115 protein-coding genes, 4 tRNA genes and 2 pseudogenes (2 of these 121 only partly in view) are annotated in these 109,661 nt (G+C 66.1%); 55 read left to right on the forward strand and 66 right to left on the reverse strand.

Features of this window, described 5'->3' with window-relative positions; translation table 11 throughout:
- Positions 1–657, reverse strand: the 5' portion of a protein-coding gene (gene dapB / locus NKJ34_RS07685; RefSeq protein ID WP_253737710.1) for a 4-hydroxy-tetrahydrodipicolinate reductase. The gene continues 108 nt to the left of window position 1, outside the view; only the first 657 of its 765 coding nucleotides appear in the window; the start codon lies at positions 655–657; its stop codon lies off the left edge, out of view.
- Entirely contained in the window at positions 657–1,577 is a 921-nt protein-coding gene (gene dapA, locus NKJ34_RS07690; protein WP_253737711.1) for a 4-hydroxy-tetrahydrodipicolinate synthase, read from the reverse strand. Before dapA ends, dapB begins: the two co-directional genes overlap by 1 nt.
- 324 nt (positions 1,578–1,901) lie before the next feature.
- On the opposite strand from dapA, the gene NKJ34_RS07695 reads away from it, so the two are divergent.
- From NKJ34_RS07695 to NKJ34_RS07705, 3 genes are read left to right on the forward strand one after another with little or no spacing between them, the layout of a single operon-like run.
- Entirely contained in the window at positions 1,902–3,476 is a 1,575-nt protein-coding gene (locus NKJ34_RS07695) for an HTTM domain-containing protein (RefSeq protein WP_253737712.1), read from the forward strand.
- A 43-nt stretch (positions 3,477–3,519) separates the two neighbouring features.
- Positions 3,520–4,005 carry a DUF2062 domain-containing protein gene (locus NKJ34_RS07700; protein ID WP_253737713.1) on the forward strand — a complete coding sequence of 162 codons (486 nt, stop codon included), beginning with the start codon at positions 3,520–3,522 and terminating at the stop codon, positions 4,003–4,005.
- A gap of 10 nt (positions 4,006–4,015) precedes the next feature.
- Positions 4,016–4,873, forward strand: a complete 858-nt coding sequence (locus tag NKJ34_RS07705) for a phosphatase PAP2 family protein (protein ID WP_253737714.1) — start codon at positions 4,016–4,018, stop codon at positions 4,871–4,873.
- A gap of 271 nt (positions 4,874–5,144) precedes the next feature.
- Here the strand turns inward: NKJ34_RS07705 and NKJ34_RS07710 are convergent, their stop codons facing one another.
- From NKJ34_RS07710 to NKJ34_RS07725, 4 genes are all read right to left on the reverse strand, one after another.
- Positions 5,145–5,582, reverse strand: a complete 438-nt coding sequence (locus NKJ34_RS07710; RefSeq protein WP_253737715.1) for a DUF1664 domain-containing protein — start codon at positions 5,580–5,582, stop codon at positions 5,145–5,147.
- Positions 5,583–5,738: 156 nt separating this feature from the next.
- Positions 5,739–5,812: transfer RNA gene (locus NKJ34_RS07715), tRNA-Phe, on the reverse strand.
- Positions 5,813–5,888: 76 nt separating this feature from the next.
- The gene (locus NKJ34_RS07720) at positions 5,889–6,734 is read right to left on the reverse strand and encodes a hypothetical protein (protein ID WP_253737716.1); all 846 of its coding nucleotides are present in this window, start codon (positions 6,732–6,734) and stop codon (positions 5,889–5,891) included.
- A gap of 264 nt (positions 6,735–6,998) precedes the next feature.
- Positions 6,999–7,071: transfer RNA gene (locus NKJ34_RS07725), tRNA-Val, on the reverse strand.
- Positions 7,072–7,155: 84 nt separating this feature from the next.
- On the opposite strand from NKJ34_RS07725, the gene NKJ34_RS07730 reads away from it, so the two are divergent.
- Positions 7,156–7,632, forward strand: coding sequence for a DUF192 domain-containing protein (locus NKJ34_RS07730; protein ID WP_253737717.1), 477 nt, complete (start codon positions 7,156–7,158; stop codon positions 7,630–7,632).
- A 48-nt stretch (positions 7,633–7,680) separates the two neighbouring features.
- Positions 7,681–9,621 carry an ABC transporter ATP-binding protein gene (locus NKJ34_RS07735; RefSeq protein WP_253737718.1) on the forward strand — a complete coding sequence of 647 codons (1,941 nt, stop codon included), beginning with the start codon at positions 7,681–7,683 and terminating at the stop codon, positions 9,619–9,621.
- Here the strand turns inward: NKJ34_RS07735 and NKJ34_RS07740 are convergent, their stop codons facing one another.
- Positions 9,622–9,975: a DUF5789 family protein gene (locus NKJ34_RS07740; protein WP_253737719.1), complete on the reverse strand. Its 354-nt coding sequence runs from the start codon at positions 9,973–9,975 to the stop codon at positions 9,622–9,624.
- A gap of 109 nt (positions 9,976–10,084) precedes the next feature.
- Between NKJ34_RS07740 and NKJ34_RS07745 the strand changes: the two genes are divergently transcribed.
- Complete coding sequence (locus NKJ34_RS07745; RefSeq protein WP_253737720.1) at positions 10,085–10,813, forward strand: creatininase family protein; 729 nt, start codon at positions 10,085–10,087, stop codon at positions 10,811–10,813.
- A gap of 12 nt (positions 10,814–10,825) precedes the next feature.
- Here the strand turns inward: NKJ34_RS07745 and NKJ34_RS07750 are convergent, their stop codons facing one another.
- Both NKJ34_RS07750 and NKJ34_RS07755 read right to left on the reverse strand, forming a co-directional pair.
- The gene (locus NKJ34_RS07750) at positions 10,826–11,278 is read right to left on the reverse strand and encodes a DUF5790 family protein (RefSeq protein WP_253737721.1); all 453 of its coding nucleotides are present in this window, start codon (positions 11,276–11,278) and stop codon (positions 10,826–10,828) included.
- Positions 11,279–11,359: 81 nt separating this feature from the next.
- Positions 11,360–11,701 carry a dihydroneopterin aldolase family protein gene (locus NKJ34_RS07755; protein ID WP_253737722.1) on the reverse strand — a complete coding sequence of 114 codons (342 nt, stop codon included), beginning with the start codon at positions 11,699–11,701 and terminating at the stop codon, positions 11,360–11,362.
- A 120-nt stretch (positions 11,702–11,821) separates the two neighbouring features.
- Here NKJ34_RS07755 and azf point away from each other — a divergent pair, with 120 nt between their 5' ends.
- A complete protein-coding gene (gene azf, locus NKJ34_RS07760) occupies positions 11,822–12,604 on the forward strand; it encodes an NAD-dependent glucose-6-phosphate dehydrogenase Azf (protein WP_253737723.1) in 783 nt (260 codons plus the stop codon).
- 37 nt (positions 12,605–12,641) lie between these two features.
- A complete protein-coding gene (locus NKJ34_RS07765) occupies positions 12,642–15,011 on the forward strand; it encodes a DEAD/DEAH box helicase (protein ID WP_253737724.1) in 2,370 nt (789 codons plus the stop codon).
- Here the strand turns inward: NKJ34_RS07765 and ppk1 are convergent.
- Positions 14,984–17,611 carry a polyphosphate kinase 1 gene (ppk1, locus tag NKJ34_RS07770; protein WP_425491806.1) on the reverse strand — a complete coding sequence of 876 codons (2,628 nt, stop codon included), beginning with the start codon at positions 17,609–17,611 and terminating at the stop codon, positions 14,984–14,986. The genes NKJ34_RS07765 and ppk1 overlap by 28 nt on opposite strands.
- 272 nt (positions 17,612–17,883) lie before the next feature.
- The gene (locus NKJ34_RS07775) at positions 17,884–18,600 is read right to left on the reverse strand and encodes a metallophosphoesterase family protein (RefSeq protein ID WP_253737726.1); all 717 of its coding nucleotides are present in this window, start codon (positions 18,598–18,600) and stop codon (positions 17,884–17,886) included.
- A 183-nt stretch (positions 18,601–18,783) separates the two neighbouring features.
- Here NKJ34_RS07775 and NKJ34_RS07780 point away from each other — a divergent pair, with 183 nt between their 5' ends.
- The 3 genes from NKJ34_RS07780 to NKJ34_RS07790 all read left to right on the forward strand — a co-directional run bounded on the left by NKJ34_RS07780 (position 18,784) and on the right by NKJ34_RS07790 (position 20,461).
- Entirely contained in the window at positions 18,784–19,095 is a 312-nt protein-coding gene (locus NKJ34_RS07780; protein ID WP_484494513.1) for a DUF7999 family protein, read from the forward strand.
- A complete protein-coding gene (locus NKJ34_RS07785; protein ID WP_253737728.1) occupies positions 19,092–19,247 on the forward strand; it encodes a hypothetical protein in 156 nt (51 codons plus the stop codon). Before NKJ34_RS07780 ends, NKJ34_RS07785 begins: the two co-directional genes overlap by 4 nt.
- Positions 19,248–19,387: 140 nt before the next feature.
- Positions 19,388–20,461, forward strand: a complete 1,074-nt coding sequence (locus NKJ34_RS07790) for a PAS domain-containing sensor histidine kinase (RefSeq protein ID WP_253737729.1) — start codon at positions 19,388–19,390, stop codon at positions 20,459–20,461.
- Here NKJ34_RS07790 and NKJ34_RS07795 read toward each other — a convergent pair.
- Entirely contained in the window at positions 20,458–21,456 is a 999-nt protein-coding gene (locus tag NKJ34_RS07795; RefSeq protein WP_253737730.1) for a phosphate signaling complex PhoU family protein, read from the reverse strand. The genes NKJ34_RS07790 and NKJ34_RS07795 overlap by 4 nt on opposite strands.
- A gap of 254 nt (positions 21,457–21,710) precedes the next feature.
- On the opposite strand from NKJ34_RS07795, the gene NKJ34_RS07800 reads away from it, so the two are divergent.
- The 5 genes from NKJ34_RS07800 (at position 21,711) to phoU (ending at position 27,259) form a co-directional block, all read left to right on the forward strand.
- On the forward strand, positions 21,711–22,748 hold the full coding sequence (locus tag NKJ34_RS07800) for a PstS family phosphate ABC transporter substrate-binding protein (RefSeq protein ID WP_425491785.1): 1,038 nt from the start codon (positions 21,711–21,713) through the stop codon (positions 22,746–22,748).
- 116 nt (positions 22,749–22,864) lie between these two features.
- Complete coding sequence (pstC, locus tag NKJ34_RS07805) at positions 22,865–23,839, forward strand: phosphate ABC transporter permease subunit PstC (RefSeq protein WP_253737732.1); 975 nt, start codon at positions 22,865–22,867, stop codon at positions 23,837–23,839.
- A 1-nt stretch (position 23,840) separates the two neighbouring features.
- Positions 23,841–25,598: a phosphate ABC transporter permease PstA gene (pstA, locus tag NKJ34_RS07810; protein ID WP_253737733.1), complete on the forward strand. Its 1,758-nt coding sequence runs from the start codon at positions 23,841–23,843 to the stop codon at positions 25,596–25,598.
- A gap of 170 nt (positions 25,599–25,768) precedes the next feature.
- Positions 25,769–26,593: a phosphate ABC transporter ATP-binding protein PstB gene (gene pstB, locus NKJ34_RS07815; protein ID WP_253737734.1), complete on the forward strand. Its 825-nt coding sequence runs from the start codon at positions 25,769–25,771 to the stop codon at positions 26,591–26,593.
- A gap of 3 nt (positions 26,594–26,596) precedes the next feature.
- Positions 26,597–27,259, forward strand: a complete 663-nt coding sequence (gene phoU, locus NKJ34_RS07820) for a phosphate signaling complex protein PhoU (RefSeq protein WP_253737735.1) — start codon at positions 26,597–26,599, stop codon at positions 27,257–27,259.
- Positions 27,260–27,332: 73 nt separating this feature from the next.
- Here phoU and NKJ34_RS07825 read toward each other — a convergent pair whose 3' ends face one another.
- Both NKJ34_RS07825 and NKJ34_RS07830 read right to left on the reverse strand, forming a co-directional pair.
- Complete coding sequence (locus NKJ34_RS07825) at positions 27,333–28,754, reverse strand: ATP-binding response regulator (RefSeq protein ID WP_253737736.1); 1,422 nt, start codon at positions 28,752–28,754, stop codon at positions 27,333–27,335.
- 392 nt (positions 28,755–29,146) lie between these two features.
- Positions 29,147–29,530 carry a 2Fe-2S iron-sulfur cluster-binding protein gene (locus tag NKJ34_RS07830; protein ID WP_253737737.1) on the reverse strand — a complete coding sequence of 128 codons (384 nt, stop codon included), beginning with the start codon at positions 29,528–29,530 and terminating at the stop codon, positions 29,147–29,149.
- 127 nt (positions 29,531–29,657) lie between these two features.
- Between NKJ34_RS07830 and NKJ34_RS07835 the strand changes: the two genes are divergently transcribed.
- Positions 29,658–30,311, forward strand: coding sequence for a DsbA family protein (locus tag NKJ34_RS07835; protein WP_253737738.1), 654 nt, complete (start codon positions 29,658–29,660; stop codon positions 30,309–30,311).
- Positions 30,312–30,320: 9 nt separating this feature from the next.
- On the opposite strand, the gene NKJ34_RS07840 is transcribed toward NKJ34_RS07835, so the two are convergent.
- Entirely contained in the window at positions 30,321–31,628 is a 1,308-nt protein-coding gene (locus NKJ34_RS07840; protein ID WP_253737739.1) for a DUF7405 family protein, read from the reverse strand.
- 91 nt (positions 31,629–31,719) lie between these two features.
- Here NKJ34_RS07840 and NKJ34_RS07845 point away from each other — a divergent pair, with 91 nt between their 5' ends.
- Entirely contained in the window at positions 31,720–32,766 is a 1,047-nt protein-coding gene (locus NKJ34_RS07845; protein ID WP_253737740.1) for a DUF7350 domain-containing protein, read from the forward strand.
- 1 nt (position 32,767) lies between these two features.
- Positions 32,768–33,982 carry an MFS transporter gene (locus tag NKJ34_RS07850; RefSeq protein WP_425491787.1) on the forward strand — a complete coding sequence of 405 codons (1,215 nt, stop codon included), beginning with the start codon at positions 32,768–32,770 and terminating at the stop codon, positions 33,980–33,982.
- A gap of 21 nt (positions 33,983–34,003) precedes the next feature.
- Here NKJ34_RS07850 and msrA read toward each other — a convergent pair whose 3' ends face one another.
- Complete coding sequence (gene msrA, locus NKJ34_RS07855) at positions 34,004–34,552, reverse strand: peptide-methionine (S)-S-oxide reductase MsrA (RefSeq protein WP_253737741.1); 549 nt, start codon at positions 34,550–34,552, stop codon at positions 34,004–34,006.
- A gap of 110 nt (positions 34,553–34,662) precedes the next feature.
- Here msrA and NKJ34_RS07860 point away from each other — a divergent pair, with 110 nt between their 5' ends.
- Both NKJ34_RS07860 and NKJ34_RS07865 read left to right on the forward strand, forming a co-directional pair.
- Positions 34,663–35,148 carry an OB-like fold-containing membrane protein gene (locus NKJ34_RS07860; protein WP_253737742.1) on the forward strand — a complete coding sequence of 162 codons (486 nt, stop codon included), beginning with the start codon at positions 34,663–34,665 and terminating at the stop codon, positions 35,146–35,148.
- Positions 35,148–35,666 (forward strand): metal-dependent hydrolase, encoded by a 519-nt coding sequence (locus tag NKJ34_RS07865; RefSeq protein WP_253737743.1) that lies wholly within the window; start codon positions 35,148–35,150, stop codon positions 35,664–35,666. The genes NKJ34_RS07860 and NKJ34_RS07865 overlap by 1 nt, the downstream gene beginning before the upstream one ends.
- Here NKJ34_RS07865 and NKJ34_RS07870 read toward each other — a convergent pair.
- Genes NKJ34_RS07870 through NKJ34_RS07880 form a run of 3 tightly spaced genes read right to left on the reverse strand, consistent with a single transcriptional unit; the run spans position 35,660 to position 38,290 of the window.
- Positions 35,660–37,126, reverse strand: a complete 1,467-nt coding sequence (locus NKJ34_RS07870) for a small ribosomal subunit Rsm22 family protein (RefSeq protein WP_253737744.1) — start codon at positions 37,124–37,126, stop codon at positions 35,660–35,662. The two genes, NKJ34_RS07865 and NKJ34_RS07870, sit on opposite strands and share 7 nt — an antisense overlap.
- The gene (locus NKJ34_RS07875) at positions 37,123–37,881 is read right to left on the reverse strand and encodes a prephenate dehydrogenase/arogenate dehydrogenase family protein (protein ID WP_253737745.1); all 759 of its coding nucleotides are present in this window, start codon (positions 37,879–37,881) and stop codon (positions 37,123–37,125) included. The genes NKJ34_RS07870 and NKJ34_RS07875 overlap by 4 nt, the downstream gene beginning before the upstream one ends.
- Before the next feature lie 46 nt (positions 37,882–37,927).
- Entirely contained in the window at positions 37,928–38,290 is a 363-nt protein-coding gene (locus NKJ34_RS07880) for a hypothetical protein (protein ID WP_253737746.1), read from the reverse strand.
- A gap of 82 nt (positions 38,291–38,372) precedes the next feature.
- Here NKJ34_RS07880 and NKJ34_RS07885 point away from each other — a divergent pair, with 82 nt between their 5' ends.
- Complete coding sequence (locus NKJ34_RS07885; RefSeq protein ID WP_425491807.1) at positions 38,373–39,062, forward strand: cob(I)yrinic acid a,c-diamide adenosyltransferase; 690 nt, start codon at positions 38,373–38,375, stop codon at positions 39,060–39,062.
- The gene (locus tag NKJ34_RS07890; RefSeq protein WP_253737748.1) at positions 39,063–40,595 is read left to right on the forward strand and encodes a cobyric acid synthase; all 1,533 of its coding nucleotides are present in this window, start codon (positions 39,063–39,065) and stop codon (positions 40,593–40,595) included.
- Between the two features lies 1 nt (position 40,596).
- On the opposite strand, the pseudogene NKJ34_RS07895 reads toward NKJ34_RS07890, so the two are convergent.
- A pseudogene (locus NKJ34_RS07895) lies at positions 40,597–41,744 on the reverse strand (MBL fold metallo-hydrolase).
- 180 nt (positions 41,745–41,924) lie between these two features.
- On the opposite strand from NKJ34_RS07895, the gene NKJ34_RS07900 reads away from it, so the two are divergent.
- Complete coding sequence (locus tag NKJ34_RS07900) at positions 41,925–42,263, forward strand: hypothetical protein (protein WP_253737749.1); 339 nt, start codon at positions 41,925–41,927, stop codon at positions 42,261–42,263.
- 102 nt (positions 42,264–42,365) lie between these two features.
- Positions 42,366–42,450: transfer RNA gene (locus tag NKJ34_RS07905), tRNA-Ser, on the forward strand.
- A 156-nt stretch (positions 42,451–42,606) separates the two neighbouring features.
- Here NKJ34_RS07905 and NKJ34_RS07910 read toward each other — a convergent pair.
- The 3 genes from NKJ34_RS07910 to NKJ34_RS07920 all read right to left on the reverse strand — a co-directional run bounded on the left by NKJ34_RS07910 (position 42,607) and on the right by NKJ34_RS07920 (position 45,056).
- Entirely contained in the window at positions 42,607–42,924 is a 318-nt protein-coding gene (locus tag NKJ34_RS07910) for a DUF8081 domain-containing protein (protein ID WP_253737750.1), read from the reverse strand.
- A 76-nt stretch (positions 42,925–43,000) separates the two neighbouring features.
- Positions 43,001–44,530: a (R)-citramalate synthase gene (locus NKJ34_RS07915; protein ID WP_253737751.1), complete on the reverse strand. Its 1,530-nt coding sequence runs from the start codon at positions 44,528–44,530 to the stop codon at positions 43,001–43,003.
- 166 nt (positions 44,531–44,696) lie between these two features.
- Entirely contained in the window at positions 44,697–45,056 is a 360-nt protein-coding gene (locus NKJ34_RS07920; RefSeq protein WP_253737752.1) for a DUF192 domain-containing protein, read from the reverse strand.
- A gap of 51 nt (positions 45,057–45,107) precedes the next feature.
- Here NKJ34_RS07920 and NKJ34_RS07925 point away from each other — a divergent pair, with 51 nt between their 5' ends.
- On the forward strand, positions 45,108–45,617 hold the full coding sequence (locus NKJ34_RS07925) for a DUF7097 family protein (RefSeq protein ID WP_253737753.1): 510 nt from the start codon (positions 45,108–45,110) through the stop codon (positions 45,615–45,617).
- Between the two features lie 50 nt (positions 45,618–45,667).
- Here NKJ34_RS07925 and NKJ34_RS15755 read toward each other — a convergent pair whose 3' ends face one another.
- Entirely contained in the window at positions 45,668–45,802 is a 135-nt protein-coding gene (locus NKJ34_RS15755) for a hypothetical protein (RefSeq protein WP_256488662.1), read from the reverse strand.
- A gap of 175 nt (positions 45,803–45,977) precedes the next feature.
- Between NKJ34_RS15755 and NKJ34_RS07930 the strand changes: the two genes are divergently transcribed.
- The 4 genes and pseudogenes from NKJ34_RS07930 to NKJ34_RS07945 all read left to right on the forward strand — a co-directional run bounded on the left by NKJ34_RS07930 (position 45,978) and on the right by NKJ34_RS07945 (position 49,191).
- Entirely contained in the window at positions 45,978–47,087 is a 1,110-nt protein-coding gene (locus NKJ34_RS07930) for a glutamate-cysteine ligase family protein (RefSeq protein WP_253737754.1), read from the forward strand.
- Complete coding sequence (locus NKJ34_RS07935; RefSeq protein ID WP_253737755.1) at positions 47,087–47,791, forward strand: type 1 glutamine amidotransferase; 705 nt, start codon at positions 47,087–47,089, stop codon at positions 47,789–47,791. Before NKJ34_RS07930 ends, NKJ34_RS07935 begins: the two co-directional genes overlap by 1 nt.
- Before the next feature lie 88 nt (positions 47,792–47,879).
- Positions 47,880–48,428 (forward strand): GMP synthase subunit A, encoded by a 549-nt coding sequence (locus NKJ34_RS07940; RefSeq protein ID WP_253737756.1) that lies wholly within the window; start codon positions 47,880–47,882, stop codon positions 48,426–48,428.
- A 107-nt stretch (positions 48,429–48,535) separates the two neighbouring features.
- Positions 48,536–49,191, forward strand: a pseudogene (locus tag NKJ34_RS07945) (trimeric intracellular cation channel family protein).
- A 30-nt stretch (positions 49,192–49,221) separates the two neighbouring features.
- On the opposite strand, the gene NKJ34_RS07950 reads toward NKJ34_RS07945, so the two are convergent.
- The 7 genes from NKJ34_RS07950 to NKJ34_RS07980 form a co-directional block, all read right to left on the reverse strand.
- Positions 49,222–51,816 (reverse strand): PAS domain S-box protein, encoded by a 2,595-nt coding sequence (locus NKJ34_RS07950; protein ID WP_253737757.1) that lies wholly within the window; start codon positions 51,814–51,816, stop codon positions 49,222–49,224.
- A 131-nt stretch (positions 51,817–51,947) separates the two neighbouring features.
- On the reverse strand, positions 51,948–52,190 hold the full coding sequence (locus tag NKJ34_RS07955) for a DUF3194 domain-containing protein (RefSeq protein ID WP_253737758.1): 243 nt from the start codon (positions 52,188–52,190) through the stop codon (positions 51,948–51,950).
- Positions 52,191–52,580 carry a prefoldin subunit beta gene (locus NKJ34_RS07960; protein WP_253737759.1) on the reverse strand — a complete coding sequence of 130 codons (390 nt, stop codon included), beginning with the start codon at positions 52,578–52,580 and terminating at the stop codon, positions 52,191–52,193.
- A gap of 75 nt (positions 52,581–52,655) precedes the next feature.
- Positions 52,656–52,919, reverse strand: coding sequence for a KEOPS complex subunit Pcc1 (locus NKJ34_RS07965; protein ID WP_253737760.1), 264 nt, complete (start codon positions 52,917–52,919; stop codon positions 52,656–52,658).
- A gap of 4 nt (positions 52,920–52,923) precedes the next feature.
- Positions 52,924–53,058: a DNA-directed RNA polymerase subunit P gene (locus NKJ34_RS07970; RefSeq protein WP_253737761.1), complete on the reverse strand. Its 135-nt coding sequence runs from the start codon at positions 53,056–53,058 to the stop codon at positions 52,924–52,926.
- Positions 53,059–53,325: an eL43 family ribosomal protein gene (locus tag NKJ34_RS07975; RefSeq protein WP_253737762.1), complete on the reverse strand. Its 267-nt coding sequence runs from the start codon at positions 53,323–53,325 to the stop codon at positions 53,059–53,061.
- A 97-nt stretch (positions 53,326–53,422) separates the two neighbouring features.
- The gene (locus NKJ34_RS07980; protein WP_253737763.1) at positions 53,423–54,148 is read right to left on the reverse strand and encodes a DUF2103 domain-containing protein; all 726 of its coding nucleotides are present in this window, start codon (positions 54,146–54,148) and stop codon (positions 53,423–53,425) included.
- 159 nt (positions 54,149–54,307) lie between these two features.
- Between NKJ34_RS07980 and NKJ34_RS07985 the strand changes: the two genes are divergently transcribed.
- The 3 genes from NKJ34_RS07985 to NKJ34_RS07995 all read left to right on the forward strand — a co-directional run bounded on the left by NKJ34_RS07985 (position 54,308) and on the right by NKJ34_RS07995 (position 57,385).
- Positions 54,308–55,753, forward strand: coding sequence for a sensor histidine kinase (locus NKJ34_RS07985; protein WP_253737764.1), 1,446 nt, complete (start codon positions 54,308–54,310; stop codon positions 55,751–55,753).
- Positions 55,754–55,961: 208 nt separating this feature from the next.
- Positions 55,962–56,492 carry a DoxX family membrane protein gene (locus NKJ34_RS07990; protein WP_253737765.1) on the forward strand — a complete coding sequence of 177 codons (531 nt, stop codon included), beginning with the start codon at positions 55,962–55,964 and terminating at the stop codon, positions 56,490–56,492.
- 242 nt (positions 56,493–56,734) lie between these two features.
- Positions 56,735–57,385, forward strand: a complete 651-nt coding sequence (locus NKJ34_RS07995; RefSeq protein ID WP_253737766.1) for a type IV pilin domain-containing protein — start codon at positions 56,735–56,737, stop codon at positions 57,383–57,385.
- A 168-nt stretch (positions 57,386–57,553) separates the two neighbouring features.
- On the opposite strand, the gene truD is transcribed toward NKJ34_RS07995, so the two are convergent.
- Positions 57,554–58,906, reverse strand: a complete 1,353-nt coding sequence (truD, locus tag NKJ34_RS08000) for a tRNA pseudouridine(13) synthase TruD (RefSeq protein ID WP_253737767.1) — start codon at positions 58,904–58,906, stop codon at positions 57,554–57,556.
- Between the two features lie 253 nt (positions 58,907–59,159).
- Between truD and NKJ34_RS08005 the strand changes: the two genes are divergently transcribed.
- The 5 genes from NKJ34_RS08005 to NKJ34_RS08025 all read left to right on the forward strand — a co-directional run bounded on the left by NKJ34_RS08005 (position 59,160) and on the right by NKJ34_RS08025 (position 61,909).
- Complete coding sequence (locus tag NKJ34_RS08005; protein ID WP_253737768.1) at positions 59,160–59,639, forward strand: phosphate-starvation-inducible PsiE family protein; 480 nt, start codon at positions 59,160–59,162, stop codon at positions 59,637–59,639.
- 162 nt (positions 59,640–59,801) lie between these two features.
- Positions 59,802–60,218: a hypothetical protein gene (locus tag NKJ34_RS08010; RefSeq protein ID WP_253737769.1), complete on the forward strand. Its 417-nt coding sequence runs from the start codon at positions 59,802–59,804 to the stop codon at positions 60,216–60,218.
- An 8-nt stretch (positions 60,219–60,226) separates the two neighbouring features.
- Positions 60,227–61,093 carry an FAD:protein FMN transferase gene (locus tag NKJ34_RS08015; RefSeq protein WP_253737770.1) on the forward strand — a complete coding sequence of 289 codons (867 nt, stop codon included), beginning with the start codon at positions 60,227–60,229 and terminating at the stop codon, positions 61,091–61,093.
- Positions 61,077–61,364, forward strand: coding sequence for a hypothetical protein (locus tag NKJ34_RS08020; protein WP_253737771.1), 288 nt, complete (start codon positions 61,077–61,079; stop codon positions 61,362–61,364). Before NKJ34_RS08015 ends, NKJ34_RS08020 begins: the two co-directional genes overlap by 17 nt.
- A complete protein-coding gene (locus tag NKJ34_RS08025; RefSeq protein WP_425491808.1) occupies positions 61,364–61,909 on the forward strand; it encodes a hypothetical protein in 546 nt (181 codons plus the stop codon). Before NKJ34_RS08020 ends, NKJ34_RS08025 begins: the two co-directional genes overlap by 1 nt.
- Here the strand turns inward: NKJ34_RS08025 and NKJ34_RS08030 are convergent.
- The 4 genes from NKJ34_RS08030 to NKJ34_RS08045 all read right to left on the reverse strand — a co-directional run bounded on the left by NKJ34_RS08030 (position 61,903) and on the right by NKJ34_RS08045 (position 63,430).
- Entirely contained in the window at positions 61,903–62,424 is a 522-nt protein-coding gene (locus NKJ34_RS08030) for a winged helix-turn-helix transcriptional regulator (RefSeq protein ID WP_253737773.1), read from the reverse strand. The genes NKJ34_RS08025 and NKJ34_RS08030 overlap by 7 nt on opposite strands.
- Before the next feature lie 2 nt (positions 62,425–62,426).
- Positions 62,427–62,714 (reverse strand): hypothetical protein, encoded by a 288-nt coding sequence (locus NKJ34_RS08035; RefSeq protein WP_253737774.1) that lies wholly within the window; start codon positions 62,712–62,714, stop codon positions 62,427–62,429.
- Between the two features lie 115 nt (positions 62,715–62,829).
- A complete protein-coding gene (pth2, locus tag NKJ34_RS08040; RefSeq protein WP_253737775.1) occupies positions 62,830–63,168 on the reverse strand; it encodes a peptidyl-tRNA hydrolase Pth2 in 339 nt (112 codons plus the stop codon).
- Positions 63,169–63,274: 106 nt separating this feature from the next.
- Entirely contained in the window at positions 63,275–63,430 is a 156-nt protein-coding gene (locus NKJ34_RS08045) for a hypothetical protein (protein WP_253737776.1), read from the reverse strand.
- Positions 63,431–63,670: 240 nt separating this feature from the next.
- Here NKJ34_RS08045 and dcd point away from each other — a divergent pair, with 240 nt between their 5' ends.
- Both dcd and NKJ34_RS08055 read left to right on the forward strand, forming a co-directional pair.
- A complete protein-coding gene (gene dcd, locus NKJ34_RS08050) occupies positions 63,671–64,294 on the forward strand; it encodes a dCTP deaminase (RefSeq protein ID WP_253737777.1) in 624 nt (207 codons plus the stop codon).
- A complete protein-coding gene (locus NKJ34_RS08055) occupies positions 64,291–65,199 on the forward strand; it encodes a thiamine-phosphate synthase family protein (protein WP_253737778.1) in 909 nt (302 codons plus the stop codon). Before dcd ends, NKJ34_RS08055 begins: the two co-directional genes overlap by 4 nt.
- Positions 65,200–65,225: 26 nt before the next feature.
- Here the strand turns inward: NKJ34_RS08055 and NKJ34_RS08060 are convergent, their stop codons facing one another.
- Positions 65,226–65,423, reverse strand: coding sequence for a hypothetical protein (locus NKJ34_RS08060; protein WP_253737779.1), 198 nt, complete (start codon positions 65,421–65,423; stop codon positions 65,226–65,228).
- Positions 65,424–65,651: 228 nt separating this feature from the next.
- Between NKJ34_RS08060 and NKJ34_RS08065 the strand changes: the two genes are divergently transcribed.
- Positions 65,652–66,326 (forward strand): class I SAM-dependent methyltransferase, encoded by a 675-nt coding sequence (locus NKJ34_RS08065; protein WP_253737780.1) that lies wholly within the window; start codon positions 65,652–65,654, stop codon positions 66,324–66,326.
- On the opposite strand, the gene NKJ34_RS08070 is transcribed toward NKJ34_RS08065, so the two are convergent.
- Positions 66,327–66,875 carry a metal-dependent hydrolase gene (locus tag NKJ34_RS08070; protein ID WP_253737781.1) on the reverse strand — a complete coding sequence of 183 codons (549 nt, stop codon included), beginning with the start codon at positions 66,873–66,875 and terminating at the stop codon, positions 66,327–66,329.
- Positions 66,876–66,909: 34 nt separating this feature from the next.
- A complete protein-coding gene (locus NKJ34_RS08075; protein ID WP_253737782.1) occupies positions 66,910–67,839 on the reverse strand; it encodes a sulfide-dependent adenosine diphosphate thiazole synthase in 930 nt (309 codons plus the stop codon).
- Between the two features lie 116 nt (positions 67,840–67,955).
- Here NKJ34_RS08075 and NKJ34_RS08080 point away from each other — a divergent pair, with 116 nt between their 5' ends.
- Positions 67,956–68,966 carry a glutathione S-transferase family protein gene (locus NKJ34_RS08080; protein ID WP_253737783.1) on the forward strand — a complete coding sequence of 337 codons (1,011 nt, stop codon included), beginning with the start codon at positions 67,956–67,958 and terminating at the stop codon, positions 68,964–68,966.
- 18 nt (positions 68,967–68,984) lie between these two features.
- Here NKJ34_RS08080 and NKJ34_RS08085 read toward each other — a convergent pair whose 3' ends face one another.
- From NKJ34_RS08085 to NKJ34_RS08125, 9 genes are all read right to left on the reverse strand, one after another.
- A complete protein-coding gene (locus tag NKJ34_RS08085) occupies positions 68,985–71,111 on the reverse strand; it encodes a hypothetical protein (RefSeq protein ID WP_253737784.1) in 2,127 nt (708 codons plus the stop codon).
- An 82-nt stretch (positions 71,112–71,193) separates the two neighbouring features.
- The gene (locus NKJ34_RS08090; RefSeq protein ID WP_253737785.1) at positions 71,194–71,943 is read right to left on the reverse strand and encodes a 4-phosphopantoate--beta-alanine ligase; all 750 of its coding nucleotides are present in this window, start codon (positions 71,941–71,943) and stop codon (positions 71,194–71,196) included.
- Positions 71,944–71,998: 55 nt separating this feature from the next.
- A complete protein-coding gene (locus NKJ34_RS08095; protein WP_253737786.1) occupies positions 71,999–72,847 on the reverse strand; it encodes a pantoate kinase in 849 nt (282 codons plus the stop codon).
- Positions 72,848–72,881: 34 nt separating this feature from the next.
- Positions 72,882–73,064: a hypothetical protein gene (locus tag NKJ34_RS08100; RefSeq protein WP_253737787.1), complete on the reverse strand. Its 183-nt coding sequence runs from the start codon at positions 73,062–73,064 to the stop codon at positions 72,882–72,884.
- A 7-nt stretch (positions 73,065–73,071) separates the two neighbouring features.
- Positions 73,072–73,515 (reverse strand): hypothetical protein, encoded by a 444-nt coding sequence (locus NKJ34_RS08105; RefSeq protein ID WP_253737788.1) that lies wholly within the window; start codon positions 73,513–73,515, stop codon positions 73,072–73,074.
- A gap of 107 nt (positions 73,516–73,622) precedes the next feature.
- On the reverse strand, positions 73,623–74,024 hold the full coding sequence (locus NKJ34_RS08110; protein WP_253737789.1) for an SHOCT domain-containing protein: 402 nt from the start codon (positions 74,022–74,024) through the stop codon (positions 73,623–73,625).
- A 54-nt stretch (positions 74,025–74,078) separates the two neighbouring features.
- Positions 74,079–75,383, reverse strand: a complete 1,305-nt coding sequence (gene aspS, locus NKJ34_RS08115) for an aspartate--tRNA(Asn) ligase (RefSeq protein ID WP_253737790.1) — start codon at positions 75,381–75,383, stop codon at positions 74,079–74,081.
- 51 nt (positions 75,384–75,434) lie between these two features.
- Positions 75,435–75,848 (reverse strand): DUF2267 domain-containing protein, encoded by a 414-nt coding sequence (locus NKJ34_RS08120; RefSeq protein ID WP_253737791.1) that lies wholly within the window; start codon positions 75,846–75,848, stop codon positions 75,435–75,437.
- Positions 75,845–76,273, reverse strand: coding sequence for a CBS domain-containing protein (locus NKJ34_RS08125; RefSeq protein ID WP_253737792.1), 429 nt, complete (start codon positions 76,271–76,273; stop codon positions 75,845–75,847). The genes NKJ34_RS08120 and NKJ34_RS08125 overlap by 4 nt, the downstream gene beginning before the upstream one ends.
- 237 nt (positions 76,274–76,510) lie before the next feature.
- On the opposite strand from NKJ34_RS08125, the gene NKJ34_RS08130 reads away from it, so the two are divergent.
- On the forward strand, positions 76,511–77,713 hold the full coding sequence (locus NKJ34_RS08130) for a DUF418 domain-containing protein (RefSeq protein ID WP_253737793.1): 1,203 nt from the start codon (positions 76,511–76,513) through the stop codon (positions 77,711–77,713).
- 69 nt (positions 77,714–77,782) lie between these two features.
- Positions 77,783–77,989, forward strand: coding sequence for a hypothetical protein (locus NKJ34_RS08135; RefSeq protein ID WP_253737794.1), 207 nt, complete (start codon positions 77,783–77,785; stop codon positions 77,987–77,989).
- 15 nt (positions 77,990–78,004) lie between these two features.
- Here the strand turns inward: NKJ34_RS08135 and NKJ34_RS08140 are convergent, their stop codons facing one another.
- Positions 78,005–78,733, reverse strand: coding sequence for a phosphoglycerol geranylgeranyltransferase (locus NKJ34_RS08140; RefSeq protein ID WP_253737795.1), 729 nt, complete (start codon positions 78,731–78,733; stop codon positions 78,005–78,007).
- A 120-nt stretch (positions 78,734–78,853) separates the two neighbouring features.
- On the opposite strand from NKJ34_RS08140, the gene NKJ34_RS08145 reads away from it, so the two are divergent.
- Both NKJ34_RS08145 and NKJ34_RS08150 read left to right on the forward strand, forming a co-directional pair.
- Positions 78,854–80,977: a bacterio-opsin activator domain-containing protein gene (locus tag NKJ34_RS08145; protein ID WP_253737796.1), complete on the forward strand. Its 2,124-nt coding sequence runs from the start codon at positions 78,854–78,856 to the stop codon at positions 80,975–80,977.
- Between the two features lie 398 nt (positions 80,978–81,375).
- On the forward strand, positions 81,376–81,747 hold the full coding sequence (locus NKJ34_RS08150; RefSeq protein ID WP_253737797.1) for a DUF2237 family protein: 372 nt from the start codon (positions 81,376–81,378) through the stop codon (positions 81,745–81,747).
- Positions 81,748–81,794: 47 nt separating this feature from the next.
- Here NKJ34_RS08150 and NKJ34_RS08155 read toward each other — a convergent pair whose 3' ends face one another.
- Positions 81,795–84,317, reverse strand: coding sequence for a DNA topoisomerase I (locus NKJ34_RS08155; RefSeq protein WP_253737798.1), 2,523 nt, complete (start codon positions 84,315–84,317; stop codon positions 81,795–81,797).
- A 109-nt stretch (positions 84,318–84,426) separates the two neighbouring features.
- On the opposite strand from NKJ34_RS08155, the gene NKJ34_RS08160 reads away from it, so the two are divergent.
- From NKJ34_RS08160 to NKJ34_RS08170, 3 genes are all read left to right on the forward strand, one after another.
- Positions 84,427–84,708 (forward strand): hypothetical protein, encoded by a 282-nt coding sequence (locus tag NKJ34_RS08160; protein WP_253737799.1) that lies wholly within the window; start codon positions 84,427–84,429, stop codon positions 84,706–84,708.
- A 96-nt stretch (positions 84,709–84,804) separates the two neighbouring features.
- Complete coding sequence (locus tag NKJ34_RS08165; protein WP_253737800.1) at positions 84,805–85,461, forward strand: NAD-dependent epimerase/dehydratase family protein; 657 nt, start codon at positions 84,805–84,807, stop codon at positions 85,459–85,461.
- A gap of 58 nt (positions 85,462–85,519) precedes the next feature.
- Complete coding sequence (locus NKJ34_RS08170; RefSeq protein ID WP_321169446.1) at positions 85,520–86,947, forward strand: MATE family efflux transporter; 1,428 nt, start codon at positions 85,520–85,522, stop codon at positions 86,945–86,947.
- 11 nt (positions 86,948–86,958) lie between these two features.
- Here the strand turns inward: NKJ34_RS08170 and gatB are convergent, their stop codons facing one another.
- Both gatB and NKJ34_RS08180 read right to left on the reverse strand, forming a co-directional pair.
- On the reverse strand, positions 86,959–88,449 hold the full coding sequence (gene gatB, locus NKJ34_RS08175; RefSeq protein WP_253737801.1) for an Asp-tRNA(Asn)/Glu-tRNA(Gln) amidotransferase subunit GatB: 1,491 nt from the start codon (positions 88,447–88,449) through the stop codon (positions 86,959–86,961).
- Positions 88,450–88,496: 47 nt separating this feature from the next.
- Positions 88,497–89,333 carry a hypothetical protein gene (locus tag NKJ34_RS08180; protein ID WP_253737802.1) on the reverse strand — a complete coding sequence of 279 codons (837 nt, stop codon included), beginning with the start codon at positions 89,331–89,333 and terminating at the stop codon, positions 88,497–88,499.
- A gap of 170 nt (positions 89,334–89,503) precedes the next feature.
- Here NKJ34_RS08180 and NKJ34_RS08185 point away from each other — a divergent pair, with 170 nt between their 5' ends.
- Genes NKJ34_RS08185 through NKJ34_RS08195 form a run of 3 tightly spaced genes read left to right on the forward strand, consistent with a single transcriptional unit; the run spans position 89,504 to position 94,448 of the window.
- Positions 89,504–89,833 carry a DUF7518 family protein gene (locus tag NKJ34_RS08185; RefSeq protein WP_253737803.1) on the forward strand — a complete coding sequence of 110 codons (330 nt, stop codon included), beginning with the start codon at positions 89,504–89,506 and terminating at the stop codon, positions 89,831–89,833.
- A 60-nt stretch (positions 89,834–89,893) separates the two neighbouring features.
- Positions 89,894–93,526 (forward strand): chromosome segregation protein SMC, encoded by a 3,633-nt coding sequence (gene smc / locus NKJ34_RS08190; protein WP_253737804.1) that lies wholly within the window; start codon positions 89,894–89,896, stop codon positions 93,524–93,526.
- Positions 93,519–94,448 (forward strand): segregation/condensation protein A, encoded by a 930-nt coding sequence (locus NKJ34_RS08195; protein ID WP_253737805.1) that lies wholly within the window; start codon positions 93,519–93,521, stop codon positions 94,446–94,448. The genes smc and NKJ34_RS08195 overlap by 8 nt, the downstream gene beginning before the upstream one ends.
- A gap of 18 nt (positions 94,449–94,466) precedes the next feature.
- Here the strand turns inward: NKJ34_RS08195 and NKJ34_RS08200 are convergent, their stop codons facing one another.
- The 6 genes from NKJ34_RS08200 to NKJ34_RS08230 form a co-directional block, all read right to left on the reverse strand.
- Complete coding sequence (locus tag NKJ34_RS08200) at positions 94,467–95,159, reverse strand: phosphoribosyltransferase (protein ID WP_253737806.1); 693 nt, start codon at positions 95,157–95,159, stop codon at positions 94,467–94,469.
- A 47-nt stretch (positions 95,160–95,206) separates the two neighbouring features.
- Positions 95,207–96,214, reverse strand: coding sequence for a histone deacetylase family protein (locus tag NKJ34_RS08205; RefSeq protein WP_253737807.1), 1,008 nt, complete (start codon positions 96,212–96,214; stop codon positions 95,207–95,209).
- Entirely contained in the window at positions 96,214–96,645 is a 432-nt protein-coding gene (locus NKJ34_RS15840; protein WP_303647405.1) for a histone, read from the reverse strand. The genes NKJ34_RS08205 and NKJ34_RS15840 overlap by 1 nt, the downstream gene beginning before the upstream one ends.
- A 92-nt stretch (positions 96,646–96,737) precedes the next feature.
- Positions 96,738–98,243: a single-stranded DNA binding protein gene (locus tag NKJ34_RS08220; RefSeq protein ID WP_253737808.1), complete on the reverse strand. Its 1,506-nt coding sequence runs from the start codon at positions 98,241–98,243 to the stop codon at positions 96,738–96,740.
- A 9-nt stretch (positions 98,244–98,252) separates the two neighbouring features.
- A complete protein-coding gene (locus NKJ34_RS08225; RefSeq protein ID WP_253737809.1) occupies positions 98,253–98,408 on the reverse strand; it encodes a hypothetical protein in 156 nt (51 codons plus the stop codon).
- Positions 98,409–98,445: 37 nt separating this feature from the next.
- The gene (locus tag NKJ34_RS08230; protein WP_253737810.1) at positions 98,446–98,973 is read right to left on the reverse strand and encodes a hypothetical protein; all 528 of its coding nucleotides are present in this window, start codon (positions 98,971–98,973) and stop codon (positions 98,446–98,448) included.
- Positions 98,974–99,100: 127 nt separating this feature from the next.
- Here NKJ34_RS08230 and NKJ34_RS08235 point away from each other — a divergent pair.
- Positions 99,101–99,173, forward strand: a tRNA-Arg gene (locus NKJ34_RS08235).
- Between the two features lie 239 nt (positions 99,174–99,412).
- Here the strand turns inward: NKJ34_RS08235 and NKJ34_RS08240 are convergent.
- A complete protein-coding gene (locus NKJ34_RS08240) occupies positions 99,413–100,588 on the reverse strand; it encodes an HD domain-containing protein (protein ID WP_253737811.1) in 1,176 nt (391 codons plus the stop codon).
- Between the two features lie 160 nt (positions 100,589–100,748).
- Positions 100,749–101,207 (reverse strand): transporter, encoded by a 459-nt coding sequence (locus NKJ34_RS08245; RefSeq protein WP_253737812.1) that lies wholly within the window; start codon positions 101,205–101,207, stop codon positions 100,749–100,751.
- A gap of 146 nt (positions 101,208–101,353) precedes the next feature.
- On the opposite strand from NKJ34_RS08245, the gene dpsA reads away from it, so the two are divergent.
- Positions 101,354–101,902: a DNA starvation/stationary phase protection protein DpsA gene (dpsA, locus tag NKJ34_RS08250; protein WP_253737813.1), complete on the forward strand. Its 549-nt coding sequence runs from the start codon at positions 101,354–101,356 to the stop codon at positions 101,900–101,902.
- Between the two features lie 14 nt (positions 101,903–101,916).
- Here dpsA and NKJ34_RS08255 read toward each other — a convergent pair whose 3' ends face one another.
- From NKJ34_RS08255 to NKJ34_RS08280, 6 genes are all read right to left on the reverse strand, one after another.
- Positions 101,917–102,153 (reverse strand): hypothetical protein, encoded by a 237-nt coding sequence (locus NKJ34_RS08255; protein ID WP_253737814.1) that lies wholly within the window; start codon positions 102,151–102,153, stop codon positions 101,917–101,919.
- 61 nt (positions 102,154–102,214) lie between these two features.
- A complete protein-coding gene (locus NKJ34_RS08260; protein ID WP_253737815.1) occupies positions 102,215–102,979 on the reverse strand; it encodes an ABC transporter permease in 765 nt (254 codons plus the stop codon).
- The gene (locus NKJ34_RS08265; RefSeq protein WP_253737816.1) at positions 102,976–103,956 is read right to left on the reverse strand and encodes an ABC transporter ATP-binding protein; all 981 of its coding nucleotides are present in this window, start codon (positions 103,954–103,956) and stop codon (positions 102,976–102,978) included. Before NKJ34_RS08265 ends, NKJ34_RS08260 begins: the two co-directional genes overlap by 4 nt.
- 1,003 nt (positions 103,957–104,959) lie before the next feature.
- Positions 104,960–105,643, reverse strand: coding sequence for a dolichyl-phosphate hexose transferase (locus NKJ34_RS08270; RefSeq protein ID WP_253738121.1), 684 nt, complete (start codon positions 105,641–105,643; stop codon positions 104,960–104,962).
- 159 nt (positions 105,644–105,802) lie between these two features.
- A complete protein-coding gene (locus tag NKJ34_RS08275; RefSeq protein ID WP_253737817.1) occupies positions 105,803–107,425 on the reverse strand; it encodes a GMC family oxidoreductase in 1,623 nt (540 codons plus the stop codon).
- Positions 107,422–107,952: a gluconate 2-dehydrogenase subunit 3 family protein gene (locus tag NKJ34_RS08280; RefSeq protein ID WP_253737818.1), complete on the reverse strand. Its 531-nt coding sequence runs from the start codon at positions 107,950–107,952 to the stop codon at positions 107,422–107,424. Before NKJ34_RS08280 ends, NKJ34_RS08275 begins: the two co-directional genes overlap by 4 nt.
- A 159-nt stretch (positions 107,953–108,111) precedes the next feature.
- Here NKJ34_RS08280 and NKJ34_RS08285 point away from each other — a divergent pair, with 159 nt between their 5' ends.
- Positions 108,112–109,661: the 5' portion of an ABC transporter permease gene (locus tag NKJ34_RS08285; protein ID WP_253737819.1), read on the forward strand. 79 nt of this gene lie beyond the right edge of the window; the window shows 1,550 of its 1,629 coding nt (coding positions 1–1,550); its start codon is at positions 108,112–108,114; its stop codon lies off the right edge, out of view.

Consider the following 109,661-nt stretch of genomic DNA (forward strand, 5'->3'; position numbering starts at 1 on the left):
GTGGGTCAGCGACAGCACCTCATTACTGCCGCCGAGCAGCACCTCGTGTTCGCCCGCGATGTCGCCGGCCCGGCGAGCGTGGACCCCGATCTCGTCGGCCGACCGTGGGGCCTCGCCCTCACGACCGTGAACGCGCTCGGAGATGTCCTCGCGCACGTCCTCGATATCATCGAGCAGTGTTTTCGCGGTCCCACTCGGCGCATCCCGCTTGGCGTTGTGGTGGGTCTCGGTGAGTTCGATGTCGGCGTCGGGGAGGGCGGCCGTCGCCTCTTGGACGGCCAACCGAAGGGCGGCCACGCCACGCGAGAAGTTCGAGGCTTTCAGGATCGCTGTCGACTCGCTTGTGGCTTTCAAATCCGCGAGGCCAGCCTCGTCGAAGCCGGTGGTACCGGTGACCAGCGCGACGCCGGCCTCGGCGCAGGCCGCCGCGTAGTCGACTGCCGACTCGGGGCCGGTGAAGTCGACGACGACAGCCGGCTCGTGGTCGGCCAGCAGCGCCTCGAAGTCGTCGCTCGATTCGACGTCGACGCCCGCGATCGGCTCGTCGACCGGGCTGCGGTTGACCGCGAAGGCGACCTCGATCTCGCGGTCGGCGGCCGCGGCCAGCACTTCCCGGCCCATCCGCCCGGCTGCGCCGGTGACGGCGACCTCAACCATCAGTTCGGGACCTCCGCCTCGTCGGGCGTCGCCGGCTCGCCGTCGAGTTCGGCCAGTCGGGCAGCCAGTTCCTCGCGGTGTTCCTCGGTGAGTTCGGTGAGCGGCGATCGGATCCGACCGGGTGCGTAGCCGCGGATCTCCATGGCGGCTTTGACCGGGATCGGGTTGGTCTCGACGAACAGCTGGCGGACGAGCGGGGCGAGTTCGTGGTGGAGCGCGCGGGCGAATTCGTAGTCGCCCTCCAGTGCTGCGCCGACCATCGCACAGGTGCGCTCGGGTTCGACGTTGGCGACGACGCTGATCGCGCCGTGACCGCCAACGGAGAGGGTCGGCAGCGTCAGCCCGTCGTCGCCCGAGAGGACCGCAAAGTCCTCCCCGCGGGTGCGTTCGACGACCTCGCTGATCCGGTTGAGGTCGCCCGAGGCGGCCTTGTAGCCGCGAATGTTGTCGTGTTCGGCGAGTCGGACGGCGGTGTCGACCTCGATATTACGACCCGTCCGGCTCGGGACGTTGTAGACGATCTGGGGGACGTCGACCGCGTCGGCCACCTGGCGGTAGTGGTCGTACATCCCCTCGGGTTCGGGTTTGTTGTAATAGGGAGAAATGAGCAGCAGGGCGTCAGCGCCGGCGTCGGCGGCCTGCTGGGAGAGGTCGAGTGCCTCGGCAGTGTTGTTCGAGCCGGTGCCCGCGATCACGGGGACGTCCTCGACGGCGTCGACGACGGCCTCGATGACCTCGACGTGTTCGGCGTGGGAAAGCGTCGCGCTCTCGCCGGTCGAGCCGACCGGGACGAGCCCGTCGACGCCGGCTGTTTCGAGCCGCTGGGCGTCTCTGCGGAGTGTTTCGGTGTCGATCTCGTTGTCGTCGGTAAAGGGGGTCACCATCGCCGGGAAGACCCCGCTGAAGTCGATCGTCGTCATGAGTGGTAGGTTGGTGGAGTGTTGTCGTGGGGTGGTGTATAGTCGTCGGACGCTTCGAACCGGGTACGAACACCCGAGACGGGACGCCACGCCCGCAACGAGCAGTTAAAAGGGACGCTTCTTCGGCTTCGGACCCACCGCTGCCGACGGACTGGCGACGGCCGTGACACGAGTGGGAATCACATCAATTACTGTGAGACACTGGGATTTATAGATTCTGCATTCCGCGCCCGTCGCCGAGGCTACAGCCGCGGTCTGAGCCTTCCCAAATTATATAGCTATTGTTCGAGGAATGACAGTACACGGTCGACTTCTGACGAATCAATGTCCGAACTCGACGACGGCACCGGCGAACGCGTCGCTGGCGACCGACTGGTCCGGGCGTTGCTCGCCGTCTGGGCCCGGATCCGCGCCCGGTTCGCGGTCGACACCCGATCGCTGGCAGCGTTCCGGATCGGCCTCGGCGTGACGCTGCTGGTCGACCTGCTGGGTCGGGGCCGGCACATCCGGACTTTTTACACCGACAGTGGCGTGTACCCGCTGGCGGCCTACGAGTCGACCTATCCCCAGTACACCGGGCTGTCGATCCACGCGCTGTCGGGGGAGGTGTGGCTCCAGCAGTTGCTGTTTTCCATCGCTGGCATCGTGGCCGTGGCCTTCGCCGTCGGCTACCGCTCGCGGCTCACCGGCGCGGCCTCGCTGGGGCTGTTGCTCTCGCTGCACGCTCGGACGCCGACGGTGCTCAACGGCGGCGACCGGCTGCTGGCGGTGCTGCTGTTGGTCGCGCTGCTGGCCCCCATCGGCGAGCGCTGGTCGGTCGACGCCCTCCGGCGCGGGTCGGCCCGCCGTCGGATCGCCAGTTTCGGCACGGCCGCCGTGTTGTGCCAGCCGCTCGTCGTCTTCGCCACCAACGCGGCGCTCAAGCATCGGGGGGACCGCTGGTACGCCGGCGAGGCCCTCGGGATCGCCCTCGAAAACGACCTGATGACCGTCGGCCTCGGCAACCACCTCGCCGACTACCCGACGCTGGTGACGGGGCTCACTTACGCGTGGGTGACGCTGCTGGCCGGCTCGGTGCTGTTCCTGCTGGTCCCGGTCGGCCGGCTCCGGACGGCGGCGGCGCTCGGTTACATGGGGGCGTTCGTCGGCATGGCCCTGACGATGACCGTCGGCCTCTTTCCGCTGGTGTTGACCGTCGCGCTGCTGCCGTTTCTGGCCGCGCCGTTCTGGGACCGGGTGGCCCGCTACGTACCGCGTTCCTGGCTCGACCGGCTGCCGATCGCGCTCCCCCGGCGGCTGGGTCGACCGCCGCTAGAGCGCCGGCTGTTGGCGGCCGCCGAGACCCGCGGCTACGGGGAGTTCGCCGCGTCGACGCGTGCCGCTGCCCGGTCGCTGCTGGCGGTTGCCGGGGCGCTGGCGGTCGTCTGGATGGTCGCCTACGGCGCGGCCGACGCCACGGCCTTCGAGCTGCCCGAGCCGGTCGATGACGACCGACTCGATCAGCAGCGCTGGGGGCTGTACGCCCCCGATCCGTCGACCGGCTACAGCTGGTACGTCGTCGAAGCCGACCTCGGCGGCGAGGCGGTCGTCGCCGACCTCCCGGGGACCGCCGACAGCTTCGACCGCCCGCCGGACGTCGCCGCGACCCATCCGACGTTCCGGTACCGCAAACACATGGCACAGGTCCGTAGCGCCGGCGAGGACGCCGACACCCCCGAGACCGTCGCGGTCGCTTACGCCGCGTGGGCCTGCCGGCAGGTCGCGGCCGCCCGCGGCGAGACGCCGACGGAGCTGACCGTCTATCAACACTACCAACAGATTCCGGTCGACAGTTCGGCCGGCGACGCGGCCGGCGCACAGCACCGGGATCTGGTGATCGAGCGGGGCTGTGGGGGCTAACAGAGACCAGCGGCTTCATGTCTCTGGCTCCCGACCAGTCAGTGTGGCCAGACAGCGGCTCTCGACGTATCGGGCAGCCATTACCGACCGGCTCGAAGCGGCCTTCAGTGACGACCATCCCCCCAAAGACGTCGCACTGACCTTCGCGTTCGGGACCTTTCTCGCCGCACTCCCGAACTTCGGGCTGACGCTCGTGATCTTCGCCCTGCTGGGCCGGTACGCCGAGCGGGTCAGCAATCTGGCTCTGGTGGCGGTGCTCGTCGTCGTGAACCCACCAGTGAAGTGGACGATCTACGCCGCGGGCTTCTGGCTCGGCTCGCGGCTCCTCGGGCCGGTACCGGGCGGTCTCGCCGCCGCGCTCTCGCCGTCGACCGGTCCCGAGGTGTTCCTCCGACTGGTCGTCGGGACGGTGCTCGTCGCCGCCGGCTGTGCGGTCGTGGGTTATCTCGCCGCCCGACGGTTCATCCGCGAACTCGACCGCCGGGAGCTAACGCTGGGCGAGACGGTGATCGAGCTACCCACCGAGTAGCCCGCGGGGAATGGCAGCCGTTAGGTGGCTGGCCGGCGAGTCGGCGACCGTGTTCTCTCCGGCAGCACTCGCGGTCGTCTCGGGACTGCTCGTGTCGACGCTGGTCGGCGTCGCCGGCGTCTGTCGGCTCTCGGTCGGCCCCGAGTGGCTGCGGGTGCTCCGAACCCGGCCGCCGTGGTTCCGCCGCCGGCTCCGCGAGGTCGCTCCCTATATCGCCGCTCTCGGGGTCGTCGTCGTGCTCAACAAAGGCCTACAGGGACCGATCCGGCGCGTTTCGTCGACCTACGGGATCGAGGCGACGCCGATCCTCTACGGTATCGAGGGCGATCTCGTGCATACCGTTCAGGCGCTGACGCCCGACCCGGCGTTGATCTACTTCGCGGCGGTCTACACCGTCGGCTACGCCGTGGTGTTGTTCGCGCCGTTGGTGATCTACCTGTTCGCCGAGCGGGCCTGCCCGCTCAAATGGCTCGTCACGTCCTACACGATCACCTACGCCGTCGCCGTCGGCTGGTATGCCGCGGTCGTGGCCTACGGCCCGCGGAACGTCGACCGGTCGACTGAGGCCGCCGCGGCGGGGTCGCCGCTGCTGGAACTCGTCCCCGAGATCACCGTCGTCACCTCGCTGGTGAACTCGAATACGAACGTCTTCCCCTCGCTGCACGCCGCGCTGTCGGTTACCGTCGGCCTGATCGCGGCGTCGACGCGGGCGGCCTTCCGCCGGTGGTTCTATCTTGCGGCGTGGCTCGCGGCCTCGATCCTCGCGGCGACGCTAGCGCTCGGCATCCATTGGGTCTCGGACGTGGTTGCCGGTGGGGTGCTCGCGGTCTTCGCTGTAGGAGGTGGGCGGTGGGTTGTCGACCGATGATCTCGTTGTCGGCTGGGGGTGCCGACTCTCGCAAAGTCGATGGTATTTCGAGAGCGTCCGGTCGACTGAGCGTAGCGAGCAGTCGACTGGAAACTGCTGGTAGCGACAAGCTAGTATACCGTAGTGAGCGAGGACACGTGGCGAAACAAAAAGCGGAATACCGTCTCCCGGATTTGAGCCAAGATGGTGCTCTGACCGGTCTCTGTTGCAGTTTTTCGAGTTGGATGTCTAATTCGCGTCTATTGCAGTGTTCGGTACGTGACGGAGAGTGTTACTCGGTCGTGTGGTCGGCGTCTTCCGGTGGTGATTCGAACGATTTCCATTCTGTTTCGGTTCCGAGAATATCCATCAGCGACTCGACGACAGCATGCAACTCCTGGATCTGCCGCTGCTGGTGGGCAACAGTCCGTTCGAGTTCGGTGACTTGTGAGTCGGCTTCCTGTCGCTGTTTTTTCGACTGCTGGAGCTTTTGCGATAGCTCTCCCACGGCTTCAGAAAGATGCGAGATATCTTCATCGGCCGCAAGCCCGTTTTCACTCGGGTTGTGTAGCATCTCCCGATGGGCGTGGATTGCCTCAGCGATGCTTGCACTCCCGTCGGGGAGGTCTATCGTCAACGGGCTGGACGCAGTGTCTGCCTCGACTTCGGTGTCGGGTCGCTCGCTGTGCTCTCGGGCTTTGTCTTCCGGCTCGGCTGTATCACTACTCATACTAACAATTCGTATAGTGTCTATAATAAATCATCGTCAGACACTATCTATAATATTTACATTTCTACGTGAGCCAAGTCGACTCTCTGTACTGGCCTTGACCCGAATAACAAAAGGCGATGCCTGCTTGCGAATGAGAATCGAGTAGAATCGGGATGCCGCCTCCCCGATTTGAACGGGGGACAGCTCGATCTTCAGTCGAGTGCTCTCCCAGTCTGAGCTAAGGCGGCGCAGTCGAACCGAGGGCAATAGCAGTAAAAAGGATTTCGAAGACAGCGCGGCGAGGGGACGCTTCCCACGGCCACCTCACCCCGACCCGTCGACCGCCGGATTCACCAGTTGGAAGGTAACGTCGCCGTCGCGCCGCGTGATCGCCACCGCCGCGATCGGCGTCGACCCACCCACCGTAAACATCGTCGGCGCGGTGAACTCGCGGGCCTCCTCGGGTTCGACGGTCCGCTCGCTCCCGTCGGCGAACACCAGCCGCGCCGACTCGAAGGTCGGCGTCGACCCGAACTCGCCGGAGCCGACGGTCACCGCGCCGTCTTCGAAGACGGTGGCGGGCGGGCCGGGTTCGCAGTCCGGCTCGGGATTCTGCACGCTGATGTCGCTGGTCGCCTCGGTAACCCGGTCGACAACGCGGCCGGGCGAGCCGAACCGGGTCCGTGTCGGGTCGTCGGGAGGGTCCCACTGTTTGACCGAGCCGTCGGTGAACCGGAGTCGGAGGTCCGCCGGCGGTTCACAGACGACCGTCTCGCAGTCGAACCGCAGCGATTCGAACGTGCAGTCGCCGGCGCGGTCGACCGTCTCGCTGCGGTCCCACGCCCGGACGGTGACCCGCTCGATCGGGCCGTGGAAGGCCTCGATTGCCCCCGGATCGTCGGGGTCGATCCGGCCATCGCCGACGAAGCCGAACCGCTGCCGGCCGCTGTATTCGCCATCGAAGCCGACGGTCGACCCGTCGGCGAACCTGAGCACGACGCCGTGGTAGACCTCGGCGTCGACGGTCGCCACATAACAGTCGAGGCTGATTTCGGGATCGAACATCGGTAGTTGAGGGGTCGACCGCCGCGGATTCGCCGGCCGCACGGCCGCGAGCAGCCCGCCGAGGCCGCCCACCAGCCGCCGGCGCGACAGTGCGGCGCGAGCCATCCTACCGCCCCCGTCGACCGGCAGGCTCCTATCGGTTCTGTTCAGTTTGTTGCCGGTTGGGGTCAGTATACTGTCGAGGACGGTGTCGACTGTTCGGTTGCTGGGGTCGTTCGGTGGGCTCGGGCGGAGTCGAACCGGAGAAAGACGGTCCGGGCTGCCTGCAGTAGCGGGCTGCCGGGCTGCGACTTTCAGGGTTCGACTCCGTATCGCCACTCCTGACGACACGGATGACTCGCTACGCTCGTCGTATTGTGTCGTCAGAAGTGGGCTCGGGCGGAGTCGAACCACCGATCTCAGCCTTGTAAAGGCCGCGTCATAACCACTAGACCACGAGCCCGCATCCGACTTCACTTCCTACGCGTGAATAACGCTTTCCTTCCGGGTCGGAACCGATATGTCGGTCGACTCCCACCCTCCGACAATGATCTCCCGCACGCAGTGGGCACTCCTCGCAGCCTGCTGTCTTCTCGCCGTCAGCGGCTGTGCTGCGCTCTCGGGGCCGCCGGCCGACAGCGCCTACAACTGGACGACCGTCACCGCCGTCGACGGCGATACCGGCGACGAACTCGCCACCGTCGACGTCCGGATCGCAGACACCCAGTCGCTCCGCTACACCGGCCTCAGCAACACCTCCTCGCTCGGCGAGAACGAGGGCATGCTGTTTATCCACGACTCCGAAGGCCGGCACGGCTACGTCATGCGAAACATGGCCTTCCCGATCGATATCGTCCACATCGACGCCGACGGCGAGATCACGACGATCAGCCACGCCCGGCCCGACGACGACGAGACGTTCCGCGGCACCGCCAAATACGTCCTCGAAGTCCCCTACGAGTACACCACCGACAACGGGATCGAGGTCGGCGACCGGGTCGACATTCCGGACGAGTACCGCTGATCGGTCCCGAAGCCAACCCTCTTTGGCGCTGCCGCGCTACCACAGTCAATGAGTGGCGTGGACGCGGGCGGCGACGAACCGGGCGAGGACGACCCGTTCGCCGAGCAGCGCGAACACGTCGACGACCCGATGTGGCGGCTCGTCGGCGAGTACGGCCGGCCCTACTGGGCGGCGGTCACTCTCGGTATCGCCGCCAGCCTCGGGGCCCGTCTGCTCGACCTGCTGCCGACGATCCTGCTCGGTATCGCTATCGACAGCCTCTTTCAGGGCGTCGAACCGTTTTCGCTGCCGCTGGTCCCCCAGTCGTGGCTCCCGACGGCCGAAGTCGACCAGTTCGTCCTCGTCATCGGCCTGATTACGGGCTCCTTTGTCGTCGGTGCGGGGTTCCACTGGCTGCGCAACTGGGGGTTCAACTCCTTCGCCCAAGACATCCAACACGACGTGCGGACCGACAGCTACGACACGATGCAGCGGCTGAACATGTCGTTTTTCGCCGACAAGCAGACCGGCGAACTCATGTCGATCCTCTCGAACGACGTCAACCAGCTCGAACGCTTCCTCAACGACGGGCTCAACTCCGCGTTCCGCCTCGTGGTGATGGTCGTCGCCATCGCGGGCTACCTCATCTACCTCAACCCGCAACTCGCCGCGGTCGCGCTCTCGCCGGTGCCCCTGATCGCCGTCTTCACCTACGTCTTCGTCAAGACGATCCAGCCGAAGTACGCCGCGGTCCGCTCCAGCGTCGGCACCGTCAACTCTAGACTCGAAAACAACCTCGGCGGCATCCAGGTGATCAAATCCTCGAACACCGAGTCCTTCGAGTCGGGCCGCGTCGACGACGTCTCGCGTGACTACTACGAGACCAACTGGGGGGCGATCACGATCCGGATCCGGTTTTTCCCCGGTCTCCAACTCCTCTCGGGGGCAGGCTTCATCCTCACCTTCCTCGTCGGCGGCTTTTGGGTCTTCTCAGGGTCGGGGCCGGGTCCGTTCACCGGCACGCTGTCGACCGGCGAGTTCGTCGTTTTCATCCTGTTTACCCAACAGCTCGTCTGGCCGATGGCGCAGTTCGGCCAGATCATCAACATGTACCAGCGCGCCGAGGCCTCCGCCGAGCGCATCTTCGGGCTGATGGATGAGACGGCCCTGCTGGAATCCGACTCGGAGACCGACGAACTAGTCGTCTCGGAGGGCCGCGTCGAGTACGACAACGTGAGCTTCAGCTACGACGACGGCCAGCCGATCCTCGACGACATCGATTTCACCGTCGACGGCGGCGACACCCTCGCCTTGGTCGGACCCACGGGGGCCGGCAAGTCGACCGTCCTCAAACTCCTCCTGCGGCTCTACGACGTCGACGCGGGCGCGGTCCGAATCGACGGCCAGGACGTTCGCAACGTCAGCCGGACCTCCCTCCGGCGGTCGATCGGCTACGTCGGCCAAGAGTCGTACCTGTTCTACGGGACGGTCCGGGACAACATCGCCTACGGGAGTTTCGAGGCCACAGACGACGAGATCCGGGCGGCTGCCGAAGCCGCCGAAGCCCACGAGTTCATCCAGAACCTCCCGGAGGGGTACGACACGATGGTCGGCGAACGGGGCGTCAAGCTCTCGGGCGGCCAGCGCCAGCGGCTCACCATCGCCCGTGCGATGCTCGAAGACCCCGATATTCTGGTGCTCGACGAGGCTACCTCGGATGTCGACACCGAGACCGAACTGCTGATCCAGCGGAGCCTCGACGAACTCACCGCCGACCGAACGACCTTCGCCATCGCCCACCGGCTGTCGACGATCAAGGACGCCGATCAAATCGCCGTCCTCGAAGACGGCCGGATCGTCGAGCGTGGAACCCACGAGGAACTCATCGCCTCGGATGGCCTCTACGCCCACCTCTGGGGCGTGCAGGCCGGTGAGATCGACTCGCTACCCCAGGAGTTCATCGAGCGCGCCTCACGTCGAGGGGCCCGAACCGAGGCTGCCGAGGACTGATCAAAACGAGTCGGTGTCGTCTCCGGAGTCGACCCCACGGTCGCTGTAGCCCGCTTCCCCGACCGCGCCCTCGCCGACCATGTTGAGCACGGCCTGCCGGACCTCGCCGGCGTCGGTGAACTGCTGGTCGGGCTCGTCGGTGTAGGGGCCGAGAACCTCCTCGAACGACTCTTCGCCGCTCGGCAGTTCGAGTTCGTGATCGCCGTAGGCCTCGACCAGTGTGTCGACGCTGGTCGGATACTCGTGGGTCTCCAGTTCCTCGCCGAGGTCGCCGAAATCGACGCCGAGTTCCCGGCTGTCTTGGTCGGCGTCTTCGACTTCGATGTTGTCCGTATCGGTATCCGAATCAGTCATGGGCTTTTGCGATGACGCCAGCCAGTCACAAACAGGTTTGGAGCCGTCGAACCGCCGACCAGTCGACGAATCGGGAGCGTTCAAGACCCCGGCGGTTCTCAGGGCCAGTATGCATCTCTCGGAGGTAGCGTGGCCCGATGTCCGGGATCTCGACACCGATCTCGCCGTCCTCCCCGTCGGCAGCACCGAACAGCATGGCCCCCACGCCCCGCTCGGCACCGACCGGCTCACCGCCGAGGCCGTCGCCGCGGCGGGCGTTGCGGCCTACCGCGAGGCGACCGGCGTCGACGTGCCGGTCGCCCCCGCAATCCCGGTCGGGATCGCCGCCGAACACCGTGCCTTCGACGGGACGCTGTGGGTCTCCCCCGACACCTTCCGAAGCTACGTCCGCGAGACGGTCGCGAGCCTCGCCCACCACGGCTTCGACCGCGTCGTGCTCGTCAACGGCCACGGCGGCAACACCGACGCCCTCCGCGAACTCACCGGGGAAATCTCCCGGTTCGACGCATCCTATGCGGTCGCGTTCACGTGGTTCGACGCGGTCGACAGCGACCTCCCGATGGGCCACGGCGGAGCCCGCGAAACGGCGGTCCTCCGCCACATTCGGCCGGACCTCGTCGACGAGGACCGAGCCGAGACGGCCAGCGAGGGCGCAAGCGACAACTGGGGCGAGTGGGTCGCGGGCGTCAATCTGGCGCACGACTCGGACGCGTTCACCGACAACGGCGTCGTCGGCGATCCCACCGAGGGAACGGCCGCCGACGGCGAACGGCTGGTCGACGACGCGGCCGCGGCGCTCTGTGAGTTGCTGGCGGCCGTCGCCGGACGGGATCGCTGATTCCTGCTTGGCCTACTCGGCCTCTTCGGCTTCGGCAGCCTCGCCGTCGTCCGCCGTGCTGGCGGTGTCTTCGGCGGTCTCGTGGGCGTCTTGGAGATCCCCACGCAGCGCCGGGATCGTCGCGGTCAGCTCGCCGACCTGCTCGCTGGCGTCCTCGACGGTCGACAGCAGTTCCTCGACGGCCTCGATGTCGTCCTGCAACGCCTCGGGGTCGTCGAAGGCGTCGGCACGCTCGCCGAGAGTGAACCACTTTTTGGCCTGCCGGAGGTGGTCGGCAGCCTCGCCGACGTCGAGGGCGGATTTCAGGCCGTTGAGCACGCCCAACACGTTTTCGGCGTCGGTCTCCCAGACCGCCTCGGCGGTCGGCAGCTCCGCGCGGGCCGCGGTGAGGTGGTGCTCGACGTCCTCGGCCATCTCTGCGGCGGCCTCGCCGAACAGGTCGTCGTCGAAGCTCGTCTGGCTCATAAATAGTGATGGATTCCCGCCGATATAAAAACGAGCCCGAAAGTGAAAGTGAAAACCGGGGCTGTGACGGGCAGAACAGGGTTACTCGTCGACGTCACGGAGCTCCATCAGGGGGTAGCCGTCTTCCATCGCCATCCGCGTGCGTGCGGTAACGCCCTCGTAGCTGATCCGCATCTCGACGGTCATCAGGCTCCCGGTGAGTTCCGTGTAGCCGTTGTCGTGGTCGATGGCCTCTGCGACGCGGTTGTCGTGGATCGTGACGTCGACCGACTCGCAGAACGGCTGGTTCTCGATGGCCTCGGCCATCGCCGCCTCCAGACTCCGGGTGCTGTCGGGGCTGACCGGCGTGCCGGCGAACTGGTGATACAGCGACCCGAACTTGATGCCGGCCTCGAAACAGGCTTGCTGGGCGTCAGTGACCATGGCGTCGGTCGGGGCGCGGAGTATAAGCCGGTTTCGCGCGATTACTCGGTGCTATCGCCGGGTCGAGTGGCGGGACGGAACCGCGCGATACTTAGGTATCGTACACGCTTTGCCGAACGAATGGCGAGATCAGTCCTTCTGACCGGGGCGAGTGGTCGGGTCGGGCAGGCCATCCTCCGGGATCTCGGTGACGCCCACGACTGGCGACTGCTGGATCGTGAGCCGCTTCCGCAGGGCAAACTGCCGACTGGCATCGACAAAAGCGACGTCTACGTCGCCGACGTGACGAACAAACAGGCGGTCGCGGAGGCCGCTCGTGGCTGTGAGGCCATCATCCACCTCGCGGGCGATCCCCGGCCGAACGCCCCGTGGGAGAGCGTCCTCCGGAACAACATCGACGGCACCAAGACGGTCCTCGAGGCTGCCGTCGACGTCGGCGTCGAGAAGGTCGCCTTTGCCTCCTCGAACCACGCCGTCGGCTTCTACGAGGACGAACGCAAACCCGATATCTACCGGGACCACGACGACTATCGCCTCGATGGCACCGAACTCCCTCGTCCCACGAACCTCTACGGCGTCTCGAAGGCCACCGGCGAGACGCTGGCCCGCTACTACCACGACGAACACGATCTATCGGTCGTCTGTGTCCGGATCGGCAACCTCACCGAGTCCCATCCGCCGCGGAACTACGAGCGCGGCCAGGCGATGTGGCTCTCCTACACCGACTGCTCCCACCTGTTCGACTGCTGTGTCACTGCCGACTACGACTTCGAGATCGTCTACGGCATCTCCGACAACGACCGGAAATACTACTCCATCGAGCGGGCCCGCGAGGTCTTGGGCTACGAGCCGCGGGACAACTCCGCGGAGTACCACCTCGACGGCACGCCGAAAGAAGAGTGACCGTAACCGGTTTGACCGCCGCGTTCTCAGCCTCTATGTGAACGATATCGTCGACTGGCTCCGGGCCCGTCCGTACTACGACGGCCAGATCGCCGCCCACCGCACCCTCCCCGCACGCGAGTCGACGACTGCCGACATCCCGCTGGAATCCCGGCTCGAATCCGCCCTCGCCGACCGCGGCATCTCGTCGCTCTACGACCACCAAGCCGACGCCATCGCGGCGGTCCGCGAGGGCGACAACGTCGTCGTCGCCACCGAGACCGCCAGCGGCAAGTCGCTGGCCTACACCGTCCCGGCCTTCGAGCGGGCGATGGACCACGGCGGCCGCACCCTCTATATCGGCCCGCAGAACGCGCTGATCGCCGACCAGCAGGACTCCCTCACGGATCTCGCTCGCGACCTCGGGTTCGGCAGTCGGGTATCGGTCGACCAGTACACCGGCCGGCTCTCGAAAACGGAAAAACGAGAGGTTCGGGACCGCAGGCCAACCGTGGTGCTCTCGAACCCGGATATGCTCCACTACGCGCTGCTGCCGTATGCCAACCGGCTCTGGGAGTGGTTTTTCAAATCGCTCGAACTGGTCGTGATCGACGAGGTCCACAGCTACCGCGGCGTCTTCGGTACCCAAGTGGCGCTCGTCCTCCGGCGGCTCAACCGGATCTGCGAGCAGTTCGACAGCCAGCCACAGTTCGTCTGCTGTTCGGCGACTATCGGCAACCCCATCGAGCACGCTAGCCGGATCACTGGCCGCGACGAAGACACGTTTCGGCTGGTCGACGACGACACCAGCGCCCGCGGGCCGCGCCACTGGCTGCTGTGGAACCCCCCGGAGTACGGCGACGGCTGGCAGGATCGCGGCTCCGGGCGGCGGCGGTCGAGCCACACCGAAGCCAAACAGTTGTTCGTCGACCTCGTCTCGCGGGGCTACCAGACGCTCGCGTTTACCCGCGCTCGGCAGGCCGCCGAACAGTACGCTACCGAGAGCGCCCAAGAACTCCGCGAGCGGGGCGAGCGGGATCTCGCAGGCAAGATCCGGGCCTATCAGGCCGCCCTGAAACACGACACCCGGCGGGCAATTGAGGCCGACCTCCAGTCCGGCGACTTGCGGGGCATCTGGAGCACCAATGCCCTCGAACTCGGCGTCGACGTCGGCGGGCTCGATGCGGTGATCCTGGATGGCTACCCCGGCACCCGGATGTCGGCCAGCCAGCAGGCCGGCCGGGCGGGCCGGGGGACCGATCCCGCGCTGGTGGCCTTCGTCGGCGGCGAGGATCAGTTGGATCAGTACCTGATGAAACACCCCGAGGAGTTCTTCGAAGCCGACCCCGAGCGAGCGGTCTCGGACCCCGAGAACCGCGAACTCCTGCCGGACCACGTCGCCAGCGCGGCCGCCGAAAACTGGCTCTCGGTCGACGACGAACGCCACTTCGGCGGCGCCTTCTCCGAGATCGTCAGCCAGTTGGAGCGCGAGGGGCGGCTGGAACGCCGCCAGACCAGTGGCGGCATCCGGTGGACCTACTCAGGCGACGGCAGTCCCCAGCATGCCATGGGCTTGCGGACCATCGGCGACCGCGAGGTCGACCTGCTGGATGGCCGCTCGAACGATGTGATCGCCACGCTGGGCTTCGACGACGCCCTGCGGGACGCCCATCGCGGGGCCGTCTACCACCAGCAGGGCCAGACCTACGAGGTGAGCGAACTCGATTTGAGCCGCGACGTGGCCGGACTCCAGCCGACGTGGGCCGACTACTACACGCAGGTGCTGTCGGACAAATCGATCGTTGTCAACGACGACCTCACTGAAAAGGCGCTGCCGTACGACGACACGAGCGAGGAGTCGTCGACGGTCCACTACGCCGACGTGACCGTCACCGAGCAGATCACCGGCTTCCAGCGCAAGGACCGCACAACGGGCGACGTGATCGGCGAGGAAGCCCTCGACCTTCCGGAGACGACGCTCCGCACCAAGGCGCTCTACTTCACGGTCCCGCCCGCAGTCGAGGCTGACCTCCGGGCCGACCGCACGGACGACGAGTTCAATGGCGGCATTCACGCCGCCGAACACGGCATGATCTCACTGTTTCCCTTCATGCTCCTGTGTGACCGTGGTGACATCGGCGGCATCTCGACGCCCTACCACTCCCACACCGACCGGTCGACCGTCTTCATCTACGACGGCTACCCCGGCGGCGTCGGCCTCACCGAGGCGGGCTTTTCCATCGTCGAGGAACTCATGGAGCGAACGGCCGAACTGATCGACGACTGCGACTGCGCCGACGGCTGTCCGGCCTGCGTGCAATCGCCGCAGTGCGGCAACGGTAACGAGCCACTAACGAAAGCCCCGGCGGTGACGCTTTTAAATACGTTGGCGGGGGCCGATCAGGGTTCGAACGGTTCGTCGAGATAGATCTCGTCGAGGTCGACCGAGGTCTCCCGCTGGTCGTCGGTGTCGGTCTCGTACTCGATCGGGATCTCGGGCGCGTCGCTGCGGACCCGCTCCATCAGTTGCTTGTGGGCGGTCCGGATCGACTCGCCGTCGTCGGGTCGCTGTTGGACGTAGCGCCCGAGGGCGTCCATCTCCCAGCGTTTGCGGTTGTCGGCGACGAGATGGTCGAGGATCCGGTCGAGGTCGTCCTGTAGCGCCGCGGTTTCGACCGGCGTGACCGCCTCGACCCGGCGGTCGAGGTTGCGGGTCATCCAGTCGGCCGAGCCGATGAAGTAGTCGGGGTCGCCGCCGTTGCCGAACTTGAATATCCGCGAATGTTCGAGGAACCGCCCGACGACGCTGTGGACGGCGATCGTTTCGCTGAGTCCCTCGATCCCGGGCCGGAGCCGGCAGATCCCCCGAACGACGAGGTCGATGTCGACGCCGGCCTGCGAGGCGGCGTACAGTTCGGCGACGATCTCGGGGTCTTCGAGGGCGTTCATCTTGGCGACGATCCGGCCGTCGTTCCCGGCCCGTGCGTGGTCGGCCTCCCGCCGGATGAGGTCGGTGAGTCGGTCTCTGAGCGTTTCGGGGGCCACGAGCAGTTTCCGGTAGTTCTCGTGTTGTGAGTGGCCAGTAAAGGAGTTGAAGAGGCGGACGAGGTCCTGACCGATATCCCGGTCGTCGGTGAACAAGCCGAGGTCCTCGTAGCTCTTGGCGGTCTCGGAGTGGTAGTTGCCGGTGGCGACGTGGGAGTAGAGCCGGACGCCCTCCGTGTCGTCCTCCTCGCGCACGGCGAGGGCGACTTTGCTGTGGGTCTTGAGACCGATGGTGCCGTAGGTGACGTGGATCCCCTCCTCTTCGAGGCGTTTGACCCACCGGAGGTTGTTCTCCTCGTCGAACCGGGCTTTGAGTTCGACCATTACAGCGACCTGCTTGCCGTTTTTGGCGGCCTCGATCAGTGACTGGACCACCTGCGAGTCGGGGGCCGTCCGGTAGATGGCGACCTTGATCGCCAGCGTCTGTGGGTCGTGGGCCACGGTGTCGAGGAAGGTCTGGACCGTCTGTGAAAACGAGTGGTAGGGATGGTGGACGAGGATGTCCTTCTCGGCGATCTCGGCGAATAGTTCGTCGGGTCGATCGCTGTCGAGACCGACGAAGCGGGGGTGGGGTTGGGGCTCCCACGCCGGGAGTTTGAGGTCATCGGCGTCGAGTTCCAGCAGCCGGAAGAAGTCGTCGAACCCCAGTGGTTCGGGGAGTTCGAACAACTCGCGCTCGGTGATCTCCAGTTGGTCGACCAGCAGTGACCGGACTTCCTCGGGCATCGATTCGGCGACTTCGACCCGGACGACCGTCGCAAACCGGCGCTGGCGGAGCACGTCCTCGATCATCTCGATCAACCCCTCGGCGACCTCCTCGTTCCGCCGGACCTCGGCGTTGCGGGTCACCCGGAACGTCGAGCAGTCCAGCACCTCGACGTTGGGGAACAGCAGGTCGATGTTTTCGGCGATCACGGTTTCGAGCCGGACGAACCGCCACGTCTCGGCGTGGTCGACGCCCTCGTCGGCCGATCCGATCGGGACGGTATCGTCCTCGGTAATGGGGATCAGCCGCGGGCGGTTCTGCGGCAGTTTCACCCGCGAGAACTTCTCGGTGCCGTCGTCGTCGACCGACAGCACCGCAAGCGAGAGGCTCAGGTTCGAGATGAAGGGGAATGGGTGGGCCGGATCGAACGTCAGCGGCGTCAACGTCGGCAACACCGCCCGCTCGAAGTAGGTCCGGAGCGATTCGACGGCCGTCGCCGAGAGGTCGTCGTAGTCGACGATCTCGATCCCGTTGTCGGCCAGCGCGGGCCGGACGGCCTCGTGGTAACACCGCGATTGGGTCTCGAAGATCGGCCGGGCGAACTCGAGGGCCGCCTCCCACTGCTCGGTCGGGGTGCGGCCGTCGACCGTCCGGTCGGTCACCTCGGCGTCGATCTGCTGTTTGAGCCCGCCGATCCGCTTCATGAAGAACTCATCCATGTTTTTCGTGAGGATGGCGAGGAACTTCAGCCGCTCAAGCGGCGGGTTGCGGTCGTCCAGCGCCTCGTAGAGCACCCGCCACTGGAAGGAGAGTTCGCTCAGTTCGCGGTTGAGATAGGCGACGGGGTTCGAGAGGTCCGTTTCGTCCTGCTCGTCGTCGGCACACAGCGTCGACCAGTCGGTGCCGGCCTGGTCGTCGGTCGCCGAGTCGACCGCGATCGGCGGCGTTCGCGGCGGACTGTCGGTCGCCCACGCCGACGGCGACAGGTCGACCGGAACGGTGTCGTCCGAACCAGCCGGCTGGACGTCCGAACCGACTGGCTGGTCGTCCGAATCGGCCGGCTGGTCGTCGGTAGTGGTCGACTGACCGTCGGTCGGCGGCTCCGCCGAAGCCGTGTCGGCGGTCGTCGACCGGTCGTCGGCCGACGCTTCAGCGGCCTCGGCTCCGTCGGCGGCCGAGTCATCGTCGCCGGCCGCCACACCGTTGTCGGCCGGCTGTTCAGTCCCTCGGTCGGCCGCCCGCTCGGTTGACGCGACGTGGTCGTCGTCGGATCCCATTGCGGTGGACGTTCGTGTCGACCGCTGGTCGCCGGGGGCATTAGCCTGCTCGGTACCCTCACCGTCGGTGTCGTCGACAGCGGTCGAACCCCCCGGCTCGTCGGCATCCGAATCGGCGGTGGTCGCCGTCGCCTCGGACTGTCCGGTCGTCGTGTCGCTGTCGTCGTCGGATGGCATTGTAATGTCGTGAGAATCGGGTTCTTGTCTCGTCGCCCGGCGGGCCCATAGGGATCGCAGCCGGTCCAACAGCGAGTTGGGCCCGGAGAGCCCGGTCATCTGGTGGCGTACGTGTACTCCGTCTCGACGGACTGGGTCGGCTCGACGTACTTCTCGTCGCGACGGTCGACGACCGTTTCGGCGGCCGGCACGGCGATCAACTCGTCGGCCCGCCAGTCGTAGGCGGTCAGCTCGCCGCCGTACACACAGCCGGTATCGAGGCCGACGGCGTGTTCCCGGACGATGGGCGCTTCCAGCACCGTGTGGCCGAAGAAGACCCGCTCGGGGCCCGCGTACTCCTCGAACCAGTAGGGCGGGTCGTAGCTCCCGCCGGGGGCCAGCGACCGGGTGTTTTGGAAGTCGTCGACGCTGTGATCGGCCCGCGGCTTCCGAGGGTCGATCCCGCCGTGGACGACCACCGTCTCGGGCAGCGTGATGACCACCGGCAGCGAGGCGATCCACGCCAAGTCGTCGTCGGTGAGTGCATCGAGTTCCTTGTCACCACGGAGTAGTTTCTCCTCGTTGTTGCCCCGGACGGTCAGCATGTTGTCGGCCGCTCGGACGCGGTCGACGACACCCTTGCTGTCGGGGCCCTTCCGCACGAGGTCGCCGACGAAGACGAGCAGGTCGTCGTCGGTCAACCCGAGGCTGGTACAGAGCGCCTCGAGTTCGGCCCGGCATCCATGTGGGTCGCCGACGATGTAGATGTCGTCCCAGTCGGCGGCCGTCACGTGTCGGTGGGGTACGTCGAGTGACTCCGGAAACGCGGTCATTGGGTCTCTGCCCGAGCCGATGCCCCCGGTTACCTAAACGATTGATAAGATCCCTCTTGAGAGATATATAGCACTCTATGTCTTCTCCGTCTCGGCAGATCTCTATCTAGTGTATATATCGATCCCAACCCGACAGGAGCACTCATAGTCGAGTTTACATAAATCGCACGCGGAGGTTTCAGTATGCGGGTGGCATCGTCGACACGGCACCGATCGTGTACAGTGACGGTCGAACAGAACCGCTATGGCGCGATGACTCTCCGGTCGACGGCCGACCGAACGTATCAGGTCGTCGGCAGCGAGGAGCCGGCCATCGAAGAGACACTGGCCCGACTGTCGGCCGGCAGCGAGGTAACCGTCACCCTCACCCGTGCCCACGGTCGTGGCGACGGCTGGTACGTGGCGGCCGTCGACGTCCCCGAGTCGACCAGCCCGCCGGCCGACCCCGGAGCGACAGCCCACAGCCGGCCGCCGGGCCGTCGGGGGTCACGATGAGCACCGACCGGGCCGACGGCGAGCCAACCGGCCGCGGGCGGCTCCCGACGCCGAGGGAACTCCAGGAGGGCTTGCTCACGCTGTTGTTTCTCGTGGTTTTGGTGGGTGGGATGAGCGTGTTGGTCACCGTCGAGTTGGCCGTTCGACTCTGAGTCGGCCGCGCCGACGGCTCCGTGTCGACCGTGTCTTCGATTGTCGTTTTCTACCGGTTTTGCTCGGACAGTTGTGCTATGTTCAGCTATATACGTCACATAGTCACGTTTAGGCCAGCTACTGGCGAATTCACAGCTGCATGTCAAAATCGAGGCAGCTCCCGACAGCGGGCAGCGTCTCACTCCCCGCGGCGTTCCGGGCTCTGCAGGTCGGCATCGTGGTTCACGATCCCGACAGCGGGGCGATGGTGGCTGCGAACCGTGAGTTCGAGCGGCTCTCGGGGTACTCGGCCGCGGAGCTCCGGACGCTGACCGTCGAGCGCATCAGTGCCAACACCTACTCGCATACGCAGGCGGCCGCCGAGCGCCGGATTACCGCGGCCGCCGAGGGCACCCCCCAGTCCTTCGAGTGGCGGCTCAAGCGCGCCGACGGCGAACTCCGCTGGGTGTCGGTCGACCTCTCGCCGATCACGATCGACGGGCGGTCGCTCGTGGTGGGCGAAGTGACCGACATCACCGAGTACAAACACAACGACCGCCGGGTACGACTGTTCTACCGCCTCCTGCGGCACAACCTCCGGAACGAGCTCAACGTGATCATGGGGTTTGCCGCCCAGATCGATTCGGTCGCCGACGTCGAGACCGCTGCGACCGCCGCCGGAAAGATCGATACCGCGGCGAACGATCTCTGTCGGGTCGCCGAATCGGTCAAACAGATCGAGTCGACGATCACCCGCCAGCGGGCCGCCCGGCGGCGTCGACCGGCGTCGACCGTCGTGAGCGAGGTCGTCGACGTCTTTGAGTCCGCCGGCGCGGCCGACTACATCACCGTCGCGGAGCGAACCGAGATGTGGATCGCCGTCGACGAGGCCTTCGACCACGCGCTGACACACGCCGTCGAGAACGCCATCGTCCACGCCGACTGTCCCGACCCGTCGGTCCGGATCGTCGTCGACGAGTCGCCGAACACCGGGCGGGCCGAGATCCGGATCGAAGACGAGGGGCCGCCGATCCCGCGGATGGAGATCGAGGCGCTCGACGAACACAGCGAGACGACACCCACCTCACACGGCTCGGGGGTCGGGCTGTTCGTGATGAAGTGGTGTATCGAATCGTTGGGCGGCGAACTGAAGATCGAACGCCGCGAGAACGACCGCGGCAACGTGGTCTCCTTCTATCTCCCGCCGAAAGCGCCGCCGGCCGCCAACAGCTAAGGGGTCGGTGCGGCCTTCTGGAGGGCCGTCTCGGCGATGTTGCCGCCGTAGTCGGCGGTTCGGGACACCGAGTCGACGATCAACCCCAGATGTTGGGCGCGGGCGGGGTCGAGTTCCCGGAGCAGTTCGTCGATGCTGCGGGCCGTCGCGTCGACGTCGCGGACCCGTTCGCGGACGTCGTTGGCCAGTCGAGTGGCCTCGTCGCCGTCGTCGGTGAACAGCGCGTCCATCCCGCCATCGATGACGGTGACGACCTCCGCGTGGAGTTCGTCGAGGGCGTCCAGTACCTCCTCGGGGACCTCGCGTTCGATGTTACGGGTGAGGTGGGCGATCTTGGTGGCGTGATCGCCGATCCGTTCGAGCTGGCGGGCGCTGGAATGGTAGTCGAAACAGACCTCCCGCGGCAAGCCGAGTTCCTCGCTGGCCTTCGGCGTTCGGAGTGTCGCCCGGAAGATCCGGGAGACGACCATCCAGAGCCGGTCGACGTCGTCGTCCCGCTGGATCACGTCCGCCGCGAGATCCCGATCGAGATCCCGCAGCGCCAGCAGGGCGTCTTCGAGCATCGAGGCGGCGATCAGCCGCATGCGTGTGACGGCGTTGTGGATCGACAGCTCCGAGGAGTCCAGCAGGTCCCGGATGACGATCTCGGTTTTCGTCTCTTCGAGGACTTCGAGGCCGACCAGACTCTGGGTCGCCTCCCGGATCGTCCGCCGCTGGGCGTTGGTGATCCGGCCGCTTTCGAGGGCGATGATGTCGAAGCCGCTGACGTACATCGTCGTCACCGCCCGGATCAGCTCGTTGCCTTCGAGGTTCGTGATATCGAGCGTCCCCTCGGTTCGTTCGTCGCCGCCCGCGGGCGTCATGAACAGCGAATCGCCCTCGGGGTAGAACTCGACGGTGCTTCCCGCGCTCACACCGTTGTCGTTGGCCCACGATTTCGGAATCGAGACGGTGTAGGTCGACCCACCTGTCACCTGGACTTTCCGCGTCTCCATATGGGTGTGTCACGAGAGATACGTGATAAACCTACTCATATATGTAGTTCCGAAGGGCTAAACATAGGTTCGAACGTTCCTCTACGGCCGATTGACGGCTGTTTTGCTGAAAAATATACGAACCACCGCTGTGACAAACCATCTCACAGGCAAAACTATATAGATTATATTCGATTATGTGCCAATATGTACTAGACTGGAGTAGTGAATAGATCTAATAGCACTCTTTTTATGTAATCTTCGACCACGAACAGGTGATGAGCTCCAATCCGGAGGACGGACGGACTGTCTCACGACGAGCGGCATTGACGAGTATTGCTGGTGCCGGCGCAGTGGCACTCGCTGGTTGTACGGACGCGAACAACGATGCCGGTAGCGGCGACGGTGGTAGCGGGGAGCAGAGCGGCGACGGCGGTAGCGAAAGCGGAAGCGGCGAGCTCTCGGGCGACATCAGTATCGCCGGATCGAGTACCGTCTTCCCGCTGATGACCGCGATCGCCGAGGACTTCCAGGCCGAAAACTCCGGCGTCAACATCGACATCAGTTCGACCGGTTCCGGTGGCGGCTTCTCGAACTACTTCTGTGTCGGCGAGACGGACTTCAACAACGCGAGCCGACCGATCAAGGAGTCCGAGGAGACGCTCTGTTCGGACAACGACGTCGAGTACGTCGAACTGGTCGCCGCGACCGACGCGCTGACGGTCGTCATCAACAACGACAACGACTTCGCGACCGAGCTGACCGTCGACCAGCTCGCCGACATCTGGGCGGCCGACGGGGCCAGCACGTGGAGCGAGGTCAACTCCGAATGGCCCGACGAGGAGATCGAACGCTACGGCGCTGCCGAGACCTCGGGGACCTTCGACTACTTCAACGAGGCCGTCCTTGGCGAGCGCGGCCACACCGACGACTACAGCGCGACCGAACAGGACAACACCATCGTTCAGGGTGTCACGGGCAGCGAGTACGCTATCGGTTACTTCGGCTTCTCCTACTACTTCCAGAACCCCGATGAGGTGACTGCAGTCGCCATCGACGACGGTGACGGCCCGGTCGAGCCGAGCCTCGACACCGCGTCCAACGGCGAGTACACGCCGCTGTCGCGACCGCTGTTTACCTACCCGTCGGTCGAGTCCCTCGGCGAGGAACACGTCGCCGAGTTCGCTCGCTACTTCGTCGAGCAGACGACAAACGAGGAGATCGTCGCCAACGACGTCGGCTACGTCCCACTGACCGACGAGACTCAGGAAGAACAGATGTCGAAGCTCGAAGACGCGATCTCGCAGGCGTAGCTCACCGGCTACAGCTAACTGCGTTCCAATGTATCTATATACCGCGGGCGTGTGTCCCGACGTGAAATGGGGAACTATGGAGACAGCCACTGCTGTCGACGAACGGGTGGTCGACTGTGAGTAGCGACACCGACGCCCCGGATCTCACACGCTCGGGGGGAATCGAGAAACTCCGAGAGGGAACCTACGGCGGGTTTTTCGTCGCGTGTGCGGTCATCTCGGTGCTGACGACGGTCGCGATCTTCGTAACGCTGCTGTCGGATGCTGTCGCCTTTTTCGCGGCGGTACCGTACTCGGAGTTCCTCTTTGCAACCGACTGGAGCCCGAACACGGTCGGAGGGCGGCGGATCTTCGGGATCGTCCCGCTGATCTTCGGCACGCTGATGGTGACGATCACGGCGGCGTTCATCGCGCTGCCGGTCGGCACGCTGACGGCGATCTACCTCAGCGAGTATGCGAGTACGCGCGTCCGGTCGATCCTCAAACCGATGCTCGAAGTGCTCGCGGGGATTCCGACCGTCGTCTACGGCTACTTCGCGCTCGTCTACATCACCCCGCTGCTCGAAGCGACGCTGTTCCCGGATATCAGCACGTTCAACGCGCTGTCGGCGTCGCTGATGGTCGGCATCATGACGATCCCGATGGTCTCGTCGATCAGCGAAGACGCCATGAGCGCCGTCCCGGACTCGCTGCGACAGGCCGGATACGGCCTCGGAGCGACCAAATACGAGGTGTCGACCGGCATCGTCGTCCCCGCCTCGATCTCGGGGATCGCCTCCTCGTACATTCTGGCGGTCTCCCGAGCCATCGGCGAGACGATGATCGTCGTCGTCGCGATGGGCTCACAGGCTCGGATGCCGGTGATTCAGGAGGGACTGCTCGGCCTTCCCTACTTCAATCCGGCCGACGCGCTGCTGGATACGGGGATGACCGTCACCGTTGCGATGGTCCAGATCGCCGGCAGCGACCTCACGGGCGGCTCGGTCGCCTACGACGCGATGTTCGCCCTCGGCCTCGCGCTGTTCGTTATTACACTAATCATGAACATCCTGAGCAACATCGTCTCCGAACGGTATCGGGAGGCATACTGAGATGGCGACCGAAACCGGAACCAAATTCCAGGCGGTCAGCCGCCTTCGTGGCACCGTCTTCGAGTACGTCTCGCTGGGGGCTTCGGTGTTCGGCATCGTCCTGCTGGCGGCGCTGCTTGTCTACGTCTCCATCGACGCCTTCGATCTGGCCAACGCCAGCCCGCAGTGGCTGCTGACCTACTTCCTGACGCTCGTCGTGCCGCTGATCGGCTTCTGTCTCTACAGCGCCGACGACCGCCAGATCACCCGCCGGACGGGACTCGCAGTCGGTGGCGGACTCGTCGTCAGCGCGCTGGTCTTTACCGGCGTCGAGGCGCTCGTCGGTCCCATCGACCGGCTCTCGTGGCCGCTCGTCTACCTGTTCGTCTTCGTGGTTCCGACGACGGGGTATACGATCTTCGCCGCCAATCAGGAGACTGTCGGCGGTGTCGGCTTCGGCCTGCTCGGTCGACTGCTGGGCGGAACGGCACTCGGACTCGCCGTCGGCGTCCTGTTTCTGGTGTTCGACCCGCAGCTGTGGATGTTGGCCTACACGTTTGGCCTCCTCCCGGCGGCGCTGGCGGTCGGCTACGGGCAGTGGCGTCCCGACTCCGGCATGTCGTCGAAGGCGCTGCCGATCGGTATCGTCGGGCTCGTCGTTGCCGTCGGCCTCCGACAGGTAGTGCCGATGTATCCGACGGACTTCATTATCTACATCTGGTCGGTCTCGATGCCGATCGCGGCCGGCGGTGCGGCGCTGGTCGCGGGCCAGCGGGGCCGGACGGCCGCGCTGTCGGTCGGTCTCGTGCCGCTTGCGGTGGCGGTCGCCGGCGGGTTCGCCGCCGCTGGGTTCGGGCTGCCGTCGAAGACGGTGCTGCTCGTACTCGTCACGGCTGGCGTCCCGGTGGCTGTCTTCATCAGCCGCACCCTCACAGACGGAGAGGGGACGATCGGGCTGGTTCTGCCGATCCTGTTGGCTGCCGGCGTCCTCGTCGGCGCGCTGATCGTCGACTTCGCGGGCTTCCCCGCGCCTGATCCGTGGCTCGACCCCTCGTACGTGACGAGTTCGCCGTCACGAACCCCGGTCGACGCGGGACTCTACCCCGCGATCGTCGGCTCGGTGATCATCATCGCACTCGTGGCCGTGCTCTCGTTCGTGTTGGGTGTCGGGACGGCGGTCTTCCTCGAGGAGTACACCGCCGGCAGCGGCTGGATGGGGGCGCTCACCCGGCTCATTCAGGTCAATATCGCCAATCTCGCGGCCGTCCCGTCGGTCGTCTACGGCCTGCTCGGACTCGGGTTGTTCGCCAACTTCCTCGGCTTCGGCTTCGGGACTGCCGTCACCGCGGCCTTCACGCTGTCGCTGTTGATCCTGCCGATCACGATCATCTCCGCTCAGGAGGCGATCCGGGCGGTGCCCGACTCGCTCCGGCAGGGCTCCTACGGTATGGGGGCGACCCGCTGGCAGACCACCAAGAACGTCGTCCTTCCCGAGGCGCTGCCCGGCATCTTCACCGGGACGATCCTCGCGCTCGGACGGGCCATCGGCGAGACCGCACCGTTGATCATGATCGGCGCGGCGACTACCGTCTTCAGCGCCCCCGACAGCATCTGGAGCAAGCTCAGCGCGATGCCGATGCAGATCTACGCGTGGGCCAACTTCCCGCAGGCGGAGTTCCGGTACGGCGTCGTCGCCGCCGGCGTGATGACGCTGCTGATCGTCCTGCTGGGGATGAACGCGACCGCGATCATCCTCCGGAACAAAAGCGAAGGCGTCTAACCCCGGTCGCTGATTCACCCACTCCCTTCGGCGGACACGGTCGACGATGCTCCCGCCGATTATATAGCCCTCTGTTCGGCTCCCTACCCGACTATATCGTTCTTAGCAGTCCCTTTAGGACCGCTCGTCGAACCCGCAACCGACGACCGACCTTCACTATCCAGCTACCCATGGCAACCCAACAGTCCGACTCCCTCATCACGACCGAGGTATCGAGCAGCCAGACCGGCCGCAGCGCCGCCCCCGACGAGACGGTGATCTCGTCGACCGATCTCGACGTGTTTTACGACGCCGACAAGGCCCTCGACGACGTCTCGATCGAGATCCCCGAACACAAGGTAACCGCGATTATCGGCCCCTCGGGCTGCGGGAAATCGACGTTCCTCCGGTGTATCAACCGGATGAACGACCAGATCCCCGCCTGTGAGGTCGACGGCGAACTCCACTTCCACGGCACCAACGTCTACGACCCGCAGGTCGACCCCGTCGCACTCCGGCGGAAGATCGGGATGGTGTTCCAGAAACCCAACCCCTTCCCGAAGTCGATCTACGAGAACGTCGCCTACGGGCTCCGCGTCCAAGGCAAGGAGGTCACCGACGAACTCGTCGAGGACGCCCTTCGCAACGCGGCACTGTGGGACGAGGTCAAGGACCAACTCGACGAGTCGGGACTCGACCTCTCGGGTGGCCAACAACAGCGGCTCTGTATCGCCCGGGCGATCGCCCCCGACCCGGAGGTCGTTCTGATGGACGAGCCGACCTCCGCGCTCGACCCGGTCGCGGCCTCGAAGATCGAGGACCTCATCGACGAGCTGGTTGAGGAGTACACCGTCATCATCGTCACCCACAACATGCAGCAGGCCGCCCGCATCTCCGACAAGACCGCCGTCTTCCTCACCGGCGGCAAACTCGTCGAGTTCGACGACACCCAGACGGTCTTCGAGAACCCCGCCCACGACCGCGTCGAGGACTACATCACCGGCAAGTTCGGATAGCCGATGTCCCGCAGCGAGTACCGACAGCAGTTGGCGTGGCTCAACACCGAGGTCGTCCTCCTTGCCGAACTGGTCGTCGACCGCTATGCGGATGCCCTCAGGGCCGCCGCGACCGGCGACCGGTGGCTCGCCGATGAGGTCGTGGAGGGCGACGACGAGATCAACGAGCGGTATCTCGAACTCGAAGCCCAGTGTACGGATCTGATCGCCCTCCAGCAGCCGGTGGCCTCGGACCTCCGGCTGGTCACCGCGTCGTTCAAGATCATCACCGACCTCGAACGGATCGCCGACCTCGCCACGAACCTCGCCGCCCGAACACGGGCCGGACACGAGGGGATCCATCCGGCCGTCGACATCGAAGCCCTCGGCGGCGACGCCCGCGCCATGGTCGAGGCCGCCGTCGAGGCCTACGAGACGGCCGATCCCGCGGCCTGCCGGGCGGTCGCCGCACGTGACGACGACCTCGATGCGGCCTGCGATCGGGCCACCCGGCGGCTCATCCGCTCGCTGCTCGCCGAAACCGACGTCGACCCGGAGACCGCCCGAGCGGCCGCCTCACGCGGGTTGTTGACGGTACGGGACATCGAACGCGTCGGCGACCACGCGGTCAACATCGCCGCCCGGAGTCTGTATATGCTCGACGGTGACGATGGGCTGCTTTACTGACGCGTCCGGCACGTAGATCGACACCCTCTCCGAGCGGTGCCACGAGTCGGCACGGCAGACAGGCGCAAATATATCAGCGAACGAATTCGACACCGGAAATCTCGAACCGTGCCCCGCCGTCACGTCCCTCCGTCACACGTATCTCCCACCCGTGGGCATCAACAATCCGCTTCACTATCGAGAGTCCTAATCCGGTGCCGCCTTCGTCGGTCGAGTAGCCGGTCTTGAGGACGTGATCCTGTTCATCCGGGGGGATTCCGGGGCCGTCGTCCTCGACGGCGAATCCGGTTTCAGTCGTTTCGAACCGGACCGTCACGTCCGATCCACCGTGGTCGATAGCGTTCCGGAACAGGTTTTCGAGGAGTTGTGCAAGGCGATCAGCGTCGGCGTCGATCACAACCCGGCTGTCCGTCCCATTGATCACGAGGTCGACGTGTTCCGACGTGTCGCTGACCATCGGCCAGAGACGTTCTGCGGTCCGTCTCAGATCAACTGCTTGCGTCTCACCGATAGCACGTCCTTCGTGTGCGAGCCACAACACGTCCTCGATAATGCGCTCCATCCGACCGATTGCGTCGGTGATCGTCTCGAAGTGTGAACTGTCACACTCCGCTTGCACCATTTCCAACCGCCCCGAAACGACATTTAGTGGGTTACGAAGGTCGTGAGAGACAACGTTGGCGAACTCTTCCATACGCTCTTTCTGCTGACGCAGTTCACGTTCCCGCTGTTTCTGATCGGTGATATCCTGAATCGTGCCGCGGACACGCTGACACGTTCCATCGGTAAACTCCGGTTTGCCACGCGTTCGGATCCACTTCTCGGTGCCATCTGCCGCCGTAATCCGGACTTCGATATCGTACTCTTCGCCGACGTCGAGCGCGCGTCTGGTAGCCGTCCGAACCGTGTCCCTGTCGTCCGGATGATAAAACCGCTCGATATCCGCATCGGGGTCGGGGTCGTAATCCGTGTCGACACCGTAAATATTGTAGATTTCTTCACTAAAATATATATTACCGCTCACTGGATCGTACTCCCAGGCACCGACATTAGCGAGTGCCTGTGCTTTCCTGAACAGATCGCGTTGTCGCTCCAGGGTGTGTTGTGTGCGATAGTTCTCGACGGCGGTGACGATGCGATTGGCGAGGTGTTTGAACTGGTCAGTTCCCGTCTCCTTCTGCACGTAATCCGTGACTCCTGCCGAGATCGCTTCGCTCGCTACCTCTTCGGTTCCTTTACCGGTAAACAGCACGAACGGGAGATCCGGGAACTCCTCACGAGTAGACCGCAGCAGCGCGATGCCGTCCTGATCTGGCAGTTCATAATTAGACACGATACAGTCGACGGGTGCCGCAGTCAGATGGTCCAGCGCAGCGCTGACATCCCGGACGGATGTGATCGTGAACCGCTGTTCTTCGTCTCGAAGATGCGTTGTCGTCAGATCGGCGAACGCAGGATCGGCCTCGACGTGCAGAATCCGGATCGTGTCAGTCATATACTGTGTGGTTCCCGTGACTGGTGGCGCTACTACGAGCCACCACTGAATCGGGGCGCTCGACCGACCGTCGTCCGATGGCCACATCCCAATCACTCCGACCATCGATCGACGTCGTAACACCTACCGAACAATTCAACATGTGAATTGGATAACTTTGACCAGTGTCTCATTTATGTATGTTGATAACCATGGGTTATATGAATACAGTCGACCCTCTACCGAGATACTGCCTGTGGCTGTGGATACTGTGCTAACGCCCTCCGGTGGGCGGGAACGAAGCGGCCGATTCAGTCCGGGGCTGGACTAACTGACGCCACTTCCTACACACTCTGCAGCAGACGGGACTCGACACATCCTGTATCCACTGCAGAAGACCCACCGCTCGACGCTCAGTCGGCGGCCGCCTCGCTCGTCTCCGAGTCGTCGTCGCCCTCGTCGACCGGCGGCAGCGGCCCCTCGGCGATTTTCGTCCCCCAGTAGCCGGGATACTTCTCGACTTCGATGTCGCCCAACACCTTGGTCTGACAGGAGAGTCGCAGGTCGTAGTTGGGGTGGTGCGGCGGCGTCAACAGCCGCCCCTTCTCGCGGATCCCGACGTCGCTGACTTCACCGTCGACGGCGACCGCGCAGGTGCCACAGGAGGCGAATCCCTTGCAGTTGAACGTCTTCGTCTTGCCGTTGTGCGGCGAGAGCCCGGCCCGTTTGAGCACGTTCCGAAGCGTTTCGCCCTCTTTGCACTCGATCTCTCGGCCGCGAAACGTGACTGTCGGCATACACTGCTCTCTGTCGACACGGCACATAGTCCTATCGCCGTCCCCGATCTTTGTCGAGAGTTGTCGGCGGTGACGACCCCGGTGGCGAGGTCAGTGGGCATATATATCGTCACGCCGATGAATCGGTATGCACCAGACTCGACGGCGGTATCTCGCCGCGACGGGCGCGATCGCGGTCGGCACCGGACTGGCTGGCTGTCTCGGCGGCGACGACTCGGGAGCCGCCGACACCTCCCACAGCTGTGAGCTAACCGACCGCGAGCCGGTCGCGGAGCTGCCACAGCCGACCGTCGGCAGCGACGACGCGACGGTCACCGTCGACATCTTCGAGGACTTCGCCTGCCCGCACTGTGCGGATTTTGCGCTGGGGGGCCTCGTCGACCTCGAAGAGGAGTACGCCGGCGACGACGTCCGGTTCCGCCGGTTCGATCTCCTCGTCGTCAACAGCGACTGGAACGAGCCGGTGGCCAACGCCGCCCGGAGCGTCCAGGAGTCGCTCGGCGACGAGGCGTTCTTCGAGTTCGCCCGCGGGGCCTACGAGAACCAGTCGGAGTACTCCTGGCAGGTCATCGGCGACGTCGCCGAGGAGGTCGGTGCCGACCCCTGCCGCGTGTTGAGCGACGCCGACGGCCGCACCTACGATGAGGTGCTGGCGGCCGACCAGACCGAAGGCGAGGACCGTGGCGTCCCCGGTACGCCCGCGGCGGTCGTCGACGGCCAACTCCTAGAGGGGGCCGCAACGTACGAGAGCGTGAGCAGCGCCATCGACGCGAGCCTGTAGCCGACCACGCTACGGCGCGCCGGTCGGTGTCGGAAACGCCCGCAGCGACCGCGGCGGCACGAGGAAGTTCCCTCGGTTTTCGACGAAGATGTAGCGGAAGATCCCGTTTTTGACCCGTGGGTTGATTGCCGGATGGTCGCCGACGAGATCAGTCCCGTTCATCGCCTCCTGGACCGCCTCGAACTCGCCGATCCCCTGCTGGTAGGAGGGGAAATGCAGGCTGGCGTTGTCATCGTCGGTCGACTCGACGTGCCGCCGGAGGGTCCGGACGGTGCCGTCGGCGTCGCGGTTGCCACGGGCGGCCTTCTCGGCGTGGCCGACCAGTCCGAACTCCGCGGCCGTCCCGTCGACCGCCTCGTAGATCTCGTCGGTGATCCCGCTGTCGTCGCCCAGGTTCTCCCCCACGCCCTCGACTGCTCCGTCCTCGGCGAGTCGCGGGCTGAACAGTTTGGCGACCATCTCGTCGTGGCTGTTTTCGCCGTACCACTTGTCGAGTTGCTGGCGGATCCGGGCGACGTGTTTGGTCGTCCCGCCAGCGAACGGGCCCTCGGCGATCGCCACCGACGCCTCGCTGGCCTGATTTTTCTCGAAGCCGGCTTTGAATCCCATGAAGAGGGGAGCCTCCTCGGGAACGGGGCCGTTCTCCGGAATCCCGCCGACCCCCTGATTCGCCGCGGGAAGCCCCGGCCCGATGAAGCCGGTCCGGCGGTCCGCAACCGTGAAGACGTCGCCGAGCCGCCCCTCGATTTCGACGCCGTTGAGCGTCCCCGGCGCGTCGTCGCCGAACAGCGTCTCCTCGATCTCTAGGAGGGCATCCGACCGGTCCGAAGCGAGCTGGAGTAGGGCGTCCTGCTCGTCAAGCGTCGGCGTGTCGACCGGGGTGAGCCGGCGGGGCGGGGGGAGATCAACCGAGTCGGGCAGCGACGCCTCGAAGCGGTCGAAGTAGGCCGGCGAGTAGCCCAGGTCGAAGACGACGCCCTCGTTGCTCCACTCGAAGGCGCGTTCGATGGTCCGGAGGCCGGCCGCCAGGGTTTCGCGGTCGGCGGCGGTTGGCACCCCGTCGTCGGCCTCGCCGTCGTAGTCGAGGTACAGAAACAGGTGTTGTTCGGGGAGGACGACGTTGCCGCCGTCGTCCCGCGGCAGGCTGTCGTTCCAGGCGAACTGGCGGTCGGGGAGGGTCGTCGGGTCGTCGACGCCCTGTGGGATCGGTTCGTCACCGAACCGGTCGAGACAGGCCGACAACGCCGAGGTCCCGCCGACAGCGAGGGCCGCCTTGAGGAATCGTCGGCGCGAGGCGTTCGGTCCCGGAAGCTCCATACTCACGGTAGTCGGCCGGCGGCAAAATGGGTTCTGATGGTCCCCATCTCCGGATCAGAATCCGTATTACCCCCGAGTACCAAGGAATGCCATGGACAGACGGCAGTTTCTCGCAGCGGCCGCTGCGGGCATTACGACCTCGGCTGCGGGCTGTGTCGAGGCCTTCGAGTCCGCCGCCGAGACGACCTACGGCCGCGAGCCGCCGGTGGTCGAGCCGCGACCCGAGGGGATCTACTGGCCGACCCACACCGAGCAGATGACCATGGCCGGGATGGGAACGACGAGCGACGGCCGACGGGTGGCCCTGAGCTACACCTACCCCCATCGCTTCTGGCGGGTGTTCCGAGGTGACGACGGCTACGACTCCCGGCTCTTCGAGGTCGAATCCGACGACGCGGTCCACCTGATGGCCACCGTCTGGGACGGCACGACTGGCGTCGTCCTCCCCGTCTCCAGCGTCGACATCGCCGTCACCGGCGGCAACAACGTCGACGAACGCGAGACGATCTACCCGATGCTCTCCCAGCGGATGGGCTTTCACTACGGCGACAACTACCACCTCGACGGCGACGGCATCTACACCGCTGCGGTGACCGTCGGCGGCGTCACCGCCGAGCGGTTCGGGGAGTTTCAGGAGCGACTCGACGCACCCGAGTCCGTCGAGATCACCTTCGAATATAGCGAATCGGCCCGCAACGACCTCGGGTTCACCGAGTACGACAACGCGGGCGAGCCGGGTGCGGTCGACCCGATGGAGATGGAGATGACGCCGACCGGCACCGTCGGCGACCTCGGCGGGACCGCGATGGGCGAGGCGCTGGCTGACGACATCCGGTTCCGGGCGAGCCTCGTCGAGGCCGACCGCTTCGACGGGCCGTATCTCGCGGTCACCGCCGCGACGCGTTACAACGAGTTTGTCGTCCCGGATATGGGCCTCGAAGCCAGCACCGATGACGGGTTCGCCGAACCGCTGGCGGCCGGCCTCGACCCCGACCTCGGCTTCCACTACGGCGTGGCCGCACCGGAGCTTACCGGCGAGGAGACGCTCACCGTCGAGATGACGACCCCGCCGCAGGTCGCCCGCCACGAGGGCTACGAGACGGCCTTTTTGAGTACGCCGACCGTGACCCTCGAGTAGGATGGTTCGGCACCCCGGCAGCGCTCGCAGTCGGCTCGCGGTCGTCGTCTGGGCCGTGCTGGTCTCACAGGTCCTGTTGTATCCAGGCCTCGACGGGCTGATCGTCGCCCTCGGCGCGCCGGGCGGCATCAGCGCCGGGATGTGGTTTCTCGTCGCCGAGTACGGCGCGTTCATTACGTGTGCCGTCGTCTGGGGCGCGGCCAGCGACGCCGTGGGTCGACGCGCACCGCTGGTCGTCGCCGGGGCGGTGGGCGGCGCGGCGAGCTACCTCCTGTTGGCGTCGCTGCCGGCTCTCGGGATCGGCTTCACCGGCGTGCTCGTCGTCCGGGTTCTCGGCGGCGCGTTCACCATCGGCGCGTTCTCGCTGGGGATCACGATGCTGATGGATCTGACCGGCGGCAACGGCCGGAACATGGGCGCTGCCGGGATCGCTATCGGCCTCGGCGCGGCCCTCGGCTCGGTTGCCGGCGGCCAAATTTCGGCGCTCTCGCCGTTCGCCCCGGTCTACGCCGGCGCGGCCGTGCTGGCGGCGGCGGGGCTGGTGGCCGCGACGGTCGACGAGACGGCCGCCGAGGGTTCCTCGTCGGCCGCTGACCGCCGTGGCCTCGAGGCTGCCGTCGACACCCTCCGGAGCCGCCCGGCTCTCGGGGTCCCTTTCGCCTTCGGCTTCGTCGACCGGCTGACGGCGGGCTTCTTTTCGCTCGTGGGCGTCTTCTACTTCGGCGACGCCTTCGGGCTCGATGCTGCGGGCGTCGGCATCGCGCTGGCACTGTTCTTCCTCCCGTTCGCGCTGCTCCAGTATCCGCTGGGGTCGCTGTCGGATCGGATCGGCCGCTTTCTCCCCGTGGTCGCCGGCTCGGTCGGCTACGGGATCTCGATCATCGCGGTCGGACTGGCCTCGCGGGTCGAGGTCGCGATGGGACTGATGGTGCTGGTCGGCGTCGCGGGGGCGTTCGTCGCGCCGGCGACGATGGCACTCGTCACGGATCTGGTCGACCCTGCCGAACGCGGGGTGGCGATGGGCGGCTTCAACGTCTTCGGGAGTCTGGGCTTCCTCGCGGGGTTTCTGATCGGCGGCGTCGTCGGCGCGTCGACCGACTACCTGACGGCATTTCTCGTGGTCGGCGCGCTCGAAATCACGATCGCCGTGGTCGCCTTGCCGGCCGTCCGACGGCTGGCTGCGACGGGCCGACAGCCGGCGTCGACGGCCGACTGACGGCCGTCGGTGGCCCGCCGGTCAGTGAACCGGCTGGTTTTTGAGCCGGTCGGCGAACTGTTCCCGTACCTTGTCGAGTTTCGGCGGAATGTGGAACGAGCAGTACGACTGGGTGGGGTTCCGTTCGTAGAAGTCCTGATGTTTGGCCTCGGCCTCGTAGAACGTCTCCAGCGGTTCGACCTCGGTGACGATCTCGTCGTCGTAGACGCCCTCGCGTTCCAGTTCTTCGATGAACGCCTCGGCCTGCTGGCGTTGCTCGTCGTCGTGGGTGAGCACGATCGACCGGTACTGGGTGCCGACATCCGGCCCCTGCCGGTTGAGTTGGGTCGGGTCGTGAACCGTAAACAACACTTCCAGCAGGTCGACGTACTCGATTTCGTCGGGATCGTACTCGATCTGGACGACCTCGGCGTGGCCCGTGGTACCCGAACAGACCGCTCGGTAGCTCGGGTCGGGCGTGTCGCCGCCGGCGTAGCCGGCAGTGACCTCGTGGACGCCGGCCAACTCCTTGAACGGGGCTTCGATACACCAGAAGCAGCCGCCGCCGAAGGTCGCGTTCGCTGTGGTCATATCTCCTATAGGGCGTCGACGGGCTAAGAACCTGCGGACGATCTTATCGGCGTGCCCGACGAAACACAGCCATTTATACAGGTCTCACTGGATTCGATCATAACACACGAATGAACCGAATCTCCCGGCTCGCTGCCGTCTGTCTGCTGCTGTCTGCGGCCATCGGGCTCTGTGTGGTGTATGCGGGGGCCGATCGCTGGGCATCCCCGGATGTCGAGGCGATCGCCGCCGATCCGGGCGCATACGACGGCCAGCAGGTGTTCTTGTTTGGACGGGTGGTGACGGTCGACGCGGCCAGTCAGTCCGTGGAGATCGTCGCCGGCGAGGATCCCGAACGTCGATTCACCGTCGAATCGGTCCCCGAGCCGACCATCGATGCGGTCGACCCCGGGGCCGCAGTGCAGGTCGACGGCGCACTCGCCGAGGAATCGACGGTGGTACGGGCCGACGCAGTCGTGGTCGACTACCGAAACGGGGCCGACTTCCGGTACGTCTACGCGGCCTCGCTGCTCGGCGGGCTGCTCGCCGCCGCCGGCTTCCTGTGGTACTGGCGGGTCGACCCCCGAGGCGGGTTCGTCCCACGGGGTGATCGCTGATGGCCGAATGGGTGAGCCACGTCTGTCTCGCCTACGCCCTGTTCACGGTCGCGGGGTGGGCCGTCGACTGGCTCGACGGCCGGTGGATCGCCGTCGGCGTCGTCGGCTCGATCCTCCCGGATCTCGACCGCCTCGATCTCGTAGTCTCGGACGAGTTCATTACGGCCGCCACGGGGGTCCCCTTCGAGTGGGCCGGGATCAACTCGATCGGCGGCGCAGTAGTACTCTCGGCGATCGGTGCACTGCTGTTCACCCGGCCCAGCCACCAGCGTCGCGGCTTCCTGCTGCTGTTCGCCGGTGCGTGCTCGCATCTCGTCGTCGACCTCCCCCAGCGGTACGCCGACGGGCTGATGCTGACGAACAAATACCTCTTCCCGCTGCCGCCGTGGCGACCGCCGACCCCCGGCTGGTACGTCTCGGCCGATCGCTGGGTCGCCGTCGTCGCCGTGGCGGTCGCGCTCGTCGTCTTCCTCGTCGACCGCTACCGTTCGTCGGCGGCGACCGTCGGCGATCAGTAGCCCGCAACCGCGTCGACCACGGTTTCGGCGTCGACGACCAGATTGTACGCCCCCTCGTCGTCGTTCCAGAGGGCCAAGACGTTCTCGAATTCCAAGACTGCGCCGTAGGGCGCGGCCGCGAGATCGCGGTTGAGCCCCGACTCCCGGGTGAGGACGGCGTAGTGGTCGACTTGTTGGCTGCCGTCGCCGACCAGAAACAGGGGATTGTCGCCCTCGCTGAGGTTGTGGCTGAGTTTGACCGCCAGCAGGTTGATCCGGTCGGTGACGTGGTCGTCCATCGTCGACAGCGGTGCGTGTCGCTTCCGGTTCGCGCGGACCGGAAACCGGCGTTCGCCGTCGGTCCGCAGCAGGCTGTAGGCGAACTGGACGTCGACGTTGACGAACGCGCCGGAATCGGTCTCGCCCTCGTCGGTCGACTGGCCCTCCGCAAGGCGGTGCTGGAACGGCGGCTCCGCGATGTCGTCCCGGACATCGAACGACCAGCCGCGGTCGTCGGGGGCCTGCCCGTCCCAGAGCCGGAGCGTCGGCGCGTAGATCGTCACGTCGCTCTCGGGTGAGGCGACCGCGCGCTCGATCGCCCGGAGCCCGGTGGCGGTGTCGAGATCCGCCGGTTCGAGCGCCAGCACGGTTCCGTCGTCGGCCAGCAGATCGAAAGCGGCGTCGACAACTGCGACAGGGTCGTCGAGTTCGCTGAGGACGTTGCCGAAACAGATCAGGTCGAACGCCTCGGCCGGCTCGTCGTCGGCCTCTTGATCATCGAGATACGCCTCGATCGTCGACCGGTGGATCGTGGTGTGGAAGTTCCGCGTCGTTTCGCCGAGCATCGAGTCGAGCACGTCCGCTGACGCGCTCGGCTCGACGGCGTGGTAGTCGACCAGCGCTGCGGTAGGGTCGGCCCGCTCGCCGCTGCCGAACAGGTAGTCGTGGAACCCGAGGGCGGGGCCGCCCGATCCGGCCCCGACATCCAGCACGCGGAGGGTCCGGTCGAGCAGGCCGCGCTCGGTCAGCAGGTCGAGGACGTAGCCGATCGCGGCGTAGTAGTCCGGTAGGTGGTAGATCGCGTAGCCGAGGGCGGCCGTCTCGTCGTACTCGACGTCTGCTCCGCCGAAGTAGTCTTCCTTTAACTGGGTTATGCGCTCTCTAAGCTCCCGCCCCGACTCGCCGCGGTGCCAGTTCGCGCCGTAGCGTTTCACTAACTGGTCTTCGAGGGCGAAACTGTAGGCCTCGGGGAACGCTTCGGGGTTCCAGCGACGGTAGTCGACCGGCTCCTCCTCGACCGGGACGAACGTCCCGTCTTCCTGTTCGACGAGGCCGAGGTCGAAGGCCTCCTCACGGAGCGTCTGTTTGACGACTGCGGGGTGGGGTTGGCCGTCGATGTACTCGCAGATCTCTTCGGGGTCGATGGGGCGGACCGACTGGAGGTACTTCGCGTTGTCCCGGACCGACTGGCGGTCGATCACTCGTGGCGCTCCCGGCCGTCGACGCTCAACGCGTCCTTGGCCTCGTTGTAAAGTTCGGCGAACTGTGTGTCGTCGGCCTCGGCGATCGTCCGGGCGGCATCGGCGACCGACTCCGCGCCGTCGAACGTCGACTGGATCTCGGCGTAGACCGCGGGATCGCCTTCGGTGACGGTCGTCGCCACGGCTTCGAGCCGCTCGGAGACCGGCGTGGCGAACTCCTCGCGGACCGAGTCGGCAGCCAACGCGTAGGCCAACACCGCGGTATGGGCCCCCGCCTGCACCGTCTCCATCGCCGAATCGTGTTCCTCGGGGGTCGTCTCGAAGACCGTGTTGCCGGCGTCAGTCATGGCCTCGCGGACTTGCTGGAGGTGGGGCCCGTCCTCGCCGGTGACGACCGCGACGTTGCCGGGGACCCGCGGCGGGGCAAACAGCGGATGAAAACTCGCCCGTTCGAGATCGGAGGCGTGGACCTCCATCGCATCGATTGGGTCGGCCATCACGCCCGAAACGTCGAAGATGGCCTCAGTCGCGAGGGGGGCGTACTGGTCGACCGCCTCCTCGACCGCCGACATCGGGACGGCGAGACAGACCACCTCAAAGAACTCGTCGGTGGTCGTCGGCACCCGGCGGGCCTCCCGGGCGGCGGCGGCATCGGCGGCGACGTCGGCGTCGGCATCGGTGAAGGCGACTGCGGCGTCGACGGTGTCGGCGACCCACCGCCCCATCTCCCCGGCACCGACGACGAGTAGCTTCATATCCCGTCTTTCGCTCGGCGTCTCAAAAGGCGTTCGATGCCTGCGATCACTCGATGGCGTCGAACCGCAGGGCCTCGTCGGGCACCCGTTCGCCGGCGTGGTCGACGATTGTCTCGAAGGTCAGTCGGATCGACTGCAGTTCGACCGGCTCGGAAAACCGGACCTCGAAGAGGGCTGTGGGTTCGTCGATGTGGCGGGCCTCGCCGGTCATGTCGACGGCACGGGCGCGGACGAACCGGCTTCCCGGCCCGCCTTCGTCGACCTCGAAGAAGGCTTCGAGCGCGCCGGCGTCGACGGCCGCGATCTCGCTGTCCTCGCAGGCCACGCGGGCGGTGTACTTCTGAACCCCGTCTGGGGAGTGGCTCACGAGGACGCCGACCGCGCGGGCGGTCTCGGATCGCTGTGTCATATCCATAGAACGGCCGCCGGGGACCCTGTGGCTTTCGACTCGGCCGAACACAACCGACATAGCCATGCGGGCCGACACACGGATGATGACCGACACAGACCGCGATGCCCTCGGCTGGAACACGCCCGGCGGTGGCGTCACCCCCGAGGCCCGACCGATCGATCCCGCCGCCCCCGAGGAGTTCGGCCTCGTCCAACTGTTCTGGGGCGACGGCAAGGGCAAAACCACCGCGGCGATGGGGATGGGGTTCCGCGCCGCCGGCCACGGCTTCCGGGTCCATATGCTGCAGTTCATGAAGGGCGGTGCCGACAGCGTCGAGGCCGTCCGCGGCGAGTACAACGCTATCGCCGCGATGCCCGGCTTCTCCTACGAGAACACGGGTCACTACGGCTGGCATGGGATGGCTGATGGGAGCGAGGACGTCGACCACGCGGCCGACGCCGAGGCCGGCTTCGAGCGCGCCGAGGAACTGATCGCCGCGGCGGGCGACGCCGACCTCACCGAACCGCTCGATCTCGACGCCCCACCGGAGGACGGCCTCCACATGCTGATCCTCGACGAACTGCTGTATGCGGCCGACCGCGAACTGGTCGACCCCGAAGCAGTCGTCGAGTTGGTCGAGACCAAACCCGACGACCTCGAACTCGTGATCACGGGCAGCCACACCGATCCCGACTACCTCGTCGACCACGCCGATCTGGTCACCCACGTCGGCAAGGAGAAACACCCGATCGACGCCGGCCAGCGCGCCCGCCGCGGCACCGAGTACTGAATGGCCCGGACGATCCTCGTCGCCGGCACCGCCTCCCACGTCGGCAAAAGCACCGTCGCCGCGGGGCTGTGTCGACTGCTGGCCGACCGCGGGGTGTCGGTCGCCCCGTTCAAAGCCCAGAACATGAGCAACAACGCGCGGGCGGTGCCGCGGTCGACGGCGCATGCGGCCGGGGATCCGTACGGCGAGATCGGCGTCTCCCAGTACGTCCAAGCCCGCGCCGCAGGCGTCGCGGCGTCGACCGACCACAACCCCGTGTTGCTCAAACCGCGGGGGAGCGGCGAGTCGCAACTCGTGGTCGACGGACAAGCCGTCGGCCACTTCGAGGCCGGTAGCTACTACGAGGATCATTGGGAGACGGCCCGCGAGGCCGCCGAAGCAGCCCACGACCGACTCGCTGCGGACCGCGAGATGATCATCGCCGAGGGCGCGGGCTCGATCGCCGAGATCAACCTCCAGCACCGGGATCTGGCCAACGTCGAGACCGCCCGCTTTGCCGACGCCGAAATCGTGCTGGTCGCCGACATCGAACGCGGCGGCGTCTTCGCCTCGCTCGTCGGCACCCTCGAACTGATGCCCGACGATCTCCGCGGGCAGGTCCGCGGGGTGATCATCACCAAGTTCCGCGGCGATCTCTCGTTGCTCGAGTCCGGACTCCGGGAGTTCGAGAACCGGACCGGCGTCGACGTCCTCGGGGTGCTGCCGTACGACGATCCGGGGCTCCCCGAGGAGGACAGCCTCGCGCTGCCGGCGGTCGACGAGCGCGCGACCGTCGGCGACGACGACGGCGTCGACGCCGCCCGGACGGTCACCGTCGGCGTCCCCCGTTTGCCGCGCGCCTCGAACATGACCGACCTCGAACCGCTGGCCGCCGAGGCCGGCGTCCGCGTCGAATACTTGCCGCTGTCGGCCGATCTCGGCGGCGTCGACGCGGTCGTGATCCCCGGCACGAAGAACACGGTCGACGACCTGCTGGCGATCCAAGAGGCTGGCCTCGACGACCGACTCCGGACGTTCGACGGGCCGGTCGTCGGCCTCTGTGGCGGCTACCAGATGCTCGGCGAACGGATCCATCGGGCCGATATCGAGGGCACCGACCTCCCCGAGGGGACGTCGACGCTCTCAGGTCTCGGCCTCCTGCCGGTCGAGACCACCTTCAGCGAGGACAAGCGGGTGGTCGAGGCCACCCTCGATCTCGATGGCGTGGGACCGTTCGCGGGAGCCGAGGGTCCCGTCGACGGCTACGAGATCCACATGGGGGACACCGAGTCGACCGCGCCGGTCGGGACGCCGTTCGCCCGCGACGGGGAGTCGACGGCGGCCCTCGGAGCCTGCCGCGGCGACGTGGTAGGCTGTTATCTCCACGGTCTCTTCGAGAACGGCGGGCTGCGGGACGCATTTCTACGTAGCGTCTACGATACCGCGGGTCGACGGCGGCCCGAGCGGGCGGGAGCCGACGCGTCGCCGTACGATCGGGCCGCCGCACTGGTGGCCGACCACTGCGCGGTCGACTGGCTGGAGAGCGACGGGTAGCTCAGTCGGCGTCGACGTCAGCCGCACACCGGTTCGGCCCGAGTTCGAGTTCGATCGCCTCGATCCGGTCTTCGACCGACTCCTCGCCCCTGTTGATCCCGATGATCCGCTCGTAGTTCGGGGGTTTCTCCGGGAGCCGCTCGGTGAGCGTGTCGACGAACGAGGCGCGGTCGGCCGCCAACAGCTCCAGTCCCGACCGGAGCATGCCCACGGTGGCGTCGACCGGTTCGCCCGGTGTGATCGGGGTCGTGCCGTCGTTGTTGACGGTGAAGTGGCCCGGCAGCACCGTCACCGACTCCGGTTCGGCCAACAGGGTGCGGTGCAGCGAGTCGTACAACAGCTCCGCACCTGTTGCCGCATCGCCGTCGCCGAACTGGAGTTCGGTCCGGCCGACGGAGTCGATAAAGATCGTGTCGCCCGTCAGCACGGCCTCGTGGCCGACCAGATGCTCACCATCTCGGAAGTGTGGCCGGGGGTGGCGAGGGCCTTGACGTCGACCCCACCCACCTGAACGACTTCGTTGGGAGCAAGCGGCCGGTAGTCGTAGTCTACCGACCGGTCGGTGGCCCCCGCACCGAGGTAGTAGGGAACGCCTAACTCGCCGGCCAACTCGCGGCCGCCGGAGATGTGGTCGGCGTGGACGTGGGTGTCGAAGACGGCGACGATCTCGGCGTCCAGTTCGTCCGCGGCCTCGCGGAACTCGTCGGTGTGGCGGGTGGCGTCGACGACGGCGGCTTCCCCCTCGCTGGCGACGACGTAGCCCAGACAACCCTTGGCCCGTCGCTGGAGTTGGACGACCGCAAAGTCGTCGTACTCGATGTGTGTGTGGTCGTAGACCGCGCTCCACGCCCGCATTCCGTCCTCGACGACCGCGACGTTTTCGTAGCCCGCCTCGGCCAACTCCGCGGCGAGATCGTCCGAGGCCTTGCCTTTCGCACACATCGTCACGATAGCGTCCCCGGGTCCGAGCCCGGTTTCGGTCTCGAAGTCGGCGAGATCGAACTCGTGGAACGGTTTGTAGAAGTACTGGATCGAGTCCGCGAGCCGCCAGCTCTCGAAGCTCTCGGCGGCGCGAGTGTCGACGACGGTCGACGACTCGCCGGCATCGAGCCGGTCACGGAACTCCTCGGCGGTGATCGTCTCGTACATACCTAATCGGGGACGGCCGACACCAAAAACACCCACGTCGATCACTCGCTGTCGACCATTCTACGGGGTTCCGACCGGGTAATTACCGGATAGTACAATCTCTAGAGGTTGATCATACAACACCGTGATTGTTCATTCAAAAAATACTTTTTACGTCTTCGGCCGGTACCACTACCTGTAATGAAACAGTCCTACAAACTCACCGAATCGATCGGTGGCTTCCGCGAGGGCGAGATTCTCGACGTGACCGCGCGCTTCGGCGACTGGCACACCTACGAGCTCGAACTCGAACCGCGGTCGACGCCGCGGGCCACCGCGCCGAAGGTGGTCGTCACCGAGGCCGACGCGGGGTTTTCCGAGGCCGAGATCCTCGATCCCACGGCCCGATTCGGCGACTGGCACACCTACGAGCTGGCGTTTACCCCAGTTTCGGGGTCGACCGAGATCACCGCCGACGGGATCGTCGAACTCAGCCCAGAAGAACTCGGCGCGATCGCCGAGCCGGTCGCCGCCGAGTAGCGACCGACCGTCACCGCGCGATGAATTTGTGATGAAACCGCATCACAGCGTCTCCGTCGACCGGAATCTTTTAACCCGATAACGCCACATGTATGGATGCAAGCCGAGGTAGCCTAGCCTGGCCAAGGCGGTAGATTCGAAATCTACTGTCCATTCGGACTCGGGAGTTCAAATCTCCCCCTCGGCGCTTCTCGCCGACACCAACCACGTAGCGGCGCGTTTCATCGCGCCGCGACCTGTGTCGGCGTGAACGGCGGCCGAGAGATTTGAATCAGTGAGCGAAACGACCTCTTCTCCCCCCAACGCCGCTCGTCGATATATACGTAGTCGCCAACTAACGAAGTCACACATCCGGATCGTCGAGCCCCTGCTGTCGACTCCGGTCGCCGCCGCGCAGTCGACGCCGGCGTTTGTCGTAGGCCCGTTCCAGTTCGCCACGGGCGTTCCGGGAGACGAGGTAGCCGTCGACGGCCGACTGATCGGCGGGATGGGCGGCCTTGATCCAGACGTTGTCGCAGCCGCCGCCAGTGAGCTCGTCGGCCCACGCTTCGGCGGCTCGGCGGCTCTCGAAGCGACGGGTGGTGCCCTCGCGGTTGACCGCCCGGCCGACGTCAGCGTTGCGCTTGCGGGCGGAGGGTTTGATCTCGACGACGTACGCCACAGCGGCAGTACTGGGTTATGTGATTTATATATGCGGATTCGGCACCCCTCGATTCACTGGTGGTAGTTCGATGGGTTCAGTCGTCGGCGACCGGCTGTTCGGGCGGGGCCGCCGCCAGCAGGCGGTCCAGCGCATCCACCATCGCGTCGACCGATGCGCGGGTGATGTCGGCGTCGCTCGCGGCGACGGTCACCGAGCGGTCCCCGCGAGTCATCGCCACCTCGACGGTGACCACGGCATCGGTGCCGCCGGTGATGGCGTCGACGTGGAAAGAGTCCAGATCGGCGTCCGCGCCGGGACCCAGCGCCTCGCGGACCGCCTTGACTGCGGCGTCGACCGGGCCCGAGCCCGTCCCGGCGGCGACACGCTCCTCGTCGCCGACCCGGAGTTTGACGCTCGCGGTCGGCACGTCGCCGCCGCTGGCGGTCGTCAGCGTCAGGAGTTCGACGAACCGCTCGCGATCCCGATCCTGGACGTCCTCGGCGATCGCCAGCAGGTCGGCGTCGGTGACACGTTTGCCGCGCTCGCCGAGGGATTTGACGCGTTCGACGATCTGGGCGAGTTCGTCGTCGGTGACGTCGACCGAGTGTTCGGCGAGTGCGGATTCGACACCCGCGCGGCCGGCGTGTTTGCCGAGGACGAGCCGGCGTTCGCGGCCCACCGTCTCCGGCGGGTAGGGCTCGTACATCGCGCTGTCTTTGAGGGTGCCGTCGGTGTGGATGCCGCTCTCGTGAGTGAAGGTGTTCTGGCCGATGACGGCCTTGTTCGGCGCGAGTGGGATCCCCGTGTTGTGGCTGACGGTGGTCGCCAACTCGTAGACGGCGGGGAGATTGAGCGTCTCGATCCCGTAGCTGTGGGAGAGTGCGATGGCGACCTCCTCGATGGCGACGTTGCCCGCGCGCTCGCCGATCCCGTTGACCGTTCCGTGGACGAAATCGGCTCCGGCTTTGAGCCCGGCGTGGGCGTTTGTCATCCCGAAACCGAGATCGTCGTGGGTGTGGACGCTCGTCGGCCCCAGCTCGGCGAGTCGGGAGACCATCTCGTAGGTGTGTTCCGGGCTCGCGTGGCCGACGGTGTCGGCGTAACAGAACCTGTCGGCGCCGGCCTCGCGGCCCGCTTCCGAGAGGTCGACCAGAAAGTCGGGATCGGCCCGCGAGCCGTCCTCGCCGAGCAGTTCGACCCACAGGTCGTTGTCCAGCGCGTACTCGACGAGTTCGACCGACTTCTCGATGACGGCCTCGCGGGTCGAGCCGACCTTGGTCTCGATGTGTTTGTCCGACGAGGGGACGACGATGGTGACGCCGTCGACGTCGCAGGCCAGCGCGTGGTCGATGTCGGACTTGATGCCGCGAGCGAAGCTCGTGACCGTCGCGTCGAGGTCGAGGTCGGTCACCCGGCGGATACACTCGCGTTCGCCCTCGGAGGTACAGGCGCTGCCGGCCTCGATGACGTCCATGCCTGCGGCATCGAGGGCTTCTGCGATCTCGACTTTCTCCTCGGGGGTCAGCGAGACGCCGGGAGCCTGTTCGCCGTCCCGGAGCGTGGTGTCTAACAGCTGTACGTCGTCTGCAGGGATCGCCGATCGCGTTGAGTTGTCACTGTACAACTCGGATGTATTGGTTGAATTCACGAATAAAGGTGCCTCAGCAGTCGATTTCACGGCCAGCCGGGTTGCCCCGACTTACTCTATCCTCGCTGGAGTCTGCGTGCTCCATTGTACCAATTGTTCACACATACAGGGAAATAAAGCTGCCGCCTCCCGTTCGCGCCGGCTACCCGTCGACCACCGCGACTTCATCGCCCGGCTCGACGTCGGTGGCCGCGCCCGCCGGCAGCTCGACGACGGTGTCGGCGGTGGCCTTGCCGAGCCCGAGCCACGGCCGGAGTCGCTCGACGGCGGTGACTTCACCGTCGACCAGCCAGACGGCGTCGATGGCGAAAGGGACGAACAGCATGTGGAGGTCCCGCGAGGCCGGCTCGTCGAACCGGAACACGAGCGCGTAGTCGTCGGGGATCGACCGCCGGAACATGAGCCCACGCGTCCGAGCCAAAAACGAGTCGGCGGTTTTTATCTCGGTGGCAAGGATGTGTTCGGATACGGCGTCCCCAGCCGAGCGGTGTACGAGGCGCACAGCGTCGGATTAGGCGGCCACTATTTATATATGGGGGTCCGAGGCGTGGGTATGGAGCGCACGCCGGATGGGACGCCCGTCGGCGTCGACGACCCCTACGAGATCGCCGGGGTCTGTGACCACCTCACCGACGACGGCCGGTGTCGGCTCGCGCTCGCCCACGCGGGCGTCGACCCCGAGTTTGCGGCCGAACGGCGGGCCGACGGCTACGCCTGCCACGTCGGCGCCGAGGGCGCGTGGTCCGACTGTCGACACTACCGGTCGACGACGAACGAGCGGGAATGCGAGCGCTGTGGGCTCGAAGAAGTCCGCATCGCGCACGACGAGCGTCGACCGCTGCTCGAAGCACACCACCTCTCGTATCCAGACGGCGAGGGGACGAGCCACGAGATCACCGTCTCGCTGTGTCGGTGGTGTCACGCCAAGGTTCACAACTCGTTTGCGCGGGTCGACGACGACGCCGAACCCGACCCCGAGGCGGTTGCCGAACGCGAGACGCGACGCGCGGCCGAACAACAGGAGTTCGGATTCCAGTCCGCCAGCGAACGCTCCGACCGGTAGCCGACGCCTACTGACAGCGCTCGCCCCGCCGAGACGCTGGTAGCCGACGCCTACTCGCGTGTCTCCCCGCTGTCGACCGCGGCCGCGGCGTAACTGCCGACCGGCGTGGTGGCGTCGACGTCCGCAACCGCGCCGTTTGGTGCCCGATCGTCCAGTATATAAGGTTGTATTGAGACATTTGTCATTAGATTTTAGTTATTGTATGCTGCCTGTGACGCATGTCTGTGAATAACTCTCACGAAACGTATCCTGCGGAGCGATCCGGCGGCAGAGCCGTCGGGAGTTCCCGGCAGCGGGCCACCGCCCGACTGCCCCGGTCGACAGCACCGAGCATGCACACACACGCGAGAATCCAGAGCTGTGACAGGACACGACACACCGGTACGGCGGAGCATCGAGATCGAATACTGGGTGGTCGACGAGGCGGGGCACCTGACTGACCCCGGCGAACTCGTCGGAGCGTCGCCGGGGGTCGAACGGGAGTTCGTCGCCCCGCTGTTGGAGATCAAGACATCGCCGTGTGAGTCGACCGCCGAACTCCGTTCGGAGCTGTTCGGCCGGCTCCGGGCCGTCTGCCAGCGGGCCGACGAGCACGGCAAGCGGCTGGTCCCGCTGTCGACGCCGCTGAACCACGAGACGATCGCCGAACTGCCGAGCGACCGGACCCGGATCCAGAACCGCGTGATCGGCGACTCGTTCCAGTACGTCCGCCACTGTGCGGGCACCCACATCCACGTCGAACAGCAGCCGGGAGCGGCGATCGACCAGCTCAACACGTTAATCGCGCTGGACCCGGCCCTCGCGTTGGTCAACTCCGCGCCCCACTTCCGGGGCCGGCCGCTGGCGGCCGGGGCCCGCTCGGAGCTCTACCGCCGGCTGGCCTACGCCGACGTCGACCATCAGGGGCGGCTGTGGCCCTACGCCGACGACCGCGACGAGTGGACCGACCGCCTCGAAGCCCGCTACGACGAGTTCGCAGGGCTGGCCGCCGACGCCGGCGTCGACCCGGCGGCCGTCGAGGCGGCGTTCGATCCCGAGAGTGCGGTCTGGACGCCCGTCCAGCTCCGGGAGACGTTCAGCACCGTCGAGTGGCGGTCGCCGGACGCCACCCTCCCCGGCGAGGTCCTTCGGCTATCCGAGACGATCGCGGACCTCGTCGGCCGGCTCGATGGGACCGACGTCCGGATCGAGGGGTCGACCGGCGAGGTGGGTGAGGCGGAGATCGTCCTCCCAGAGTTCGATGCCCTCCGCGACTACGTCGACACTGCCATCGACGACGGGCTCGGCGACCCCCGGCTACGGGCCTACCTCGACCGGATGGGGTTCGACGTCGAGGCCTACGAGCCGATCGCCCGCGAACTCGTCGGGACGGGGGCGGTCACCCCATCCGAAGCCCGGTCGCTGCGATTGGAGTACGCCGACCGGCTCCGCGCTGCCGTCGACCGGCCGCCGTCGCTGGAGGCCGACTGATGGGTCGGCCACGGATCGCCCTCCTGAACGCGGCCCACAAGGCCGTCGACACCCGGCGGAACTTCCACCGCGAACTCGACGCCGAGATCGAGACCTTCCACGCGCCGTCGGGTGCGTTCCCCCCGGATTTCGGGTACGACGGCTTCGTCGTCACCGGTTCGGCGGCCTCGGTCTACTGGGACGAGCCGTGGATCGGCGACCTCAAGTCGTGGGTCGGTGAGGCGGTCCGGGCGGGGCTGCCGGCGCTGGGTGTCTGTTTCGGCCACCAACTGCTCGCGGACGTGCTGGGCGGCAGCGTCCGGGCGATGGGCGACTACGAGATCGGCTACCGGACGGTGTCTCAGGACGGCACGAACCGACTGCTCGCCGGCGCACCCGACGACCTGACGGTGTTCACCACACACTCGGATCACGTCACCCGGAAACCTCCCGGGGCGACGGTGTTCGCCGAAAACGAGTACGGGATCCACGGCTTCCGCAAGGGCCGGGTCTTCGGCGTCCAGTTCCATCCCGAGTACGACCGGTCGACCGCCGAATCAATCGCCGCCAGCAAGGACGACGAGCTATCGGCCGAGCGCCTCCAGCAGGTGCTCGACGGCATCACCGAGGAGAACTACGCGGCGGCCTGCGAGGCCAAACGGCTGTTCGACAACTTTCTGGAGTACGTCGAGGAGGTACGGGCCGAACGGCTCGCGGTCGACTGACCGCTCGGTCGCCCCGATCTATTGCACGAACGCGCACATTTCGACCCCGATCCGGTTCGCTTTTGAGCCCCACCATCCAACATCGCCCATGACCCGCATCGTCGTAATCGACAACCACGGGCAGTTTACGCATCTGGAGCACCGCGCCCTCCGGGATCTCGGCGTCGACACCGACCTCATCGACAACGACGTCGACCCCGATGACGTCGAAGCCGACGGCATCGTCCTCTCCGGTGGTCCCGATATGGACCGCATCGGCCGCTCGGCGGCGTACCTCGACCGCGACGTGCCCGTGCTCGGGATCTGTCTCGGCATGCAACTCATCGCCAACGAACTCGGCGGCACCGTCGGCTCGGGCGACTACGGCGGCTACGCCGACGTCACCGTCGAAATCCTCGACGAGGACGATCCACTGATCGGCTCGCTGGCCCCCGAGACGCGCGTCTGGGCCAGCCACGCCGACGAGGTCAAAACCGTTCCTGAGGGCTTTACCCACACCGGGACCTCGGACGTCTGTGGCGTCGAGGCGATGAGCGACACCGACCGCGATCTCTACGGCGTCCAGTGGCACCCCGAGGTCATTCACACCGAAGAGGGCGAGGAAGTCTTCGAGAACTTCGTCGACATCTGCGAGTAGGTCGACATCGATTCCCCCGCCGATCCTATGTACGAGACACCCGAGAGACAGAGCCGCACGACACCGAGTCACGTCCCCCGAGACGCCGGTCTCGGCGATCGAACGCCATGATCCGGCAGCTCTGGGCGGCGCTGTTCGGCGATCCGTTTCTCGTGATGAACACGATCGGGTTGGTCGCGTTCGCACTCGTCGGCTCGGCCAAGGCGACCGCGAGGAGTTCGACCTCTTCGGGATCGTGGTCGTCGGGTTGGCAACTGCCTTTGTCGGCGGCGTTACCCGTGATCTGCTCGTGAGTCGTGTCCCGCTCGTGTTTCAGTCCCCGACCGAGATCGGGTTGGGGCTCTTCGGGGCCGGGTTAGCGGTCGTCCTGAGTGTGAGTTTGCGGGCTCCCGACGAACACGGGATTACCGTCGTCTCGGATGCGATCGGGCTCGCGGCGTTCGCCACGACCGGTGCGATCGTCGCCACCGGGGCCGGGTTCTCCGCGTTCGGCGTGGTTGCGATCGCTACGATCAACGCCGTCGGTGGCGGCGCGTTCGCGGATATCCTCCTCGATCGCGCCCCGTTTATCCTGTTCGACGATTTCTACGCGAGTTGTGCCGTGCTGGGTGGCTGCGCCTACTGGCTCGTCGACACCCTCGGCGCGATAGACGGCGGCGCTGCAGTCGCGTGTGCCGCCGTGACCGTTACCGTGCGTGTCGTCGCCGTGACGCGGGGCTGGTACGTCCCGACGGTCGACCACCTGAAATCGATCGCCAAGTAGCGGCCGGTCGTCGACACCCGCGATCACGTGTTAGCCGCCGGTCTGCTCTACCGGCGATCGCCCCCGGAGCGGCAGCTGGACGCGGATCGTCGTCCCCGCCTCGCTGGTGGTGGCGCTGATCGAGCCGCCACAGGAGATCGCCAGCCAGTTGACTTTCCACAGCCCCAAGCCGCTGCCGTGGCGGAGCGGCGCTTCGTCCCCGTCTTTGACGACGACGAGCTCCTGCTCGGAGAGCCCCGGTCCGTCGTCTTCGACGCTGAGTGTCACGTCGTCGTTCGACTGGGTGACCGACAGCCGGAGGTCGACTGCCGATGGCTCGCTGTCGTGGTGGACGATCGCGTTCTCGACGAGCTCTTCGGCGATCCCGACGAGCTCGACGTCGACCCGCTGGTCGCAGACCGCCTCGCTGGCCTCGATGTCGAGGGCCGCGCCGTGGGTGGCGGCGGCTTCGGCGGCCGCCGACACCACCGTCTCGATGTCGACCCAGCTTCGGCCGGTCTCGTCGTCGGCGAGGATGCGCTCGATCTCGCGGGCGGCCTCCGACTGGGACTCGACGTGGTCGACGCGCTCGCTGATCGCCGCCAGCGGTTCCGCCAGCGACGCCGGGAGCTCCCCCGCGTTCCGCTCCCGGAGGCGGTCTTCGAGCACCGTCGTGTTGCCGGCGATGACGTTGACGCTCGTCCGGAGGTTGTGCCGCAGCACCCGGTTGAGTACCGAGAGCCGCTGTTCCCGGAGGATCTTGTCGGTGATATCGAACTGGATACCGACGAACGCCTCGGGGTCGCCATCCGGTCCGATGACCGGCGAGATCGTCTGCTGGAGGATATAGCGGTCGCCGTCCTTCGAGCGGTTGATTGCCCGCTCTTCGAAGATCTCGCCGTCGGTGATCGTCTCCCACAGCTCCTCGTAGTGGGCCTCGCTCATCTCGCCGGACTTCAGGATGCGGTGGTTCGAGCCGACGGCCTCGTCGGCCGTGTAGCCGGTCAACTCCTCGAAGGCCGGATTGACGTACTGGATGACGCCCTCGGCGTCGGTGATGCTGATCGCCACCCCGGCGTGTTCGATCGCCTCCTCGTATTTGAGGGCCTCCGCGTGGGCTTCGATGGCGTCGACGGCCTGCGGGATCCGGTCGCCGAGTTCGGCGAGGATCTCCCGTTCGGCGGCGGCAAACCCCTCGGGGGCGGCCGTGTACACCCCGAGGACGTAGCGCTCGTCGCCGAGCGTCATCGGCACCGCAACACACTCGGTGAGACCACGGCTGGCAGCCTCGCTGCCCCACGCCGCGTCGGTGTCGGCGGCGTGAGCGTGGCGGTGGTCGCCCTGCTGTGCGGCCGCCACAACGGGTTCGGCCGTGCTGGCGGCGGTCGAGGCCCAGGCGGCGTAGGCGGTGGCCGCGCCGGCAGCCACCCCCGAGACGCCGGTGCCCTCGTCCGGCCGCCGCTCGGTCGACTGTCGACCCGTCGTGCCGCCATCGGCCTCGGTGACGGGGGTGAGCCAGACGAGTTCGTAGGCGTCGATCTCGGCGACCGACTCGGGGATCCGGCCGATCAGTTCGTCGGGTTCGGTTCCCTCGACCAGTGCTTCGGTAAGTTCCCGGTAGAGACCGACGAGCGATTCGAGCCGCAGCGTCCGCGTGACGTCGGTGAACGTGATGATCTCCGCGGCGATCAGCGACCCCGCGACCTGCGAGCGCTCGACCTCGTAGCGCCGCTGGCGGCCGCCGACGGTGTAGCGACGGTGGACGGTCTCGCCCGGCTCGATAGCGGCGAGTTCGGCGTCGACGTCGCCGATCGGCACGCGAGGGATCGTCGATTCCCCGAGGATGTCGGCAGCCTGCTCGTTGGCGTCGATCACGATCCCCGACTCGTCGAGGACGAGCCCCCCACCGGAGAGGCTGTCGGCGAGGACGGTCTGGCCGGGCGAGCTGTGGTTGGCGAACTCGGTGCGGGCGTAGAACAGCACGCCGACCGCGAACACCGCCACCCCCAGCGGCTCGTAGTTGATCGTCAACAGCAGCGCTGCGTACTCCGAGAGCACTGCAGGCACCAGCGGCAGCGCGGTGACGACGACCAGCGCGTACAGCAGTGTCGGCCGCGAGTCCCCCCGTTTGAACGAATCGAACAGCCAGACGAAGCCGATGACCGCCGCCGTGTAGGCGAAGCCGCTGACGAACCAGTGGATCGCCCCGTATTCGACCATCCAGTGGGCGAACGGCTCGGTGGTTCGCGCGACGCTGAAGTAGAGTCCGTGGATCGGGTTGGTGAGCTTGACCAGAAAAACGGTCCCGAGCACGCCGGCGGCGGTGAGCTGCAGCGACCGCCGCCGGTGGTACTGGTGGCCGGCGTACGCCGAGGCGAACGCCAGCCACGCGAAGACGGTCGTGATCCCGACGATCAACCCGCCCTGTTCGAGCAGTCGCACTGCCACCCGACCGTCGACGAGCAGCTGGAGCGCGGTCAGCAACGACCAGACGCCGCTGAGAACCAACAGCGACCCCAACCCCCGACGGACGTCCGGGTGGTCGATCGCCCGGGAGCCACCCACGGCACCGAAACAGACCACCGCCGCACCGAGAAACACGAGCAGATACACCCCTCTGACCGACCCAAGGTACTGCTCTATCATCGATCGTGAAGATATAGACAACTGATATTGCATTACTGTGTCGCTCTTTGTCACTCGTCGGGAGTCGACCGGTCGGTCCCACCCGGCGTTGCCACTCGTCGGCTCGGAACTGCCTGAACGAGGACGGCTGTTCAGGCGAACAGGTCGTCGACGGCGTCCTCGGCGGCCTCGATCGCCTCGTGGGCGACCGCCTCGGGATCGGCGTCGGCGTCGTCGACGGTGTTCAGGTAGACGTCGACGTCGAGGACGCCGTCCTCGAAGCCGACGGTGATATCGAGGTCCGTGACCGCGCTGTTCGCGAACCGGGCGAACACGAGGCCTTCGGCGGCCTCGGCGGCGGTCTGGACGACCGTTTCGTCAGTCGGCGCCGACATTTAGGCGCCTGCGCCGCCGGGACCCTGCGGGCCGCCGGGGCCGCCCGCACCGCTGAGCATCTCTTGGAGCTCGTCCTGGAGCTTCTCGAAGCGTTCCTGGACGCGCTCTTCCTGTTTGGTGAGCTGCTCGACGCGGACTTCGAGGTTCTCCTGTTTCTCTTCGAGCTGGGATTCGGCCTCGTCGTAGTCCGTCTCGATCAGCAGCTCGCCGACCTCGCGGTACATAACCGAGTCGGCGTCGACGCCATCAAGGGCCTCGAGGGCCGTCTCGGTGTCGTTCAGCGAGGTTTCGGTCTGCTGTTTCTGCTGGGCGACGTTCTGAGCGGTCTCCTGCAGATCTTGGAGCGTTTCGAGCTTCTCTTGGGCTTCCGGCGGCAGATTACCCTGCATACCTCCGGAATTGGTCGCCACACGCAAAAACCCCCGCAATTCGATCCGCCGGTCTCACCGGCGGTCAGTCGGCCGCTAAGGGCCTCGTTCGGCCTCACAGCCGGCGACCTGCTCGGCGACCGAGACGTACCGCAGCCAGCTGTTGAGCCCCGCCCGCAGGGCGATCTGATCGGCGGCCGCAACTTCGACGCCGACGGTCGCGCCCGTCCGGTCGACGTCGACCGTCGAGCGGTCGTCGTCGAGTTGGCCGGCTTCGACGCTGATACTCCGGGCGACGAGCGCCGCATCGGCAGCAGAAGGATAGTCGAACCGCAGCACGGCCGTGTGGGGGTGTGACACCGGGTTACTCGACCGAGACTTCCTTGACGCCGCCGCCGCGTTCCTTCAGCAGGACGCGGTGGCCGCAGTAGGGACAGCGGACGCCGCCGTACTCGTCGAGTGTCACGTCGCGCTTACAGCGGGAACACTTGTAGCTCATCTATTCGTCTTCGGCCAGCGCCGCGCGGATCGACCGGCGGACCTGTCGACCACCCGGCGTCTCGGGCTTGTAGGCCCCGCCGGTGAACGTCTCGCCCGTCTCCTCGTTGACCCAGATGCCGGTGCCGACGCGTTTGACGCTGTCGCCGTCGACCTCGGCGTTCTGCATGTCGGCTTCGATCTCTTTGACCCGCTTGCGTGAGACTCGTCCGTAGCGTGCGCCGAAGCGGCCGGCGCTGCCGGTCGAGCGTGCCTTGTTGTCGGCCATAGTAGCAGCGTCTACTGCCAGAGTCCGTAAAAAGCTGTTGTGTCGACCCGACCGTGCCAGCGCCTTGCAGTCGTCCGGCCGTCGACTCGCCGGCGGGCTACTGCAGATCGGCTTCCGCCAGCGCGTCGTTGAGATCCGTCCGCACCCGCTCGCCGGATTCGAGGTCCATCGCCGTTGTCACCAGTCGGTTCTCCTGAACGCTCGACCCGTCCCGCAGCAGCATCCGGACGTTGCCGTTGGTGTCGGCGCGGGTGATCTTCGCCCGGAGGCCCTGCTGGGAACCGATCCCGCCGGCGTCGATCGGGCCGGGGATGATCTTCTTGACGTGGGGGTGGTCGGCGACGACGCTGATCGCCTTCCGGCCCCGGCGGTCGCCGATGATCGTCGAGTGGCTGCCACCGATCTTCTCCCGCGGCGGGATGTCGACCACTTCGAGGGCGCGGTTCCCTCGGCGGTCGAGCACCGCCTGCACGGGGTCGTCGTCGGGAACGCGGAAAAAGTCGTAGTGGAGTTGGCTGCGTGTCTCCCGGATGGGCTCGCGGTCGCCGGCGGCGAACACCGCTTCGGGTCGCTTGCGTTGAATCTCGTCGGCGACCCGCCCCGCGAAGTTGCGGAGTTCGACGACTGTGGCCCGATCGTCGTCGTCGGTCTCGGGGACGGTCGTGATCGTCGTCTCTCCGAGGACCTCCTCGCCGTCGAGCATGGTGAGGGTCGCGGCCTCCCGGTCGAAGTCGGCGACGACCCCGTCGCAGTTGGCAGTGTGACAGACCAGACAGTAGTCGCCCGGTCTTTCGAGATCGGCGTGACACTGCCGGCAGTGCATACCTGACCGTGGGTACTCCGGAATGAAACGTCGTTCGGTCGCCGACGCGCCGCGGGAGTCGACGAGTCGGGCGGATCCGGCCGCTGTGAGAGTCGGCTGGGCGAGTCGGAGACGCCCATTGTCCGTGTGTTATAACTACATACACGCCGAGCTAGAGGTATGACAACCGGATCGGACGCCGGGGAACCCGATGCCGTCGAGGCGACGCTCGGCGAGGTCGTCCCCTTCCCCTACCACTCGCTGGACGCCGACGGCGTCGTCCGGACGGTCAACGACGCGTGGCTCGAGGCGCTGGGCTACGACCGCGACGCCGTCGTCGACACGTGGTTCGGGGCGTTCCTCACCGCGCCGTCGACCGAGGTCTTCGAGCGGCGGCTGGCCGCCCTCGACCCCGGCGAGCGGATCGAGGGGGTCGAGCTCCGACTCCGCCGGGCCGACGGCGAGACCGTCGACAGCTCGTTCAGCGCTCGCGCCGGCGAGGACGGCCGGAGCCACTGGCAGTTCGACGACACCACCGCCCGCGCCGACGTTGATGTCGATGCCGACGCTGACGCTGAGGCCGCCCGGTCGCTGCTGGCAGAGGTGATGGAGGCGGTTCCCCATCCACTGTACGTCATCGACGCCGACAGCTACACGGTCGAACACGCCAACGCCGCCGCTGCCGTCAACGAGGGGTCGACCTGCTACGAGCTCACCCACGGCCGGGATCGCCCCTGCCACGAGGGCGAGTCGACCTCGCCGTGTCCGCTGGAATCGGTCCGTGAGACACACGCGCCGACGACGGTCGAACATACCCACTACGACGAAGACGGCTCCGAACAGGTCCACGAGGTCCATGCCGCGCCGATCGTCGGCGACGACGGCGAGGTCGACCGGATCGTCGAGAGCATCATCGACATCACCGAGCGCGCGGAGTACGAACAACACCTCAAACAGCAGCGTGACGATCTGGATGTGCTGAATCAGGTGTTGCGCCACGACATGCGGAACGACCTCCAGTTGGTGTTGGCCTACGGGGAGATGCTCGCATCGGTCGTCCCCGAGGACCATCGGAGCCACCTCGAGACGGTGATCGAGAGCGCCGAGCACGCGGTGGAACTGACGACGACCGCCCGGGATATGTCCGACGTCCTGCTCGACGAGGGCGACGACATCGGGCGGGCCCGGCTCCGGCCGGCGATCGAGACCGAACTCGACAAGCTCCGGTCGACGTACACCGACGCCGATATCACCGTCGACGGGACGATCCCGGAGACGACCGTGACCGCCAACGACCTGCTGAACTCGGTGTTCCGGAACCTGCTGAAAAACGCCGTCCAGCACAACGACGAACCCGTCCCCGTCGTGACCGTCTCGGTGACAGAGGCCGACGACACCGTGACCGTTGAAGTCGCCGACAACGGTCCCGGTGTCCCCGACCACCAGAAAGAGGAGATCTTTGGCAAAGGCGAAAAGGGACTCGAAAGCGCCGGCACCGGCATCGGGCTCTACCTCGTCCAAACGCTCGTTAGCAGCTACAACGGCGAGATCACCGTCGACGACAACGATCCCGAGGGTGCGGTCTTCAGCGTTCGGCTGCCGCGGGTCGACGACGGGGACGACTGACTCGCCCCACCCACGACCGACGGCCCCCAGTCACGACTGATCCGCCAGTCATGACTATTTCTCCCAATCGGTCGACACATGGTGTGCGGACGAGCCCGCTCCCGTCGGGCGAATTGTGTGTCAGTCACACGCGCTATTCCCAGTTGCTAATAACATGCTCGCCAGTTTAATATACCCCGGTGCGTCCGTCCAACTGGAGGGAACGCCAATGACAACAACCCAAACAACAACCGTGTTCGGCGCCGGAGACTACCTACAGCGGGCCGGAAGCGGAGCGACATCGCTGCTCGTGGCGGTGCGGCTCATCGTCGGCTACTGGTTCCTACATGCGGGCTGGACCAAGTTCGCCTTCGTCGCCGGCGAGCCGTTCGACGCGACGGGCTACCTCGCCAACGCCGAAAGCCCGATCGCGTGGCTCTTCGAGATCGTCGCGGGGACGCCGTGGCTCCTAGAGTTTACCAACTTCATGATCCCCCTCGGCGAGTTCCTCATCGGACTGGGGATCATCCTCGGGGCACTGACGCGGCTGGCCGCCTTCTTCGGCGGCTTCCTGATGGTGCTGTTCTACCTCGGGAACGCCGACTGGGCCCACGGCTACGTCAACGGTGATCTGATGGGACTGCTCCTGTTCGCCATCATTGGCGTCCTCGCCACTGGCCGCGTCCTCGGTGTCGACGCCGCCATCGAGGACACCGACTTCGTCCAACAGCGACCGTGGCTGCGCTACCTCCTCGGGTAGCTCCCCGTTCACCACACTCCCCTTTTGACGCTCGCTGCGAGTCGTCGCGTCGTCCTGCTCGCCGGACCGGCGAGCGAGCCGCCGCGACCTGACTCCACGAGATGAGGAATCCCGAAAGCGGGCGTATCCCGCGTGCCTCCTCGCGGGAGGGTTGCCGAACCGACACGTCGCCGGCGATCGCCGATGACCAGACAGTTGTCGATAGATAACTCCTTGCTCTCTCCCGACAAAGGCAGTGACGTATGTCCGCAGACCGGGCAGTCTCGCCAGTCATCGGGACGGTGGTGATGGTTGGCGTGGTTGTGCTGTTGGCTGCGGTGGTGAGCGTGAGCTTTCTCGGGATCGTAACCGAGGCGAAAGACACGAACGAGCGACCCATCCCAGTCAGCGACAATCTCCTCTCGAACGGTGACTTCGAGACCGGGACGCCCGAGTCGTGGATCAATGGGTCTCTTGAACGCCCCGATCCGCGCATCATCACCACCGACGACCCCTCACAGGGGAACTATGCGCTCCGGATGGACGGCACCGACGACTACGTGGCACAGAACGTCACGAAACCGATCAAATCGGGGCGGATCTATCGGCTCTGTGCGGATTCGAAGACGACAACGCAGGATACGGACGTGTATATCGGTGTCCAGTACTACGATTCGGAGTCGTTCAACGAGGATACGACCATCGAAAAGGCATTCTACACGGTCGACTCGACATCGTACCGCGAGCAGTGTGTCTTGACCGAACTGCCCGACCGGGACGTGGTGGGTGCCCAAGTGTGGATCTACGACGGTGACACGGGCAGTTCCGGCACGGTATTCGTCGACGACATCTCGCTCGTCGAAGTGCGGTATCTCGCCGATCCGGACCGGGACACCGACAACGAACCGGCGTGATGTCGGTCGACTGACCCCGTTTTGACGCCCCCGTGTCTCACCGTCCGGGCGCTCTGTCAGACGAACTCTTCGCGGTGGACGCTCGTGGTCCGCTCGATACGTGGGGAGCGAACTGGTCGCGTTCGGTGCAGGGGGAGCTTCGTTCCGTACACCGCCGTTGGCGTTCCCTCAGAGGTCCATCGGTTCGCTCTTCATGAATTCCCGCATGACCCCGGTCGCATACGAGCCGCTGGGGAGGGCGAACTCGAAGGTCAGTTCCTCGGCTTCGACCGTCAGATCGGTCCGGACGAGGATCGCCCGCCGAGTGCCGGTCGACTCGAAGCTGCCGGGTAGCTCGAAATCCGTCGGTGTGAGAGCCAGCTCGTCGAGGAGCTCGCGTTCGATCTCGCCGGGTTCGCCGTCGGCCAACTCGGTTTCGGCCCCCACCAGCGGCGCCGTGACGAACGCCCGCCCGCGGTCGCAGTGGCGTTCCATCACGCTCACACGCTTCCCCGAGACGCGCTGGAGCCGGTCGGTGTCCGGTGCGTACAGTCCGTCGGGTGCCTCGCGGTCGACGAAACAGCAGACGTCGCCGTCGATCGGTCGGTCGAAGGGGAGGCCGCGGCGCAGGCGCTCGGAGAGAATCCGGTTGAAGACGTACGACTGGGCGGCGTTGACGAAGAGCCGCTGGAGGTTCCACGGGACGGCTTCCAGCGCGTGTCGGAAGTCGTCGGGCGCATCGGCTCCGTCTTCGACCAGCCGGTGGAGCATCGACCGCTCGTAGCCGAGATAGCCCGGCATCTCGTCGAGACAGGCCTGCCAGTCGGGGTCGTCGCTGGCGGCCTCCTCGGCGACGAACTGCCGGGCGTTTCGCGTCGCCTCGCGTTCGGTCTCGAAGGGGTTGGCGACGTACGCGAGGACGGCCTCGCGCCACTCTCGCCGGACGATGTTCAAACCGACCTCGTGGGTGACCGGTCGCTGGCTGCCGAAGCGCTGTTGGCCGAACCAGTTGGGAACGCCTGCGGCCCCATCGCCGTCGGCGAACTCCCGGAGCGCAGCCGTCGTCTCGCGGGTCAGTTCGGCCGCAGTGGGTTCGGCATCGCGAATGCGGATCTCGAACCGATTGCCGTGCAGGTCGCCGAAGGAGATCGACCGCCCGGTGCGGCCGAGGACCTCGATTTCGGCGCCACGAACAGCGAGTGCGTCGACGGCGTCGGGGTCGACGTCCCGAACAGTGAACAGTTGGGTCGTCACGGCGTGTTTGTCCTTGGTGCCGGCCCACGCGACCCGTTCGCGGCTGATCCCCAGCGCGTCGGAGATCCGGCCCGCGAAGTCGTTGGTGTCCCACTCTCGGAGCGTCGCTCGCAGGAGGACTTCGGGGTACGCGCCGGGGTCGGCGTCGACCGGTTCGGGGTCGAAGTGCTCGATCTCCGCGACGCGGAAATCCTCGGGGTCGGTCCGTAGCTGGCCGCCGATCCCGTCGGCGTCGCTGACGTAGTAGTCGATGCCGACCGCCTGCTCGATCGGGTGGGCCTCACGCACGGCGCGTCACCTCATCGGCGGTTCGGCCCTCGCGGGGACGTCGACAGTGCGGGTTCATATCTCCGAGTTGGGTGCCAGCTACATCGACCTGTCCTTTCGGCGTGGGCGACCACCGCCGTCAACGTGGCGTCGCCGGCACGCGCCGTCGACGCGACGGACGACCGCCGCCACTGGCGTTCCCAACGGAACAAGACGTATCCGTGCGAGCGGCGTAGTTCGGCTATAGTCGGGGGAACCACCCGGCTTCGAACCCATGAGCGATGACGACCAGTCGGCGCTCTCGCCGTCGGAGCGGTATTCGCTGCTCGTTGAGCGGTTCGTCCACGGCGTCGAGTTGGCTGCCGCGACGGTGTTTGCGCTCCTGTTTGCGGTCGGTGTCGTCGACCTGATCCTCCAGATCGGCGGTGCGGTACAGACCGGGAGTATCACCGATCCACTCGTGGTGATCGGCTTCATCGATACGGGACTCCTACTTCTGATCATCGTGGAGGTCTACCAGACGGTGTTGGCCTACGTCGAGGAGAACAACACCCGGCGGATCGTCCAACTGGTGATCTACACCGGCGTGATCGCGATGGTCCGAAAGGCGATCATCTTCCGGACCGGCGAGTACGCAACCGTTCAGGATGCACTGCTGGCTGCCGGTGCCTACACGCTGATCATTTTCGCGCTGGTGGCGCTGCTGTTCGCCGAGCGGGTCTACGGCGGGGCGTCGCCGCTGGAATCCGACTGAGACCCGCTACCGCAGGCATCAGCCGTGTCGTGATCGGTTCGGGTCGACGGTAACGCTTGCATAGCGCGCTGCGGCCGACTGTTCGACGATCGGACGACGATTCGACGGTCGGACGCAAACACACTATACGGCGGTGTGGATTGCTCCATCCGCACCCGACCTATGCGTATCCCCGTTCCATCCAACCGACTCGTCGCACTCACACTCGCCGGCGCACTGTTGACGATGGCCGTCGCCGTCGGACTCGCGGTCCCCGGCCTCGGGATCGGACCGACGACCGAACCGCCCGGTGACGCCCCCGATTCGACCGTCGACGGCGATGCCCCCGACCCCGCCGAGAACTTCACCCCAGACGTCCAGACGGGATCGGAGTACGAGGACGACGATGACGAAGACGAGGGGCATGAAGAGTACGAGAATTACGAGGAGCACGAGGACGAAGATGACGAAGACGAAGAGTATGACGAGTACGAGGATTACGAGGAGCACGAGGACGAAGATGACGAAGACGAAGAGTATGACGAGTACGAGGATTACGAGGAGCACGAGGACGAAGATGACGAAGACGAGGAGGACTGATCGTCGACATGTCCGTGCTCTCGGCCGCATACGACCGGTTGGGCGAGACCCACCTCGAATTCGGGTGCTGTGATACGACGTTCCGGATCCACGCCACCGGCGTTCGCGCCGCCAGTAGGGCCGTTGCGGCCCGCCGGACGGCCGAGGAACTCGAAGCCCACCTCGATGGCTTCGACCCCGAAAGTGCCGTCAGTCGACTCAACGACCGGGGGGCGGTCCGAAACCCCCACGTCGCTCGCATCGTTCGGCGGGGGCTCGAATACGGCGACCGAACCGGGGGCGTCTTCGACATCCGGCAGGGCCGTCTCGAACACGACCTCAAAGCATACCTCCGCGGCGAGCGCGACGCGCCCCCCGAGACGTTCGACACCGGAAGCGTGACCGTCGACGGCGACCGCGTCGAAACCGAGCGTCCGCTCGATCTCAACGGCCTCGCCAAGGGGTACATCGTCGACCGGGCGGCGAGCGCGCTCGCGGGGCTGGGTCGCTCCGGGTTCGTCAACGGCGGCGGCGATCTGTCGCCACCGACGGGCCCGGTCGGCATCGAGAGCCCCTACGGCGACGAGACGCCGCTAAAGGTCCTCGACACCGAGTGGTCGGTCGCCACCTCCGGCGGCTATCGCCGCGAACGGGATGGGGTCGACCACGTTTACGAACCGACTGTCGAGCGCATCGGGGCCCGCCACGAGTCCGTGACCGTCGTCGCCCGCCGCGACTGCATGGAGGCCGATGCACTGGCGACGACGCTCGCAGCCCTGCCCCTCGACGATGCGCTGTCACTCGCCGAGGCGTGGGATGGGCTCGAAGCACTCGTCGTTCACGGCGGCGTCTTCCACCGAACGGAGGGGTTCGATCGCCATGTCGTGGACGAATAAGCAGCGCGTCACCGTGCTGGCGGTCGTCGTCCTCGTCGCCTCACTGCCGGTCCTGTGGCAGATCGGCGACGTGCGTGCGACCGCCGCCGTCGAAGAACAGCAGGCCGACCTCGTCGACCGGACGGTGTCGGCGCGGCAGGCTCCGGCCGACTACGACGGCGACGGGATCGCCGACGGGACCGACCGGTGTCCGAGGCGTCCGGAGACCGACAACGGCTATCAGGACGCCGATGGCTGTCCGGAAATCGTCGAGACCACGGGGGCGTCGTGATCTCCCAACTCGTCTGGCTGGTCGACCGCGGGGCCGCCCTCGTTGCCTCCCCCGCGCTGTATCTGGCCGTCCTCACCGGCGTGCTCTACAACACCGAGGCCTTCGGCGTCCTCCACGAGGCGGCCCGGCGTGTCCACATCGAACTCTCGGTGTTCGCGATGCTAGTCACGTTGCTCCACGCCGGGGTCGGCGTCCTCGATTCGTGGTTCGTCGTCTCCGGACAGGCCCCGAAGCCGGCCTACTCGCTGTCGTATTTCGCGGGTGGTGTCGGCGTCGGGGCCGGAGCGCTTCTCCTGTTGATCGTTGCCGTGCTCGGCTTTACCGATCCGGGTCGGTTCAGTCGACCGTGGGGGCCGCGAGTCGTCCACGCCTTCGCCTACGGCGGGTTCGCCTTCGGTACGATCCACGCCGCCGCGGTCGGCACCGACGTGGTCGGGTTCGTCCGTCCCGTAGTGGTCCCGTCGCTGGTTTTTTTGCTGTACGTCCTCCTGCTCCGACTGCTGGTGTTGCGGGGCGATACGGCCCCCGACGCGGCGGCTCAGTAGCTGTCCCAGAGGCCCAGTAGCCGGTCGACGACTCGATCGGTAAACGACTGGCGGTGGATCGTATAGAGGTATCTGACGCGGTCGGGATCGTCGACCGCGTAGGCGACGCGTCGACCCTCTCGCTGTTTGGTGACGAGTTCGGCTTCGGTGAGCTTCGAGAGGTGCCACGAGACGGTCGAGTCGGCCTTCCCCACGCGGTCACTGAGATCGCTAGTCGACAGCGGGCCGTCGGTGAGTAAATGCGCGAGGATGCGTCGGCTGTACTCCCGTCGGAGTGCGTTCATCACGGTCCGGTCGGCCTCGTCGAACTCCGCGGCCGGATAGTAGCGGGTGTACTGGCCATCTTCGGAGACGTCGACGAGGCCTTCGTCGGCGAGCCACCGGAGGTGATACTGGAGAGTGCCCTTCGCGTAGTCGAGATGGTTAAGCAGCGCCCGGAAATGGATGCCGGGCGCGTCGGCAATCTGCTGGTAGATGGCCCGGCGCGACGCCAACTCGAGATCCGACTCCGACATCGCTACTCCCGTGAGATGGCGACGAAAAACGTCAGGAGCCCTCCGAGGATCAACAGCGCGCTCCCGTGTTCGAGCAGTTCGACCGTTCTCGCGCCGAGATACGGCAGCAGTGGGTACTCCAGAAAGACGATCAGCCCGTAGACCGCAAACATCGCGTAGCCGCCGGCGACGGTCCCCATTCGGCGGTCGCGCTCCCGCCGCCACGCGAGGTAGCTGACGGCGCTCAACACCCCTGCGACGAGGAAGATGCCGAGGCTGACGTACTGTTCGAGCAGCGCCGCGAGCGTCACGGCTCACCCGTCTCGAACGTCGACGCCTCGCGAACTGTCCTCATAGCTGTGAAAAGAGATGCCGACTCGAAAACCGTTGGCGTCCAATCGTCGAATCCGACCGGACAGCGGGCGATCAGTACAGCGAGAGGTCGCCGGTGACGCGGTCGACGAGGTTCTCCTCGCCCGGCCCGACCGCGATCGCCGTCGGCGTCCCCGGTTCGAGTTGGGTGTGGCCCGCATCGCGGATGATCGCATGCGGGAGGCTATCGCGGCGGGCCTTGTCGGCGAGTTCGAACAACGTCGATTCGTTGGGGGCTTTGACGACGATCTTCTTTTGGCCGCCGCCCTTCCAGGCTTTGCGAGTTTTGGGGTCAGTGTCCTCGTAGGCCGACAGCGAGGCGTGGGCGACCTGAGCGGCGAGTTTGCCTTTCCCCATGCCGATATCGGTTCGGGCGGCGATGACCTGTTTCATATCGTGGTCTTCGGTGGTTGGGTGCTAAGAGGCTGTGGATCGACTTGGTCCACTACTGATTCGGCTTCGGTCCTGTATCTATGGGTCTTGCTTATAACACCGGTTCTCATCGGCCTACGTACTCGCGATAGCTGAACTGCTCACCCTGGTACAGCCACTTCTCGATGGCTATGCCGATCTGTGAGGCTAGTAATGCAATGACGATCGCAATCATCATGCGGTCGAAGTTGAGAGCCAACAGTTGCCAGACCGCTATTCCCATCGAAGACAGAAAGAGAGTATAAAAAAGCCGCAGTGCTAGTTTCACCTGTCGTTGTGAACACCGACTCTTTATCCGTTGTGCTACACCTCCATTGGCTCTTGGCCCCTTCATAGTGTCAACTATGCTGTGGGAATCACGGAACCTCCGTAAAAAGAACCGTGATCTCACTCGACACTGACCGATCACGAGCAATCACGACAAGTATATGGGTTTTTATCGTGTCCGCCGAACTCACCGACAATGATCCTCTCGGACACCGACCTCCTCGAACGCTTGGGCGAGGGCGACCTCGTCGTCGACCCGATTGACGACATCGACACCCAAGTCCAGCCGGCGAGCATCGACATGCGCCTCGGCTCCGAATTCCTCGAATTCCAGCGCACCAACATCCCCTGTATCCACCCGAATCGCGCCGAGGAGGTCGACGACTACGTCCGTGAAACCTACGTCGAAGAGGGCGAGGAGTTCATCCTCCATCCCGGTGATTTCGTCCTCGGAACCACCAAAGAGCGCGTCGAGATTCCCTCGGATCTCGTGGCGACCGTCGAAGGACGATCCTCCCTTGGCCGGCTTGCGGTTGTGGTCCACGCAACTGCCGGCTTCGTCGATCCGGGCTACCGCGGACAGATCACCCTCGAACTCTCGAATCTCGGCGCGGCCCCGGTCGCCCTCTCGCCCGGAATGCGAGTCTCCCAACTCGTCTTTACCGAACTCCGCTCGGAGTCGACCCGGCCCTACGGTAGCGAGCGCGGCTCGAAGTATCAGGATCAGGCCGGGCCGCGGGCCTCGAAGATCCAGGACGACCCCGAGTTCGTCTCGACCGACGACGCCAAAGCCGGGCCACCCCAAGAGGACCCACAATGAAGTTCATCGAAGAACTCGTCGTCGAGGAGTTCTTGCCGACGATCCGGTCGATGCTCGCCGAAGCCCTTCGCGACCGCGAGTTGACCCAACGGGAGGTCGCCGACGTGCTCGGGATCAGCCAGTCGGCGGTCTCGAAGTACGCCCACGGCGAGGTCGCTCGCAACGAGCGGATCGCTGCCGACCGACGCGTCGCCGACCTCGTCGAGGGGGTCGCCGACGGACTGGCTACCGGCGATATGAGTCGGGTCCAAGCGCTGGTCGAGATCGAAGTCCTGATCCGCCAACTGGAGGACGGCGATCTGCTGGCGGAACTCCACGAAGACGCCATGCCGGGGCTCGTCGAGGCCGACGTCGACTTCTCGGTCCACGACCCCGACAGCCGCATCCGAACCACCGAACAGGTCCGGTCGTCGGTCCGCCGCGGTCTCCGGACGCTCACCAACATGGGCGGCTTCGCCGCGCTCATCCCGAACGTCGGCTCGAACCTCGTCGAGTGTCTGCCCGATGCCGCGACCGTCGACGACGTGGCGGGCGTCCCCGGCCGCATCTTCGATATCAAGGGCCGAGCGACCGTCCCCTCGGACCCGGAGTTCGGCGTCAGCGAACACGTCGCCTCGGTGTTGCTGGCCGCCCGAACCCACGCGGTCGACGTCCAAGCCGGGCTGAATATCGCCTACGATCCCGATCTCGTCGCGGCCTTCGAGGACGCGGGCTACACCACCGTGGAATTCGACTCCGAGGCCCGCGAGGAACTCGACGCGACCATCGGTGCGGCGGTCGCCGAGGCCGACCTCTCGGAGACGTTCGTCTGCTACCAGACCGGCGGCTTCGGCATTGAGCCGATTTCCTACGTGCTCGGTCCCGACGCCCCGACGGTTGCGGCGGCCGTCCGGGCGGTCGCCTGAGCGTCGACCGGGTCGCCCAGAGCCGGCTACTCGGCGTCCGAGTCAGCCGTCGACGACCGGCGTTCGTCGGCCGTCTCGGTCGGGTCGCCGAGCGAGATCCCACACCGAAGCGCCGCGGGATCGGGGTAGTTGATGTCTACGATCCGCTTCGAGAGGGTCACCGTTCCTGCCGTAACCCGGTCTCGGTGGGTGTCGTCACGTTCGTCCGTCTCGTCTGTCGACATACACCGCCTCCGTTTCCGCACCGCTTTGTTAGCCGCAGCATACCGATTCCGACGGACAATCCGCACTGCACATAGCCGTATCGTGACCGAATACTATCATGTTACATACTGCCTACGTACACTAACGTGATCATAACGTCCCATGCTGTCTCCCGATCGGCTCTCGTCCGGGGGTCGTAGTGATCCCGGCGATTCGTTTTTTCCATGTGTCCGGCGATAGGGGCCTGTATGACCGACCCGGCCGAGCCGACGTCGCAGTTCTACACGCGCTGGGCGCGGCTCTACGACCTGCTTGCCGTCCGGACACCGGGGATCGGCAGACTCCGTCGGGCCGCCGTCGATCGCCTCGCTCCACGGCCGGGCGAGACGGTCGTCGAGATGGGGTGTGGTACCGGCGCGAACCTCCCGTTGTTGCGCGACCGCGTCGGTCCCGAAGGCAGGGTGCTCGGAGTCGACGTCAGTCCGGGTGTCCTCCGGATCGCCGCCGCCCGGATCGACCGTGCAGCTTGGGAGAACGTCGGCGTTCTGCGTGGCGATGGGGCCCAACCACCGCTTGACGCGGACGCGGTCGACGCGGTCTTTGCCTCGCTGGTCGTCGGCATGTTCGACAATCCGGCCCGCGTGGTCGAGCAGTGGACCGACCTCGCCGGCTCCGGCGGGCGGCTCGGCCTGCTTGACCTGGCCCGGAGTAGCCGCCCTTGGGCCCGGCCGCTCAACGGCCTGTTCCGCCGGTTCGTCACGATCGCGAACCCGCAGTCAGTCCGGCGGTCGACCGCGCCACCGACCACCCTCGACCACCGGGTCGCGGCGGCCCACCGGCGGCTCCACGAGCGGTGTTCGGATGCCGACACCGAACGGCGGGCTCTCGGGTTCGCCCGAGTGAGTGGCGGCACGGTCGATTAGCTACAGGACAACGAGCAGGCACGCCGTGAGCGACAGTGTTCCGGCCCGGAAGCAGAGCCGGTTGGCCCGCGGGCTCTTCGAGGCGGTCAGATCGGCGGTGTAGTGGCGGTCGGAGAGCGGTCGAAACGGCCACAGCCCCATCGGCGTCACGAGGTCGCCCACGAGGTGGCCCAGTACCGCCAGCGTCGACACACCACCGAGCCAAACCGGTAACCAAACGGGTAGTAGCGAGCAACTACTTATATACCAGTTCGAGAGCGCGGTGCCGAGACCGGTCACGAGGCCAACCAGCAGGCCGACCGCCAAGGCGAACCAGACGGTGTGGGTCGGTCCGCGGTGGTCGAGGCGGTCGGTGTTGGTATCGAGATCGGGCAGCGGCGCGAGGGCGACCATCAGCAGGCCAGTCACCACCGTCAGCAGTGGGTAGCCGGTCGACAGCAACACCCCTGCCAGCGGCGCAAACAGCAGCAGCGAGATGCCGACGTGGCCCAGCACGTACACAGGGAGCGTTGGCTCGCTGTCGAGAAGAACAGTTCGGCGAGTAGTCACCGCATACCAGGAGAGGCCGCGGTGCGAACCGATTTCAGTCGTCGGCGGGCGAGGGGGCAACCGAGAAGTCGACGGCGGTCCCATCTTCACCGAGTTCGTCGAGGGCGACCGCGGCGGCGCGCTTGCCCGACAGCAACATCGCACCGAACGTCGGCCCCATTCGCGGCAGGCCATGGGTGGTCGCGGTGGCAAGGCCGGTGGCGATCACGCCGTCGTGGACTTTGCCGGTCTCCTCGACGACGACGTCCTCGGACTGGGTGACCCACATCGAGTCGTGGCCGGGCGAATCGTGGCCCGGCGCACCGTACTGGCCGTCCTCGCTTTGGTCCATGCCGACGTTGTGCTCCTCGGCGTGGCTGATCCCCGGCGCGTCGAGGACGCGGCGTTCCTGGAGTTTCGAGACGACGACCGCCTCGTGGCCGGTGGCATCGATGACGAGATCGGATTCGACGGCGATCGGGTCGACACAGGTCAGTTCACGTGGCAGGGCGTGGACCGGCGTCCAGTTCATGACGATCCCCGCCACACGGTGGTTCTCCCGGACGACGATGTCGGTGAACTCGGTCATGTTCTGGATCTTCGCGCCCGCGTCGCAGGCGGCCTTGATGAGTGCGGAACAGGCGTGGGGCCCCTTGGCAGTGTGGAGGCCCTCTACTTCCTCGCTTTCCTCGTGAGGAACGTCGAGTTCGTCCAGCACTTCGTCGGCCGGTTCGCGCACGGTGAGCGTGTTCATCAGGAAGCCGCCGAGCCAGAAGCCGCCGCCGAGGTAGTTGTTCTTCTCGACGACCATCACTTTCACACCCTGTTCGGCCAGCTCCTTGGCGGCCATCAGCCCCGATGGGCCGCCGCCGACGATGATCACGTCGCTCTCTGTGAAATCGAGGAACTCGTCGCTGAACTCTTCGGTGATCGCACGCGTGACTTCCGCTTCGTCGGCCTGACTGAAACCGCTGAATTCGGACATACTACCTAGTGATATACCTAAGTGGTACAAGTGGCTTGTGGTCGGGCTGACGGGGTGGTAACACCGACACAACCGCAAGCAACCCTTTTGCGCCCAGCGCCCGTCTATCAGTACTAATGAACATGCTCGTCGACGGCGAGTGGCGAACCGACACCTTTCAGGCGACCAACGAGGAGGGCGCTTTCGAGCGGCAGACGACCCCCTTCCGCGACTGGATCGCCGGCAGCGACGTCCCCGACCACGTCGACACCGAACCGGACGACAGATTCGAGGCCGAAGCCGGTCGCTACCACCTCTACGTCTCGCTGGCCTGTCCGTGGGCCCACCGTACCCTCTTGGTCCGGGCGCTGATGGGCCTCGAAGACGCCATCGACGTCTCGATCGTCGACCCCTACCGCGGCGAGGACGGTTGGCAGTTCACGCCCGAGAAGGCGGGCTGCACTGAGGACAAACTCCACGGCAGCGACTACCTCCGTGAACTGTACGTCGAGGCCGACCCCGACGCGACCTGCCGAGTGACGGTGCCTGTGCTGTGGGACACGAAGGAAGAAACCATCGTCAACAACGAGTCACGCGAGATCATCCGGATGCTCTCGACCGGCTTCCGCAACGTGGCCGAGCGGGACGTCGACCTCGCGCCCGAAGCGATCCGCCAGCAGGTCGACGAGATCATCACCGACATCTACGAGCCGATCAACAACGGCGTCTACCGTGCCGGGTTCGCCACGAAACAGGGACCCTACGACGAGGCTGTCTCGGAGTTGTTCGACGCGCTCGACCACTGGGACGAAGTCCTCGAAGACCAGCGGTTCCTCGCGGGCGACCAGCTCACTGAGGCCGACATCTGTATGTTTACCACGCTGATCCGGTTCGACCACGTCTACCACACCCACTTCATGTGCAACGTGCAGTACATCCACCAGTACGATAATCTGTGGCCGTACCTCCGAGACGTATATCAGCAGCCCGGTGTGGCCGAGACGGTCGACATCGACCATATAAAGGAACACTACTACACGACCCACCCCGATGTGACGCCCCACGGGATCATCGCCCGTGGCCCGGATCTGGACTTCTCGGAACCACACGACCGCGACCGACTTACGGCCGCTGCCGACTCCCAGTAGTCGGCGTCTAACTATGCCTTACAGCTTTTCGGCCGCCCGCGCCTGTTCGGACCGTCGACGCGACTGATCCAGTCGACGCTCGGTCGCGGCTTGGAGTTCGTCGGGGAGGTCGCCACCCGCTTCGGCGAGCCGCGTTGCTGCCCGGTCGAGGCGATCTTGGACGTTCGCAAGGCTCCGGTCGGCCTGCTCCCGATCCCCCGCAGCGGCCCGCTCGGCGGCCCGACGGGCGGCCTCGCTGATCGCCTCCAGCGCCCGTGCCAGCCCCTGAACGGCGTTTTCCGACCCGCCACCAGTCCCGCTGTTTCTGTTCGAATCATCATCGTTGTCATCGTCGTCATCGTCACTATCGCCCTCCTCGTCGACGGCAGCGACGGCCGCACTCGTCTCGTCGGCCACGTCGGCGAGATACCCGGCGAGTGAGCCCTTGCCCGTAGAGGGGTTCTCGATGCGGACTCCCTCGTTGTCCGTCGGGTTGACGCGCTCGGCACCGATCTCGTCGTCGCTGTCTCTGACCTCGGTCGTATACGCGCCCCCGCGGTGGACGTACACCGCGTCCTGTCCCGATAGCGGGGCGTCGTACAGCCGCCCGGCGAAGTCGTCCTCGACGGCGAGGTTCGTGATCTCGCTGTCCGAGCCGCTGGCGTCGACTTCGAGTTTGGTGGCGTTCTCGCGGGCGACAAGCGAGATCCGTCCGTCGACGCCTGCGGCGGTCGGTTCGGTATCGTCTGCAACTGCCAGCGTCTCGCTGTGCGGTTCGACGCCAGCGGCGTTGATCGTCAGTCGGTGCTCGCCCGCCGGGACGCCCTGCATGACTGCGAGCCCGTTGAACGTCGGGACGGCCTCGGGGTCGCTTTCGAGGAGTGCGAGGGCTTCGGTCGACAACGTCCCGGTGGTCAACCCCTCCCCGTCGGGTGCGTCGTCGTTCGTGATTGCCTCGGAGACGCTGGCGATGACACTGTTGACCGATGCCGGCTCGCCGATGGCGTCGTACCGGTCAGCCAGCGTCCCGCGGTGGTTCGCGTCGGTGATGTCGGCGGCCGGTTCGGTGTACCGCGGCTGGTTCCACGGCACTTTCGCCGTCGTAATATGGCCCGCGATGGCGTCTTCGGCGAACTCGGGGACCGCGAACTCGAAGCTCAACTGCGGGCCGCTAAACGCCGTGATGTGTTCGAGTTCGCTGCTGGGGACGAGGTCGTACTCGACGTCGACTTCGGTATCATCATCGGACGCTGGACCGTGTCCGAACACCAGCCCGGTCGACCGTGCCGGGAGGTCACCCGGCGGCGACGTGAGGTCACTGAACGAACGCACGGTGAGATCGTCGGTGATCAGGGCCTCGCGGTCGACCGAGGGGAGCCGGTCGTGTTCGTAGATCGGTCCGCCGTCGAGTTCGGGGACGACGTAGGGAAGCCGCGACCCCTCGTCGCGGGGCAGGCCGTAGGCGATGGGGATGTTCGCCACGTCTTCGAGTGTTTCGATGGCGCTGTTGGTGATGTCGGCGAGGATACCCTCCACGGAGAGCCGCTGGAACCGGTCGGCGATCTCGTTGATCGACAGCGCGCTCGAATGCGAGCCGAGCTCCGAGAGGATCCGTGGCTGTTGGTCGGGATTGGGATCGAGGAACTCGTTGTTCGGGACCCGCCCGGAATGCGAGCTGGCGACGTAGAGCTGTGGCTCCCCGGAGTCGGTGTCGACGAAGACGTGCAGCACCTCCCAGTCGTGCCAGTGGAAGTTGGTCGTAAACTGGTCGAACGCCGAGTAGTACCAAAACTGGATCACCGCCAGCGGCGACTCGTCGTACGCAACGGCGTGGAAGAACACCGTCGGCTCCGGCGGCTCCTCGGTGTCGCGGGCCGCGGCGGTGTAGGCGTCGAAGGCGTCGAACCCGTCGACGACGGTCTCCCCGTCCTGTTGGCTCTCGTAGGACCGGGGGTCGGTCGGGAACCACTGTTCGGCCTCGTCGAAGTAGAGTGTCGGCGCGAACTGCTCGGCGAGGTCACGAGCCCGGTCGTCGGTCAGGTCGGTCGTCCCGGCGTCCTCGCCCGAACTGAAGACGGTGCAGCCAGCCAGCGAGGCGGCTCCGACCGACCCGACCGATGCGAGGACGGTTCGACGGTCGAGTGGCAGGCTGTCGCCGTCGGTCACGACCGATCACACCCGGAGGTCAGCAACTGCGGGACCATGGCCGGCCTTTCTCGGGTCGACTGATAGGTCTTCTGGAGCGGATTTACGCCAGTTCGCCCTCGCGGATCGCGGCCTCTGCGGCCCGGAGGGCGGCCTCCGGATTGAACCCGTCGACGATCTCCGCCAGCGTCTCGTGGTCCGCCCCTTGCAGATCCCGCGCGTGGGCGGTCATGTTTGGCACCGCCCGCATGATGTTGTCGACGATCGGAATCGCCGCCACCTGTGCGGACCGCGACAGCGGATTGAGATCGATCACGATCTCGGTTTTGCCCATCTCGCCCAGTGCCTCGGCCCGATCGCCGTCTTCGAGCGGGACCAACACCACGTCGGCCGCGCCGATCCCGTCGGCGTCGACCTTCGCGCGCTCGTGGCTCAGGTTCGGAATCCGACCGTCGGCGGTCAATCCCTTCACGTCCTCAGCACCATGCTCCCGTAGATGGGCCGCGATGGCTTCCATTCGCTCTTCGGTCCGGTTGAACAGGTTGATCTCGATATTGGCGTCGACCGTCTCGGCGAGGTCGACGATTTCCTCGGCCACCAGCGCGGCGACGTTGCCGTTGACCGAGAGGACGGGATGGTCGGCCAGCAACAGCTGGGCCGCCGCGGCGCGTTCGGCCGCGTCGGCGCTCTCCGTTGTCCGCTCGCCCAGCAGGTAGTCGAAGGCTTCGCCACGGCCCTCGGCGATGAGGCCCTGTTTACTCGTGATTCCTTTCTCGACGCCCGCCTCAATGCGATGTCTCGTCAGCAACGACTGGTAGCGAGGGTGGTCTTCCGGAATCTCGATCTCACTCATTGACGGTTTATTCGACTCCGGCGTCAAAACGTTCGCTTTTCGGCGGCAGGGTCGCTCAGTTCTCGCTGTCAACCAGCCGCCCGCCAGCAGCGTCGACTCGGCAGACACTGGGGTCGTAGCCAGCATCCGAGAGACCGGTACCGGTCGCGAAGACGGTCCGGCCGAGCATCGCCATCGCCGCCTGCCCGCCAGCCGCTTCGACCGCCGCGACCGCTCCGTTCACGTCGCCGGTCAGCAGTTCGGCGTCGGCGGCGAATTCGCGGCAAGCCAGCATGAACTCTCCCACGCTCGGTTCGGCCAACAGTCGGTCGAGTGCGTTCTCTCCGGCCGCCGAGAGTCGGTCGGTATCGCCCGACAGCACGGTCTCAGTCGACAGTTCGCCGAAGGTGACGTACTCGACTCGGGGCCGCGCCGGGAGGCCATCGAGGCTGCCGTGGCGAGGGCCGCCGGGGTCGAGGCGGATCGGTAACCCGCCGCGGGCCTGGGCGACCACGTCGCCGAGACCGGTTCCGGCCTCGACCTCCGCGCAGTGGGCCACCTCGACGAGTTCGTTTTCGGTCTTCCCGCAGTCGAAGGCGGCGTTGGCCGCTAGAGCGGTGCCGAGGGCGGCGGCTCCCGAGACGCCGAACCCCGCGCCGATCGGGAGCGGCGTCTCGGCGTCGACGCTCGCAGCGACCCCGAGGCGGTCGACGACCGTGTCGACGGGGGCGATATCGACGGCTTCGCCGTTGAGCCAGGTGCCGGAGCCGGGGGTGACTGTGACGGTGACGCCATCCGAGAGGGCGACTCCCGCCCCGCGGCTCCCGGCGCGTGCCGGCTCGGGGGCCGGATGGGCGCTGAAGAAGCCGGTGATGTGACCCGGGACGAACGCCGTCGCCCGCGGTCGACCGGCTGGCTGCTCCATACGCCCACTGGACCGACCGGGCGATTAACCCTTATTATTCGTCGATTCGCGGATCGTCCGTGCGGTCGGTGCCGGTTTTGATCGCGACATCGTCGGCTTCGGGATCGATCCCGAGCTGTTCGGCGCCGTCCGTCGTGAGTCGAATCCGGGCGTTGGGATGCTGGTCGGCCCCCGCGTCTAGGAGGCCTTCGTCGCGCAGGAGGTCGACCTCGTCCATCGCCCGCTTATACGTATAGCCGCCAAAGATGACCGCCGTGTCCAACAGTAGTTTTTCGGGGACGCCGTCGCCGTGACCGCCGTGGGCGTACCCCTCCGAGCCCCCCGACGGCGGTGGTCATCGTCGCCACGTAGCGCGTGAGGTCGGTTTCGCTGGTGAGGTCCTCGTGCCACCGTGCCGGGAACGCACTCACTCCGCCATCGAGCCGGTAGACCGCGGTTTCGGTCTGCCATTCGGCGGCGTCGACGAGTCGCGTGTCGAGACCCTCACGAAGGGCTGCCTCGTCGAACCGCCCTGCATCGAGCGCCCGAATATAGCTGTCGAGCCGGTCGTCGGGGACGCCGGGGCCGGTGTCGAATCGCTCGATCAGCCGCAGCAAGTCGTGGATTGTCAGCGTCTCGCCACGGGAGGCCGCCTCGTCGAGGACTGCGTCTACGAGCTCGGTACTCATCGGCTACTGTTGGGGTGTCGACAGTAAAAGTCGGCTGGCCGTCATCGTATTTCTGAAGTAATCAGTAACTAACTGATACAACCAGTGGCTGTTGGACCGCCACTCGGCTACTGCTCCTCGACCGTCTCGCGGGTCGCGTAGGCCGCGGCGTCGTCGACCGACTCGGTTTCGAGCAGGGCTTCGAGCCGCTGTTCGAACTCCGCCTCGTCGATCTCGCCGCGCGCATACCGGTTCCGGAGCGTTTCGAGGGCCTCCTCCTCGGCCGTGGTTGTCGACTCGGACGCAGGCGTCCGGTGGTCGGTCTGCCGTTGCTCGTACCACTTCGTCACCCCCAGCGCCACCGGCAGCAGCCCGCCGAACCCGACTGGAAAGACGACCCAGAACCACGGTACGCCGAGTGCAAGGAGGGCGAAGGCGACGGTCAAAACCAACCCCGTCGTTGCCCCAGCGACGATGCTCTGGAGCGGCGTGTCATTCGGGGGTGGCGATTCGCGCCGACTGTCGCTCATAGCTGACGCTACACGATGTGGTCGCAAAAAAGTAAACGTCGGTTGGTGGGTCGCCTATGGGCTCAGCCGCTGCCGGTCGCGCGGGAAGAGAACGGCTTCCCGGATGTTGTCAAGCCCGAGGACGGTCATGACGAGTCGCTCGCCACCCAGCCCGAAGCCTGCGTGGGGCGGCATGCCGTATTTGAACATCTTCGTGTAGTACTCGAAGGCTTCGGGGTCGAGGCCCTGCTGTTCGAACCCTTCGATCAGGTGGTCGTAGCGGTGTTCACGCTGGCCGCCCGAGACGAGTTCCATCCGCGGGTGCATCAGATCGAACCCAGTAGAGAGCTGCTCGTCGTCGTCCTGATCCATGATGTAGAACGGCTTGATCTCGCTGGGCCAGTCGGTGATGAAGTAGTGTTCGCCGACATCCTCGCCGAGGGCGATCTCGCCTTCGGTCGGCAGGTCGTCGCCCCACAGGAGTTGCTCGTCGAGCTCGCCGGTGGCGTTGATGCGCTCGATGGCCTCCTCGTAGCTGAGTCGCGGGAACTCGCCGGTCGGCGCTTCGAACTCCTCGGCGAGGCCGAGGGCTTCGAGCTCGTCCTGGCAATTCTTCTCAACGGCCTCGTAGGCCGCCGTGACGACCGCTTCGGCGACGTCCATCGCCTCGTGGTGGTCGCAGAACGCGCCCTCGAAGTCGATCGAGGTCGCTTCGTTGAGGTGCCGCGGGGTGTTGTGCTCCTCGGCGCGGAAGATCGGGCCGATCTCGAAGACGCGTTCGAGGTTGGAGCCGGCCATCAGCTGTTTGAACAGCTGCGGGCTCTGGTTCATGAAGGCCTCTTCGCCGAAGTAGGTGATCGGGAACAGCTCGGTGCCGCCTTCGGTCCCGGTAGCGACGATCTTCGGCGTGTTGATCTCGGTCGCGTGGTGGTCGCGGAACGCCTCCCGTGCGGCGCGCTGGATCTCCGCGCGGATCGCGAAGATCGCCTGTACTTCGTCCTTCCGCAGGTCGAGGGTGCGGTTGTCGAGCCGCGTCGACAGCTCGGCGTCGACCTTCCCCGAGGGATCGAGCGGGAGCTCGGTGTCGGCTTCGGCTACCACTTCGACGGAGTCGGGGGTGAGTTCGACGCCCGTGGGGGCGCGTGGCTCCTCGTCGACCCCGCCGGTGGCGGTGATCACGCTCTCGCGGGCCGCCCCGAGGCCGGTCTCGACGAGGTCGTCGTCCATCTCGTCCTTTTCGAACTTGATCTGGAGTTTGCCGGTCGTGTCGCGGAGGATAAGAAAGGCGATGCCACCGAGGTCGCGGATCTCGTGGACCCAGCCAGCGACCGTGACGGTCTCGCCGGGTTCGGCATCCGCAGTGTACGTTCGGTCCTGCATACGCGGAGCTTTCGCCCCGACCCATTAAACTCGGCCGGTTTGGTTCGGCGCTTACTCCCCGCGGGCCAGCGGGTGTGGCTCGTCGACGAACTGGAACAGCGACTCGAATCCTTCGGGGAGTTGGTCGCGAACTTTCTGCACGTTTCCCGCCGGGACGATCTCGCTGACCAGCCCCACGACTGTCTCGGCGTAGTAGTTGGCATCCGAGCGGTCGACGCCCGCGCGCTCGCTGATGCGGTCGAGAAACTCGTCGTAGGTGAACTTCTCACCACCGGCCTGTTCGGATCCCGCGATCAGATATCGGTCGACCTCCATCGGCAACGGCGAGGCGAGGTCGGTGGCTTCGCCGGGGTCGATCCGCTCGCCGACCGTCGTCAGCACGGCCCGCGTCGCCCGCACGGCCGGGCCGAGCTCGTTGAGTTCGAGGCGGTGTTGGACCTGGCCCATGAACGCCTTGTAGTTCATTCGTCGTAGGGGGGTCGCTGGGCCTCGATAACCTTCGAGAGCCCCTGCTGTTCGTCGGCCAGCAGCGTCGTCAGGTCATCCGACGTGAGAATCCCGGCGAGACCGCCGGCGTCGTCGGTGACGGGGAGCCGCCGAATCCCCGTCTCGCTCATCAGGTCGACGGCCTCGAAGAAGCCGGCGTCCTGTTGGACGGTTTCGAGGTCCTCGGTCATCACGTTCTCGGCTGTCAGGTCGGACGTATCACCCTCTTCGGCGACACACCGAAGGGCGAGATCACGGTCGGTGACGATCCCCACCGGCGTCTCGTCGTTGACGATCACAACGCTGCCGATGGTCTCGTCGGCCATCGTCTGGGCGAGCTCCGAGACGGCTGTCTCCTCGGTTGCGGTCACGACGTTGCTGCGTGCGAGGTCTTCTATAGGCATGTGTTGACACCACTTCGGCGTTCGCCCGCAGGCGGTTTGTAGTTTTATAAGGCAAACGGATGGGTAAGAACAAACATCGGATTATTTCGTATTTATTCTCGACCGGTCGTCGGCCTGTCGTATCGGGTCACTGGAGCTCTCGTGTCGGGCTGCCGGCCCTGTCGCGTTGGACCGGCGGGTGTGGGTTACTGGGGCGTGATGGGGGGCTTTTTGTTCGTCGGAACGGATAGTCGGCCAATGGATTCGGGATCGGGTCCGACGCCGCCCGGCGAGCGGATCGTCAGCCTCGACGTGTTGCGGGGGTTTGCGCTGCTGGGGATCCTTGTCATCAACATTCGGGTGTTCGGGATGCCGTTTGCGGTGTTGCGGAATCCGACGGTGTACGGTGATCTTACCGGCCTCAACTACGTCGCGTGGCTGGCCGGCCACGTGTTCGCCAAGGAGAAGTTCATCACGCTGTTTACGCTGCTGTTCGGCGCGGGGATCGTGCTGTTTACCCGGAGCAAGGACGACGAAACGGCCGTCAGACTCCACTACCGCCGGACGGCGATCCTGCTCGTGATCGGTCTCGCCCACGCCTACCTGCTGTGGTACGGCGACATCCTCGTCCCCTACGCGGTGTGTGGACTGCTGGTCGTGTCGGCCCGCAACTGGGAGCCCGCCGTACAGCTCCGGCTCGGGCTGCTACTGGTGGCGGTGCCGACGCTGATGACGGTCCTTCAGGGGCTCTCGATGGATCCTGGGGCGGCGGTCGCCGGCTGGACCCCCTCGGCGGAAACCCTCGCCGCGGAGGTCGAGACCTATCGGAGCGGCTGGCTCGCCCAGTTCGACCACCGCGCGCCGACGGCGTGGCTGCTCCAGACGGGGAGTCTCATCGCCGGCACGGGGTGGCGGATCGGCGGGCTGATGCTCGTCGGCATGGGCCTGTTCAAATCCGGCGTGCTCTCGAATACACGGTCGACGAGGTTCTACTGGCGGCTGCTGGTCGCCGGTGGCCTCGGCGGGCTGACACTGATCGCCGCCGGCGTCTGGTACATCGAGTCGGTCGACTGGATGGGACCGGAAGCGGCGTACTTCGGCAGCCAGTTCAACTACTGGGGGAGCCTCCTGTTGGCGGCCGCCTACATCGCGGCAGTGATGCTGTACTGCCGCTGGCGGACCGAAGGGCCACTACTCACCGCCCTGTCGGCGGTCGGCCGGACCGCCCTCAGCAACTACCTGCTGCAGACCGTCCTTGCGACCTCGATCTTCTACGGCCACGGACTCGGGCTGTTCGGCACGATGAGCCGGGTCGAACTGCTGGGCGTCGTCGTCGGTATCTGGACGGTCCAGATCGTCCTGTCGGTGCTCTGGATGCGCTACTTCAAGTTCGGACCCGTCGAGTGGCTCTGGCGGACCGGGACCTACGGCCGTCGACAGCCGTTGCGAAAACAAACATGATTAAAAAACGCTGAGACGGCGCTCTCACCCATCGAACCGGTTTTTGAACCGGAGCCGTGTGCCGTCGACATGTTTCCTGAGAAGGTGTGTCCGGACTGCGAGGAGCCGCTCGAACGGATGGAACTCCAAGGAACCGACGCCGTGGGAACGCTCTCGATAGTCTCTGCAGCCGCGGATGACGGTTTTCTCAGCGGGATCCGAGCCGACGAGATACTCACTCCGGTGCCGTACGTTTGCCCCGACTGTCGACGAACGCTCCTCTACGCCGAGAACTGACTCGTTCGACGCCCGCTAGTTCGTCGGCGCGCTCGCCGTGTGGGCGTCTTTGACCCCGTCGACCGTCTCGCTGACGGCATCACAGCCCTCCGAGTGCAGGAGGTCGCCGACGACGACCACGTCGGCGTGTTGGCCCATCTCGTAGGCGTCGTCGTAGTCGTGGACCCCGCCGCCGTAGAACAGCGTCGCGTCGTCGAGGGCCTCGCCCGCGGCGCTGACGACCTCGGGATCGCCGAAGGTGCCGGAGTATTCGAGATAGATGATCTCTTGGCCGAACATCTTCTCGGCCACACGCGCATAGGAGGCCACGTCGTCGGCCGACTGGTCGCAGTCGGCCTCCGTGTACTCTGCCACGGAAGCCTCGGGATTCATGACGATGTAGGCCTCGGTGGTCGTCCGATCCCAGTCGAGGCCGTTTTCGATCCGGACCCACTCCTTGTGCGCGCCGACGATCCAGAACGGATCGCTCGAATTGAAGACGGTCGGAATCAAGTAGCCCTCGAGGGCCGGCGAGTCGATGACGACCGAAGGGTTCGACGGCTCCTGATACAGCGGCACGTCGTACTCGGCGCAGGCGTCGACGACCCGCTGCATCTTGTCCTCGGTCATCCCGAGTGTGCCGCCGATCTCGATGGCGTCGGTGCCGGTCTCACAGACGTCGGCGAAGGTCTCGCCGTCGACCAGCGGTTTGTCGGGGTCGATCTTGAGGACGTGGTCCCACTCCGTCCACGGGCGTGTACTCATCTTGCGTGGAGTTGTCTCGTGTGATAATAAAAAGGGTGCGGTGGCCGATCCGTCGGCCCCATCGCGTGCCGCCGCCGACCAAAGGGATAACCGGCTGCCACCCGTAGCTCCATAGATCAGATGGCACACCGACTGGTCGCCTACGCCGACCCCGACCCCGAGGCCGCCGCCGCGGTCGTCGACGGGCTCGGTGAGATTGCCCCCGAACTGACGGTCAGCTACGTCGGCCCGCCGCGAGAAGCGGTAGCACGCTTCGCCACCGACCCGGTCGACTGCGTCGTCAGCGCCTGGATCGAGGCCGACGCCGACCGCGAGACCTTCGTCGAGGCGGTCGACTCACACGCTCCGACCTGTCCGGTGGTATGGTTCACCGACCGGCCCGCGAGCGTCGTCGAGCGCCTCGCGGACCACAGCGAGTACGTCTACAAACAGGGTTGCAAGGGCGAGTACGGCGTGTTGGCCCGTCGGCTCCGGTCGCTGCTCGGCGACGGAAGCGGTGCCACGGGCGAGCCGGAGGACGCCCACGCGCTGTCGGTGCTGGCGTCGGGGGCCGCCGCCCTGTCGGCGGCCGACTCCGAGCGAGCGATCGCCGAGATCGGTATCGAGACGGCCGTCGACGGGCTCGGCTTCGAGGACGCTATCGTCTTCGACTACGCCGAGTCGACGAACGTCTTTCGGCCGTTGGCCCACACCGCCGGAGCCGAAACCAACTTCCCCGGTCTCCCGGCGATCGATGCCGTCCGGACCAGTATCGCCGGTCGGGCCTTCTTCGAGGCCGAACCGATCTCGACTCCCGACATGAGCGATCACCCGGCGGTGACCGATCCCGAGACGCCCTATCGCCGGGCGCTGTTCCTCCCGTTGGGCGAACACGGCGTGCTCTTCGTGGGCGATACCACCGCGGGCACCACGACGGTCGAGACGCTGACAGCCGGCAGACTGCTCGCCGCGCTGCTCACCGCGGCACTCGATCGCCACAGCGCCGACCGGCTGGCGGCGACCCGCGAGGACGCACTCGCCGCCCGGACGGCGGAGTTGGAGGCGCGAATCCGGACCGACGAGCTGGCTCACGAACTGGTCGACGAACTGGTGTCGGCGACGAGCCGCGCCGAGATCGACAGCGCAGTCTGTCGAACGCTCGCGGCGGTCGACCGGTGCCGGTTCGTCTGGATCGGTGCCGCCGAGGGGCGGGACGGTGCCGTCACCCCGCGGACCGCCGCCGGCGAGGCCGGCGACTATCTCGACTGGCTGGCCGACGCCGCCGACGCCACGACCCCGACCGCCGCCGAACCTGCCGCTCGTGCCCTCGCGACAGGGTCGACGGTCTGGATCCCCCGGATCGCCGATGACTGGCAGACTGCGCCGTGGCGGAAGGAGGCGCTGTCCCGCGGCTACCAGTCGGTGCTGAGCGTGCCGCTGGCACACGCCGGGATCAGCTACGGCGTCCTGTCGATCTACGCCGACACGCAGGCGGCCCTTCCGGCCCACACCCGGCGGGTACTCGCCGCGTTCGGTCGTGTTATCGGCTACGTCATCGAGAGCACCGAGACCAAACGCGGACTGCTCGCCGACCACCGAACCGAGATCGAACTCGACATCGACACCGCCGATCCGATCCAGACGCTGGCCGCCGCACTCGATGAACCGCTGACCGTCGAGGGGTTCGTCCCCCAGAGTGAGGGCCGGTCGCTACTGTACGTCGCCGCCAGCGATCTCCCGACGGCAGCCATCGAGGCGGCCGTCGACGACTCCCCGGCGGTCGACACGTTCCGAGTTGTCACCCGGCAGGTCGGGACCACGCTGTTCGAACTCACGGTCTCCGAGCCGGTGGTGGCCGCGACGGTCGTCGACGCCGGCGGGATTCCCTCCCGGATCGCCACCGACGGCCGCTGCCAACAGGTCGTCGTGACGATCCCGCAGTCGGCCGACGTGCGAGCGGTGGTCGACCGCATCACTGCCACCTACCCGTCGTCGACGGTCGTCTCCCGACACGACCACGACGGGGAAATACGGACGCGGGAAACGTTCCAGATGGAACTGTTCGACCGGCTTACCCGTCGCCAACGGGAGACGCTCCGTGCAGCCTACTTCGCTCGCTACTTCGAGTCGCCCCGCGGCAGCACGGGCACCGACGTCGCTCGGTCACTCGAGATCACCCAGCCGACGTTCACTTACCACCTCCGGGCCGCACTCAAGACGGTGTTGACGATGGTCTTCGAGGAGCCACCGTCTCTAGATAGCTAGACCTGATTACCGATTGACTCAATACTGATAGCAGTGATGGTTTTAGTTATACGCTGCCTTCGGTCGCTTGTGGCAGCAGAACGTCGGTGGCTGTCCCGCGCCATCCGCCGGCAGGGGCGCAACCGGACCCGAGCCACGGGCGCCGTTCGGGGGAACGACGACCGGCCACGCCGTCGTTGGGGGACGACGCGTGGAGCGGAGTTGCGACGACACCACCGTACTGCTCGACCACGCCGATCGTCGCCCGCGGTCGACCGACCCATACTGGGGGGTATGGGTCGGCCGGCCGTCCTGCGACTGCCGTACGCGGCACTCCACGCGCGGGCGGATCCGGGCAACGACCCGCCCTGCGCTGTCGGTAGCCCAACAGCTATAGGTTTCTCGATGGTTGTCGACGTATGTCTACCGACGAGCGAAACGTTCTCGGCGAGCCGCTCGATCCCTGTAGCACCGCGCCCGAAACCGGGTTTCTGCGGGATGGCCACTGTCGCCACCTCGACCGCGACCCGGGTCGACACGAGATCTGTGCGGTGATGACACAGGAGTTTCTCGAATACAGCCGCGAGCAGGGCAACGACCTGATCACCCCGCGGCCGGAGTACGACTTTCCGGGGCTCCATCCGGGCGACCACTGGTGTGTCTGTCTGCCACGGTGGCTCGAAGCCCGTGCCGCCGACTGCGCGCCGCCGGTCGTCCTCGACGCAACCAGCGAGGGGGTTCTCGACGAGGTGTCGGTCGACGAGCTACGCGCCCACGAATACGAGCCGTAACCGACGCGTAGCCAGCGACTACCCGTGAGTAGCCACCACCTACCCGGTCAGTCGGCGTCGGCCTGCCAGTTCCGCACCGTGTCGGGGCCGACACCGTCTACTTCCTCGGCCAGCGCGTCGGGATCGGCCTCTTTGAGCGCTGTGACATCGTCGATGCCCGCTGTTTGTAGCTTGTCGGCGGTCTTCTCGCCGATTCCGGAGACGGTTTCGAGTTCCGAGCCGTCGCGTTCGGCCTGAAACTCGCGGTAGTTGCAGATCGGACAGCCCAGCTCCCACGGCTCGTCGCCGCCGTTGTCGATGACGAGTTCCGGCAGCCCGTGTTCCTCGCAGTGCTCGTCGGTGACCTCGATCTCGCCGCGGCGCGGCAGCGGCAGCGAGTACTCGCAGTCCGGATACCGCGTACAGCCGACCAGCCGCGAGCCGTTGCGGAGCCGCTTGATCGCTAGGTCGCCGCCCTCGTCGGCACCGCAATCGGGGCAGTCTCCGATGACGAGATCCTCCTCCTCGTCGGCCTCGTCGGCCTTACACTGCGGACAGCCGTGGGTGAACGTCTTGCGCCCGGCGAGCATTTTGATCTCGCGGAGTTCGTGGTCCTCGCAGGTCTCGTCGAGAATGAGGGGTTTGCCAGTAGAGGGCAGCGGCAGCGTGTAAGTACAGTCGGGGTAGCCGTTGCAGCCCACGAAGTACGAGCCGTGTCGACTCTTCCGCACCAGCAGGTCGTCGCCACACTCCGGACAGGGGCCGAGCGTCTTGTCGGCTTTGAGGGATTTTTGGATGTGGTCGCCGACGTCCTCGCGGGAGTCGGTGAGTTCGTCGAAGACGCGTTCGAGCATCTCCTTGGACTCGTCGGTCACCTCGCTGTAGGCCGTCTCGCCGGCCGCGATCGCCTGCATATCGGCCTCCAGTTGGGCGGTCATCTCCTCGCTGACGATCTGGTCGGCGTACTCCTCGGCGGCCTCGACGACGGCGCGGGCGAGCATTGTCGGCCGCGGCGGGTCGCTCTCGATGTAGCCGCGGTCGTACAGCTTCTCGATGGTGTGGTGGCGGGTCGACTTCGTGCCGATCCCCATCTTCTCCATCGTCTCGATCAGCCGCGACTGACCGTAGCGCCGCGGCGGCTGGGTCTGTTTGTCCTCGATCCGTGTCTCGGTGATCGACAGCGTTTCGCCCGCCTCGACGTCCGGCACGTGGGTTTCTTGCTGATTGAAATAGGGATAGACGTCGTGGTAGCCTGCCGCTACCAGCCGTTTGCCGTTGGCTTTTAGCCGGAGGTCGTCGATGTCGGCCTCGGCCGTGTCGACTTCGGAGACGACCTTGAGGTGCTCCCACGTGGCGTCGTCGGCCACGGTGGCGAAGAAGCGGCGGACGACCAACTCATAAATTTCCCACTCGTCGTCGGAGAGTTCGCCGGGGTCGGGCCGCTCGCCGGTCGGGTGGATCGGGGGGTGGTCGGTGGTCTCCTCGTCGCCGGCGGTCGGCTCGATCTCCTCTGCCTCCAGGAGCAATCGAGCATCATCACCGAACGTCCGGTCATCGAGGAAGGCTTCGAGCAGCTCCTCGGGGTCGAGATCCTCCGGATACACCGTGTTGTCGGTCCGGGGGTAGGTGATGTAGCCCGCGGTGTAGAGATCCTCGGCCATGCTCATTGCCCGCTGGGCCGAGTAGTTCAGCGAACTCGCCGCCCGGATGAACTGGGTGGTGTTGAACGGCGCTGGTGGGCTGTCGGTTCGGGTCCGGCGGTTGACCGAGTCGACGCTGGCGGCGTCGGTCCCGGAGAGTACCTCGTAGACGGCCTCGGCGCGGTCGCCGTCCCAGACACGCTCGGCCTCGTTGCCATCCTCGTCGCGATAGAAGTACTGGGCCTCGAAGCCGCCCTCGTCGGCCTTTTCGAGGTCGGCGAACAGCTCCCAGTAGTCCTCGGGATCGAAGGCGTCGATCTCGCGTTCGCGGTCGACGATCAGCTTCAGGGTCGGTCCCTGCACCCGGCCCACCGAAATGAAATCGTCACCGAGTTGGCGGGCCGACAGCGAGAGGAAGCGGGTGAGGGCCGCGCCCCAGATCAGGTCGATCACCTGTCGGGCCTCGCCGGCGGCGGCGAGATCGAAGTCGAGTTCGTCGGGGTTCTCGAAGGCCTCTTTGACCTCACGGTCGGTGATCGACGAGAAGCGCACCCGGTCGATGTTTACGTCCTCGTTGACCTCCCGGACCAACTCGTAGGCCTCCTTGCCGATGAGTTCGCCCTCCCGATCGTAGTCGGTGGCGATGGTGACGTTGGAGGCCCGCCGGGCCAGCGTGCGGACCGCCGCGACGATGTTTTCCTGGGTGGGCTGTTTCTCAATGGGGGCGTCGATCAACTCGACGGGCTCGACGTCCCGCCAATCGTTGTACTCGCTGGGGAAGTCGACGCCGACGACGTGGCCCGAGAGGCCGATACAGCGTTTGCCACCCCACTTGTAGACGTTGACGCCGCGTTCCCGCTCGACATCGGCGGTCCCGCCGCTGAGGATCTCGGCGATCCGCCGGGCGGCGTTGTCCTTTTCGGTAATGATCAGTGCAGGCCCACGACTCATTGGGGCCGGGTACGCCGCTTTATGGCCTAAACCTTTCGCGCTGTCGACGGACTCCCCCTGCCGGGTTGGCACCCGCGGCTTTTTCCACGCTGGCGGCCTTCCCCCCGGTATGCTCAAACTACTTGTTGGGCTGGTTGGACTGCTCGAAGCGCTGTATCCGGAGCGGTTCATTCGTAAGCTGACCGACCTCAGCTACGAGTACGACGGCGAGGCACCGACACCCAAACCATGGATCGTCACTGCTGCTCGCATCGAGGGGGTCGTGCTGTTGGGTGTGGCGATCCGCGCCGCACTCAAAGCCGACTGTGCCGCAACGGACGACGAAGCGTCGACCGACGTGCAGGACGACGTGACAGTCGACGAACCGGATACCGGCGTCGACCGGATCTGAGCGTCCGTGCGCCGTCCGGCGAGTAGGCGGTGACTACTGCCACCACCGACCCGGTCGACCACAACTCCCACGTACCCGCCGTCCCTACCTACGGCTATGGCACGGCTTCTCGTCGTCGGCGGCAGCGGGTTTATTGGCCAGGCGATCTGTCGGCGGGCGGTCGCGGCGGGCCACGAGGTCCGCAGCGTCTCGCCCAGCGGCCGCCCCGAGGACGCCGCCGGCCGCTGGGTCGACCGCGTCGAGTGGACCAGCGCCGACCTCTTCTCGCCGCACACGTGGCGCGACCGCCTCCGCGGCGTCGACGCTGTCGTCCACAGCGTCGGCATCGCCCACGAGCGCCCACAGGAGGGGGTAACCTTCGAGCGACTCAACGGCGATTCGGCGGTTATCACCGCTTTGGAGGCCGAACGCGCGGGCGTCGACACCTACGTCTTCCTCTCGTCGGCCGCCAACTATCCGACCGCTCGCCGGGCGTATCTCCAGTCGAAACGTCGGGCCGAACGCGCAATCGAGAGCCTCAACATGGAGACGGTGGTGCTGCGGCCCGGTGCGGTCTACGGCCCCGACCAGCCGCACTTCCCCGAGCCGTTCAACTGGCTCTGCAAGATCGTCGACTCGCTCGATCCGCTGGCCGAACGGCTCGGCGAGGCCCGCCCGCTGCCAGTCGGCCGCGTCGCCGGCGTCGCCCTCGATGCGGCGGTCGACCCCGAGGCGCGCTTGTTGACTGTCGAGGATATCGCCCATCCCAACTGACCAGATCTTGGTGTAGTTATATGCCGCCTACCATCCCGATGCAACCGAGGCGTACACCGTGAGCAAGAGTTCGCCGGTCGACATGACGACGGGCCGGATTACCCCCCGGCTCCTTTCGCTGGCGTGGCCGCTCGTGTTGGGCAATCTGCTCCAGACGTTTTACAATCTCGCGGATATGTTCTGGGTCGGCCGCGTGAGCGACGAGGCCGTCGCCGCCGTCTCGCTGATGTTTCCGCTGTCATGGATGTTCGTCTCGACCGCGATGGGGATTACGGCGGCGACCATTGCGCTCGTTTCCCAACACATCGGCGCGGGCAACCGCCGGACGGCCGACCGCGTCGTCGGTCAGTCGGCGCTGTTGACCACGGCGGTCGCGGTCGTGTTGGCCACCCTCGGCCTCGCCGTCCGACGGCCGTTGCTGTCGGCTATCGGCGCGGAGGGACCGGTGTTCGTCGAGGCGCTGGCCTACATCGAGATCATCTTCCTCACCCTTCCGTTGATCTTCCTGTTTTTCGCCTTTCGGGCGGCCCTGCAGGGGGCGGGCGACACCAAAACCGCGATGTGGCTCATGCTGCTGTCGGCGGGGCTCAACGTCGTGATCGATCCGATCTTTATCCTCGGCTGGGGGCCAGTCCCGGCCCTCGGCACCCAAGGGGCGGCGGTGGCGACCTTCATCGCCCGCGGGGCGGCGGTCGTCGCCGGGATCTGGATCCTGTTCACGGGTGGCTACGGCGTCCGGTTACGGCTGGCCGACCTCCGACCGGACTGGGACCTCCAGCGTCGATTGGTCGACATCGGGACGCCCGCGACGGTCGACGGCTGGGCCCGCAGTTTTTCGTCGGTCGTGATGGCCGCCTTTGTCGCCCAGTTCAGCGTGGCCGCCATCGCCGCCTACGGGATTGGCCTCCGGTTGATGTCGGTTTCGTGGACCGTTGCCGGAGCCGTCGGGCAGGCTACTGCGACCGGCGTCGGCCAGAACCTCGGCGCGAAGACCCCCGATCGTGCGGCGGAGGTGGTCCGGAAGGCGACCGCCGCGACGATGGCGGTGCTGTTTGCGGCGGCGGGGCTCGTCGTCGCGTTCCCGGCGGCCGCGATCGGCGTTTTTATCGACGATCCCGCGGTGGTCGCGGAGGGCGTGGTCTTCCTGCGGATCATCGCCCCGTTTTGGGCCTTCTTCGGCGGCGTCATGGTGATCCAGGGCGGCTTCCGCGGGGCGGGTGTGACGAAAGTCGCCATGATGCTGTCGTTCCTCTCGCGGTGGATCTTCCGGGTGCCCGTCGCGCTCGTCCTCGCGTTCGGGTGGGCCTACACGCTCCCCGGCGGGTTCACAATCGCCGCCCTCGACTGGGGTGTGCGGGGACTCTGGTGGGCCTACGCCGTTGGTGCCTTCGCGTCGTTCGTCGTCGCCGTCGGCTGGTTCCGACTCGGCACGTGGAAAGGTGGTGTCGTCGACCGCGATGAATCACCCCCGGCTCCAACCGACTGAATGGGGTCGACCTACTCGGCCAGTTCCGCGCGGAGCAGTTCGTTCACACTGCCGGGATCGGCCGACCCCTGCGACTTCTGCATGACTTGGCCGACGAGGAAGTTCAGCGCGCCGTCCTCGCCGTTGTGGAAGTCCTCGACTGCATCGGGGTTCTCCTCGATGGCCTCGGTGACGAACCCCTCGATCTCGCCTTCGTCGGCCTTGCCGAGCCCCTCGCGGTCGACGATCGTTTCGGGGGCCTCGCCCTCGTCGAGCATCTCCCGGAGGACGATCTCCTCGGCGTTCTTGACGGTGAGTTCCTCGGCGTCGACCAGTTCGATCAGCCGCGTGAACTCCTCGAGGCGGCCCTCTACGTCCGTGATCTCCATATCCCGATAGTTGAGTTCACCGAGCAGGTTGTCGGCGACCCACGTCGCAGCGAGGTCGGCGTCGAAGCTCTCGGCGACCGACTCGAAGAAGTCGGCGACCGACTTGGTGGAGGTGAGCTTCGAGGCCGCTTCGCTGCCGAGGCCGTACTCGCTTTCGAACCGCTCGCGGCGGGCATCCGGCAGTTCCGGGATCGGGATCTCTTCTTTCCAGTGGGACACTTCCAGCGGCGGCAGGTCGGCCTCCCGGAAGTAGCGGTAGTCGGCCTCCGACTCCTTCGAGCGCATCGAGACGGTGATCCCCCTCGATTCGTCCCAGTGGCGGGTTTCGGTCTCGACACCTCGGCCGCGGCGGACGGCGTTCTTCTGCCGGGTGACCTCGTAGGCCAGTGCCTTCTCCGCGCCCTTGTGGCTGGAGATGTTCTTGACCTCGGTACGGTTGGCATCCGCGAGCGCGTCGTCGTCGATCGACCCGTCATCGTCGACCGCCTCGCTATCGACCAGCGAGATGTTGGCGTCGACACGCAGACTGCCGTCGCGGGTCGAATCGAAGACACCCAGATACTCGAGGACGCCTTCGAGTTTGGCGAGGAACGCCCGGGTCTCCTGTGGCGAGCGGAAGTCCGGCTCGGTGACGATCTCGACCAGCGGGGTTCCGGCCCGGTTGTAGTTGATCAGGGTCGCGTCGGCGGTGTCGATACTGCCGCCCTTGTGCTGGAGGCTGCCGGGATCCTCTTCGAGGTGGGCCCGTGTGATGCCGATCGCTCGACGAGTGCCCTCGACGCTGATTTCGAGGCTGCCCTGCTGGCAGATCGGGGCGTCGTACTGGGTGAGCTGGAAGTTCTTCGGGAGATCGGGGTAGTAGTAGTTCTTCCGGTGGAACGTGGTCCGCTCGGGGATGTCGGCCTCCAGCGCCTTGCCGATCTTGACCGCCGCCTCCACCGCGCCCTCGTTGAGCACGGGGAGTGCGCCGGGGAGTCCTAGACAGACCGGACAGGTCCGGGAGTTGGGTTCCTCGTCGTCGTCGGCGGTGGTCGAACAGCCACAGAAGATCTTGGTCGACGTTTCGAGCTGGACGTGGACCTCCAGCCCGATGACGACCGCGTGTTCGGTCGGTTCGACGGCCTGCGCAGTCATTACCCGGGGTTTGCTGCCCGCCCGCTAAAGCCTAACGGAGCGACGGATCACCGGTGGGTCGGTTCGGCGTCGTGTCGCTTCGCGGTCCGGAGTGTAGCACTCGAAAACGGGAGCCAGCCACCGGCGTCGATCCGGGTGAACTGGTGGCCACAGCCGGGGCAGTACGGCGTCTCCAGCATCCCGACGTCGACCGACTGCTCGCAGTGGTCGCAGTCGGCCGTCGAAACATCGTGTCGCAGGGCCGCCTGTGTGAGTTCGACGAGCGCGGCCTGCTCGGCGGTCCGGCGCTGGAGCGGTTCGATCGCCGCCTCGCGGGCTGCCTCGACCTCGTCGAGCCGCTCGTCGAGCCGGTCGGTCGTCGATAGCAGCTGTTCGAAGACCGCTTCGATCCCATCGAGATCGGCTTCCAGCCGGGATTCGAGGTCGTCGTAGGCGGCTTGCTGGCGTTCGACGGCCGCCTCCAACTCCGCCGGCGGGACGGCATCGAGCGCCGACTCGATGGCGGCCGCCCGGCTCTCCAGCGCCTCGATCCGCTCGGCGAGTGGCTCGACCGGTGCCGTCGACTGCGGTGATTCGACCCACTCGAACCCTCCGGTCGTCGGCTCGTCGGCGGTCGAGCGGCGCTCGGCGAGCGACTCGACGGCCTGCTTCAGCGACCGGAGTTCGGCCGCCAGCGCCGCGAGTTCGTCCGCAGAAATCGCCGGCTCGGTCGGCGACTGGCGGCCGTCCGGCACGCCGGCAGTCGACCCCGTAGCCGAGCGGTCGCTGTCGGCGGTGCCATCCAGCAGGCGTCGGTCGGCCGCCTCCGGGTCGGCATCAGCCGCCAGCACGATCTCCGCATCGGTCGCCGTCGACCGACCCCCCCGAGCGGATTTCTTCTGCATGGGTCTGATGTCGCTTAGTAGACATTCCAGTATGATAAAACGTGGTGGTTGTTCAGCCGCGTTGGCCCGCGAGACTACCGTTGTCGTCTCGACCCCGACTCACCGCTCCGATCAGCTGTCCCACAGGTGTCTGACACACATTTATACGTCCGTGGGAACGTTCGTCACACATGACTAATCGAGTCGACGAACTCGAAAGCGAGATCGCAGAGCTTCGCGCCGCCGTCAACGGGTTGACCGAGGAACTCGTCGAGACCAAAGCCCGGGTCCGCGAGTTGGAGGACGCCGCCGAGGCCGACGAGGCCGCCGAGGACGGCTTCGTCGAGGCCGATCCGGTCGACGCCAACGAGACGACCAAAAGCGACGACCACGTCGAGGTCGTCGAGCAGGAACCCAGCGACGAGACCGGCGCGTCGTCATTCGAAGCCGATAACACCGACGAGTCCGAGGCGTCGACAGACGACGAAACCGCCGAGTCCGGCGACATCATCATCGCCTGAGGATCCGCCCTCTGCGGTCGCGTCACACATCCCGGCGGCTCCGGCCGCCGATAGCCTCTCATGCACATCTCAGCGCTCGTCTTGGACGGCTTCAAGAGCTTCGGTCGACCGACGCGTATCCCCTTCTACGAGGACTTTACCGTTATCACCGGCCCCAACGGCTCGGGGAAATCCAACATCATCGACGGCGTACTCTTTGCCCTAGGTCTCGCCCGCACGCGAGGCATCCGCGCCGAGAAGCTGACCGACCTGATCTACAACCCCGGCCACGACGGCGAGGAGTCGACGGGCGGCGGGACCCGCGAAGCCAGCGTCGAGGTGATTCTCGACAACAGCGACGGCACCCTCTCCCGGGAGCAGGTCGTGACCGCCGCCGGCAGCGACCGGATCGGCGACGTCGACGAGATCACGATCAAACGCCGGGTCAAACAGACCGACGACAACTACTATTCGTACTACTATCTCAACGATCGCTCGGTGAATCTCGGAGACATTCAGGACTTGCTGTCACAGGCGGGCATCGCCCCCGAGGGGTACAACGTCGTGATGCAGGGCGACGTCACCGAGATCATCAACATGTCGGCGTTCCAGCGCCGCGGTATCATCGATGAGATCGCCGGCGTCGCCGAGTTCGATCAAAAAAAGGAAGCTGCCTTCGAGGAACTCGACGCGGTCGAAGAGCGGATTAACGAGGCCACGCTCAAGATTGAAGACAAGGAAGAGCGCCTCGACCAACTGGCCGACGAGCGCGAAACGGCCCTCGAATATCAGTCCTACCGTGATGAGAAGGAAGAATACGAGGGCTACCTGAAGGCAGCCGAACTCGAAGAGAAACGCGAGACGCTCGCCGAAACGGAGGCGACAATCGAGGCCAGAGAGGAGACGCTCGCCGAGCGCCAGTCGACGCTCGACACCAAACAGGGCCGACTCACGCGGCTCGAAGACGAACTCGACGAACTCAACCGCGAGATCGAACGCAAGGGCGAGGACGAACAGCTCGCCATCAAACGCGAGATCGAGTCGGTGAAAGGCGAGATCGACCGGCTGGAGGGACGGATCGAGACCGCCGAGGAGCGCGTCGAGGACGCCGAAAACGAACGCCGCAACGCGTTCGTCGAACTCGACCGCAAACAGGAGCAGGTCGACGAACTCGAAGGCGAGATCCGCGATCACAAAGTCAAGAAGGCCTCAATCAAGGGGACGATCCAGACCAAGGAGTCCGAGCTGGCCGAGGTCGAGGCGGAGATCGACAACGTCGACACCGAGTTCGACGAACTGAAAGCCGAACTCGCGGAGGAAAAAGAGCGACTGGAAGCGATCAAATCGGATGCCAACGAGGCCCAACGCGAGAAAGATCGGCTGCTCGACGACGCCCGGCGACGGTCGACCGAGGTCAGCGAAGCGCAGGACGACATCGAAGCCGCCCGCGAGGACCTCCCCGACCTGAAGGCGAAACTCTCCGAACTCCACAGCGAGTTGGACAAAGCCGAAAAGAACAGGGACAAAATCGAGTCGACCATCGAGACGCTACACGAGGAACGGAGCGAGCTGAAAGAAGAACTCGACGAGATCGACGACGACCTCCGGGAGAAGCAGTCGGAGTACGCCGAACTCGAAGCCCGGGCCTCCGATTCGGGCGACACCTCGTGGCCCCGTGCGGTGACGACGATTCTCAACGCGAACATGGCGGGCGTCCACGGCGCAGTCGGCGATCTCGGGAGCGTCGACTCGGAGTACGCGACCGCCTGTGAGACTGCCGCCGGTGGCCGACTTGCGAACGTCGTGGTCGATGACGACGGGGTCGGCTCCGACTGCATCGACTACCTCAAATCCCGGAACGCGGGGCGGGCGACCTTCCTCCCGATATCGAAGATGGACAACCGCAGCCTGCCGCGGCTGCCGAACGATCCGGGCGTCGTCGACTTCGCGCGGAACCTCGTGGACTACGACGCCAAGTTCGAGTCGATCTTTTCGTACGTACTGGGGTCGACGCTCGTCGTCGAGGACATGCAGACCGCCCGGCAGTTCATGGGCGACTACCGGATGGTCACCCTCGACGGCGATCTCGTCGAGCGCTCGGGGGCGATGACCGGCGGCTCCGGCGGCGGCTCCCGATACTCGTTTTCCCACTCCGGCGGCGGCAAACTCGAACGCATCGCCACCGAGATCGCCCAACTGGAGGACAAACGCCGTAATCTCGACTCGGAGATCCGCGAGATCGAGAGCGACATCGACGACGCTCGGGACCGGAAATCCGACGCCACCGAGACAGTGCGCTCCATCGAGACTGATATCGAACGCACGCGCGAGGAGATCGACGACACCGAAGCCGAGATCGAGCGGCTCGAAGACAGACTGGAAGAAATCGAGGCCGAACGCGAGGAGGTCACCGAGGAGATGGCAGCGGTCGACGAGCGGATCGAGGAACTGGAGGCCGACCGCGAGGCGGTCGAGGAGACGATAGCGGAGTTGGAGGCCGAACTCGCCGACTCGAAGATCCCGGAACTCACCGCCGAGGCCGACGAGATCAGAGCCGAGATCGACGACCACGAGGAGCGAATGGACGAGGTCGACGGCCGAATCAACGAAAAACAGCTCGAACTCCAGTACGCCGAGGAGGCCATCGAGGAGCTTCAGGACACCGTCGAGACGGCCCAAAACCGGAAGGCCGAGGCCAAAGACCAGATCACGGAGCTGGAAGCCGAGATCGAGGCCAAAGAGGAGACCCTCGACGAGAAGCGGGCGGCCGTCGAGGAACTCGAAGCCGAACTCGTCGACCTCAAAGCCGACCGCGAGGACCTCAAAGCGACCGTCAAGGAGGCACAGGCCGAGCGTGACGAGGCCAAAGAAGCGGTCGGCGCGGTCCAGTCGAAGCTGGACAATCACCGCGAGACGGTCGACCGGCTGGAGTGGGAGATCGACGAACTGGAGTCGGCCGTCGGAGAGTACGACCCCGAGGCGATCCCCGACCACGAGGAAGTCGAGTCCCGTATCGAGGAGCTGGCGGCGAAGATGGAGGCGCTCGAACCCGTCAACATGCTCGCCATCGAGGAGTACGACGAGGTCGAAGCCGAACTCGACACGCTCACCGAGGGTCGCGATACGCTCATCGAGGAACGCGATGGGATCCGCGACCGGATCGACAGCTACGAGGCCCAGAAGAAGTCGACGTTCATGAACGCCTTTGAGTCGATCAACGACCACTTCAAAAACATCTTCTCGCGGCTCTCGGCGGGGACCGGCGAACTCGTGCTCGAAGACCCGGAGGACCCCTTCGAGGGCGGGCTGACGATGAAGGCCCAGCCGGCGGACAAACCGATCCAGCGACTCGCGGCGATGTCCGGCGGCGAGAAGTCGCTGACTGCGCTGGCCTTCATCTTCGCCATCCAGCGGCACAACCCCGCGCCCTTTTATGCGCTCGACGAGATCGACGCCTTCCTCGATGCCGTCAACGCCGAGCGCGTCGGCGAGATGGTCGACGATCTGGCGGGCGATGCCCAGTTCGTCGTCGTCTCCCACCGCTCGGCCCTGCTCGAACGCTCCGAGCGGGCCATCGGCGTCACGATGCAGGACGACAACTACAGCGCCGTAACCGGGATTCAGTTCGGCGAGGACGACAGCAGCGGGAACGACGGCGATGGGGATGACGGCGACGACCCCGACGCCATCGAGGAGGCGACGGCCGATGACTGATGCCCCGGAGATCGCCGGCGTCGACGGCGTCGGGACGGACGTCTCGCCGCCCGACGAGGTCGACGACGACGAGGTCGAGCCGGTCGAACTCCTCGTACAGTTGGCCAAGGACGGCGAGATCGACCCGTGGGATATCGACATCGTCGACGTGACCGACGCGTTCCTCTCGAAACTCCACGAGACGGATCTCCGGACGACCGCCCGCGCGCTGTTCTACGCCAGTGTCCTCCTGCGGATGAAGGGCGATCAACTCCTCTCGGAGCCCGAGCCCGACGACGACCCCGAACCGGAGCCGTGGGAGCAGGCGATGGCCGACTCAGAGGCGGCCGAGCCGGGATTCGATCCCGTCGACGCCCTCGAAGCCGAGATGGACCGCCGGCTGGAGCGGAAAAACACTCGGGGGTCGCCCGAGACGCTGGACGAACTCGTCCGCGAACTCCGGGAGGCCGAACGCGACAACTGGTGGAAGCGCCGCCGGGAGTACGACACCAGCGACTCCCCGCAGGGGTTCAGCCGCGGCACCCAGACCGTCGACTACCGGTCGGCCGACGACTTCCGGGCCGAGGACGAACCGACCGAAAACGACGTGACCGGCACCACCCACGCCGAGGAGATCGACGACGTGATCGAGGACGTTCTCGCGGTCCTCCAGCCGCAGTTCGACGAGGGGCGGGCGGAGCTGCTGTATAGAGAAGTTCGGACCGCGGGCGGTCGACCGTTCATGACGTATCTCGCCTTGCTGTTCCTCTCGAACCGCGGTCGGATCCGCCTCCAGCAGGACGACCTGTTCGGCGATCTATGGATTCAGGACCCGGAGCAGGTCGAGGCCCCCGATCCGGCGTCCGAACCGACATCGACCGACACCGATCCGGCGTCCGTCGACGCCGACCCCGACGCCGATCCGAAACCAACCGTCGACTGACTGCGCTGGACCCGACCTCTATTCGGCCAGTGTCCACGCGTCGTCGCCGACCTGCTCGATCACGCCGCGACGGACCATCTCGTCGAGGACTTCGTCGAGGCGGTCGGGCTGGGCGGTCTCCATCTCGATCCGGCCGATGTCGTACCACGCGGCGAGTTTCTCCCTGATCGTCGATCGGTCGACGACGTCGGCGTCGACGGTCGACAGCACGCGCTCGATCAGCTCCGAGAGGTCCTCGATGAAGTTCCACGGGTAGACCACCCACGTCCACGTGTCGAGCCGCTCGCCGACGAAGTCCGGCTCGAACCGGCTCGTCTGGAGCAACTGGAGGGTCGCGGTCCGGACGGTCCCGTCGGTGCGGTCGGTGACGTACTCGTAGGCGTGTTCGATCGACCCGCCGGTGTCGGCGATGTCGTCGACGATGAGCACGTCCTTGCCTTCGAGGGTGCCGTCCGGCATGGGGTATCGGACCTGCGGCTCGTCGGCGGTCTCGCCGGTGCCGACGTAGTGTTCCATCTTGAGGCTCGTGAGGTCGTCCAACCCGAGGAAATCGCAGAGACAGCGCCCGGCGAACCAGCCGCCGCGGGCCAGCGCAACGATGACATCGGGCTCGAAATCGGCGGCCCGGACCTCGTCGCTGACGTCCCGACAGCGGGCATACAGGTACTCCCAGTCCGTAACCGTGCAGTTGAACGTCTCGGCGTCGTCCATACGGGCCCTAACAAGCAGGCCGTGTTAAATCGGCTGGAACGCGCCCGTCAGTCGAGATCCAACTCGGTCCGGAGGCGCTCGGCGATCTCGACGGCGGGTTCGTCGGGGTCGTCCTCGCAGGCGATCGGCTCGCGGCCGTCGAACGTCTCGTGGACCATCTTCACGCCGTCCGAGAGGGTATCGAGCCCGTAGCCACCCTCCAGAACGAAGGCGAGGGCAGCGTCGTTGCGATCGGCGATCGTCCGCATTCTGTCGGTCATCAGGCCGTAGCCCTCGGTCGTCACGTGGTGCCGGGAGATTGGGTCGTGTTGGTGGGCGTCGAACCCCGCGCTGACGATCAAGAGATCGGTGTCGAACTCCGCGAGGGCGGGGTCGAGGACTTCGTCGATGATGTGGAGATAGTCGGGATCGCCCACACCGGCCGGCAGCGGCGCGTTGAGCGTCGACCCCTCGCCGTCGCCGGTCCCGCTTTCGTCGACGTCACCCGAACCGGGGTAGATGCCTTCCTCGTGGATCGAGGCGTAGAAGACGTCCTCGCTGTCGTAGAAGATGTCTTGGGTGCCGTTGCCGTGATGGACGTCCCAGTCGAAGATCGCCGCTCGGTCGATCTCGCCGGCGTCGATGAGGCCCTGGGCGGCGACCGCGACGTTGTTGAAGAAGCAAAAGCCCATGGCGTCGTCGCTGACCGCGTGATGCCCCGGCGGTCGACCGAGGGCGAAGGGGGTCTGTCGGCCATCTGCGCCCGCCAGCGCCTCTTCGGCGGCCCAGCGGGCCAGCCCGGCACTCTGTAGGGCCGCCTCCCACGTTCCTTCCGAGGCGACCGTATCGCGGTCCCAGTTGCCGCCGCCGTCGTCGCAGAACTCCTCGAACTCGTCGACGTAGTCGTCGGTGTGGACCGAGGCGACGACCTCGCGGTCGGCGGGTGGGGCGTCTTGGTAGTCGACGCCGTGTTCGTGTTTGAGGGCGCGTCGAATCGCTCGCAGGCGGTCGGCGGCTTCGGGGTGTCGCTCGCCGGTATCGTGGTCCAGACAGACCTCGCTGTATCCGAACTGCATTATTCGAAGAGGGCGAAGTAGGTCTCGATGTCGTCGGCCTGTACGGTGCGTCTATCGGCGTGGCGGGCGAGAGTGACTGCCGCCGCCGCCACGTTGTCGGCGTAATCTTCGAGAATGTCGGCCAGCGCGATCCGGGCGTCCATCGACACCCGGTAGCTGTCGTCGATCTCCAGTCTGGCGATCCGGTCGACCGGTGCGATCGGGAGTTCGAGGTCATCGCGGTCGACGACCTGCTGGACGCCGAAGTCCTCGGCCATTAGGGTCTTGCGGCCGTCGTCGGTTGCCGTTGCGGCTGCCTCGACGGTGAGTTCCGCCCCGTGGCGCTGAATCCGCCGTGCCAACTCCTCGGCAGCGCCGGCGCTTACCCGGAGTGACGCCGCGTTCCGCCTGATAATAGCGTCTACCGGGGCGAACGGCAACTCAACACTCATACCCACATACCTGCGTGTGTGTCGTATAATGCTTTCCGTTACGCGCCGGGAGCCGCCAGCCGTCACGATGTTTCAGTAGGCCGTCGTTAGGATTAAAACAGTTCCTCCGCGTCGATCGTCCCGTCGACTTCCGATCCGCGAACGGTGACCTCCTCGCCGAGTCTGAGCCCCTCGCTGGTCTCGACGCTCCGGGTCTCGCTGCCGTTGTCGAGGATCACCGGCTCGCCGGTCTGGACGACCGTCCCCGTGAACTCGACGGTTTCGCCGCCCCCGCCGTCGGCCGCAGACGTGTCGCCGGTCGACCCCTCATCGGTCGCGGTCCCTTCGTCGGTCGACGGCGACTCGCCGTCCTCGAAGGCCGACAGCCCGCCGGCCGCGGCGGCGGCCTCGGCCTCGCGATCGGTCGTGTGGGCCGGCGCGTCGCCAGCGTCGCCGGTACCGATATCGCCGGCACCGCCGGCGTCGACCGCCGATTCGAGGACGCTCACCGTCGACTGCCAGCCGGCACTGGCTTCGAGGTCGTCCTGCCAGCCGTCTTGGATCTCGGCGTCGGTCACCAGCACCTGGTCGGCGAGTTCGATCTCTTTGTCGGCTTTGTCGCCCCAGAGGGCGACCCGAATGTCGCCCGACTCGTCTTTGAGCCGAATGTTGCGGACCTGCCCTTGGGAGCCGTCGTCCCGGTCGAAGGTGCGTTTCTCGTCGGCCTCGATGACGCCGCCGGCGATGTCGACCGTCTGGCCGATCTCGACGGTGCCGATGTCGGTCGTCTCGGGAACGTATTCGATATCCTTGTCGAGTGGTTCGACCGCCCCACGGGAGCCGACGTGGAGTTCGAGACTCCCGTCGCGTTCTTTGACGTAGCCGTCGACGATCTCGACCGACTGGCCCGATTGGAGGTCTTCAACGCGGTCGGCCTTGTCGTCCCACAGCGTCACCCGAATCCGGCCGGTCGGATCGCCGACCGCGAGGTTCGAGACCCGGCCCTCCGAGCCGTCGTCCCGGTCGAACGTCCGGACCGTCCCCACGTCGAGGATCCGGCCTTTGAGGTTCACATCCGACAGCCCGAGCGTGAGGTCCTCGACGCGGTGGACGTCGAGGACTTCGACGTCGACCTCGGCCTCGGAATCGGGTTCGGCCTTGTCGACGCTGACCTCGACGCCGTTGTAGCCGTCTTTGGGTCGGCCAGCGATCCGGAGCACGTCGCCAACATCGAGGTGGCCGTGCTGCTCGCCCTCTGGGTCGCCGACCGCCGAGATCGCCTGTTGGTCCCACAGTGAGATCCGGATTCGGCCGGTGCTGTCGGCGACCTCCATGTTGACGACGTAGCCGTTTTCGGCGTCCTCGCCGTCGCGTTCGAACTCCCTAAGTTCGCCGATCGAGACGATCTTCCCGAGGAACTTCACCTCGTCCATCCCCGGTTCGATATCGGCGATCCCGTTTACCTCCTCGTCGCGCAGTTCGTGTGCGATGAGCATGGCCGCCGTCTCCTCGTCGGCCAGCCCGCCCATCTGTTCGACCTTGTCCTCGACGGCCTCCCGGAACTCTTCGAGGGGCACGTCGGTGTCGAGGTCGTCGTAGACGTCCGCAATGACACCCATAATATGTTCTCAGGCAGGGCCAGACCGCGCATAAGCGTTGTCCTTGCGCCGGTCGGCCGCCGGTCGACCGGCCGTCTTCACGGCGACTGGCATCGAGGGGTCGACCGACACCACGGCGACTGGTGTCGAGGGGTCGACCCGCGGGTCACGATCGGTACGTATCATACGCCGACTGCCGCGGAATCGAATATAAAGCTCCGGATCAGGATCCGGAATCGGTCACGACGGTCTCCCGACCCATCGCGTCGTCGTGGACGACTTCGACCGCTGCCGGGAGGTCACCCTCGAATTCGAGGGCGAGTTCGTAGCCCCGTTGGACGAGCGCCTGCGTACAGGCGGTTCCGGGATCGCTGCGGTCTTCCTCGCCGACGACGACCCGGAGGCCGCCCTCGATGTCGCTCACCGCCTCGACGACCGGCTCCGCACAGCCGTTGTGGCCGGTGAGACAGCCGGTGACGATGACGCGGGTGCCGAAGTCGACGGCGGCGGTGCCGGAGGCCTCACACTCTCCCGTCGTCATGAGCCTCGCGGCCGTGATGCGGTCGCTGTCGATTACGTCGGTCGGAACGTCTTCGGTCATGGTCTCGTTCGTCGGTTGGTCGGTTCCGTCGGCTGGGTCGTCGGGTTCGCCGGTCGACGATTCCTCGACGGGGCCGTCGACGTCGAGACAGCCGGCCACCCCAGTCAGGGCGACGGCCGCCGCCGTTCGGCAGATCCGCCGTCGATGCATATCCAACGGTGACCGTGGGGCCGTATATGTTTGTGGGCGTCGGCGTTCGGGGCGTGCCGTGTCGACAGCCAGCACGCGGCCGCCGTACCGTAACCGTCTTAAGTCGACCGCGGGTAGCAGAGAGTGAGTCCTGATAGGGTAGTGGACTATCCTCTTGGCTTGCGGAGCCAGGGACCGGAGTTCAAATCTCCGTCAGGACGTTCATTCCTTCGGAATGCTTCGCTTCGCTCAGCATTCGCTCAGTCATTCACGTCCTGACGGGCCCCACGTCGCTTCGCTCCGTGGGACTCCGTCAGGAGATTGTTACTGTCATAATACTGCTGTAGCGAGGTGTCCGTGTCAGTACTCGTTTTTGACTACGCTGGTGTCTGGGGTTCTGGTCTCCCAGTTCGAAGCCACCGATCTGGCGGTGTCGCTTCGGATCTCCTGTTGAGACCGTTTAGAGGCCGAAATAGGTTTCCGCCGCCGCTTGCACGGCGTCGACATCGCGCCGCGGAGCATACACCCCGAGGGTCGTGTTTCGCCACTGTACGTCGACGAGATGCGACGGTGTCGGCGAGATGTCGGAGAACTCCTGTACCCCATCGGCCATCATGATGTGGACGTGTGCACGCTCCCCGTCGGGAAGCGAGGGCAGGTCCACGATGACCTGTTGTGGACTGACGCCGGCGTCGGCTGCGATCCGTGCTTCGATACTGGTCGGCTCCTCGTACTCGCGGGCGATTTCCGAGAGCGTCTCGCGGCCGATCGCGTTCTCGTTGACGTACAGCGCCCGTTTGTAGAGGTTCCGGTTCGCGATTCGGGTATACAACTGCGAATCCGTCTTCGCCGGGATACTTTCGTGGCCCTCGTGCTCCAACAGGCGCGTATGGAGTTGGTAGTCGTCCCACGTGAGAACGTCTTCGGCCGTGTATTCGGTCTCGTCGAGGAACTCGGTCACCGCCCGCCGAAGCATCGCCTCGGCGATACGCGTGGCATGGTGTCCGGCGATGGTCTTCAGCATCCTGAGTCGGGCCGAGAACATGTCCTCGATCGCCTGGACGGCCTTCTTGTCGAAGACGATCCGGTCGTCGTGTGTCCGGGCGAACTTGACGATCGTCCGGACGTCGACGCTGCTGTTCCGAAACCCGGTCCGACGTGCATCCCGTTGCAGATAGTCGAGTCGGTCGGCGTCGATAGCGCCGGCAACGAGATCGTACTTCGTGTCCCCGTGAATGATGTCGATGACGAACTCGGCGTCCGGGGCGTACAGGTCGTCGAGTTCGCGGATGATCCGTTCGGACTGCCGTTCGTGCTCGAATCCCAGTCGCTCCTCGATAACCTCCTCCAAGGCATGGGAGAACGGCGAGTGACCGACGTCGTGGAGGAGTCCCGCAATCCGGTATGCTTGGATCGTCTCCTCGGGAAGGCCCAACGACTCGGCCAGCTCGCCGGCGAGATGCATCACCCCCAGTGAGTGTTCGAACCGGGAGTGTGTGGCGCTCGGATACACCGCGTCCGACAGTCCGAGGTGGGCAACCCGACGCAGTCGTTGGACCGCTGGAGCGCTTATCACGTCCAGTTCCATCTCGTCGACGGTGATGAACCCATAGAGCGGATCGCGGATGTTCTTCATACACCGTCCTATGTCGGTGTTGCTGTAAACCGACATCGGATGGCTGTCCCGTCGACCGGACCGACTGTTTCACTCGGGTCGACAACGGTCCGGATCGTGGGCGAAGTCGCCACCCCGATTTCGCGTTCCGACGCCGCGCGAGCGGCGCAGTCGTCGACGCCTACCACGTCACGCCAGCGGCCAACAGCCCGGCGTCGACGAGCAGGACGACGGCGACGCCCCCGGCGGCCAGCCAGAGCGACCGTGTCGACGCGATCGCGGCCTCGAGGTCCGCAACCGTCGACGCGCCACGGAGGCGTTTGCTACCCACCTCGACGAGCCCCGTCAGCACGAACCATAGCACCAACATCGCGACGACAAGCTGGCCGCGGCCGGTGCCGAACAGCGAGCCGACGGTGTACCCCGTCCCCGCCAGATGGCCGCCGGTCGCCACGAACACCAACGCACTGATGCGAGTCAGCCACGACAGCCTGTTGGAGATCGCCGTCATCGCGTCGGGGGAAATCGTGCCCGCGGTCGACGCCGGAAGTACCGCCCCGACGACGAACAGCACACTCCCCGTCCAGAGCCCGGCGAACAACACGTGTACCACCTGCATCACCGAATCGATCACTGACATGGCCGACGGTTGGACGACGGCCCCATATATTCCGTCGGTCGACGACGTATCGATACGGTATTTGGCAAACATATCTTTCCATATCCAAAAAAAGCGTTTTCACAGCGCCAAGATTTAAGTGGGTGGCGGACGAATGAATAGTTGTTATGAGCGCCCAGAAGACCGTACGACAACAGGCCGACAGCATCGAAGAGTCGGAGGCTCTCCGGCTCGACGAGGAGAAAGCCGAGCAGATCGTCGACGCGCTGAACACCGATCTCGCCAACGCCTACGTGCTGTATCACCAGCTCAAAAAGCACCACTGGAACGTCGAGGGTGCGGAGTTCCTCGACATCCATGTCTTCCTTCAGGAGGCCTACGAGAACCTCGAAGAGGGCGCAGACGAGATCGCCGAACGCGCCCAAGCCATCGGCGGTGTCCCGGTTGCGGGGCCAACCAATCAGGAGGAACGCGCGACTATCGAGTTCGAGGGTGAGGACGTCTACGACATCCGCACCTCGCTGGCCAACGATATGGAGGCCTACGGCGACATGATCGAGGGGATGCGCGACCACATCCAGCTGGCGGCCAACCTCGGCGACCCGACGACCGAGCACCTGCTCAAGGAAGTCCTCGTCAAACTCGAAGAGGACGCCCACCACATCGAGCACTACCTCGAAGACGACACGCTCGTCTTCGAATCGTCGACGCAGTAGCCGGCGCGGACTCCCTACGATCCGGACCCCAGTTTCTTTCGAAGATCGTTCGCCGTGAGCGCGCCCTGCACGACGTAGGAGACCCCGCTGTATTTCGGCGCGACCAGTGCCGTACCGAACAGCAGTGCCGCCCGCCGGGTATCGCCGCTCCGCTGGGCATGCCCCGCTTGGACGAGCAGCGACGCGACGTTCAGCTTTTTCAAGTTGCTCTCGTCGAGGAGTTCTTGGACCGTGGGAGGCTGGTCGGTCATAACACCGTATGCGACGCGTCGACGAGCTAAAAACAGCGGCATTTCCTGCCGGTAGTGACTCTCAATCGGTTCGAGGAATGGCGTAGGCTCCGGCGACGAGGAACACGACCGCGAGCGCCGCGACAACCGCGAGGTCGCCGAGATACGGCTCGCCCGCCGCGGGCGCGTAGGTGATCGCCCGCACGCCACGGGCGAAGTAGGTCAGCGGCGACAGCGCGACCAGCGGGCCGAACCACTCCGGCAGCTGTTCGAGCGTGATGAACGTATCCGAGAGGAAGAGCAAGGGCAGGGCGATGGTGTTGCTCGCGGCGATCACGCCGTCTTGGGTGTCGGCAACCCGGCCCAACACCGCGCCGAACCCACAGAACAGCAACACCGCCAACACGACGAACGGGACGAGCATGACCAGCGAGTTCGACACCGCGATGGTGGCGTCGGTCAACAGCAACACGAGCCCGAGGATGAGCAGGCTGGCCAGCCCGATGATGGCGACGTTGACGATCGTGTGGGCCGCGAGCCACTCCCCCCGGGTCAGCGGGGTGGTCGCCAGCTTCTCGAAGCGGTTGTCGTCGCGGTGGCGAGCGATCTCGCTGCCGACCCGCGACAGCGGCGTGAACAGCACGACCGTCGCCAGATAGCCGGGGATGTAGTAGGCCGCCGGCTCCGCGAAGAGGCCGCCGTCGGTCGGCTGGGTCCGGACCAGCGCGCCGAAGATCACCACGAGAATCACCGGGAAGAAGAACGTGAAGAACACCGCGGTCCGCCGCCGGAGGAAGGAGTGCCATGCGGCGACGGCCTCGGATCGAATCCGCCGGCTACGACTCATCGGTCACCCCCCGCGACTGCGCCCTCGTCGGCCTCCTCGCTGGCCCCCTCGGTCAACGCGGTCGCGCCGGGCGTCGATACGCCTTCGAAGCGCTCGCCGGTGAGCTGGAGGTAGACGTCCTCCAAACTCGGTTCGGTCCACGTCAGCGAGTCGTAGCCGATATCCGCCGCCGCCAGCGCGCTGACCGCCTCGCCGATCTCGACCGGCGAGACGCCGTCGACGACGACCTCGTCGGCGGCCGCGGTCGCCGCGAAGCCGGCCTCGCGGAGGGGGTCGACCGCCGACTCGCTGGCGGCCGTACCGATGACGAGCCGGCTGCGGCCGCCGTGGTCGGCGATCAGGTCGGTGGGCGTGCCGACCGCGACGAGTTGGCCGTCCTGCAGCAGCCCCACACGGTCCGACAGCCGCTGGACCTCGGCCATCGAGTGGCTGGTGAGCACGACGGTCGTCCCGCCGTCGGCCAGCGACTCCAGGAGCTCCCACAGTGCTCGCCGCCCGACGGGATCGATGCCGGTGGTCGGCTCGTCCAAAAAGAGCAGATCGGGGTCGTTGACCAACGCGGTGGCGACACAGACCCGGCGCTGTTGGCCGCCCGAGAGCGTCTCGTACCAGCTGTCGGCCGTCTCGGCCAGTCCCACGTCCGCGAGGACGGCATCGGTCTCGCGGGCCGAATCGTAGAGTCCGCCGTAGTAGTCGACCAACTCGCGGGCGGTGAGCCGCGCGGGCGGCGAAAACGACTGCGGGAGGAGTCCGATCCGGTCGGCGTCGACCGTCGTCGGCCCGCTGCCGAACACCCGGATCTCGCCGTCGACCGGCGTCGTCCCGGTGAGTGCCCGTATCAGCGTGGTTTTGCCGGCCCCGTTCGGCCCGATCAGCCCGAACACCTCGCCTTCGGCCACCGTGAGGTCGACCCCGTCGAGGGCGACGGTGTCGCCGTAGCGCTTTGCGACGTCGGTGGCGACGACAGCCTCATCCATACCCCATCTGGGGACGGTTTCGGCCTAAGAATTCCGCTTCGCCCGTCCGATCACCCCCTGAGAGCCGAACCAGCTATACTACTGGATTACAAAGGGGGGAGTGATGGACCGTCGGGGGATCCTCTCTACTGTCGGCCTCGTCATGCTGATCGTCATCGTCGTGGCGATCAGCTTTACCGTCAGCCTCGCGATTTTCCTGTAGCTGCGGGTTCCCTCCGGGGCGGATCTCACAGTGCCGTCCATCGACCGACTCGTCGACCTGTGTTCCCACGTCCCTCACCAGTGGGGCGGCTCCGGGTTGTGTCGGCACCGTCAAACCCACTGCGTCCCAGCCGAAAAGACTGTACGACCGCCCTGAAAGGTACGACTGTGGTACCGTGACCGATCGCGGGAATCGTCATCCCGCCGGACATCCGCCGCTCCGTCGACAGCCACGTCGCTGCCGAACATCTACGGGAAGCCGGCGGCTTCCTCCACTGTGCCCGCCGCGGGGACCGCCTCTATGCGACCCATCACGTCCCGCTGTCGAACGACTCGCCGACCCCCGAGCGCCCGTCGACCGGCAGCGACGCCCTCGTTTTATCGGTGGGTCTCTCCGTAACAATCACCGCCGACGGCGTATGGCTTCCCGAGCTTCCCACATCGAGGACACGTGACCGTTGTCGGGCTAACAACCCCTCCAGGATCCACGAAACCACGGTCTCTCAAGCAGTGATCGTGGATGTACGCGTTACAGTTGGAACAGTTCTGACCGTTACTACCTGTGACGTTGTCACCACACAACTCACATAGACTGCTTTCGGAGCTTACCATTCCCATTGTGCCCCGTGGTACCGTGACACGCAGCTTTGTAACGCGGACCCTAGTAAATATTAATTATATTTGGGTTTCAGACACGGAATCTATTGAGTTCAACCGATAGTAAAGGTCCGCCTAACCCTCCGTTTCAGGCCTACAAACCTACCAGAACGGATGCGAGTTATGAACAGTCGACGTCGCCTGACTACCGGAACCGCTCTTCCAGACAGACTTTGACGATCGATTTGGCGATCGCCGCCCCGCCCTGAATCGGATCGAGTTTGGTCTCGCCGGCCCGCTCGCCGTAGGCGATCGGCTCCTCGCGGATCTCGTAGCCCCGCATCAGGGGCCGAATGAGGAGTTCGGCCGATAGCCCGGTGTTTTCGGTCCACTCGATCGACTCAACCACTTCGCGCCGGTAGGCTCGCATGCCGGTCGTGGTGTCGTGGACCCGCGTCCCCATCAGCACGCTGGCGATCGCGGCGAAGGCCTGATTCCCGAAGCGGTTGAAGCCGGGCATCGCCTCTGCGCCATGGTAGAGCCGGTCGCCGCTGACGACGTCCGCGCCGTTGTTGATCTCTTCGAGGAACTCCGGGAGCTGCTCCATCGGATAGGTGTCGTCACAGTCAGTTGTCACGACCACCGGGCGGTCGGGCGCACTGATCGCCGCGCTGACGGCGACGCCGTACCCCTGTGGCTCCTGTTCGATCACGCGTGCGCCGTGTTCGCGGGCGATTTCGGGGGTTCGGTCCGACGACCCGTCGACACAGACGACTTCGGCCTTCCCGTCGGTGACGTCCTGAATATCGGTAATGACCTTCGCAACCGCGGCCTCCTCGTTGTAGGTGCCCATCACGACGCTCAGGTCCTCGAACGTGTAGGGACCCATCTCTTCGGTCGACTCCTCGTCTACTGCCGCACCGTTCGTCCGCGCGTCGACCCCCTCGGGGTCGCGCCCTGCAACCTTACTCATTACTGGCCGTTTCGGCTGCGATGGTTTATACTTTTAGGTTTACCTAAAACAGTGTGTTTTGGACGACAGAACCACTTACTCGCCGCGGAGGGCGGCGTCGACGCTCTCGGCACACCGCAGCGCGAGGGCGGCGATCGTCAGCGTGGGGTTCATCGCGCCGCCGGTCGGGAAGACCGAACTGGAGGCGATCCAGCAGTTGTCGAGATCGTGGGTCCGACAGTCGGCGTCGACCACGCTCTCCGTCGGATCCTCGCCCATTCGGGTCGTCCCCATGTGGTGGTAGGCCGGGCCGGTGTCCTCGGGGCCGACCTGCCAGGTGATCTCCGCGCCCAACTCGTTCAGGATGCGCTCTTGGATCTCGTTGGCGCGCTCGATCGTTCGGAGGGCACGGTCGTCGACGGTCCAGTGGACTTCCGGGACGGGGTTGCCGTGGGCGTCCGTTTCGTCGCGGTCGAGGCCGATGGAACTGTCCTCGCCGGGGATCGATTCGACCAGCGCGCCCATCCCGATGTGGGTTCCATACTCGCCGCGGAGTCGCTCCAAGAGGTCGTCACCCCAGTCGTCGCCCGTCAGTGCTGACTCGACCGGCGAGGGGCCGGCGTAATTGAAGAACTCCAGTTTGAACGGGCCGACCTCCGCGTCGGCCTCGTCGTAGAACTGGTGGGATTCGCTGGTGAGAAAGCCGATATGGCCCTGTCGAGTGGGCTCGTCGAGCAGGCCACCGGTGCCGGCGAACAGGTGGTCCATGAAGAATTTGCCCACAGTACCGCTGGAGTTCGCCAGTCCGTCGGGATACTGTTCGGACTCCGAGAGCAACAGCAGTCGTGGTGTTTCGACGCCGCCCGCTGCGATCACGAACCCCTCGGCCTCCTGTCGGTACTCACCGTCGGGCGTGGCGTACTCGGCGGCGGTGATCGACTCCGCGTCGTGGGCGAGTCGACCGACGACCGCGCGGTCGATCACGGTCGCCCCCGCTTCCTCGGCCCGTTCGATGTGGACTGTCGCGTCGTATTTGGCTCCGGAGGGACAGACCGGCTGGCAGGTGCCGTACCCCACACACCCGCTGCGACCGTCGTAGGACTCCGAGTTCCGTGCATTCGGGACCGAGTGCATGGCGATGCCGAGTTCGTCGCAGGCTTCGGCGAACAGCGAGTCGCTGTAGGAGGGCTGGAACTCCGGCATCGGACGGGGCGTCTCGCGTGGTGGTGCGAAGGGGTTGTCGCCGCCCGCCACGCCCAACTCGCGTTCGGCCGCCGCGTAGTAGGGGCGGAGGTCCTCGTAGTTGATCGGCCAGTCGACGCCGATCCCACGCTCGCTCTGTGAGTTGAAATCGGCCTCGTGGAGCCGCATCACCATCCCCTGCCAGTGGAGCGTCGAGCCGCCGATCCCCTTGACGCGGGCGTGATTGAGGGGATAGAACCGCTCGCCGTCGTTCGAGTGGGCGTCGCGTTCGGGGTCGCCGTCCCAGACCGCGGGCCGGTCGTAGAACGGCCGGATCGCACGCTCCTGTCTGGCCAGTCGGTCGCTCGGATCGAACCGTGGGCCGGCGTCGAGAACGACCACCTCGTGGCCGGCCTCGGCGAGCCGACTGGCCACCAGCGCGCCCGCCGGCCCCGCACCGATCACACAGACGTCGCAGTCCGTGACCGGCGTCCGGTCGGTCGACGCCTCGCTCCCGACGTTCTCGGCGGGGCTCACGCCGTCGGCCCCCGCTGGTAGCTGTCGAGCCCGCCGGCGTGGCCCTGTGGGTTCTCGATCCCGACGAGTTCGCCGCCGGTCGGCGAGCTGTAGAGGGCCAAAAGTAGCTCGTTGACGATGTAGTAGCGGATCCGTTCGGCCGGCGTCCCGTCTGGATCCGGATCGGCCGCGCCCGCGCCGGTCTCCCGGAGCAGCGAGTCGCGGTCCTCGGCACTGAGTGCGGCCACGTTCCCGTCGTACCACGCCTCCGCCCGCGTTTCGAGGGCGTCGACGGCATCGCGGACCCCCGCGGCGTGGGGGCCGTCGTCGAGTCGCCCCGCCAGAAAGGTCCCGACGAACTCGTCGATCCCGTCGACTGCCGAAGGGTACAGCACCTCGGCGGCGGCGACCAGTGTCTCCCGGACCGCCGCCTCCTCGCCCCCGTCGTCCCCATCGCCGTCGGGGGACCCTTGGAGACAGCCGGCTGTCGCAGTGCCGGCCCCCAGCGCGCCGAGGGCGGCCACCGCGTCCCGTCTCGAAAGCTCCATGACCGGATTAGGCAAACCTAAAACTTATATCCGTTGGAACTGGATCGTCGGCCGACAGTCGCGGCTCGAATCCGACAGGGGTAACCCGGCCGCCGGTCGACTCCCGGCTACAACCGTGCCGACGTCCCGCTCTCCGAGCCACCGTCCACCGTTCGACAGATGACACGCTTCGATCGACTCACGACCGACGCGTCGGATCCCGACGCGAGATCGCTCGGGCTGACGCTGCTGGCCGGCGCGGTCGCCGCCAGCATGCTCGTCCCGCTGACGTGGCTCCTCGTCGAGGTCCTGCAGGTCGACCCCGACCGGGCCAGTCAGCTACTGGTCCAGCCGTCGACCGTCGAGACCATCGTCAACAGCCTGCTGTTGATGGGTGGGGTCACCGCGCTCTCGGTGGGGATCGGCGTCCCGCTGGCGTGGCTGACCGTCCAGACGGACCTCCCGTTCCGGCGGTTCTGGTCGATCGTCGTCGCCCTGCCGCTGGCGGTCCCGAGCTATATCGGCGCGTTTACTTTCGTCTCGGCGTTCGGCCCCCGCGGGGAGTTCCAGTCGATCCTCCAGCCGCTCGGCATCGAGCGCCTGCCGGAGATCTACGGCCTGCCCGGCTCGATCCTCGTGATTACGCTCTACACCTACCCCTACGTCTATCTCACCACACGGGCGGGGCTGGTGTCGTTCGACACCTCGCTGCTCGAAGCGGCCCGAAGCCTCAATCACGGCCGCCGGGAGGCCTTCCGCCGGGTGACGTTGCCGCACATCCGGCCGTCGATCGCCGCGGGCGCGCTGCTGGCGGCGCTGTATGCGGTCTCCGATTTCGGGACCCCCGCGATCATGCGGCTGCCGGTGTTTACCCGGCAGATATTCGTCGAGTTCAACGCCTTCAATCAGGACTACGCCTCCCTGCTGTCGCTCCAACTGTTGGCGGTCGTGGTGGTCGTCCTCACCGTAGAGTCGCGGATCCGACCGAACGACACGGTCCACGGCGACGGGGCCGGCGATCGATCCGGCGGGCCGGTGATCGAACTCGGGGTCTGGCGGTGGCCCGCAACCCTCCTGCCGGCGTCGGTCGCCGGGCTGGCGCTGCTCGTCCCGATCTGGATCCTCGGGCTGTGGCTCGTGACCGCTGATCTGGCCGCCCGCCCCGAACTCGCGCTTCGTCTAGAGTACGTCACCAACTCGGTGTCGGTCGCGAGTGCGGCGGCACTGCTGGCGGTGCTGGCGGCACTCCCGGTAGCCTACCTCGCGGCCCGCGACGACTCCCGGCTGGCGTGGCTCTTCGAGCGGTCGACCTACGTCGGCTTCGCCGTCCCGGGGATCGTGCTGGCCCTCGCGTTAGTCTTCTTTGCGACCGGCTACGAGACCGCCGACATCCCCTTCGGGCCCGAACTCTACCAGACCCTCCCCCTGCTCGTGTTCGCCTACGTCGTCCGGTTCATGCCCCAGGCGGTCGGCTCGATCCGGACCTCGACGCTACAGGTCGATCCGAAACTCGTCGAGGCTGCCCGGAGTCTCGGTACCTCGCCGACGGTCGCCTTCCGGAAGATCACCCTCCCGCTCGTCGCCCCGGGGATCGTCGCGGGGGCCGCTCTCGTGTTCCTGACGACGATGAAGGAGCTCCCGGCGACGCTCATTCTCCGGCCGACGGGTTTCGAGACGCTCGTCACCATCGTCTGGCGGGCCCAGTCGGCCGCCTACTTCCAGTATGCGGT

Origin of the sequence: Halohasta salina, assembly GCF_024178165.1 — an archaeon.
In the GTDB taxonomy this organism is placed as follows: domain Archaea; phylum Halobacteriota; class Halobacteria; order Halobacteriales; family Haloferacaceae; genus Halohasta; species Halohasta salina.

Coding starts and splice junctions, on each gene's coding strand:
- dapA (WP_253737711.1), bottom strand. CDS start 1,577: ATGACGACGATCGACTTCAGCGGGGTCTTCCCGGCGATGGTGACCCCC.
- NKJ34_RS07695 (WP_253737712.1), top strand. CDS start 1,902: ATGTCCGAACTCGACGACGGCACCGGCGAACGCGTCGCTGGCGACCGA.
- NKJ34_RS07705 (WP_253737714.1), top strand. CDS start 4,016: ATGGCAGCCGTTAGGTGGCTGGCCGGCGAGTCGGCGACCGTGTTCTCT.
- NKJ34_RS07710 (WP_253737715.1), bottom strand. CDS start 5,582: ATGAGTAGTGATACAGCCGAGCCGGAAGACAAAGCCCGAGAGCACAGC.
- NKJ34_RS07720 (WP_253737716.1), bottom strand. CDS start 6,734: ATGGCTCGCGCCGCACTGTCGCGCCGGCGGCTGGTGGGCGGCCTCGGC.
- NKJ34_RS07730 (WP_253737717.1), top strand. CDS start 7,156: ATGATCTCCCGCACGCAGTGGGCACTCCTCGCAGCCTGCTGTCTTCTC.
- NKJ34_RS07735 (WP_253737718.1), top strand. CDS start 7,681: ATGAGTGGCGTGGACGCGGGCGGCGACGAACCGGGCGAGGACGACCCG.
- NKJ34_RS07740 (WP_253737719.1), bottom strand. CDS start 9,975: ATGACTGATTCGGATACCGATACGGACAACATCGAAGTCGAAGACGCC.
- NKJ34_RS07745 (WP_253737720.1), top strand. CDS start 10,085: ATGCATCTCTCGGAGGTAGCGTGGCCCGATGTCCGGGATCTCGACACC.
- NKJ34_RS07750 (WP_253737721.1), bottom strand. CDS start 11,278: ATGAGCCAGACGAGCTTCGACGACGACCTGTTCGGCGAGGCCGCCGCA.
- NKJ34_RS07755 (WP_253737722.1), bottom strand. CDS start 11,701: ATGGTCACTGACGCCCAGCAAGCCTGTTTCGAGGCCGGCATCAAGTTC.
- azf (WP_253737723.1), top strand. CDS start 11,822: ATGGCGAGATCAGTCCTTCTGACCGGGGCGAGTGGTCGGGTCGGGCAG.
- ppk1 (WP_425491806.1), bottom strand. CDS start 17,611: ATGGGATCCGACGACGACCACGTCGCGTCAACCGAGCGGGCGGCCGAC.
- NKJ34_RS07775 (WP_253737726.1), bottom strand. CDS start 18,600: ATGACCGCGTTTCCGGAGTCACTCGACGTACCCCACCGACACGTGACG.
- NKJ34_RS07780 (WP_484494513.1), top strand. CDS start 18,784: ATGCGGGTGGCATCGTCGACACGGCACCGATCGTGTACAGTGACGGTC.
- NKJ34_RS07785 (WP_253737728.1), top strand. CDS start 19,092: ATGAGCACCGACCGGGCCGACGGCGAGCCAACCGGCCGCGGGCGGCTC.
- NKJ34_RS07790 (WP_253737729.1), top strand. CDS start 19,388: ATGTCAAAATCGAGGCAGCTCCCGACAGCGGGCAGCGTCTCACTCCCC.
- NKJ34_RS07795 (WP_253737730.1), bottom strand. CDS start 21,456: ATGGAGACGCGGAAAGTCCAGGTGACAGGTGGGTCGACCTACACCGTC.
- pstA (WP_253737733.1), top strand. CDS start 23,841: ATGGCGACCGAAACCGGAACCAAATTCCAGGCGGTCAGCCGCCTTCGT.
- pstB (WP_253737734.1), top strand. CDS start 25,769: ATGGCAACCCAACAGTCCGACTCCCTCATCACGACCGAGGTATCGAGC.
- phoU (WP_253737735.1), top strand. CDS start 26,597: ATGTCCCGCAGCGAGTACCGACAGCAGTTGGCGTGGCTCAACACCGAG.
- NKJ34_RS07825 (WP_253737736.1), bottom strand. CDS start 28,754: ATGACTGACACGATCCGGATTCTGCACGTCGAGGCCGATCCTGCGTTC.
- NKJ34_RS07830 (WP_253737737.1), bottom strand. CDS start 29,530: ATGCCGACAGTCACGTTTCGCGGCCGAGAGATCGAGTGCAAAGAGGGC.
- NKJ34_RS07835 (WP_253737738.1), top strand. CDS start 29,658: ATGCACCAGACTCGACGGCGGTATCTCGCCGCGACGGGCGCGATCGCG.
- NKJ34_RS07840 (WP_253737739.1), bottom strand. CDS start 31,628: ATGGAGCTTCCGGGACCGAACGCCTCGCGCCGACGATTCCTCAAGGCG.
- NKJ34_RS07845 (WP_253737740.1), top strand. CDS start 31,720: ATGGACAGACGGCAGTTTCTCGCAGCGGCCGCTGCGGGCATTACGACC.
- NKJ34_RS07850 (WP_425491787.1), top strand. CDS start 32,768: ATGGTTCGGCACCCCGGCAGCGCTCGCAGTCGGCTCGCGGTCGTCGTC.
- msrA (WP_253737741.1), bottom strand. CDS start 34,552: ATGACCACAGCGAACGCGACCTTCGGCGGCGGCTGCTTCTGGTGTATC.
- NKJ34_RS07860 (WP_253737742.1), top strand. CDS start 34,663: ATGAACCGAATCTCCCGGCTCGCTGCCGTCTGTCTGCTGCTGTCTGCG.
- NKJ34_RS07865 (WP_253737743.1), top strand. CDS start 35,148: ATGGCCGAATGGGTGAGCCACGTCTGTCTCGCCTACGCCCTGTTCACG.
- NKJ34_RS07875 (WP_253737745.1), bottom strand. CDS start 37,881: ATGAAGCTACTCGTCGTCGGTGCCGGGGAGATGGGGCGGTGGGTCGCC.
- NKJ34_RS07880 (WP_253737746.1), bottom strand. CDS start 38,290: ATGACACAGCGATCCGAGACCGCCCGCGCGGTCGGCGTCCTCGTGAGC.
- NKJ34_RS07885 (WP_425491807.1), top strand. CDS start 38,373: ATGATGACCGACACAGACCGCGATGCCCTCGGCTGGAACACGCCCGGC.
- NKJ34_RS07890 (WP_253737748.1), top strand. CDS start 39,063: ATGGCCCGGACGATCCTCGTCGCCGGCACCGCCTCCCACGTCGGCAAA.
- NKJ34_RS07900 (WP_253737749.1), top strand. CDS start 41,925: ATGAAACAGTCCTACAAACTCACCGAATCGATCGGTGGCTTCCGCGAG.
- NKJ34_RS07925 (WP_253737753.1), top strand. CDS start 45,108: ATGGAGCGCACGCCGGATGGGACGCCCGTCGGCGTCGACGACCCCTAC.
- NKJ34_RS15755 (WP_256488662.1), bottom strand. CDS start 45,802: ATGACAAATGTCTCAATACAACCTTATATACTGGACGATCGGGCACCA.
- NKJ34_RS07935 (WP_253737755.1), top strand. CDS start 47,087: ATGGGTCGGCCACGGATCGCCCTCCTGAACGCGGCCCACAAGGCCGTC.
- NKJ34_RS07940 (WP_253737756.1), top strand. CDS start 47,880: ATGACCCGCATCGTCGTAATCGACAACCACGGGCAGTTTACGCATCTG.
- NKJ34_RS07950 (WP_253737757.1), bottom strand. CDS start 51,816: ATGATAGAGCAGTACCTTGGGTCGGTCAGAGGGGTGTATCTGCTCGTG.
- NKJ34_RS07955 (WP_253737758.1), bottom strand. CDS start 52,190: ATGTCGGCGCCGACTGACGAAACGGTCGTCCAGACCGCCGCCGAGGCC.
- NKJ34_RS07960 (WP_253737759.1), bottom strand. CDS start 52,580: ATGCAGGGTAATCTGCCGCCGGAAGCCCAAGAGAAGCTCGAAACGCTC.
- NKJ34_RS07970 (WP_253737761.1), bottom strand. CDS start 53,058: ATGAGCTACAAGTGTTCCCGCTGTAAGCGCGACGTGACACTCGACGAG.
- NKJ34_RS07975 (WP_253737762.1), bottom strand. CDS start 53,325: ATGGCCGACAACAAGGCACGCTCGACCGGCAGCGCCGGCCGCTTCGGC.
- NKJ34_RS07980 (WP_253737763.1), bottom strand. CDS start 54,148: ATGCACTGCCGGCAGTGTCACGCCGATCTCGAAAGACCGGGCGACTAC.
- NKJ34_RS07985 (WP_253737764.1), top strand. CDS start 54,308: ATGACAACCGGATCGGACGCCGGGGAACCCGATGCCGTCGAGGCGACG.
- NKJ34_RS07990 (WP_253737765.1), top strand. CDS start 55,962: ATGACAACAACCCAAACAACAACCGTGTTCGGCGCCGGAGACTACCTA.
- NKJ34_RS07995 (WP_253737766.1), top strand. CDS start 56,735: ATGTCCGCAGACCGGGCAGTCTCGCCAGTCATCGGGACGGTGGTGATG.
- NKJ34_RS08005 (WP_253737768.1), top strand. CDS start 59,160: ATGAGCGATGACGACCAGTCGGCGCTCTCGCCGTCGGAGCGGTATTCG.
- NKJ34_RS08010 (WP_253737769.1), top strand. CDS start 59,802: ATGCGTATCCCCGTTCCATCCAACCGACTCGTCGCACTCACACTCGCC.
- NKJ34_RS08015 (WP_253737770.1), top strand. CDS start 60,227: ATGTCCGTGCTCTCGGCCGCATACGACCGGTTGGGCGAGACCCACCTC.
- NKJ34_RS08020 (WP_253737771.1), top strand. CDS start 61,077: ATGTCGTGGACGAATAAGCAGCGCGTCACCGTGCTGGCGGTCGTCGTC.
- NKJ34_RS08030 (WP_253737773.1), bottom strand. CDS start 62,424: ATGTCGGAGTCGGATCTCGAGTTGGCGTCGCGCCGGGCCATCTACCAG.
- pth2 (WP_253737775.1), bottom strand. CDS start 63,168: ATGAAACAGGTCATCGCCGCCCGAACCGATATCGGCATGGGGAAAGGC.
- NKJ34_RS08045 (WP_253737776.1), bottom strand. CDS start 63,430: ATGGGAATAGCGGTCTGGCAACTGTTGGCTCTCAACTTCGACCGCATG.
- dcd (WP_253737777.1), top strand. CDS start 63,671: ATGATCCTCTCGGACACCGACCTCCTCGAACGCTTGGGCGAGGGCGAC.
- NKJ34_RS08055 (WP_253737778.1), top strand. CDS start 64,291: ATGAAGTTCATCGAAGAACTCGTCGTCGAGGAGTTCTTGCCGACGATC.
- NKJ34_RS08060 (WP_253737779.1), bottom strand. CDS start 65,423: ATGTCGACAGACGAGACGGACGAACGTGACGACACCCACCGAGACCGG.
- NKJ34_RS08065 (WP_253737780.1), top strand. CDS start 65,652: ATGACCGACCCGGCCGAGCCGACGTCGCAGTTCTACACGCGCTGGGCG.
- NKJ34_RS08075 (WP_253737782.1), bottom strand. CDS start 67,839: ATGTCCGAATTCAGCGGTTTCAGTCAGGCCGACGAAGCGGAAGTCACG.
- NKJ34_RS08080 (WP_253737783.1), top strand. CDS start 67,956: ATGAACATGCTCGTCGACGGCGAGTGGCGAACCGACACCTTTCAGGCG.
- NKJ34_RS08090 (WP_253737785.1), bottom strand. CDS start 71,943: ATGAGTGAGATCGAGATTCCGGAAGACCACCCTCGCTACCAGTCGTTG.
- NKJ34_RS08095 (WP_253737786.1), bottom strand. CDS start 72,847: ATGGAGCAGCCAGCCGGTCGACCGCGGGCGACGGCGTTCGTCCCGGGT.
- NKJ34_RS08100 (WP_253737787.1), bottom strand. CDS start 73,064: ATGGACGAGGTCGACCTCCTGCGCGACGAAGGCCTCCTAGACGCGGGG.
- NKJ34_RS08105 (WP_253737788.1), bottom strand. CDS start 73,515: ATGAGTACCGAGCTCGTAGACGCAGTCCTCGACGAGGCGGCCTCCCGT.
- NKJ34_RS08110 (WP_253737789.1), bottom strand. CDS start 74,024: ATGAGCGACAGTCGGCGCGAATCGCCACCCCCGAATGACACGCCGCTC.
- aspS (WP_253737790.1), bottom strand. CDS start 75,383: ATGCAGGACCGAACGTACACTGCGGATGCCGAACCCGGCGAGACCGTC.
- NKJ34_RS08120 (WP_253737791.1), bottom strand. CDS start 75,848: ATGAACTACAAGGCGTTCATGGGCCAGGTCCAACACCGCCTCGAACTC.
- NKJ34_RS08125 (WP_253737792.1), bottom strand. CDS start 76,273: ATGCCTATAGAAGACCTCGCACGCAGCAACGTCGTGACCGCAACCGAG.
- NKJ34_RS08130 (WP_253737793.1), top strand. CDS start 76,511: ATGGATTCGGGATCGGGTCCGACGCCGCCCGGCGAGCGGATCGTCAGC.
- NKJ34_RS08135 (WP_253737794.1), top strand. CDS start 77,783: ATGTTTCCTGAGAAGGTGTGTCCGGACTGCGAGGAGCCGCTCGAACGG.
- NKJ34_RS08140 (WP_253737795.1), bottom strand. CDS start 78,733: ATGAGTACACGCCCGTGGACGGAGTGGGACCACGTCCTCAAGATCGAC.
- NKJ34_RS08145 (WP_253737796.1), top strand. CDS start 78,854: ATGGCACACCGACTGGTCGCCTACGCCGACCCCGACCCCGAGGCCGCC.
- NKJ34_RS08150 (WP_253737797.1), top strand. CDS start 81,376: ATGTCTACCGACGAGCGAAACGTTCTCGGCGAGCCGCTCGATCCCTGT.
- NKJ34_RS08155 (WP_253737798.1), bottom strand. CDS start 84,317: ATGAGTCGTGGGCCTGCACTGATCATTACCGAAAAGGACAACGCCGCC.
- NKJ34_RS08160 (WP_253737799.1), top strand. CDS start 84,427: ATGCTCAAACTACTTGTTGGGCTGGTTGGACTGCTCGAAGCGCTGTAT.
- NKJ34_RS08165 (WP_253737800.1), top strand. CDS start 84,805: ATGGCACGGCTTCTCGTCGTCGGCGGCAGCGGGTTTATTGGCCAGGCG.
- gatB (WP_253737801.1), bottom strand. CDS start 88,449: ATGACTGCGCAGGCCGTCGAACCGACCGAACACGCGGTCGTCATCGGG.
- NKJ34_RS08180 (WP_253737802.1), bottom strand. CDS start 89,333: ATGCAGAAGAAATCCGCTCGGGGGGGTCGGTCGACGGCGACCGATGCG.
- NKJ34_RS08185 (WP_253737803.1), top strand. CDS start 89,504: ATGACTAATCGAGTCGACGAACTCGAAAGCGAGATCGCAGAGCTTCGC.
- smc (WP_253737804.1), top strand. CDS start 89,894: ATGCACATCTCAGCGCTCGTCTTGGACGGCTTCAAGAGCTTCGGTCGA.
- NKJ34_RS08195 (WP_253737805.1), top strand. CDS start 93,519: ATGACTGATGCCCCGGAGATCGCCGGCGTCGACGGCGTCGGGACGGAC.
- NKJ34_RS08200 (WP_253737806.1), bottom strand. CDS start 95,159: ATGGACGACGCCGAGACGTTCAACTGCACGGTTACGGACTGGGAGTAC.
- NKJ34_RS08205 (WP_253737807.1), bottom strand. CDS start 96,214: ATGCAGTTCGGATACAGCGAGGTCTGTCTGGACCACGATACCGGCGAG.
- NKJ34_RS15840 (WP_303647405.1), bottom strand. CDS start 96,645: ATGAGTGTTGAGTTGCCGTTCGCCCCGGTAGACGCTATTATCAGGCGG.
- NKJ34_RS08220 (WP_253737808.1), bottom strand. CDS start 98,243: ATGGGTGTCATTGCGGACGTCTACGACGACCTCGACACCGACGTGCCC.
- NKJ34_RS08225 (WP_253737809.1), bottom strand. CDS start 98,408: ATGATACGTACCGATCGTGACCCGCGGGTCGACCCCTCGACACCAGTC.
- NKJ34_RS08230 (WP_253737810.1), bottom strand. CDS start 98,973: ATGCATCGACGGCGGATCTGCCGAACGGCGGCGGCCGTCGCCCTGACT.
- NKJ34_RS08240 (WP_253737811.1), bottom strand. CDS start 100,588: ATGAAGAACATCCGCGATCCGCTCTATGGGTTCATCACCGTCGACGAG.
- NKJ34_RS08245 (WP_253737812.1), bottom strand. CDS start 101,207: ATGTCAGTGATCGATTCGGTGATGCAGGTGGTACACGTGTTGTTCGCC.
- dpsA (WP_253737813.1), top strand. CDS start 101,354: ATGAGCGCCCAGAAGACCGTACGACAACAGGCCGACAGCATCGAAGAG.
- NKJ34_RS08255 (WP_253737814.1), bottom strand. CDS start 102,153: ATGACCGACCAGCCTCCCACGGTCCAAGAACTCCTCGACGAGAGCAAC.
- NKJ34_RS08260 (WP_253737815.1), bottom strand. CDS start 102,979: ATGAGTCGTAGCCGGCGGATTCGATCCGAGGCCGTCGCCGCATGGCAC.
- NKJ34_RS08265 (WP_253737816.1), bottom strand. CDS start 103,956: ATGGATGAGGCTGTCGTCGCCACCGACGTCGCAAAGCGCTACGGCGAC.
- NKJ34_RS08270 (WP_253738121.1), bottom strand. CDS start 105,643: ATGGGTCCCTACACGTTCGAGGACCTGAGCGTCGTGATGGGCACCTAC.
- NKJ34_RS08280 (WP_253737818.1), bottom strand. CDS start 107,952: ATGGAGCTTTCGAGACGGGACGCGGTGGCCGCCCTCGGCGCGCTGGGG.